Raw genomic sequence first — 110795 nt, 5'->3', positions numbered from 1 at the left:
CCTGCGACAGCAAGGGGACCGTGGCGCCGACGACGTACGAGGGCGAGAACACGACGCACCTCACGGCGGCCGACAAGTGGGGCAACGTCGTCTCCTACACGCTGACCATCGAGTCCACCGGCGGCAGCGGCATCACCGTGCCCGGCCGGGGCTTCCTGCTCAACAACGAGCTGACCGACTTCTCCTTCGCCCCGGCGAACCCGGCGGTCCACGACCCGAACCTGCCCGGCCCCGGCAAGCGGCCGCGCTCCTCGATCTCCCCGACGATCGTCCTGGACCGGCACGAGCGGCCGGTGCTCGCCCTGGGGTCGCCCGGCGGGGCCACGATCATCACGACCGTGCTGCAGAGCCTGACCGGGCACCTGGACCGGGGCCTGCCGCTGGTCGACGCCATCGCGGCACCGCGGGCGAGCCAGCGCAACGCGGCGGCGACGGAACTGGAGCCGGGCCTGTGGAACAGCCCCGTACGGGGCGAACTGGAGGCCCTCGGCCACGTCTTCAAGCAGAACCCGGAGATCGGCGCGGCGACGGGCGTACAGCGACTCCCGGACGGCCGCTGGCTGGCGGCGGCGGAGAAGGTGCGCAGGGGCGGAGGATCGGCGATGGTGGTCCGGCCGTAGCCGGAGCTGCCTTTGTTCGCGCAGTTCCCCGCGCCCCTCACAAGGGGCGCGGGGAACTGCGCGGCCGGCCACCGCGCAGCCGCGGACGGGCGCCCGGCTCGGGAGGGTCCGCCACCCGGTTCGGGAAGGGGCGGGGGAGAGACCCCGCGTGGCGGTCCCGCCCGCCGGCTACAGCATCGTGAGCACCCGCGGCCCGCCGTTCGTCACCGCCACCGTGTGCTCCACGTGCGCCGCCCGGCTGCCGTCCGTCGTGGCCAGGGTCCAGCCGTCCGCCGCGTGGCGGTACTCGTCGCCGCCGCCCGCGATCAGCATCGGTTCGATGGCCAGCACCATCCCGTGCCGCAGCTTCATCCCCCGGCCCGGCCGTCCCTCGTTCGGGACGTCCGGACCCTCGTGCATCGTGCGCCCCACCCCGTGACCGGCGAAGCCGTCGGGGATTCCGTAGCCCGCGCTGCGGCACACCGTGCCGACCGCGTGCGCGATGTCGCCGATGCGGTTGCCGACCACCGCCGCCGCCATCCCGGCCTCCAGCGCCGCGCGGGCCGTCGCGATGAGGTGGGTGTCCTGCTCCCGGGCCCGCCCCACCGTGAAGCTGACCGCGGAGTCGCCCACCCAGCCGTTCAGCTTCGCACCGCAGTCGATGCTGACCAGGTCGCCGTCCCGGAGCCGGTAGTCCGTCGGGATGCCGTGCACGATCGCGTCGTTCACCGACGCACAGATCACCGCGGGGAACGGGATCGGCGCCCAGTTGGGGTGGTAGTGGAGGAAGGGCGACGTGGCGCCCGCCTCCCGCAGCACCCCCCGGGCCACCTCGTCCAGCTCCCGCAGCGTCACCCCGACCGCCGCCTTCTCCCGCACCGCCGTCAGGGCGCGGGCCACCACCCGGCCCGCTTCGCGCATCGCGTCCACGGACGTGTCCGTCTTGATCTCAACCATGCCAATTACTATACCGGTCTCGGAGGTATTAGAATAACGCCATGGTCCGCACCCCGCTCACCCCCGAAGAACACGAACGCGGCGAACGCCTCGGCCGCCTGCTCCGCGACACGCGCACGTCCACCGGCCGCACCATGGCCGATGTGGCCGCCTGCGCCGGTCTGTCCGCCGAGACGCTGCGGAAGATCGAGACGGGCCGTGCCCCCACGCCCGCCTTCTTCACGGTGGCCGCCCTCGCGGGCACCCTCGGCCTCTCCCTCGACGACGTGATCGCCCGGTGCGAATTGCTGCCCGCCTGATACGGGGGCCCTCTCGCACGTAGGGTCGGGTCATGGACATCCGTGCCGCGCAAGCCGCGTTCGCCCGTACCCGCTACGTCAGCCTCACCACCTACCGCAAGGACGGCACCCCCGTCTCCACCCCCGTGTGGGTGGCAGGCGACGACGGTGCGCTCTACGTGTGGACCCACGCCGAGGCATGGAAGGTCAAGCGGATCCGCCGCGACAGCCGCGTCACCCTCGCCTCCTGCGACGTCCGGGGCCGGGTCAAGCCCGGCAGACCCACTCTGGAGGGCACGGCCACGCTGCTCGACGAGGACGGGGTGGCGCGGGTGCGCAAGCTGCTCGCCCGCAAGTACACCTGGCAGTACTGGCTCACCGACCTGCCCGCCACCCTCGCCCGCCGGGGCAGGCGTCCGCACGCCGCGATCAGGATCGACCTCTCGGCCTGAAACGGAGCCGGGGCCAAAGGGCGTGGGAAGCCGCGCGGCGGGGGAGGTGTAGAGCCCGGACCTTCACCCCTGCGGGTGTGAAACAAGATCGACTCCGCGGGTTCGCGGTGATGGTCTTGCCCCGCCCTCCCCGGCGGCTTACGTTCAAGCATCCACGTCCCGACTCTACGGGCGTAGAGGGTCTCTGACGTCCCGTCGGGCAGGCGGGGCGTCGCCCGGTCGCGAACGGAGACGAGCCATGGCCAATGTCGTACGCGCCGCCCTGGTCCAGGCCACCTGGACAGGCGACACCGAATCCATGATCGCCAAGCACGAGGAGCACGCCCGGGAGGCCGCCCGGCAGGGCGCGCGCATCATCGGCTTCCAGGAGGTGTTCAACGCCCCCTACTTCTGCCAGGTGCAGGAGCCCGAGCACTACCGCTGGGCCGAGGCGGTCCCCGAGGGCCCCACCACCGTCCGGATGCGGGAGCTGGCCCGCGAGACCGGCATGGTGATCGTGGTGCCGGTCTTCGAGCGCGAGAGCTCCGGCTTCTACTACAACACCGCCGCCGTCATCGACTCCGACGGCAGCTACCTCGGCAAGTACCGCAAGCACCACATCCCCCAGGTCAAGGGCTTCTGGGAGAAGTACTACTTCAAACCCGGCAACGCGGGCTGGCCGGTCTTCGACACCGCCGTCGGCAAGGTCGGCGTGTACATCTGCTACGACCGCCACTTCCCCGAGGGCTGGCGGCAGTTGGGCCTCGGCGGGGCGCAGATCGTCTACAACCCCTCCGCCACCTCCCGCGGCCTCTCCGCCCACCTGTGGCAGCTGGAACAGCCCGCCGCGGCCGTCGCCAACGAGTACTTCGTCGCCGCGATCAACCGCGTCGGCCAGGAGGAGTACGGCGACAACGACTTCTACGGCACCAGCTACTTCGTCGACCCGCGCGGCCAGTTCGTCGGCGAGAGGGCCAGCGACAAGGCCGAGGAACTGGTGGTCCGGGACCTGGACCTGGATCTCATCGAGGAAGTCCGCCACCAGTGGGCGTTCTACCGCGACCGCCGCCCCGACGCCTACGAAGGACTGGTTCAGCCGTGACCGACCTGCACTCCCGCCACCAGGCCGTCCTGCCCGAGTGGCTCGCGCTCTACTACCGCAACCCCCTCGAACTCACCCACGGCGAGGGCCGGCACGTCTGGGACGCCGAGGGCCGCAAGTACCTGGACTTCTTCGGCGGCATCCTCACCACGATGACCGCCCACGCCCTCCCCGAGGTGACGAAGGCGGTCGCCGAGCAGGCGGGCCGCCTCATCCACTCCTCCACCCTCTACCTCAACCGCCCCATGGTCGACCTGGCGGAGCGGATCGCCCACCTCTCCGGGATCCCGGACGCCCGCGTCTTCTTCACCACCTCCGGCACCGAGGCCAACGACACCGCCCTCCTGCTGGCCACCTCGTACCGCCGGTCCAACCAGGTGCTGGCGATGCGCAACAGCTACCACGGCCGCTCCTTCGCCACCGTGGGCCTCACCGGCAACCGCAACTGGTCGCCCACCAGCCTCTCGCCGCTCCAGACGCTGTACGTGCACGGCGGCGTGCGGCACCGCGGGCCGTACGCGCAGCTCTCCGACGCCCAGTTCATCGAGGCGTGCGTCGCCGACCTGGAGGACGTGCTCGGCCAGACCCGCGGGCAGGTCGCCGCCCTCATCGCCGAACCCGTCCAGGGCGTCGGCGGCTTCACCTCCCCGCCGGACGGCCTGTACGCGGCCTTCCGCGAGGTCCTCGACCGGCACGGCATCCTGTGGATCGCCGACGAGGTGCAGACCGGCTGGGGCCGCACCGGCGACCACTTCTGGGGCTGGCAGGCACACGCGCAGAACGGCCCGCCGGACATCCTCACCTTCGCCAAGGGCATCGGCAACGGCATGTCCATCGGCGGTGTCGTCGCCCGAGCCGAGGTCATGAACTGCGTCGACTCCGGCTCCATCTCCACCTTCGGCGGCTCGCCCGTCACCATGGCCGCGGGCCTCGCCAACCTCACGTACCTCCTCGAACACGACCTCCAGGGCAACGCCCGACGCGTGGGCGGCCTGCTCCTGGAACGCCTGCGCGCGATCGGGGCGGGCGTCCCCGCCGTACGGGAAGTACGCGGCCGGGGCCTGATGGCGGGCATCGAGATCGTCCGCCCCGGCACCGACCGGGCGTGGCCCGAGGCCGCCGGCGCCGTACTGGAGGCGGCCCGCGAGGGCGGCCTGCTGCTCGGCAAGGGCGGCGGCCACAACACCAGCGTGCTGCGCATCGCACCCCCGCTCACCCTCACGGTGGCGGAGGCCGAGGAGGGCGCGTCCGTCCTCGAACGGGCCCTGCACACGGTCTGACCCCGCTCGTCCGGCTCGACAACCAGTCTCGACAACAGGTCCGGGGCGACGGGACACCCGGCACAGGAGGCGCACGCCATGACACGCACTCTGATCACCGGCGGTCTCGTCGTCACGGCCGCCGAGGAGATCCACGCCGACGTACTCGTCGAGGGCGGCCGGATCGCCGCCCTGGCGGCACCGGGCACCCAGCAGTGGACGGCCGAGCACGTCATCGACGCGACCCACAAGTACGTGATCCCGGGCGGCGTGGACGCCCACACCCACATGGAGATGCCCTTCGGCGGCACCTTCGCCGCCGACTCCTTCGAGTCCGGCACCCGGGCCGCGGCCTGGGGCGGCACCACCACGATCATCGACTTCGCGATCCAGTCCCCGGGCCAGAGCCTGCGCGCGGGCCTGGACGCCTGGCACGCGAAGGCCGACGGGAAGTGCGCGATCGACTACGGCTTCCACATGATCATGGCCGACGTGAACGAGTCCTCGCTGAAGGAGATGGACCAGTTGGTGGGGGAGGGGGTGACCTCCTTCAAGCTGTTCACCGCCTACCCCGGGGTCTTCTTCAGTGACGACGGGCAGATCCTGCGGGCCATGCAGCGGGCCTCGGGCAACGGCGGCACGGTCATGATGCACGCCGAGAACGACCTGGCCATCGACGTCCTCGTACAGCAGGCCCTGGAGCGCGGCGAGACGGACCCCCGCTACCACGGCGAGGTCCGCAAGGCCCTGCTGGAGGCGGAGGCCACGCACCGGGTGATCAAGCTGGCGCAGGTGGCGGGCGCGCCGTTGTACGTGGTCCACGTCTCGGCGCGGGAGGCCCTCGCGGAGATCACCCGGGCCCGGAACGAGGGGCTGCCGGTCTTCGGCGAGACGTGCCCCCAGTACCTCTTCCTCTCCACCGACAACCTGGCCGAGCCGGACTTCGAGGGCGCCAAGTACGTGTGCTCCACGCCGCTGCGTCCGAAGGACCACCAGGAGGCCCTGTGGCGGGGCCTGCGCACGAACGACCTCCAGGTCGTCTCCACCGACCACTGCCCGTTCTGCTTCTCCGGCCAGAAGGAACTGGGCCGCGGCGACTTCTCCAAGATCCCCAACGGCCTGCCGGGCGTCGAGAACCGCATGGACCTCCTCCACCAGGCCGTCGTGGACGGCCACATCACCCGCCGCCGCTGGATCGAGATCGCGTGCGCGGCCCCGGCCCGGATGTTCGGCCTGTACGGCAAGAAGGGCACCATCGCACCGGGCGCGGACGCCGACGTCGTCATCTACGACCCCACCGCCCAGCAGACCCTCTCGGCGGCGACGCACCACATGGCGGTGGACTACTCGGCCTACGAGGGACGCAACATCACCGGCAGGGTGGAAACCGTGCTGTCACGGGGCGAAGTGGTGCTCGACCGGGGCGAGTTCACGGGACGGGCGGGGCACGGGGCGTATCTGGCGCGGGGGATCTCGCAGTACCTGCGGTGAGGGGGGAGGCGGTCCGCCCGGGGGCGTCATCGGCCCTCGGGCGGGCCTGCCGTGTCAGGGGCGGTCGGCCGCTTCCTCGGTGTCGTCCGTGCCCGGCAGGTCGTCCAGGAGGCCGGCCGGGGGGACGAAGAAGAGGGTGCCGGTGACCGGGGTGGAGAAGTCGAGGATGCGGTCGTGGGTGGCGCCGTCGTGGCCGAGGAACATGCGGCGCAGCATCTCCTCGGTGACGTCGGGCGTCCGGGCGTAGCCGATGAAGTAGGTGCCGAACTCGGCCCTGCCGGGGCTGCCGAAGGGCATGTTGTCGCGCAGGATCTTGCGCTCGGTGCCGTCCGGGTCGGTGAGGGTGTTCAGGACGACGTGCGAGCCGGGCGTGTCGGTCTCCGTGTTGTCGAGCTTGCGGCGCCCAATGATCCGTTCCTGCTCCTCGACGGGGAGCCGGTTCCAGGCGTCCAGGTCGTGCAGGTACTTCTGCACGATCACGTACGAGCCCCCGGCGAAGTCCGGGTCCTCGGAGCCGATCAGTACGGCGTCCTCCGCCTCCGGGCCGACCGGGTTCTCCGTGCCGTCGACGAAGCCGAGCAGGTCGCGCTGGTCCAGATAGCTGAAACCGGTCACCTCGTCGGCGAGCGAGACGGAGCCCCGCAGCCGGTCCATGATCTGCGCGCCGAGGGCGAAGCAGAGGTCCGCGCGGGCGGCCCGGATGTGGAACAGGAGGTCGCCCGGGGTGGCCGGGGCGTGATGGCGGGCGCCGCGCACCTCGCGGAACGGGTGCAGCCGTGCGGGGCGCGGTCCGGCCACCAGCCGGTCCCAGGCGCGTGAGCCGATGCCCGCCACGACGCCGAGCCGCCCGTCCGGGTGCCCGAACCCGACCGTGCGCCGCAGCCCCGAGAGGTCGGCGAGCAGCTCCCGGGCGACGGGTTCGCCGCCCGGTTCGACGGTGAGGACGAGGAAGAGCGAGGCGGTGGTCAGGGGACTCAGCACGGGCTGGGGCAGGTCGCGCAACGGAGCCGTCCTCTGGTGGTGGGTGGGGGAGGCGGAGTGGTGGGTGGGGTGCGTGGTGTGGATGCACCTTTCCATGGCTTGCTGGGCGGGGCGAGTGGGGAGATCGGTGCCGGGAGTGGCGTGGGGCGGGGTGGGGGCGGGTCGTGTGGCACGGGGTGGTGGGCGGGCTTAGCCTCGCCGCAGGTGAGGGGCGCACCTCACGTCCGGATGCGAGGGAAGGGCGGGAGCGGGTACGGGGGCCGAGGTGGGGGCCGGGGGCGCGCGGCGGCGCTTCGAGCAGGTGGAGTGGAGATGTGGGGCAGACTCTCCCGGTGGCGGTCCCGGGCGCACGTCCGGCAGGCGCGGCTGGACCGGCTGCGGCAGAACGAGGCGACCTTGCTGGACCGGCTGCACGGGACGGCGTACGAGGAGGTCCGTTTCCCGCCGTCGCGCGACTTCGGCGCCCGGCAGGCCGCCGAGGTGCTGCGGTTCGTGCTGCGGCTGGGCCGGGAGCTGTTCCTGGCCGGGGCGTCGACCCGGGACATCCAGACGGCCGCCGTCGCGGTGACCGCCGCGTGGGGCATGCAGGATCTGGAGGTCGACATCTCCGGGCGGTCCTTGCAGGTGCAGTACGCGCCACCCGAACGGGCGCCCGTCGTGATGCTGATCGTCCTTGGCTCGGAGGACACCCGCGACCTCGGCCGGCTGACCGCGCTGGAGCGGCTCACCGTACGGATCGTCGGCGGCCGGCTCGCGCCCGCGGACGCGAAGGCGGCGCTGGACCGGCAGGTGTCGGCCCCGGGACGGTGGCCGTGGTGGTTCGCGCTGTGCGGAGGCGCCGTACTGGCCGCCATGCTGTGCGTCCTCGCGTCCGGCACGACGCGCGCGGCGCTGCTGTCGCCCCTGCTGTTCCTGGTCACCAACCGTGCCGCGTGGGCCCTGGGACGCGCGGGACTGCCCTCGTTCTACGTCACTGCGGTGCAGACGGCCCTCCTCATGGCGGGCACCATGACGCTGATCCACTTCGGGGTGCTCAGCGGGCACGAGGGCGCGAGCCTGGTCGCGGCCAACGTGATCCTGATGCTGCCGATCCTGACCGTGGTCTCGCTCACCGAGGACGCGATCGACGGCTTCCGCTCGATGGCGGCGGCCCGCTCGGTGAGCCTGCTGACGTTCTTCGCCGCCATGGCGTGCGGCCTGCTCACCGTCGCCTTCCTGCTGCGCGGCCTCGACTCGGACGCGCGCGCCACCACGCTCGCCGCGCTGCCCGTCTGGCTCACCCTGGTCACCAGCGGCGTCGGTGCCCTGGGCAACGCCGTCTTCATGGGCGGCGGTCCGCGCCTGGTGCCCTGGGCGATGGCGGCGGCGCTGGTCGGGGCGGGGGTGAAGGTGTTCGGCACGGCCCAGCTGGACTGGTCGGTCCCGCTGGCGACAGGGCTGGCGACGACCGTCATGGGCGCGGTGTCCGCGGTGATCGGGCCACGGGTCGCGGTGCCCGCGCGGGCCGTGCTGATCCCGGGCATCGCGGGCAGTGTGCTGCCCGGCCCCGACCTGTACCGCAGCCTGCTCCAACTCGTCCTGGGAGTGCCCGGGGCCACGCAGTACCTGGTGCTGACCGTGGCGTCGGTGGCCGCCATCGGCGTGGGCGCGGTGCTCGGTTCGCTGCTGGGGGCGGGCAGCGAGCGCAAGTGGGGCCGCCGCTCGGCGGTTCGTACGGGGGTGTGAGGGCCGGACGCAGCCCCTCGGCCAGGTCGAGCCGCGCACCGTCCGCGTCCTCGGTGTTGGCGTGCGGGACGTCGGTCCGTAGGGTGGCGAAGGCCTCCGGGGGCAGGGGCGTCGGCGCGTCGAACTGCCGGACCGGCCCGGGGGCACCACGCTCGCGCGCGCTCAAAGGCGCACGTCCGACGGTTCGGCGGCCCGTTCGTGCCGACGGCGGCTCTCGGCCTAAACTCGGCTCAAAGTTCCCGGAATGCCAGAGGTGGATCATGACCAGTGAGGAGCTTCTGGCCGTCCTCGCCGCCGTTGGCCACGCCCAGCGCCTCCGGGTCATCGTCGAACTCTCCGAGGGGCGGATGTACGTCAGCGAGCTGGCGCGCCGCCTCAAGATCTCCCGTCCGCTCCTCTACATGCACCTGGAACGTCTGGAGAAGGCCGGGATCGTCGTCGGCAGCCTGGAGCTGTCGGAGGACGGCAAGGCGCTCAAGTACTTCGAACTGGCGCCGTTCGACCTTCAGTTGAACGTCGATACGATCCTTGCGGCCGTGCTCGCGGACGAGCGTGCGGCCGAGGCGGGGGACGAGGGTGCCGTCGCCGGGCCGGCGGACCCGTCGGCCGCAGAGAGCTGAAGGGGGAGAGCCGCGCATGACCGGTGCCGTCATAGCCATCGCCATTGTCCTGATCGTCGTGGGGGGCATCACGGTGAGCGCGGTCGCGTACTTCAGGCTCCAGCGCCACCGTGCGGACGCCGTGGCCCTGGCCGAGTACCGCCGGCTGGCCGAGGAGGCCGTCGCCGGACAGAAGGCGCTGCACGACCAGCTGGCCGGGCTGGGCAACCGGGTCGAGGCCGTGGAGGGACTGCTGCGCAGCGTCGACTGACCTCCAGTACCCGCCTGTTCGCCGATGTCCCCGTGGCCCCGGCACGCTCGGTACGGGTGCTCAGTGCGGGGGTACCGTCGAACTCCCGGACGCCGTAAGCCTTCCCCGTCCTGCCGGGGCGCCGTCCCCTTCGCCGGAGGCGTCCTCGGCGGGGGCGTCCTCGGTGGCGGGGGCGGGCCCGTGTTCCGGGAGCGCCGGCCCGAGCGGGCCCGGCCCGGCGAGTACCCGCTTGGCGGCGGCGAGCGGGTCCCGCGGCGGCCGGAGCAGGACGTGGGCGACGGTCAGGTTCAGCCGGGCGGCGGCCACCACGGCGTAGGCCGCGTACATGGCGACGACGAGGAAGACGGCCGAGGCGAGCAGCGCGGCGGGCCAGGAGTCGATCCAGATCCCGGGACCGCTGCCGTCGGACGCGCCGAGCCGCACGCCCTCCCGGAGGGACCCGTCCGTCTGCCGGTTGGTGATCGACCAGAACCACAGGGGCAGTGCGGCCCCGGCCAGCACGGGCAGCCAGAGGGCCAGTACGAGTGCGTCCACCAGCAGCAGGAACGGGAACGCGAGGACGAGATAGGCCAGGTCCCGGTAGAGCACGGGATCGGTGAAGCGGGCGTTGAGGTGCCCTGAGAGGCCCGGTTCGGCGGCCGTCCGGTACGCGTGGGGGATCGGCGCGTCGACCAGTACCGCCCGCCCCCGCTCGACCTGGGCGCAGCAGCGCACCGCCCAGGCGGAGCCGATGGTGAGGGCCACGGTGAGGGTGAACTGGCTGAACGCGAAGGCGATGAGCAGGGCCGCCGCCGTCACGACGAACAGGGCGGGCCCGGCCACCAGATGGCCGGCGAGATAGCCGGTGGCCCGCCAGGTCGCGGCGGAAAGCAGCATCCGGAAGGGATTGGAGCGGTGCGGCAGCCGGCGGCCGGCCCTGAGCCTGTTGGTCATCCCACGCTCCGCAGCAGGTTCTCGATCTCCTTGAGCCGTCCGTCGATCAGCGACAACCGGTCCTGAAGCAGCTCCAGTTGGGCGGTCGACTGCTCGGCCAGCCTGCGGTAGTGGGCCATGGCCACCGCGTCCGCCCGGTGGCGTTGCAGCCGGAAGTACGAGATCACGCCCGCCGTGCTGCCGCCGACGAGGATGAGGATGATGGCGATGGTGATGACGGCGCCGGTCATGTGGCGTTTCCCTTCGCGTCACTGCGCTCCTCGGTCTCTGCCGCGACAGCCGCAACGACGGTCTTCTCGGTCAAGTGCGGGGGGAACTCCGCCGGTTCGTACATGACGCGCAGGCGCGGTGCGTGTCCCGCGGTGGCGAACGAGGCCGACCGGCCCCCGCTCGTCGGCTCACCCTCATCGACGGCCCGGAGTATGTAAGCTGAGACTTACACATGGCCTGAATTCCTGTCAATCATCGGCCGGTTGGGCCGTTCGCCGGTGAGGCCGGGGTGAAGCCGAGGTGGGGTCGGGTGGTCCGGCGGCCAGGTCCTCGTATCGACTTACGGTTGACGGCTTCATGCTCCACCTGTAAGTCTCGTCTTACATACGTCGGACAGAAGTGACCCTCACTAAGGAGCTGGGCACCGTGGAGAAGCAGCCGATCACCGTGAGGGTGGCGAACTGGAGCGCCTTACACCCGGGCCGGGCCATCGCGGGGTGGTTCGTGTTCGTCGCCCTGTGCCTGGCCGTCGGCATCGGATTGGGCACCCGCAACGCGACCGCCCAGGACTTCCAGGTCGGCGAGTCGGGACGCGCCGAGGCCATCGCGACCGACGCCGGAGTGCTGGAGCGGCCGTCCGAGCAGATCATGATCACCTCGAAGGCCGGGCCGCTGGACGAGGCGAAGGCCGCCGACGCGGCCCGGGACATCACCGCCCGGATGCGGAAGCTGCCCCAAGTGCTGGACGTGGCAGCCCCGGTGCGCTCCGAGAACGGCGACATGCTCAGGGTCGAAGTGACCATGAAGGGCGTCAAGCGGGAGGTGAAGGCGTTCGTCGACCCGCTCCTGGAGCAGACCGCACAGGTGCGGGCGGCCCACCCCGACCTGCGCGTCGAGGAGACCGGCGACGCCTCGGTCAGCAAGGGACTCGACAGTCAGCGCAGCTCCGACCTCGCGACCTCCGAGCTGATCTCCTTCCCCGTCACCCTGGTCACCCTGTTCCTGGTCTTCGGCTCGCTGATCATGATCGGTGTGCCGCTGCTGCTCGCGCTCACCTCGATCGCCGGCGCCTTCGGCCTCTACATGGCCGCCTCGCACCTGCTCCCCGACACCGGCGTCGGCATGAACGTCATCCTGCTCATCGGCATGGCCGTCGGCGTCGACTACACCCTCTTCTACCTCAAGCGGGAACGCGAGGAACGGGAGAGGGCGGCCGGCCGGCTCAGCCCCGAAGCCGTGGTCGGCATCGCCGCCGCGACCTCCGGCCGGGCGATCACGGTCTCCGGCCTCGCCGTGATCATCTCCACCGCGACGCTCTTCCTCGCCACCGACGTCATCTTCTCCTCGCTCGCCGTCGGCACCATCGTCGTCGTCCTCGCGGCCATGATCAGCTCGGTGACCGTCCTGCCCGCCCTGCTCGTCCGGATCGGACACCGGCAGGACCGCCGGGCAGCCCGCGCCGCGGACACCGGCGGAAAGCCCCGGCGGCGCAGGCCGGCGCAGGAGACCGGCCGGCTCTGGAGTGCCCTGCTGCGGCCCGCGCGCAGCCACCCGGTGGCCACGCTCGTGGTGTCCGTCCTGGTGATGGCGGGCCTCGCGCTCCCCGCGCTCGGCATGGAACTGCGCGTCCTGAACAAGGACACCCACTCCCGGGAGATCCCGGAGATGAAGACCTACGACCGGCTCAACGACGCCTTCCCCGACCTGCTCGCCGAGCACTGGGTCGTCGTACGGGTCGACGCCGGCCGGCGGGACGAGCTGCGCGCCGCGCTCGCCGACCTGACCAAGACCGTCCGATCCGACCCCGCGTTCTCCCGCAAGGAGCCCGAACTGCGCACGTCCGCAGACGGCCGGGTGAGCGTGCTGAACCTGAGCGTCCCGCACCGGCTCAGCGCCCAGGAGACCAAGGACTCGCTGCGGCACCTGCGCGAGGACTACCTGCCCGCCACCGTCGGGAGGGTCGAGGGCGCCGATTACGGCGTCGACGGAACCTCCGCGCAGGACGCCGACTACCTCGCCCACCAGAACGCGAAACTGCCGCTGGTCGTCGGGTTCCTGCTGCTGCTCACCTTCCTGCTGACCGCCCTGGTCTTCGGCTCCGTGGTCCTCGGACTGCTCGGCGTGCTGCTCAACCTGCTCTCCGTGGCCGCCGCGTTCGGTCTGCTCGTGGTCTTCTTCCAGTGGGGCCTGGCCTCGGCCCTGTTCGGCTTCGACGAGAGCGCCACCAGCGCGATCGGCTCCCGGGTGCCGCTGTTCCTCTTCGTGATCCTCTTCGGCCTCTCGATGGACTACCAGGTCTTCGTGGTCAGCCGGATCAGGGAGGCGGCACTGGGCGGAGTGCCCACGCGCAAGGCGGTGCTGGACGGCATCGAGAGCTCGGCGAAGGTGGTCACCAGCGCCGCGGTCGTCATGGTGACGGTGTTCTCCAGCTTCGTCCTGCTGCACCTCGCCGAGATGAAGCAGATCGGTTTCAGCCTCGCGGTCGCGGTCCTGCTGGACGCCTTCGTCATCCGCGTGATGATCCTGCCCTCGGCGATGATCCTGCTCGGCGACGCCAGCTGGTGGCCCTCCAGGGCGATGCGGCGCGCCCGCAGGAGCGCCCCGGAGCGCCCCGTGCCCGTGCCCGGGAATCCGGTCGCCCGGCTCCGCTAGCCACCGCCCACGGACCGGGCCGGAACGCCCGTGTTGACCTTCAAGCAGCTTGAACGCAGACAATCGGCCGCATGGAAGAAAGACAGGACCACGACGCGCTGATGAGCATCGGCGCCTTCGCCCGACGGGTGGGCCTCGCGCCCAGCGCACTGCGGTTCTACGACGACTGCGAAGTGCTGAGCCCCGCCCACGTGGACGAGCAGACCGGCTACCGGTACTACGCCCCCGGCCAGCAGGACCGTGCGGTCCTGGTCCGGCGGCTGCGCGAGGCGGGGCTGCCGCTCACCTCAGCGGCGGCCGTGCTCGACGGCCCCCGCGCCGAGGCACGGGCTGTGCTGGAGGCGCACGCCAGGAAGGCTCGGGAGACCGCCGACAGTGCCCGCGCCGTGATCGCGGAGATCCTCGGCGCACTGCCCGGGGAGAGCGGTGCGCCCCGGGCCACGGTCCGGCTCGGCGGGGCGGAACTGGCCAGCGCGGTCCGCCAGGTCGCGCCGGCCGCCGCCCGCGGCGCCGCGCGCGAGGAGTTCCCCGTGCTGGGCCGCGTACTGGTCGAGTGCGAGCACCAGGAGGTGCGTCTCGTCGCCACCGACCGCTACCGGCTCGCGATCCGCGCGCTGCGCCCGGCGGACTTCACCGGCGCCGCATGCCATGTACTGCTGGAGGTGGACGAGCTGACGGAGCTCGCCGCCTGGGCGGTCCGGGTGCCGGAGCTGCGCATCGGGATCGGCGCGAGCGAGGTGCGGTTGTACGGCGACGGGGACGAGCGGCGGCAGAGCGTCGCGGCGGGCCCCTTCCCCGACCACCGGCAGATGCTGGACCACCTCCCCGCCGCCCGGCACCGCGTCCTCACGGACCGCACGGCGCTCGCCGCGGCCGTCGGGGAGTTGGCGACCGGGACGCGGGAGCCGGGCTCGCCCGTCGTGCTGCGCGGCGACGGTCAGCAACTCACCCTCGAATCAAGCGGGTCGAGCACGGTCCTGCCGGCGGTCCGCACCGGTCCGCCGGTCACCGTCGCCTTCGACCCGGCCGTGCTCCTGCCCGCGCTCGACGCGGGGGTGGGGCCCGACGTGCTGCTGGAGATCGCCGCACCCGACCTGTCGGTGGTCGTGCGCTCCGCCGACCAGGGGAGCTTCACCACCCTGGTGATGCCGGTCCGCCGGGCCGCCCCGGACGGCAGCTGAACCGATCCGGCCCCACCGCCCCTCCCGTACACCCCGACCCGCACCCCGCTTCCCCGGAAGGACCCGCCCATGGACCCCCACAACCCCGTCGTCGAGCTCTGCACACGAGGCATGCGTGCCGAGGCCGAAGGGCGCGACGACGACGCACGCGCACTCTTCCGGCAGGCCTGGGACCGCGCGGCGGACGACTACGAGGCCTGTATCGCCGCCCACTACCTCGCCCGCCACCAGCCCACCCCCGAGGAGACCCTGCACTGGAACCAGGAGTGCCTGGACCGCGCCGACCTGGTCGGCGACGACCGGGTCACCGGCTTCTACGCGTCCCTGCACCTCAACATGGCCAAGGCGTACGCGGACCTGGACCGCCCCGAGAAGGCGCACGCGCACTACGAGTCGGCCGCCGCCCACATCGGCGCGGTCCCACCGGGACCCTACGGCGACGGCATCCGCATGGCGACGGCCGAAGGGCTCCGGGCCACCGGGCGCACCACGCGGGCGCGCTCCGCCGTGGACGACACCCTGGCGGACCTCTTCCGCAGCCTGTGCGCCCGCGGCGACCTCAAGGCGCTCGGGCTGATCCTGCCCGCCTACCTCACCGACCTCGGCACCGACGAGGACCGGACGCGGCTGGTCACGGCCCTGCACATGGTGCACGCGGGACGCTGGCTGCCGGACGCGGACCAGGACACCCTCGCCGCCGCCCTCGGTGGGCTCACCGCCCTCGGCGAGCAGACCGCCGCTGGCCGGAATTCCGCCCCCGACGGGGCGGACACCTCCGGCGCGACCGGCTGACCCGGCACCGTACCCCTCGGCGACCGCGACAGGTGGACGCGCGTCGACCCGCTTGCCGCCGCACCCTTGCCAAGGCCGGGAACCAGGTCCACGATGGGTCACTTCCCGGCCTGTTGGCGGGCCGCGCGCGAGGCGTCGCCGGACGAGGTTCGGCGCGGTCCGAAGTGGATAGAGCTACCGAAACCGGAACGCATCGCACCGTGCGGGTGCCGCATCTCCCGATCCACCCGCCCGGCGCGTACCCGAACCAGGAGGTACCCCCTTCATGCCGATGGACTTCGGACTCGTCCTCCAGACCGACCCGCCCGCGACCGAGGTCGTCGGACTGATGCGCCGCGCCGAACGCAACGGCTTCAGCTACGGCTGGACCTTCGACTCCGCCGTGCTCTGGCAGGAGCCGTTCGTGATCTACAGCCGCATCCTGGAGCACACCGAGCGGCTGATCGTCGGGCCGATGGTGACCAACCCCGGGACCAGGACCTGGGAGGTCACCGCCTCCACCTTCGCCACCCTCAACGACATGTACGGCAACCGCACCGTCTGCGGCATCGGCCGCGGCGACTCCGCCATGCGGGTCGCGGGACGCAGGCCCAACACCCTGGCCCGGCTGGGGGAGGCCATGGACGTCATCCGCGACCTCGCCGAAGGACGGGAGGCCAAGGTCGGCGGGCAGTCGCTGCGGATCCCCTGGGTGCGGGACGGCAGACTGCCGGTGTGGATGGCGGCGTACGGGCCGAGGGCACTCGCCCTCGCCGGGGCGAAGGCCGACGGGTTCATCCTCCAGCTCGCCGACCCGTTCCTGACGGAGTGGATGATCCGGGCGGTGCGCGACGCCGCCGCCGACGCCGGCCGCGACCCCGCCGACGTCAAGATCTGCGTGGCCGCCCCGGCGTACGTGGGCGACGACCTCGCGCACGCCCGCGACCAGTGCCGGTGGTTCGGCGGCATGGTCGGCAACCACGTCGCGGACCTGGTCGCCAAGTACGGGTCCGACTCCGGGTTCGTACCGGCCGAACTCACCTCGTACATCGAGGCGCGGCAGGGCTACGACTACGCCCACCACGGCCGGACCGGGAACCCCGACACCGACTTCGTGCCCGACGACATCGTCGACCGGTTCTGCCTGCTGGGACCCGCCGAGGCGCACATCGAGAAACTGCGCGCGCTGCGCCGGCTGGGCGTGGACCAGTTCGCCGTCTACAACATGCACGACGCGCGCGAGCGCACCATCGACGCCTACGGCAGCACGGTCATCCCGGCCCTCAGCACTTCCTGACCCTTCCCCCAGGCTCGGCGCATCCCCTGAACTCCCTTACTCCGACGAAGGGTTCAGCCGCATGGCCACGACCGCTCCAGGAAGCCCCCCGCCCCCGGCCGCCCCCGACGGCCGCGTCGAACTGGCCCCCGGGGCGGCCCTGGCCGACCCCCGCTTCGTCAACGAGGACCTGCTCCCGGTACCGGTGGCCCGCCGTCGCTGGACCACGTACAACTTCGCCGCCCTGTGGGTCGGCATGGCGCACAACATCCCGTCCTGGCTGCTCGCCTCCGGCCTGGTCGCCCTCGGCATGGACTGGCTCCAGGCTGTCGTCACCATCGCGCTCGCCAATCTGATCGTGCTGGCGCCGATGCTGCTCACCGGGCACGCCGGGCCCAAGTACGGGATCCCCTTCCCCGTGCTGGCCCGCGCGTCGTTCGGACTGCGCGGGGCGAACCTGCCCGCGCTGATCAGGGCGGCGGTCGCGTGCGCGTGGTTCGGCATCCAGACCTGGATCGGCGGACAGGGCATCTTCGTCCTGCTGGGGAAGATGTTCGGCGGCTGGGCGGAGGCGTCACACATCGGCGGCCAGCCGTGGACCCTGTGGCTGTGCTTCCTGCTCTTCTGGGCGGTCGAACTCGCCATCATCCACCGGGGGATGGAGACGCTGCGCCGGTTCGAGAACTGGGCGGCGCCGTTCGTCATCGTCGGCGCGCTGGTGCTGCTGGTGTGGATCACCGTCAAGGCGGGCGGTGTCGGCCCGCTGCTCGACCAGCCCTCGAAGCTGGGCTGGGGCGCCGACTTCTGGCCGGTCTTCTTCCCGTCCCTGATGGGCATGATCGCCTTCTGGTCCACCCTCAGCCTCAACATCCCCGACTTCACCCGCTTCGCGGCCGGTCAACGCGCCCAGATCTGGGGCCAGTCGCTCGGCCTTCCGACCACCATGACGCTGTTCGCGCTGCTCTCGGTCTTCGTGACGTCCGGCTCGCAGGCGGTGTACGGGGCGCCGGTCTGGGACCCGGTCGCGCTCGCCGCGAAGACCGACAACGTCTTCGGGCTGCTCTTCGCCCTGGTGACCGTGCTCGTCGCCACGATCTCGGTGAACCTGGCGGCCAACGTCGTCTCACCCGCCTACGACCTCGCGAACCTGGCGCCCAGGTTCGTCAACTTCCGCACCGGCGCACTGATCACCGGCGTCGTCGGCGTCCTCATCATGCCGTGGAAGCTGACCGAGACGCCCGAGCTGTACATCTTCACCTGGCTGGGCCTGGTGGGCGGGCTGCTCGGCACGGTCGCCGGGATCCTCATCGCCGACTACTGGATCGTCCGCAGGACCGTCCTCGACCTGGCCGACCTGTACCGGCCCGAAGGGCGCTACTGGTACACCGGCGGCTGGAACTGGCGGGCGGTCGTGGCGTTCCTCGTCGGCGGAGTGCTCGCCGTCGGCGGCTCGCACTCCGCCTCGGGAAAGGGGCCCTTCCCCGAGGACGGACTGCTCCCGTTCCTGAAGCCGCTCGCCGACTACGGATGGGCGGTCGGCCTCGCCGCCTCCCTCGTGCTGTACGTGGCGCTGATGGCGACGCGGGGCTCCCGGGAACCCCGTGCTCCCCGGGAGCCCCTGGCGCAGGGCGGGATCAGCGGTCCGCGGCGCCGGTGAGGCGGGCGGCCCAGTGCTCGGTGGCGGCCATGGCGCCGAACGCGACCAGATGCACCAGGCAGTGCTCGCCGAACGGCGGAACCAGCCACGCCCGTACGTCCTCCTCGGTCAGCCCGTGCGGGGCCAGGGCGACCAGCAGGGCGAGGCGCGCGCCGGGCCGGTCCTCGCGCAGTGGCAGCCTCGGGTCGTCCGCGGCCAGATGGGCGCGGCCGTCCCAGCCGTCGACCGTCTTGCGGACGTACGCCGCGTCGTCGTCGGACAGCAGCCCCGCGCCCATCGCGGCGGCCTCGCGCAGCCCCGCGTACGCGACGGCCACGGCGGAGCCCGGGACGGCCCAGGGCGGTGCCGCGCCCTGGGTCTGCAGCAGGGGCAGGCTCGCCCCCGGGACCGGCACGGAGCGGACGGCGGCGGCGATCTGCCGGCCGGGCTCGCTGGCCAGGAGCCGGGCCCTGCGCTCCGCGTCGTCCTTCGGCGGGCGGGCCAGCAGGGTGTCGGCGACGCGGTTCATGAAGTGGAAGGCCAGCGCGGTCCCGATGAACTCCTGCGCGTGCGCGGCCGGGAAGGGCTGCTCGGTGCTCATGTCCCGCCCCCAGGCCAGCAACCGGGCCCGGTGGGGGTCGTCCGGCGTGCCGCCCGCGCCGATGCGCTCGGCGAGGGCGGACTCGCCGCCCGCGGACAGCAGGAAGAGGTGCGCGTTCACGCAGAAGGCGCAGTCGTTGGTGAGCGAGGTCCCGGCGGCGACCAGCTCCTTCTCGGTGCGGGATGCCTCCCCGGCGAGCAGCGCCTCGCGCATCAACGCCCAGAAGCCGGTGAGGAGATGGGGTGAGGGGGAGAGGGCGGCGAAGGTCGGCGGGTTCGGCACACCGAAGTCGGTGAGCACCTGGGCGTAGACGTCGGCAGCCGTCCCGGTGGCGGAGTCGAGAGGCTCGGGCGAGGTGAAGCGAAAAGGTCCGTTCATGGGGACGATGCTCGCTCCGGGCGGGGTGCGCGGGCGTCGTACGGGCGGAGTCTCCTGCGGCTGGTCCGCCCGGGGCACTCGGGGGCGCGGCTACTGCCGGGGGAGTAGTGCGACTGCGGTACGCGGGGAGGAGGCGCCGGACGGCACGGGCGGCCTAGGCTGACGGGTCGGGCGCGGAGCCGGCGCGGTGCGCGGGCGCGGGAGAGGGGCGGGAAGCGGTGTCGGGTGCGGGGACTGTCGTGACCGGAAGGCGGCGGAACCCCGCCGAGTGGCCAACGGGGCTCGTGGACACCGGACTTGCCGTCCTCATCTGCGCCGGCGTGCTCGCCGCGGCCGTCGCCCGGGAGGGCCCCGGGCCCGGAGCCGTCGACCTGGCACTGATCGTGGGCGGCTCGCTCGTCCTCGCCGTCCACCGCGGGGCCCCGGTACTCGTCCTGGCCCTCACCTCCGCGTGCATGCTCGGGTACGTCGCCCACTCCCAGCCCGGCACCTCCGCCGCGTTCCCCGTCGTCGCCGGGGTGCACGCGGTCACCCGGCAGGGGCACCGGGCCGCCGCCGTCGGGCTCGGCGTGCTCTTCCTGGTCGGGTTCTTCGTGGTGAGCCCCTCCGAGAGCGGCCTGGAGCGGACCCTGCTGCTGCACGGCTGGTTCATCTGCGCCGGGGTCACCGGGCTCATCGACAAGAACTGGCAGGCCTACCTCCGCCAGACGGAGGAGCGCGCCGCCGAGGCCGAACGCACCCGGGAGGAGGCCGCCCTGCGCCGCGCCAGCGAGGAACGGCTGCGCATCGCACGGGAGTTGCACGACTCCCTCACCCACAGCATCTCCATCGTGAAGCTCCAGGCGGGCGTCGCCGTCCACCTGGCGAAGAAGCGCGGCGAGGACGTGCCGGAGGCGCTGGTCGCCATCCAGGAGGCGAGCGGCGAGGCCATGCGGGAACTGCGGGCCACCCTCGAAGTGCTGCGCACCGACGTAGTACCGCCCGGCACCGGCCTGGACCGGCTCGGTGAACTCCTCGAACGCGCCCGTGCCGCCGGGCTGGCGGCAGCCGTGACCGTCACCGGACGCGAACGCCGGCTGCCGGAGGCCGTCGACCGGGCCGCGTACCGCATCGTCCAGGAAGCCCTCACGAACGTGGCCCGGCACGCGGGACGCGCCAAGACCTCCGTACAACTGACGTACGGAACAGACGCGTTGGAGGTGCGCGTGGAGAACGAGGGCGACACCGAGGTGCCGCCGCCGGTCGCCGGGCGGGGGCTGGCAGGGATGCGGGAGCGGACCGCCGCGCTGGGCGGCACGCTGCGGGCCGGCCCGCGCGCCGGGGGCGGCTTCGCCGTACTGGCCCGGCTCCCCCTCGACGGAGAGGGGGCCGCGTGATCCGGGTGCTGATCGTCGACGACCAGGCGCTGATGCGGGCCGGGTTCCGGGCGCTGCTCGACGCCGAGGACGACATCGAGATCGTCGGGGAGGCGGCGGACGGCCGCGCGGGCGTCGAACTGGCCCGCGCGCACGCACCGGACGTCGCGCTCGTGGATGTGCAGATGCCGGTGATGACGGGCATCGAGGCCACCCGCGAGATCGCCGCCGACCCGGCGCTCGCCGCCACCCATGTGGTCATCCTGACGAACTACGGCCTGGACGCGTACGTCTTCGACGCGCTGCGCGCCGGGGCGGCCGGGTTCCTCCTCAAGGACACCGAGCCCGGCGAACTCCTCCAGGCGATCCGGATCGCCGCCCGGGGCGACGCGCTGCTCTCGCCGTCGGTCACCCGGCGGCTGATCACCGAGTTCGTGTCGCGCCCGCCCGACCGGCACACCGCACCGGGCTTCGAGAGCCTGACCCGGCGCGAGAGCGAGGTCGCGGCGCTCGTCGCACGCGGACTCACCAACGAGGAGATCGCCGCCCACATGGTGATCAGCCCGCTCACCGCCAAGACCCACGTCAGCCGCGCCATGGTGAAGCTCGGCGCCCGCGACCGGGCCCAACTGGTCGTCTTCGCCTACGAATCGGGCCTGGTGACGCCGGGCCCCGCCGGCTGAACCGGGCCCCTTCGGCCGCCCGCCGCTACTCCTGCGGGTCGGGCAGCGGCTCGCCCGTCTCCAGGAAGGTCTTGATGCTGGAGAGCAGTACCGGCCAGCCCTCCCTGATCAGCGGCAGCACCTTGCTGTCCGCGTCGAAGCCGTCGTGCACGACCGTCAGCCGGGTCGTCGGACCGGTCGGCGTGATCTCGTAGCGCACCTTGGACCGCGACTCGGCGGCCAGCTCCGCGCGCAGCGCCCCGTCCATGCCGGTGGCCTCGGCGAACGCCGGGGTGAAGGTGTGCCAGGTGTACGAGAGCAGCCGGCCGGGCTCCGCTGCCAGCACCACCTGCTCGGGGTCCGCCTCGGAGAGCCCCAGCCCCTGCCAGGTCACCGTGGAGCCCACCTGCCAGTCGGAGGCGAAGATGATGTTCCAGTAGCGGCTGGTCCACTCGGGGTCGGTCAGGGCCTGCCAGACACGGTCCGGAGTGGCCTTGAGGTACATCGTGCAGTCGAAGGCGGTGCCGCGGTCCAGGTCGTCCATGCGGCCATTGTGGCGGCGCCGCGGGCGGTCGGCACGGCGAGCCGGTGCGGGGCGGGGCGCGCACGGCGGCGGATGGCGGGACCGGTGACGGCGGGGTGGGGACACGGCGGGCAGGGAGACGGCGGGACCGGTGGGAGCGACCCGGCTCGACCGGCCCGCTCATACCGGCCTGCTCGTATCGCCCCCGGTGCCCTACCTCTCCGTCGTCCGCAGGCGCTGCCAGACCGCCTTCGCCGCGTTGTGACCCGACATCCCGTGCACGCCCGGTCCCGGCGGGGTGGCCGACGAGCACAGGAAGAGCGCCGGGTGCGACGTGCCGTACGGGAACAGCGACAGCTTGGGCCGCAGCAGCACCTGGAGACCGGCGAAGGCGCCGCAGGCGATGTCGCCGCCGACGTAGTTCGCGTTGCGCGCGACCAGTTCGCGCGGGCCCGCCGCGGCGCGGGCCAGCACCCGGTCGCGGAAGCCGGGCGCGAAGCGTTCGATCTGCCGCTCGACGGCGTCCGTGAGGTCGCCGTCCCAGCCGTGCGGGACGTGCCCGTACGCCCAGAAGACCTGCTTGCCCTCCGGGGCCCGCGACGGGTCGGCCAGGCTCGGCTGGGCGGTGATCAGGAACGGGGTCTCGGGGGCCGTGCCGCCGGAGGCCTGCCGCAGCGCCCTGCCGATCTCGCCCTTGGTCGGGCCGATCTGCACCGTACCCGCCCTGCGGGCCTCCTCGGCGGTCCACGGCACCGGACCGTCCAGCGCGTAGTCGATTTTGAAGACGCTGGCTCCGTAGCGGTAGTGCGCGTACGCGTTCCCCAGCCCCGCGATCCGGGCGAGCGCCGTCGGCGAGGTGTCGAAGACGTACGCGCGGGCCGGCGGCAGGTCGTCGAGCCGCTTCACCTCGAACCCGGTGTGCACCACACCGCCCAGGTCACGCAGATACCCGGTGAGCGCGTCCGGGATCGCCTGCGAGCCGCCGCGCGGCGCGGGCCAGCCGTTCTCGTGCGCGGCCAGCGCGAACATCAGCCCGATCGCACCCGTAGCGAACCCGGTCAGCGGCGCGATGACGTGCGCCACCAGGCCCGCCAGCAGCGCCTTCGCCTTCTCGTCGCGGAACCGCCGCATCAGCCACGTCGAGGGCGGCAGTCCGGTCAGCCCGAACCGGGCCAGCGTCACGGGGTCGCGCGGCAGGGCGGTCAGCGGAAGCGACATGAAGTCGCGGGAGAAGGTGTCCCACTTCCCCAGGTAGGGGGCGAGCAGCCGCCGGTACGCGCCGGCGTCCCGCGCCCCGAACGACGCCGCGGTCTCCGCCACGGACCGCGACAGCACCGCCGCCGTCCCGTCGTCCCAGGGGTGTGCCATCGGCAGCTCGGGGTGCAGCCATTCGAGCCCGTACCGCTCCAGCGGCAGGTTCCGGAACGCGGGCGAGCCGATGCCCAGCGGATGCACGGCGGAGCACGGGTCGTGCAGGAACCCGGGCAGCGTCAGCTCCTCGGTCCGCGCCCCGCCGCCCACGGTGTCCTTCGCCTCGAAGACCTCCACCGAGAACCCGCGGCGGGCCAGCTCGACGGCCGCGGTCAGTCCGTTGGGGCCCGCCCCCACGACCACTGCATCCAGCATTGGCGACACCTTGGACTCCTCACGCCACGTCCCACCAGGAACCCCAGGGTATTCCCGTGCGCCGGCGGGCCCGGTGGCGGTATGGTCCCGCCCCGTGAACAGCAACGCCCGCCCGGCCTCCGCCGCCCCCGAGCCCGCCGTGACGGCCACCGTCGCGGCCATGGCCGAACGCCTCGCCGCCGTCCCCGGTGTCCGTGCCGTCGCCCTCGGCGGCAGCCGCGCCCGGGGCACCCACCGCCCCGACTCCGACTGGGACCTCGGCCTCTACTACCGCGGCGACCTGGACACCGGCCGACTGGCCGCACTCGCGACCGAGTTCGCCGGTACGCCGGTGGAGGTCGCGGGACCGGGCGGCTGGGGCCCCTGGGTCAACGGCGGGGCCTGGCTGACCGTGGACGGCGTCGCGGTGGACTGGATCCTGCGCGACCTGGACCGGGTGGAGCGGGTGTGGTCCGACTGCCGGGCGGGCCGCTTCGAGGTGGGCGTCCAGGCCGGTCACCCGCTGGGCTTCTGGTCCCCCGCGTATCCGGGCGAGGTCTCGCTGTGCCGCGTACTGGCCGATGCCGGGGGCGAGTTGACGGCCCTGCGCGCCGAGACCGGCCACTACCCGGACGCCCTGCGGGACGCGCTGGTCGGTGCGGCCTGGGAGTCGGACTTCTCGGTGGCCGGGGCCCGCAAGTCCGCGAGCGGCGGCGACACCCTGCACGTGGCGCTGTGCCTGTCCCGGGCGTTCGGCGTCCTGGCCCAGGCGATGCTGGGGCACGCGCGGGTGTGGTGCGTCAACGAGAAGGGAGCCCTGGCCGCCGCGTCCCGGCTCCCCTCCGCACCGGCCGACTTCGCGGACCGCGTGACGGCGACACTGCGAGGCCTCGACCCGGCGGCGGTGGAATCGGCGGGGACACTGGTGACGGAGGTACGGGCGCGGCTGGCGGAGTAGGCGGGACCCGGCCTCCCCTACGGCACCCGGCCCCCTACGGCACCCGCGCCGCCCACGGGTGCCGACCGGAGCCCGGCCGGCCCCCGCACCGGTCCTCGGTCCGGCCGCCGCGGCCGGGCGCGGCACCCTCACCGGCCTCCTGCGGCCCCGAGTCGCCCCCGGGGGCCTCACCCGGAGCCCGAGTGGCACCGGGCGCGGGCCCTCGGCCCAGCCCGCTGCCGCCCGGCGCGGCACCCGTACCGGCCCCTGCGGCAGCCCCACCGCACCCCGACGGCCTCAGCCCCTACGGCACCCGCGCCGTCCACTCCGGTGTGCCGAACTTCGACCGGGCCAGTTCTTCCGCGCGGGCCATCTCCTCGTCCGTGACCTTGCCGTTCTCCAGTCCGTACCGGCTCCGGAACGAGCCGATCATCCGGTCGATGACCGCCTCCCGCGCCAGGCCCGTCTGGCGGCGCAGCGGGTCGACCCGCTTCTTCGCGCTCCTGGTGCCCTTGTCGGAGAGCTTCTCCTTGCCGATGCGCAGGACGTCCGTCATCTTGTCGGCATCGATGTCGTACGCCATCGTCACGTGGTGCAGCACCGCCCCGCCCGACTCGCTGACCACGCGCTTCTGTGCGGCGCCCGCGATCTTGCCGGCGTCGGTGGCGATGTCGTTGAGCGGCTGGTACCAGGCCTTCACCCCCATGTCGCCGAGCGCGCCGAGCACCCAGTCGTCCAGGTAGGCGTAGCTGTCCGCGAAGGAGAGGCCCTGGACGAGGGCGGTGGGGACGGAGAGGGAGTACGTGATCGTGTTGCCGGGCTCGATGAACATCGCGCCGCCGCCGCTGATCCGGCGCACCACCTGGATCCCGTGGCGTTCGGCGCCCGCCGGGTCGACCTCGTTGCGCAGCGACTGGAAGCTGCCGATGACGACGGCCGGGGCGCCCCACTCCCAGACGCGGAGGGTGGGCGGGCGGCGGCCGGCCGCGACCTCGGTGGTGATCACCTCGTCGAGCGCCATGTGCAGGGCGGGGGCCTGCGGGGCCTCGTGGACGAGCTGCCAGTCGTAGTCCGTCCAGTCGGTGGCGTGCGCGAGGGCGCGGCGGACGGCGACGGCGATCCCTTCGGCGGTGAGGCCGAACATCACCGTGCCCTCGGGGAGCGCCGCTTCGATGCGGGCGGCCAGTCCGGCGGCGTCTGTGTCGGCGGGGGCGCCTTCGAGGGCCCGGTTGATGGCGAGGATCGCCTCGTCGGGTTCGAGGAAGAAGTCGCCCGCCACGCGTACGTTGCGCAGTGCGCCGCCCTCGACGTCCAGGTCGACGACGACGAGCTTGCCGCCGGGGACCTTGTATTCACCGTGCACCGTGCTGCCTCCGCGATTCGTCGTTTGCGGTTATTGATTGATCAATGTCCGACTCATCCGAGAATCGGGCGTGCGGAGTGACAACGCAAATTCCGTGACCTTCATTCCGCGTGTCACGCGAGGGGCGTGAGGCATGCGGTGTGGCTCACGAGGTGGTCGATATGCGTCGCCAAATGATCGGAAGCAGGCGCATCATGGCCCGATGACCACTCCTGACGCCGCCTCCGGAACCGCCGCTCCCGCCCTGCTCCTGGTCGACCTGATGCCCCGGGTGCTCGGCCTCCCGCTCGCCCCGTACGACGGTGAACTGGTGCTGCGCCGGTGCCGTGCGCTGGCCGCCGACTTCCGGGCCCGGGGGCTGCCCGTCGTACAGATACGGGTGGACCGGCCGGGCGTCGCCGAGCAGCCGCCGGGGAGCGGCTTCGCCGAGGAACTCGTCGGCCCGGACGACGTGATCGTGGTCAAGCGGACCCTCGGCGCCTTCCAGGGGACGGCCCTGCACGAGGAGTTGGGCAGGCGGGGCGTGCGCACCGTGGTGGTCGCCGGGGTGGCGACCACGATGGGGGTGGAGTCCACCGCGCGGGCCGCGCTCGACCTCGGCTACGAGGTGGAGTTCGCCGCCGACGCCATGTCCGGCCTCGCCGCCGACGAGCACGACTTCACCGTGGAGCGGATCTTCCCCCGCCTGGGCACGGTGCGGAACGCCGCCGCGTACCGCGCGCACCCCTTCGTGCCCGCGGGCTTCGTGGTGCCGCGCACGCTGGACGCCGGTGAGTTCCGGCTCGTACCGCTCGGGCCCGAGCACAACGCGCAGGACCTCGCGGCCTGGACGTCCAGCATCGACCACATCCGCAAGACCCCCGGATTCGAGGGGAACTGGCCTCCCGCCGTCGGCGTGGAGAGCACGGAGAACCTGCGCGACCTGCAACGGCACGCGCGTGACTTCGCGGACCGCTGCGGATTCGCGTACGCCGTCCTCGACCGGGCCGCTGACACGGTGATCGGCAGTGTCTACATCTGCCCGGACCGGGAGGCCCCCGGGACGGCGAGCGTCAAGTCGTGGGTGAGCGCGGACCGCGCCGGGCTGGACGGGCCGCTGGCCGAGGCGGTGACGGGCTGGCTGGAACGGTCGTGGCCGTTCGACACCGTCGCCTACCGCTGAGGACGAGGCCCGCCGAGGGGGCAGAGCCCACCAGGGCAGAGCCCCACCAGGGCAGAGCCCGACCAGGAACAGGCCCGACCAGGAACAGGCCCGATCAGGAACAGGCCCGCCGAGGAACAGGCACCGCCCAGGAAGAGGACCGCTCATGTTCACCACCCGCCCCACGCTCCGCGGCACCTTCGGCATGGTGTCCAGCACCCACTGGCTCGCCTCGCAGTCCGCGATGGCCGTCCTGGAGGACGGCGGCAACGCCTTCGACGCGGCTGTCGCCGCCGGCTTCGTCCTGCACGTCGTCGAACCGCACCTCAACGGACCGGCGGGCGAGGTGCCCATCCTGCTCGCCCCGGCCGGGGGCGAGGTGCGCGTGCTGTGCGGCCAGGGGCCCGCGCCCGCGGGGGCGGACATCGCGCACTACCGGGGACTCGGCCTCGACCTGGTGCCCGGCACCGGCCCGCTCGCTGCCGCCGTACCGGGCGCGTTCGACGCCTGGATGGTGCTGCTGCGCGACCACGGCACCAAGTCCCTCGCCCAAGTGCTGCGTTACGCGATCGAGTACGCCGAGAACGGCCACCCGCCGGTCGCCCGCATCGCGGACACCGTCGAAACGGTGCGGGAGCTCTTCGAGACGGAGTGGACCAGCTCCGCGGAGATCTACCTGAAGGACGGCCGGGCGCCGTCCGGCACGGGCCTGCTGCGCAATCCCGCCCTGGCGGCCACCTGGCGGCGGATCCTCCGCGAGGCAGCGGCGCCGGGCCGTGCCCGCGAGGCCGAGATAGACGCCGCACGGGCGGTGTGGCGCGAGGGGTTCGTCGCCGAGGCGCTCGTCGCCCAGGCCGCCCGGCCGACCATGGACACCAGCGGGCGCCGCAACACCGGCACCCTGGCCGCGGCCGACCTGGCCCACTGGTCGGCGCGGTACGAGGCCCCGACGACGTACGACTGGAACGGCTGGACCCTGTGCAAGGCGGGCGGCTGGAGCCAGGGCCCCGCGTTCCTGCAACAACTGGCGCTGCTGCCCGAGGAGTTGCCGCCGTACGGCAGCGCCGCGTACGTCCACCTCCTGGTGGAGGGCGGCAAACTGGCGATGGCCGACCGGGAGGCCTGGTACGGCGACGCGCAGCCGGTGCCGCTCGACGACCTGCTCTCCTGCGACTACAACGAGGGCCGCCGCGAACTGGTGGGGGAGCGGGCGTCGTACGAACTCAGGCCCGGCAGCCCCGGCGGCCGGCCCCCTCGGCTCAGCGCGCACGCACGCGCGGTGGCGGTCGGCGCAGCCGCACGACCGACGGACACGGCCCCGGCGGCGGGCGTCGGCGAACCGACCGTCGCACGCCACACCCGGCACGGCGATCCCGGCGGTCCCACGGCCACGGGCCCCGGCCACCGGGGCGCACCGACCGCCGCCCGGCACGGCGATCCCGGTGAGCCGACCGTCGCGTCCGACGGGTCCACCCGGGGCGACACCTGCCACCTCGACATCGTCGACCGCTGGGGAAACATGGTCGCGGCCACCCCCAGCGGTGGCTGGCTCCAGTCCAACCCCGTCGTTCCCGAGCTGGGCTTCCCGCTCGGCACCCGGCTCCAGATGGCCTGGCTCGACCCCGGCCTGCCCAACTCGCTCACCCCGGGCCGCCGCCCCCGCACCACCCTCACCCCGTCGCTCGCGCTGCGCGACGGGGTGCCGGTGCTGGCGTTCGGCACACCCGGCGGCGACCAGCAGGACCAGTGGCAGCTGCACTTCTTCCTGGCCGTGGCGTACGGCGGGCTCGGCCTCCAGGAGGCGATCGACGCCCCGAACTGGCACCAGGACTCCTTTCCGGGCTCCTTCTACCCGCGCACCATGCTGCCCGGCTCCCTCACCGTCGAGTCACGGATCGGCGCGGCGACGGTCGAGGCACTGCGGGCCCGGGGGCACGCGGTGACCGTGGGAGGGGAGTGGTCGGAGGGGCGGCTGTGTGCGGTGGCCAGGGACCCGGCGACGGGCGTGCTGTCGGCGGCGGCGAACCCCCGGGGAATGCAGGGATACGCCGTGGGGCGGTGACCGGCTCCGGAATGTCGTAGCGGCGTGCTTTGCTGGAGACATGATCGAGAACACGCTTGTCGCCCAGGTCGAGGCAGCCGTGCGCAAGGCCGCCGCCGACGAGATCATGCCGCGCTTCCGGCAGCTCGCCGAGCACGAGGTGATCGTCAAGAACGGCCCGCACGACCTGGTCACGGTCGCCGACCGGGGAGCCGAGGAGCACCTCACCGCCGCGCTCACCGTGCTGCTGCCCGGCTCCGTGGTGGTCGGCGAGGAAGCGGTCCACGCGGACCCGTCGCGGTACGAGGCGATACGGGGCGATGCCCCGGTGTGGATCGTCGACCCGGTCGACGGCACCCGGGACTTCGTCCGCGGGGACCCGGGCTTCTGCACGCTGGTGGCGCTGGCGCACGGCGGCGAGGTCCAGGCGTCGTGGACGTACGCCCCGGCCACGGACCGGATGGCGGTCGCGGTACGGGGCCGGGGCGCCCACCTCGACGGGGTGCGGCTGCGGGCGGGCGCACCGGACCCCGGGGCACCGCTGCGGGTCGCGATGTCGCACCCCGACTACACGACGGGCGCGCAGAAGAAGGCGCTGCTGGGGCTGCGCGCCGAGGGGGTCGAGGCCCGGCCGTGCGGTTCGGCGGGGCTGGAGTACCTGGCGGTGGCCGAGGGGAAGCTGGAGGCGGTGGCGTTCAGCTGGGAACTGGCCTGGGACCACGCGGCGGGACTGCTGCTGGTGGAGGAGGCGGGCGGCACGGACCTGACCCTGACCGGAGACCGGTACCGCATCGCCGGCCCGAACGCGCTCCCCTTCACGGCGGCCCGAGACCCGCGAACGGCCGAGGCGGTCCGCGCCCTCCTCCTGACGGACGGCTAACCCCTCAAGGGCGCGATGCCAGCAACCCCGCCAGCACATGCCGCGCCTTCTCACCCATCGTGGCATTCACCGTGCGGTACGCCCTCAGCTCGTTGAGCGCGACCGACAGCGCCCAGCCACGCCCCCGCCGCCAAGCCGCCTCGTCGGCCCCCGGCCCGGTCCCCGTCGCCTCGCGGAACGCCGCGTGCGCGGCCGGGGCCAGCAGGTACCAGGCCGCGATCAGATCGACCGCACGGTCACCCAGCCCCATGCAGCCGAAGTCGATGACGGCCGTCAGGCGTCCGTCCGCGACCAGCACGTTGCCCGGCTGGAGGTCGGCGTGGATCCACACCGGCGGACCGACCGGGTCCGCCGCCGCACGCGCGTCCTCCCACACCCGCAGTGCCGCGTCCGCGTCGATCTCCGCGGCCAGCTCCGCGACGGCCTCGCGGGTGGACGCGTCGCGGTCGGCGAGCGTCTCGCTGCGGTACGAGCGCGGACCGCCCGCGGGGTCGATCTTCTGGAGCGCGGAGGTGAAGGCGGCCAGGTCCCCGGCCAGCGCCTCGCCTCCGTCGGCCACGTCCGGGTTCGACCCGTCGAGCCAGCGGTAGACGCCCCAGGGCAGCGGGAATCCGGGCGCGGGTTCACCGTCGGCCAGCGGTGCCGGGATCGGCACCGGCAGGGCGGGGGCGAGCCTCGGCAGCCACTGCCGCTCGGTCAGGATGTCCTGGGCCGCGCCCTCGTGGCGGGGGAGCCGCACCACCAGGTCGGGGCCCAGCCGGAACATCGCGTTGGCGGTGCTCTCCGCCCCGGCCGCCACCACCGGCAGCCCGGCCCACTGCGGGAACTGGTCGCGGACCAGGCCACGTACCAGAGCCACCAGGCCCTCGTCCGGCACCAGCGTCTCCTCCGGCACCGGTGTTTCCTCCGGCACCAGCGTCTCCTGCGGCACCGAAGCCTCGTCGGGCACCAGCGTCTCGTCCGTCGTCATACGTGCCTTCCGGGCAGTTGAGGGGAGGGGGAGGGTGGGACAGCGCGGCCCACCGTAGCCCTCCCGCACCGCTCAGAACAGCAGGTTTTCCTCCCGCGCCCCGCCTCCCGGCAGCCCGCCCTCCAGCTCCAGCAGCGCCCGCTTGCGCTCCAGGCCGCCGCCGTATCCCGTCAGGCTGCCGTCCGCGCCGATCACCCGGTGGCACGGCACCACGATGCTGATCGGGTTCTTTCCGTTGGCGAGCCCGACCGCGCGCGACGCGCCCGCCCTGCCCAACTGCTCGGCGAGCTGGCCGTACGTACGGGTCTCGCCGTACGGAATCGTGCGCAGCGCCTCCCACACGGTCCGCTGGAACGGCGTTCCCGCCAGGTGGACCGGCAGGCTGAACTCGGTCAGCTCGCCCGCGAAGTAGGCGTTCAGCTGCGCGACGACCTCGGGGAACGGCGTCTCGTCCCGGTCGCCGAAGGTCTCCGGCGGCGGCATGTGGCGGTGGTCGACCATGTAGATCGCCGACAGGACGCCACCGGTCGCGACGAGGGTCAACGGGTCGTACGGGCTGTCGATGACGGTGTGCTGCTTGGGTGCGGACACGGCGGTCGCGCCTCCTACCGGGGAAGGTGATTGATCGGGTGGCTGTCGGTCGCCCACAGGTACTGCACGGCGTACGCCCGCCACGGCCGCCACCGGGCGGCCCGCGCGGTGAGTGCCGCCGGCGTGTGCGGCAGCCCCAACTCCTGCGCGGCGCGCCGGATTCCGAGGTCGGACGGCAGGAAGGCGTCCGGGTCGCCGAGCGCCCGCATCGCGATGACCTCGGTCGTCCACGGACCGAAGCCGGGCAGCGCGAGGAGCTGCGCCCGCGCCGCGTCCCAGTCGCTGTCCAGGTCGAGGGCCAGCGAACCGTCCGCGAGCGCACCCACCAGCGTCGTCAGCGTGGTCCGTCTGCTGCGCGGCAGCGCCAGCGACTCCGGGTCCAGCTGTGCCAGCGCCTCGGCGGACGGGAAGAGATGGGTCAGACCGCCGCCCGCCGGGTCCTCCACCGGCTCGCCGTACGCGGCCACCAGCCGGGCCGCGTGGGTGCGCGCCGCCGCCGTCGACACCTGCTGCCCCAGCACCGCCCGTACGGCGAACTCGGCGGCATCCGTCGTGCGCGGCACCCGCCGCCCCGGCGCCTTGTCCACCAGCGGCGCCAGCAGCGGGTCCGCGCGCAGCCGCTCGTCCACGGCCACCGGGTCGGCGTCCAGGTCCAGCAGCCAGCGGCACCGGCTGATCGCCTGCGTCAGGTCCCGCAGATCGGTCAGCGCGAGGACGGCGGCGATGTGGTCGGGCCGCGGGGTGAGCGTGACGATGCCGTGCCCGTACGGGAGCCGCAGGGTGCGCCGGTAGGAGCCGTCCCGCCACTCCTCCACCCCCGGCACCCCGGTCGCCGCCAGATGCCCGAACAGGTTGGACGGCTCCAGCGGCGCCCGGAACGGCAGCCGCAGCGACAGCGCGCCCGGTGTCTGCGGCAGGTTCCCGCGCCCGCGCGCCCGCAGCTGCGTCGGCGACAGGGCGAAGACCTCGCGGACCGTGTCGTTGAAGGCGCGGATCGACGAGAACCCGGCCGCGAACGCGATGTCCGCCATGGACAGCCCGGTCGTCTCGATCAGCACCCGTGCAGTCTGCGCCCGCTGGGCCCGCGCCAGGGCCAGCGGCCCCGCCCCCAGCTCGGCGAGCAGCTGCCGCTCGATCTGCCGGGTCGAATACCCCAGCCGCCTCGCCAGCCCCGGCACCCCCTCCCGGTCCACCACCCCGTCCCGCACCAGACGCATGGCGCGGGCGACGACATCGGCGCGCGCGTTCCACTCCGGCGATCCCGGGCTGGTGTCCGGCCGGCACCGCTTGCAGGCCCGGAACCCGGCCTGCTGGCAGGCCGCGGCGCTCGGGTAGAACGTCATGTTCTGCGGCTTGGGAGGCACCACGGGACAGCTGGGACGGCAGTAGATGCCGGTGGTCAGAACGGCGGTGAACACCCAGCCGTCGAACCGTGCGTCCTTGGACTGCACGGCCCGTACGCAGCGCTCGGTGTCGGTGTGCATGGCGGAAGGCATGACTCAAGGATGGGCGACGGGGCAGCGGGTCGGCTGGCGGAAATCCGACATGGACGTGGGGCGGCCAGGGGCCGGGTCACGGCCCGGCCCCGCCGAGGTTCACCCGGTCCCGTGCAGCGCCCGCGCGAAGTGCTCGTACGCCTGCCTGTCGAAGAGCACGAACCGCACCTCGGTGAGCGGCGGCCCGGCCGCCTCCCGGCAGGCGGTCACCGCGATCCGCGCCCCGTCGTCCATCGGCCAGCCGTACACCCCCGTGGAGATCGCCGGGAACGCGACGGTCCGCGCGCCCAGCTCCACCGCGACCCGCAGCGACTCCCGGTAGCAGGACGCCAGCAGGTCCGACTGGTCGGCCTCCCGGCGGTACACCGGGCCCACCGTGTGCACCACGTGCCGGGCGGGCAGGTTTCCGGCCGTGGTCGCCACCGCGCGCCCGGTCGGCAGGCCCTTGCCGTAGTGCGAGGCCCGCAGCCTGCGGCAGTCGGCGAGGACCGCCGGGCCGCCCCGCCGGTGGATCGCCCCGTCCACACCGCCCCCGCCGAGCAGCGAGGAATTGGCGGCGTTCACCACCACGTCGACGTCCTGCTCGGTGATGTCGCCCCGGACGAGGGTGATCCGGACCGTCGACCCGGGCGCCGTCATGACAGCGACGCCAGCAGGGCGGGCAGCGAACTGCCGATGGGTTCGCGGATCACCTGGTCGGCCCGGTCGTCGAACGGGGTCGGCCGGTCGTTCACGACGATCGTCCGCGCGCCGTTGTCCGCCGCCAGCCCCGGAAAGGCCGCGGCCGGGTGGACCTGGAGGGTGGTGCCCACCACGATGAAGACCTCGCTCGCCCTGGTGACGGCCACCGCCTCGGCCAGCACCCCGTCGTTCAGGTGCTCGCCGAACAGCACCGTCGACGACTTCAGGACGCCGCCGCACTCCAGGCACCGCGGATCGGCCTCACCCGCCTCGACCCGGGCCACGGCCCCGGTCATCGGGGTGCGCGCCCCGCAGTCCGTGCACGTCACCGACCGCGCGTTGCCGTGCAGTTCGATCACCTTGCGCTCGGGCAGCCCGGCCGCCTGGTGCAGCCCGTCCACGTTCTGGGTGATCACCCGCACCGCCACGCCGGAGCGCCGGTCCAGCTCGGCGACCGCCCGGTGGGCGGCGTTGGGGACCGCGTTCAGCAGGATGTGGGTACGGCGCACCTGCCAGGCGCGGCGGCGGACCTCCGGGTCGTTCATGTAGTGGTCGTACGTGGACATCTTCTCGGCCTCGGGGTCGCGCACCCACACGCCGTCCGGCCCTCGGTAGTCGGGGATGCCCGAGTCGGTCGAGATGCCGGCGCCGCTCAGGATCGTCACGAGTGTCATGCCGCGAGGTTAGGACGGGACCGGCACGCGGGCGAACGCAATTTCCGGGTCGGCCGCGGCTCCGTCACCGCCGTGAACAGGGCGGACGGGAGCGGCGGTTGCCGTCCCGGCCGCCGCCGCACACGGCGGGGGTCACCCGGACCGCTCCAGCTGGGAGTCGATCAGGGTGTCGCCGGTCTCGGTGCGGTAGTAGAGCACCGAGCGCCCGGCCCGGCGGCGGCGTACCAGCCGGGCGTCGAGCAGCACCTTCAGATGGCGGCCCACCGAACCCAGCGCGAGACCGGTCAGGGCGACCAGCTGGGTGGTGCTCTTGGGGGAGCCGAGGAGAGCGAGCAGGTGTGCGCGGGCCGGGCCGAGCAGTGCGCCCAGCGCGTCCAGTGACGGCGGCCGGTCCGGCTCGGCCAGCGCGCCCGCGCACGGGTACACCACCGCGTACCGCTGCCGCCCCTCCCACGCCACCCAGCTCGTCGAGAAGGAGACCGGGACGAACAGCAGCTGCGCCCCGGAGATCTCGCGCGGCGGATAGTCGCGGGTGTTGATCTGGAGCCGGTCGCCGCCCAGCCAGCGCATCCCCGGCAGCATGTCGTCCAGCGCCGCCGCCCAGCCGCCCCGGCTCAACTGCGCGGTGCGTGACACGACATCGGCCTCCAGCACCCGGCGGCGGCGCGGCCACTGCGGCAGCACCATCTCCTCCCACACCCACTCCAGCAGGTCCGCGGCACGGTCCGCGAGGTCGGTACGGTGCAGGGCGGCGGGCGGCGGCCCCTCCAGGGCCACGGTCAGGTCGTCGAGCACCGCGTCGGGCGGGGCGGCCCGCATCCTGGCCAGCTCCCGGGCGAAGGTCTGCTCCCCGTCGGCGAGCGGGGTGGGGGTGATGAAGTCGGCGTTCCAGGTCGGCCGGAAGGCGCACTCCAGCAGCAGGGCGGTGATCGGGTCGTCGGCCAGCCGCTGCCGAAGCGCCGGGGAATGGGCGTCCCGCCAGGCGCGCTCGCCGGGATGGGCGAGGGGCCTCTGCAGCCACATCAGCAGCTTCAGGCTCGAAATCACCTCGGTGAGCGGGGAGATGACGAACCGTCCGCCCGCCAGGGTGTCGGCGTTGACCTGCCACCAGCCCATCCGGCTCCCTCCTTCGGATCCGCCCGCCCACTCGCCCGGGGCCGCGTCGGCCTGCCCCGGGTGTGGTTCCCGCCCGGGACCTTTCGCCCCTGTGCGAAACATTAACCCCGTCCGCCACGGGCTGCCGAGACTCGTGCCCATGCAGACCTACCGTGAGCTGTTCCGGCAGCGCGAGTTCACTCCGCTGTTCCTCACCGTCTCCGTGAAGTCGGCGGCGCAGACCGTCACCGGTCTCGCCCTCGGCACCCTCGTCTACACCCGCACCGGGTCGCCGCTGCTGTCCTCGCTGGCGATGTTCGGCCCCTCGCTGGCCCAACTGGTCGGCGCGACGACCCTGTTGTCCGCCGCCGACCGGCTGCCGCCGCGCGCCGCGCTCACCGGCCTGGGGGTGGTCCTCGGCCTGGCCGCAGCCGTCCAGGCGATTCCCGGGCTGCCGGTGTGGGCGGCCTTCGCCGTGCTGCTGGCGCTCGGCGTACTGGCCTCGCTGGGCGGGGGCATCACCTACGGGCTGCTCCACGAGATCCTCCTGCGCCGGGGCTTCCTGATCGGCCGCTCCGTGATGAACATGTCCAACGGCACCATGCAGATCCTCGGCTTCGCCGTCGGCGGTCTGCTCGTCCAGGCGCTCTCGCCCCGGGGCGCGCTGCTCGTCGGCGCGGGCCTCTACCTCATCTCCGCGGCGTTCGCCCGGTTCGGCCTGAGCCGCCGGCCGCCGCGCGCCGCGGGCCGTGCCTCGGTCGCCGAGACCTGGCGGACCAACGCGCTGCTCTGGGCGTCGAAGCCGCGCCGCTACGTCTATCTCGCGCTGTGCGTACCCAACGGGCTGATCGTCGGCTGCGAGTCGCTGTTCGTGCCGTACGCACCGCAGCAGGCGGGCCTGCTGTTCGCCTTCGCGGCGGGCGGGATGCTCATCGGCGACACGCTGGTGGGGCGCTTCGTCCCGGCCGGCTGGCGGGCCAGGGGCGGACCGTTGCTGCGGCTGCTGCTCGCCGCCCCCTACCTGGTGTTCTTCCTGCACCCCGCGCTGCCGTTCGCCCTGGTCACGGTGCTCGTCGCGTCGATCGGGTTCGCGGCGACCCTGCTGCTCCAGGAACGGCTGATGGCCCTGACCCCCGACGAGCTCAGCGGCCACGCGCTGGGTCTGCACACCTCCGGGATGCTCACGATGCAGGGAGTGGGGGCGGCGCTGGCGGGCGGCGTCGCGCAGCTGACCTCACCGGCGACGGCGATGACGGTACTGGCCGCTGCCTCGGTCGCGGTGACGCTGCTGCTGGAGCGCGGTCTGCGCTCCGGCCGTACGACCGACGGGGGAGCGGCACGGCGCACCGGCGCACCTGCCCCCACCGCCGGGGGCGGCGCACCGACCGCCCCTGCGACACCGTCCGTCCACGCCCCGGCTCCGGGCCCCGAGAGCTGACCGGCACGCCGCGCGCCCCCGCCCCGTACCCCGGTGGGCTACTCCGGCCGCCGCCCGTCCACCAGCTCCACCGCGCCCGTCCCGTCCGCCAGGGCCGCGAGCGCCGCCAGAACGCGGTCGCCCAGCGAGCCCAGGGCGTACGTGCGCACCTCGTCCACCGGCACCAGCCGCCAGGACAGCAGTTCCTCCTCCTGCACCCGGATCGCCGCCAGCCGCTCGGCGTCCAGCACCCCGCCGTCGAAGAGGTAGGCGGCGATCGGCGGGCGGCCCTTGCCCCGCGCCCAGTCGGCGACCAGCAGCCGCCCCGGCTCGACGTCCAGCCCGATCTCCTCCAGCGTCTCCCGGCGCGCCGCCTGCCGGGGCGTCTCCCCGGTGTCGGACTCGATGGTCCCGCCGGGCAGCGCCCAGCCCTCGCGGTAGTTCGGCTCCACCATCAGCACCCGCCCCTCGGCGTCCCTGAAGAGGACCGCGGCGGCGGCGAGGGCACGGGGGAGCGAGGCGATGTACGTGGCGTACTCGGTCAGTTCTTGGGTCACCCGGGAAGCCTAGGGGGTGGCCGGTGAGCGCACTCGCGATCACCGGCGAAGGAGGCGGGGTGCGAACGTGGCGAAGGGGCGCGGGAGACATCTCCCGCGCCCCTTCGCCGTCCGCGTGCGGACGGCCCGCAGCGGGAAGTCCGTGGTCCGTGCGGGACCTCAGTCGTCGGTACGGGACTTCGCCGCCCGCCGCAGCCGGGGGTGCCGCCGGTCCGTGCCCTGCTCGGTCATCGCGTCGCCGACCATCGTGCGTACCGCGTCGCGCAGCCCGTGCAGGGCCTGGTGGCGGGCCGGCCCCGCGCCCGGGTCCTCGCGCAGCTCCTTCATCAGCGCCCAGCACAGGCCGAGCATCACCAGGACGAAGGGCAGCGCCACCAGGATCGTCGCCGTCTGGAGCGAGTTGAGGCCGCCCGCGACGAGCAGGCCCGCCGCCACCGCCGCCATCAGCACGCCCCACAGCACCACCAGCCAGGTCGGTGGGTGCAGCGCGCCCCTGGCCGTCAGTGAACCCATCACCAGGGACGCCGAGTCGGCACTCGTCACGAAGTACGTCATCACCAGCAGCATCGCGATGACCGAGGTCACCGTGCCCAGCGGCAGCGCGTCCAGCAGCGCGAACAGCGACGCCTCCGCGCCGTCCTTCACCGAGGCCGCCATGTCCGCCACCCCGGTCTGGTCGAGCCGCAGGGCGGAGCCGCCCATCACGCAGAACCACACCATCGTCGCGCCGCTCGGCACCAGGAGCACGCCGATCAGGAACTCGCGGATCGTGCGGCCCCGGGAGATCCGGGCGATGAACGTGCCGACGAACGGGGCCCAGGACAGCCACCACGCCCAGTAGAAGATCGTCCACTTGCCCAGCCAGTCGCTCTCGCCGAAGGCCCCGGTACGGGTGGCCATGGGCAGCAGGTGGTTGAGGTAGCTGCCGACCGAGGCGGGGATCGCGTCCAGGATGTACACGGTCGGGCCGAGCACGAACACGAACAGCATCAGCAGCGCGGCCAGCACGATGTTCGACGTGCTCAGCCACTTCACGCCCTTGTGCAGGCCGGAGAACGCGGACAGCACGAAGGCCGCCGACAGCGAACCGATGATGATCAGCTCGACGGTCTGGCTGTCCTCGACCCCGGTGACGATGTTCAGGCCCTTGGACACCTGGAGTGCGCCCAGTCCCAGGCTCGTCGCGGTGCCGAAGACGGTCGCGAACACGGCGAGCAGATCGATGACCTTGCCCTGCCAGCCCTCGGCCCGCCGCTCGCCCAGCAGCGGCACGAAGGCCGAACTCAGCCGGTTCCCGCGCCCCTTGCGGAACGTGGCGTACGCGAGGGCCAGCCCCGCGACGCCGTAGATCGCCCAGGGGCCGAGCGTCCAGTGGAAGAAGGAGTACTCCAGGGCCGCGCGGGCGGCCTCCCCGGTCCCGGCCTTGGCGCCGCTGCCCGGGGGCGGGGTGAGGTAGTGCTGGAGCGGTTCGCCCACGCCGTAGAACATCAGGCCGATGCCCATGCCGGCGCTGAACATCATCGCGATCCAGGCCACATTGGTGAACTCCGGCTCCGCGTCGTCCACGCCCAGCCGGATCCGGCCGAACCGGCTCAGCGCGATGAACAGGCACATCACCAGGAAGATGTCGGCCGCGATGACGAAGAGCCACGCGAAGTTGGCGAGGACCCAGGCGAGCGCCGACGACGAGGCGCTCTCGAAGGAGTCCTTGCCCAGGAAGGCCCAGACGACGACGGCGGCGACGGCGAGCACGCCGATAGCAATGACCGTGTTATCCGGTTTGCCGTCCTGGAGGGAGTCGCTCCGTGTGGCGCCCGGCCCGGCCGCCGAGGGGGGTGGGTCGAGGGATTCCGTACTCATGCCGGACACCTTATGGTGCGTCATGTCCTGATTTTGACGGTTGGCGCGCCGACAGGAGAGAGGTACGGCCCCGATCACCATGGGCAGGGGGCGGGTGCGGCGGATATGGTCGGGTCGGCGCGACTGCCTGTTCGAAAGCAAGGGATGCATGGTGGCGGACGGAGCAGTACACACAGCAGTTGAGGGTCCGGGGAGCGGCGCGGCACACGTGCTCGTCGCCGCGGACAAGTTCAAGGGCTCGCTCACGGCGGTGCAGGTCGCCGAGCGGGTCACCGCCGGGCTGCGCAGAGCGGTCCCCGGCGTGACGGTCGAGGCACTCCCGGTCGCCGACGGCGGCGACGGAACGGTGGCGGCGGCCGTCGCCGCGGGCTTCGAGCGCCGCGAGGTACGGGTCACCGGCCCGCGCGGCGAGGGCCTGACGGCGGCGTACGCCTTCCGGGCCGCCGACGGCACCGCGGTGGTGGAGATGGCGGAGGCGTCCGGTCTCCAGCACCTCCCGCCGGGCGTCTTCGCCGCGCTCACGGCCACCACGTACGGCTCCGGGGAACTGCTGCGCGCCGCGCTCGACGCGGGTGCCAGGACCATCGTGTTCGGGGTCGGCGGCAGTGCGACCACGGACGGCGGAGCGGGCATGCTGGCCGCGCTCGGCGCGCGTTTCCTGGACGCGGACGGCGAGCCGGTGGGCCCCGGCGGCGGTGCGCTCGCCTCGGTGGCGACGGCCGACCTGTCCGGACTCGACGCGCGCTTCGGCGCCGGGGTCGACCTGGTGCTGGCGAGCGACGTGGACAACCCGCTGACCGGCCCCAAGGGCGCGGCGGCGGTCTACGGCCCGCAGAAGGGCGCCTCCGAGGAGGACGTGGCCACCCTGGACGCCGCGCTCGCCCACTTCGCCTCGGTGCTCGGCCCGGCGGCGGGCGGTCCCGACGTGGCGGACTCCCCGGGAGCGGGTGCCGCCGGCGGCATCGGCTACGGGGCGCTGACCGCGCTCGGCGCGCGCTTCCGCCCCGGCATCGAGGTCATGCTCGACGTCCTGGGCTTCGCCCCCGCACTGGCGCGGGCCACCCTCGTCATCACCGGCGAGGGCTCGCTCGACGCACAGACCCTGCACGGCAAGGCTCCGGCGGGCGTCGCCGCGGCGGCCCGCGCCGAGGGCATCGAGGTCGTCGCGGTCTGCGGTCGCCTCGCGCTCCCGGCCGAGGAACTCGGCAGGGCGGGAATCCGCCGCGCGTATTCCTTGAGCGCCCTGGAACCCGACCCGGCCCGCAGCATGTCCGAGGCCGGCCCCCTCCTGGAACAAGTAGCCGAACAAATCGCCCACGACTTCCTGAACTAACCCCCGCCCCGCCCCCGCCCCGCCCCACCCCCGCCCCCCTGGGCGGCGGGGCCGCCCGAGCCCCCTTGGGCGGCGGGGCCGCCCCCGGGGGCGGAACGGGCGGGCAAGGGGGCGGCCCCCGGCAGAGCCGAACCCCCACCCCGGCGGAGCCGCACCCCGTGCCCCGCCCACCCCGGCGGACCCACGGCCCCGCCGATTGTCAGTGCCTCCCCGTACAGTCCCCCCATGCCTTCGGACTCCGCGAACACACCCCCCGCGTCCCACCCGAACCCGCACGCCCCCGCGCCCACGAACCCGCCCGCACCTCACGCGCCCCACCCCGCCGACACCCACGGCCTCATCCAGGTCCGCGGCGCCCGCGAGAACAACCTGCGCAACGTGTCCGTGGACCTCCCCAAACGCCGCCTCACCGTCTTCACCGGAGTCTCCGGCTCCGGAAAGTCCTCCCTCGTCTTCGGCACCGTCGCCGCCGAATCGCAGCGGCTGATCAACGAGACGTACACCGCCTTCCTCCAGTCCTTCATGCCGAGCCTCGGCCGCCCCGACGTCGACGGACTGCACAACCTCAGCGCCGCGATCGTCGTCGACCAGGAGCGGATGGGCGCCAACTCCCGCTCCACGGTGGGCACCGCCACCGACGCGTACGCCATGCTGCGCATCGTCTTCAGCCGCATCGGGATACCGCGGATCGGCGGCGCGGGCGCCTTCAGCTTCAACGTCCCCGAGGGCATGTGCCCGCGCTGCGAAGGCATCGGCCAGGTCTCCGAGATCGCCGTGGACGAACTGGTCGACCGGGAGAAGTCGCTCAACGAGGGCGCCATCACCGTGCCCGGCTTCGCCGTCGACTCCTGGCCCTGGCAGATCATGGCCAACTCCGGCTTCTACGACCCGGACACCAGGCTCAAGGACTTCACCGAGCAGGAGTGGGCCGACTTCCTGCACAAACCGCAGGTCAAGGTGAAGGTCGGGAAGAACAACTTCACGTACGAGGGCCTGGTGGTGCGCGTGCAGCGGACCATCCTGGTCAAGGACCGCGACACCATGCAGGCCCCCACCAAGGCCTTCGTGGAGCGCGCCGTCGTCTTCGCCGACTGCCCCGAATGCGGCGGTACGAGGCTGACGCGCGCCGCCCTCTCCTCGAAGATCGCCGGGGTGAACATCGCGGAGTGCTCGGCGATGCAGATCAGCGACCTGGCCAAGTTCGTCCGGGGCATCGACGACCCCGGGGTCGCCCCGCTCCTGGCCGGCCTCCGCGACCTGCTGGACTCGCTCGTGGAGATCGGCCTCGGCTACCTCAGCCTGGACCGCCCGGCCGGCACGCTGTCCGGCGGCGAGGCCCAGCGCGTCAAGATGGTCCGCCACCTCGGCTCCCCGCTGACCGACGTGACGTACATCTTCGACGAGCCCACCACCGGCCTGCACCCGCACGACATCCGCCGGATGAACGACCTCCTGCTGCGCCTGCGCGACAAGGGCAACACCGTCCTCGTCGTCGAGCACAAGCCCGAGGTCATCCGGATCGCCGACCACATCGTCGACCTCGGCCCCGGGGCGGGCGAGGCGGGCGGCGAGCTCTGCTACAGCGGCGACCTGGCCGGACTGCGCACCTCGGGCACCCTCACCGGCGACCACCTCGCGCACCGCACCGCACTGCGCGAGGAGGTGCGCACCCCCACCGGCCACCTCTCCGTCGAGCACGCCGGCCAGCACAACCTGCGGGACGTCAGCGTCGACATCCCGACCGGTGTGCTCACCGTCGTCACCGGCGTCGCGGGCTCCGGCAAGAGCTCCCTCATCCACGGCAACCTGCCCGGCCGCGAAGGCGTCGTGATCGCCGACCAGTCACCGATCCGGGGCTCGCGCCGCTCCAACCCGGCCACCTACACCGGCCTGCTGACCCCCATCCGCAACGCCTTCGCCAAGGCCAACGGGGTCAAGGCGGCCCTCTTCAGCGCCAACTCCGAGGGCGCCTGCCAGAACTGCAACGGCCTCGGGCTGGTCTACACCGATCTCGCGATGATGGCCGGCGTCGCCTCGGTCTGCGAGGTCTGCGCCGGCAAGCGGTTCACCGCCGAGGTCCTCGCGTACATGCTGAACGGCAAGAACATCAGCGAGGTACTCGGCATGTCGGTGACCGAGGCCCACGCCTTCTTCACCACGGGCCAGACCCGCACCCTGCTCACCCGCCTCCAGGACGTCGGCCTCGGCTACCTCCGCCTCGGCCAGCCCCTCAACACGCTCTCCGGCGGCGAGCGGCAGCGGATCAAGCTGGCGATCCACATGGCGGAGAAGGCGGCGACGTACGTCCTGGACGAACCGACGACCGGTCTGCACATGGCCGACGTCGACAAGCTCCTCGCCCTGCTCGACCGGCTCGTCGACGACGGCAACACGGTGATCGTCATCGAGCACCACCAGGCGGTGATGGCCCACGCGGACTGGCTGATCGACCTCGGACCCGGCGGCGGCCACGACGGCGGCCGGGTGGTCTTCACCGGCACCCCGGCCGAGCTGGTCGCCCGGGGCGACACCCTGACCGCCCAGCACCTGCGGGAGTACGTCCACGGCGAGGACTGACCCCGGCCCGCGCGGGCGGGCGGCACCGGGGCACAACCCCGCCCCGTGCCGCCCGCCCGACGTTCCCGGCCCCCGGCGGGCGGGGCGAAAGGCCCCGGCTAGAGTTCTCCGTCATGCCGGAACCATGGGTCAATTCCGCCGAGCGCATCGGTGCGGACCTCCATCTGAACCTCCCCGCCGAGAAGGGCGGCCGGCAGGCCGCGCTCACCCGCGCGCTGCGCGAGGCGATCCGCGAGGGCAGGCTCGCCCCGGGCACCCGGCTGCCGCCCTACCGCTCCCTCGCCGCCGACCTCGGCATCGCCCGCAACACCGTGGCCTCCGCCTACGCCGAGCTGGTCGCCGAGGGCTGGCTGGCGGCCCGGCAGGGCTCCGGCACCCGGGTCGCCGAGCGCGCCGCGCCGCCCCGGCCCGTACCCGCCGCCAGAAAGGCCCCCCAGGCGCCGCCGCGGCCCGCGCACGACCTGCGCCAGGGACAGCCGGACGCGGCGTCCTTCCCGCGCACCGCCTGGCTCGCCGCGGCACGGCGGGCACTGACGGCCGCGCCCCACGAGGCGTTCGGCCCCGGCGACCCCCGGGGCCGGATCGAGCTGCGCCGGGCCCTGGCCGAGTACCTGGCCCGCGCCCGGGGCGTGCGCACCACCCCCGACCGCATCGTCGTCTGCTCGGGCTTCGCCCACGCCCTGCGGCTGCTGTACGGGGGCGTACTGCGCGGCCCGCTGGCCGTGGAGGAGTACGGCCTGCCCTTCCACCGCGACCTGCTGGGCACCGCCGGGGTGCGGACCGTACCCCTCGGCATCGACGAGCGGGGTGCGCGGACGGCCGAGCTGGGAGCCCACAAGGGCCTGCGGGCGGTGCTGCTCACGCCCGCGCACCAGTTCCCGACCGGCGGACCGCTGCACTCCGAGCGGCGGGCGGAGGCCGTCGACTGGGCCCGCGCCCGCCGGGCGCTGGTGCTGGAGGACGACTACGACGGAGAGTTCCGCTACGACCGCGAGCCGGTCGGCGCCGTGCAGGGGCTGGACCCGGAGCGGGTGGTGTACCTCGGCTCGGTCAGCAAGAGCCTGTCGCCCGCGGTGCGGCTGGGATGGATGGTGCTGCCCGAGCACCTGGTCGGGGCCGTCCTGGAGGTCAAGGGGCAGCGGGAGGCGTGGGCGAGCGTCCTGGACCAGCTCACGCTCGCCGACTTCCTGGCCTCCGGTCACTACGACCGCCACGTGCGCCGCATGCGGCAGCGCTACCGGGCGCGCCGCGACCGGCTGGTGCGGGCCCTGGCGGAGTCGGCGCCGCACATCCGCGCCACGGGGGTCGCGGCAGGGCTCCACGCGGTGCTGCGGCTGCCGCCCGGCAGCGAGGGCGACGCCCTGCGCGCCGCCGCGCACCAGGGCCTGGCCCTGGACGGCCTGTCGCCGTTCCGCCACCCCGGGGCGACCGCTCCGGCCCCGGACGGTCTGGTGATCGGTTACGCCACCCCGCCGGACCACGCCTACCCGGCGGCCCTCCAGGCCCTGACCAGGGCACTGGGAGCGGCGACCGGCCCGGACGGCACCGTCGTCCCGGCCGGCTAGCGCTTCACACGAAAGAGGGCCCCCGAGCCGGTTTCGCACCGGCCGGGGGCCCTCTTCGTACGACTCGTACGACGTTCCGAAGAACTACGGCAGCTGAGCCGCCCGCGCCTCGCGGCGGTTGTCGCGGAACGTGTTCACCCGGCGCGCCGTGGCGAACAGCGGGATGACCGCGCCCAGGACCACCTGGAGCGCGCAGCCCGTCTGGAGGAGCAGCTGACCGCCGGGCGCGTCGAACGCCCACGCGGCGAGCAGGCCCATCGCTCCGATGATCCAGCTCAGCATCGCGACCGCGAGGATGCCCCGCGGCTTCGGGTACTCGACCCGGCTCACCATCAGCCAGGCCACACCCAGCACCGCGAGCAGCGTCGGGATGAAGGGCAGCTCCAGGAGCACGATCGAGACGACCGTCAGCGCTCCGAAGGGGCTCGGCATGCCCTGGAACATGCCGTCCTTCATCGCGACCACCGAGAATCTGGCCAGGCGCATGATCACGGCCAGTAGCACCACGATCGCCGCGAGTGCCGCCACCTTCTGCTGCGCGTCGTCGGCGACCATGCCGTACACGAGCACGAAGTAGGCGGGGGCCAGGCCGAAGCTGATCAGGTCGGACAGGTTGTCCAGCTCGGCGCCCATCGGCGAACTGCGCAGCTTGCGGGCCACCAGGCCGTCGCACAGGTCGAAGATCGCGGCGAGGAGCATGAGGATCACGGCGGTGGCGGCGCTGTTGCGCGCCATGCCGGTCTCCTGGCTGCCCTGGAGGTGCGGGATGAGGATTCCGGTGGTGGTGAAGTACACCGCCATGAATCCGCACGTCGCGTTACCGAGTGTGAGGGTGTCCGCTATCGACAGCCTCAGACTGAGCGGCATGTCCTCCGCGTCGTCGGAGGCACCCTCGCCCCCGGCCTCCGGAGCCCAGCCGGCCTGCGTCTCTGGATCAGTCACGGTCAATTCGGGTCACCCCCGCGGTAGTCGTTTGGCCTACCTCGACCGCGACCTCGACACCTTCCGGAAGGTAGATGTCCACGCGCGATCCGAAGCGGATCAGACCGATCCGCTCACCCTGCTCGACCTTGGTCCCCTGCGGGAGGTAGGGCACGATGCGGCGGGCCACAGCGCCTGCGATCTGCACCATCTCGATGTCGCCGAGCTCGGTGTCGAAGTGCCAGACAACGCGCTCGTTGTTCTCGCTCTCCTTGTTGAACGCCGGAACGAAACCGCCGGGCACGTGCTCGACGGACGTCACCGTGCCGGCCAGCGGCGCGCGGTTGACGTGGACGTTCAGCGGGCTCATGAAGATGGCGACGCGGGTGCGCCCGTCCTTCCACGGCATGATGCTCTGCACCACACCGTCGGCCGGCGAGATCACCCGTCCCTGGGCGATCTCGCGCTCGGGGTCGCGGAAGAACCACAGCATCCCCGCCGCGAGAGCGGTGGTGGGAACGGCTGCGGCGGCCCAGCGGCCCGACTTGCGCGCCTTGGCCAGGGTGAGGGCCGCGGTGGCGACGGTCGGCAGGAGCCACGGCGATGCTCCGCGAGCAAGGCGAACCCTGGGGATGAGACCCGAGGAGTCGCCGTCGCGTGGTGCAGAGGTTTGGCTGTGGGGCATGGATGACCTTCGTAGCGGATGATGCCGCGCAGAGACGGGGGAGGTGGCGGCTTTCCGGCGATGGTATCGGTTGCGGGGTGCAACTGGGCAAGCCGGAAAGCGAGTCAGAGGCCGGAAGACGATGACAGGGTGTGATCTTCTTCGCGTTGAAATCTACGCAAAACGAACAATCAGCCCTGGAACCGGTATTCCTCCAGCAGGCGCCTACCAATGATCATTTTCTGGATCTCGGCGGTACCTTCACCGATCAGCAGCATGGGTGCCTCGCGGTAGAGGCGCTCGATTTCGTACTCCTTCGAGAAGCCGTATCCGCCGTGAATGCGGAACGCGTCCTCGACGACCTCCTTGCAGTACTCGGAGGCCAGGTACTTGGCCATCCCTGCTTCGAGGTCGTTTCGTTCCCCGCTGTCCTTTTTGCGTGCTGCATTCACCATCATCGCATGAGCGGCCTCGACCTTGGTGGCCATCTCGGCCAGCTTGAACTGGATGGCCTGGTGCTGGGCGATCGGCTTGCCGAAGGTGTGGCGCTGCTGGGCGTAGGAAACACCCAACTCGAAGGCACGCTGAGCGACTCCGCAGCCACGCGCCGCGACATTCACCCGGCCGACCTCTACACCGTCCATCATTTGGTAAAACCCGCGACCGGTGGTCCCACCGAGCACGCGATTGGCCGGAACACGCAGCCCGTCCATGATCAGCTCGGTCGTGTCGACGCCCTTGTAACCCATTTTGTCGATCTTGCCGGGAATGGTGAGACCCGGACGGACTTCGCCGAATCCCGCTTCCTTCTCGACCAGGAACGTGGTCATCGACTTGTGCGGCGCCGTGCCCTCGGGGTGACCCTCGTCACTCCGGCACAGCACCGCCACCAGCGTGGACGAGCCGCCGTTCGTCAGCCACATCTTCTGGCCGTTGAGCACGTACTCCTCGCCGTCGCGCACGCCCTTGGACGTGATCGCCGACACGTCCGAGCCGAGCGCCGGCTCCGACATCGAGAACGCGCCGCGCACCTCGCCCAGCGCCATCCGGGGCAGGAAGGTGTCCTTCTGCTCCTGCGTGCCGTGCTGCTTGAGCATGTACGCCACGATGAAGTGCGTGTTGATGATTCCGGACACGCTCATCCAGCCGCGTGCGATCTCCTCCACACACAGCGCGTATGTGAGAAGGGACTCACCCAGACCCCCGTACTCCTCGGGGATCATCAGCCCGAACAGGCCGAGCTCCTTGAGCCCCTCCACGATCTGCGTGGGGTACTCGTCACGGTGCTCCAGCTGCGTCGCGACCGGAATGATCTCCTTGTCGACGAAGTCCCGGACGGTCGCCAGGATTTCCTGCTGTACGTCGGTCAGACCGGCGGTCTGGGCGAGACGGGCCATGGCTACTTCTTCTCCTGGTTCTTGTCCTGGGACTTGGCCTGGACCTTGGGCTCGGGGCGGCCCGGCTGCTCTCCGCCGCGCTCCTTGATGTACGTCTCGGTGGGGACCATCACCTTGCGGCGGAAGACACAGACGACCGTGCCGTCCTGCTTGTAGCCCTTCGTCTCGACGTGGACGATTCCCCGGTCGTTCTTCGACTTCGAGGGCGTCTTGCCGAGGACGACGGTCTCGCCGTAGATCGTGTCGCCGTGGAACGTCGGCGCGATGTGCTTGAGCGACTCGACCTCCAGATTGGCTATCGCCTTGCCCGACACGTCCGGCACCGACATGCCCAGCAACAGCGAGTAGATGTAGTTGCCTACGACAACGTTCTTGCCGAAGTCGGTGGTGCGCTCCGCGTAATTGCTGTCCATGTGGAGCGGGTGGTGGTTCATGGTGAGGAGGCAGAAGAGGTGGTCGTCGTACTCGGTGACCGTCTTGCCGGGCCAGTGCTTGTAGACCGCGCCGACCTCGAACTCCTCGTAGGTGCGTCCGAACTGCATGGTGATCAGGCCTCCGGGGCTTCGAACTTCGAGGTACGGGTGAGGCCGGCCGCCCGGCCCTTGCCGGAGACGACCAGCGCCATCTTCCGGCTGGCCTCGTCGATCATCTCGTCGCCGAGCATCGCGGAGCCCTTCTTGCCGCCCGCCTCCGACGTGTAGTAGTCGTACGCGTCGAGGATCAGCTCGGCGTGGTCGAAGTCCTCCTGGGACGGCGAGAAGATCTCGTTCGACGCCTCGACCTGGCCCGGGTGCAGCACCCACTTGCCGTCGAAGCCGAGCGCGGCGGCGCGCTGCGCGACCTCGCGGTAGCCGTCCACGTTGCGGATCTGGAGGTAGGGGCCGTCGATTGCCTGGAGGTCGTTCGCACGGGCCGCCATCAGGATCTTCATCAGGATGTAGTGGTACGCGTCGGCGCCGTAGCCGGGCGGCTGCTCGCCCACGACCAGGGTCTTCATGTTGATCGACGCCATGAAGTCGGCCGGGCCGAAGATGATCGTCTCGGTGCGCGGGGACGCCTCGGCGATGGCGTTGACGTTGTTGAGGCCGCGCGCGTTCTCGATCTGCGCCTCGATGCCGATCTTCCCGACCTCGAAGCCCATCGTCTTCTCGATCTGGGTCAGCAGCAGGTCGAGCGCCACGATCTGCTGGGCGTCCTGCACCTTCGGCAGCATGATGCAGTCGAGGTTCTGGCCCGCGCCCTCGACGACGGTCACCACGTCCCGGTACGTCCACTCGGTCGTCCAGTCGTTGACCCGCACGACCCGCGTCTTGCCGGTCCAGTCGCCCTCGTTGAGGAACTTCACGATGGTGTGCCGCGCCTCGGGCTTGGCGAGCGGCGCGCAGGCGTCCTCCAGGTCGAGGAAGACCTGGTCGGCCGGGAGGCCCTGGGCCTTCTCCAGGAAGCGGGGGTTCGACCCGGGGACCGCGAGGCAGGAGCGGCGGGGGCGAAGCCGGTTGACAGTCATGCGGGGACCTCCAGAGGGTCGAGCTTGTTCGCGGTACGGATCTCGTCGACGATACGGCCGATGATCTCCGTGATCCCGAAGTCCTTCGGGGTGAAGACGGCGGCGACTCCCGCCCGCTTCAGATCGCTTGCGTCGGCGTTCGGGATGATGCCACCGACGATGACCGGCAGGTCGGCCGCGCCGGCCTCCCGGAGGCGTACGAGCACGTCGGGCACCAGCTCCGCGTGCGAGCCGGACAGGATCGACAGGCCCACGCAGTGCACGTCCTCGGCGAGGGCGGCGTCCACGATCTGCTCGGGGGTGAGCCGGATGCCCTGGTAGACCACCTCGAAGCCGGCGTCACGGGCACGCACCGCGATCTGCTCGGCCCCGTTGGAGTGCCCGTCCAGGCCCGGCTTGCCGACCAGCAGGCGCAGCCGGCCGGACCCCAGCTCGTCGGCGGTCCGCCGCACCTTCTCCCGTACGAGGGCCAGCGGGGTGCCCTCCTCGGCGGTGACGGCGACCGGCGCGGACGAGACGCCCGTCGGGGCGCGGAACTCGCCGAAGACCTCGCGCAGCGCCCCGGCCCACTCCCCGGTGGTGACACCGGCGCGCACGCACTCCAGGGTCGCCTCCATCAGGTTCTCCTGGCCGGCCGCGGCGTCCTTCAGCATGTCCAGGGCCTGGGCGGTGGACGGGAAGACCAGCGGGTCACCCAGCCCCTGCCGCTCGTTGGCCTGGTCACGGGTGGTGCGCCACTCCCCGAGGGCGGCGACCACCCGGGCCTCGACGGCCGGGTCGACGGTCATGATCGCGGCGTCCAGGTCCGAGGTGAGCGGGCTCGGCTCGGTCGCCTCGTAGGAGTTGACGCCGACGATCTTCTCCTCGCCGGACTCGATGCGGGCCCGGCGCAGCGCGTGCGAGGCCACCAGCTCCGACTTGAGGTAGCCGGACTCGACGGCGGCGAGCGCCCCGCCCATCTCCTGGATGCGGTCGATCTCGGCCAGGCACTCGTCGACGAGCGCGTCCACCTTTGCCTCGATGACGTGCGACCCGGCGAAGATGTCGTCGTACTCCAGCAGGTCCGACTCGTGCGCCAGCACCTGCTGGATGCGCAGCGACCACTGCTGGTCCCAGGGGCGGGGGAGTCCCAGCGCCTCGTTCCAGGCGGGCAGCTGGACGGCGCGGGCACGCGCGTCCTTGGAGAGGGTGACGCCCAGCATCTCCAGCACGATGCGCTGGACGTTGTTCTCCGGCTGCGCCTCGGTCAGGCCGAGCGAGTTCACCTGGACGCCGTAGCGGAAGCGGCGCTGCTTGGCGTCCTCGATCCCGTACCGCTCGCGGGTGATCCGGTCCCAGATGCGGCCGAAGGCGCGCATCTTGCACATCTCCTCGATGAAGCGGACGCCCGCGTTCACGAAGAAGGAGATACGGGCCACGACGTCGCCGCGCCGTTCGTCGGGGATCTGCCCGGACGCGAAGACCGAGTCGAGCACGGCGATGGCGGTGGACATCGCGTACGCGATCTCCTGGACGGGCGTGGCTCCTGCCTCCTGGAGGTGGTAGGAGCAGATGTTGATCGGGTTCCACTTGGGGATGTTGTTGACCGTGTAGCAGATCATGTCGGTCGTCAGGCGCAGGCTGGGTCCCGGCGGGAAGACGTGCGTCCCGCGCGACAGGTACTCCTTGACGATGTCGTTCTGCGTCGTGCCCTGGAGCCTGGAGATGTCGGCGCCCTGCTCCTCGGCGACCACCTGGTACATGGCCAGCAGCCACATGGCGGTGGCGTTGATGGTCATCGAGGTGTTCATCTGCTCCAGAGGGATGTCCTGGAACAGCCGCCGCATGTCGCCCAGGTGGGAGACCGGGACCCCGACCCGGCCGACCTCGCCGCGGGCGAGGACGTGGTCCGGGTCGTAGCCGGTCTGGGTGGGCAGGTCGAAGGCGACCGACAGCCCGGTCTGGCCCTTGGAGAGGTTGTTGCGGTACAGCGCGTTGGAGGCCTCGGCGGTCGAGTGACCGGCGTAGGTGCGCATGAGCCAGGGCCGGTCCTTCCGGCGCTCGCCGCCGGGCTGACGGTCACTCATCAGATGTCCCGGAAGCGGTTGATGGCGTCGAGGTGGGTGGCGCGCATCTCCTGGTTCCGGACGCCGAGACCTTCGCGGGGGGCGAGGGCGAGGACGCCGACCTTGCCCTGGTGGAGGTTGCGGTGCACGTCGTACGCGGCCTGGCCGGTGTCCTCCAGGGAGTACACCTTGGACAGCGTCGGGTGGATCTTGCCCTTGGCGATCAGGCGGTTGGCCTCCCACGCCTCGCGGTAGTTGGCGAAGTGCGAGCCGATGATCCGCTTCAGCGACATCCACAGGTAGCGGTTGTCGTACTCGTGCATGTACCCGGAGGTGGAGGCGCAGGTGGTGATCGTGCCGCCCTTCCTGGTCACGTACACGCTGGCGCCGAAGGTCTCGCGGCCCGGGTGCTCGAAGACGATGTCGATGTCCTCGCCGCCGGTGAACTCGCGGATGCGCTTGCCGAAGCGCTTCCACTCCTTCGGGTCCTGGGTGCGCTCGTCCTTCCAGAACTGGTAGCCCTCGGCGCTGCGGTCGATGATCGCCTCCGCGCCCATGGACCGGCAGATCTCCGCCTTCTGCTCGCTGGAGACGACGCAGATCGGGTTGGCGCCGCCGGCCAGCGCGAACTGGGTGGCGTACGAGCCGAGGCCGCCGCTGGCGCCCCAGATCAGGACGTTGTCGCCCTGCTTCATCCCGGCGCCGTTGCGGGAGACCAGCTGGCGGTACGCGGTGGAGTTGACCAGACCGGGTGCCGCGGCCTCCTCCCAGCTGAGGTGGTCGGGCTTGGGCATCAGCTGGTTGGACTTGACGAGCGCGATCTCGGCGAGGCCGCCGAAGTTGGTCTCGAAGCCCCAGATCCGCTGCTCGGGGTCGAGCATCGTGTCGTTGTGGCCGTCGGAGGACTCCAGCTCGACGGAGAGGCAGTGGGCGACGACCTCGTCGCCGGGGTTCCAGGCGTTCACACCCGGTCCGGTGCGCAGCACGACGCCCGCGAGGTCCGAGCCGATCACGTGGTACGGCAGGTCGTGACGCTTCGTCAACTCGCTGAGCCGGCCGTACCTTTCGAGGAAGCTGAAGGTGGAGACCGGCTCGAAGATCGAGGTCCAGACCGAGTTGTAGTTCACGGACGAGGCCATGACCGCCACCAGGGCCTCGCCCGGCCCGAGCTCGGGCACCGGCACGTCGTCCAGGTGGAGCGACTTGCGGGGGTCCTTCTCGCGGGTGGTGAGCCCCTCGAACATCTCCGTCTCGTCCTTGTGCACGGTGACCGCGCGGTAGGACTCGGGGAGGGTCAGGGCTGCGTAGTCCGCGGCAGTCGCTTCCTGCGACTGGATCGCGTCCAGGATTTCCTTCACGGGGTGCCTCCGGCGAAGCGTGTTGAGCGCTTGAGGGTTACGTCGGGGTGCTCGGGAGGAGCGGGGGTGGAGGTGTGCCGTCGGTTCGGCGGTGAGGGTGGTGCTGTGGCGGCGCATGTGTGGTGCGCGGGAGGGTGCCTGTGACGCAGGCGTCCGGGCGGCGCGCACCGGGAGGTGTGCGGGGACAGCCGACGTATGAGAGATCTCTGCACGCCGGCCGCCCGGACAACATCAACGTAATGGCACCGCGTGCCAACAGCAAGACACCGGGTGCCATTATTTTATGAACGATGATCGATCATTGCAGGTCAGGACCCGGATTGAGGATCAGTTCCGGGTGGCACGGAGTGCCGGATGATCGATCAGAGGGTCCGCGGGCGGGGGTACGGCCGCCCCTCCCGGCCGCCTCCAGAGGCGGCCGGGTCGCGGGCGCGCGCCGGGGCCGCGCCCGGCCCTCGGGGCATACGAGGAGGGGGCGCCGCGGTACGTGGCGGAGCCGGGGGGCGACGGTGCGGCCCCCGCTCGGGCCGAGCCGCGGTGCTCGTCGTCACCGCGCGGCGTCGCGTCCCGCACGGCGAGAAGTCCCGTGCGGCGGGAAGTCCCGTGCGTCGGGGCCGGGTCGGCCCCCGCGCACGCCACGGGGCAGGGGCCGCCCCCGTCGAGCCGGTCAGCCCTTCGCCAGGGCCCGTTCGATCGTCTGCATGATGTCCTCCAGCGGGGCGTCCGTGCGGGCCACCGTCACCAGGACCTCGCCGGAGACCGACGCCGAGGCCGCCGGGGAGACCGGGGTGCCGGGGCGGTGGCCGGCGGTGGCCTCCGGGGTGTTGCGGCCCGCGCCGATGCCCGAGCCGAAGGTGCGGCGGACGATCGCGAAGGCGTGGTCGAGCTGGGTCTCCACGTCGCCCTGGCCGCCCGCCCGCAGCCAGCGGCGCAGGACGTGGTTGTGGGCCGTGACCACCGCCGACGCCGCGACCTCCGCGAGGAGCGGGTCGTCGTTGCCGGGGTGGTGGTCCTGCTCGTCGAAGTGGCCCAGCAGATAGCGGGTGAAGAGCCGCTCGTAGCGGGCCACCGAGGCGATCTCCGCCTCGCGCAGGGTGGGCACCTCGCGGGTCAGCTTGTAGCGGGCCACGGACACGGCGGGGGCCGCCGCGTACATCCGCATGACCTCCTTGATGCCCCGGCAGACCGTGTCGAGCGGGTGCTCGTGCGCGGGTGCCGCGGTCAGCACGGCCTCGGCCCGTACCAGGGTGTCGTCGTGGTCGGGGAAGATCGCCTCTTCCTTGGAGCGGAAGTGGCGGAAGAAGGTGCGGCGGGCCACCCCGCCCGCCGCGGCGATCTCGTCGACCGTGGTCGCCTCGTACCCCTTCGTGGCGAAGAGCTCCATCGCCGCCGCGGACAGTTCGCGGCGCATCTTGAGCCGCTGCGCCGCCGCGCGGGTGCCCGCGGCACTTTCCGGGGCGTCGGGCGCGGAGCTGGTACGAGAAGTCCTGGGGGCCTGGGGCATGCCCTGAACGTAACCCATCCGCGCAGGGGAGCGCGCCTGAGGGGGCGGGCCGCCCGCGCCTTCCAGCAGCCCGCCCCAGTCAGGAGCACCCGCCTGCCTACCGTCGCGCATACTCCCGGAAGCCCCGGCCGGTCTTGCGGCCCAGGCAGCCCGCCGCCACCAGGTGCTCCAGCAGCGGCGCGGGAGCCAGTCCCGGGTCGCGGAACTCGCGGTGCAGCACCTGCTCGATGGCGAGCGAGACGTCCAGACCGACCACGTCCAGCAGCTCGAAGGGCCCCATCGGATAGCCGCCGCCCAGCTTCATCGCGGCGTCGATGTCGTCCAGCGAGGCGTAGTGCTCCTGGACCATCTTGATCGCGTTGTTCAGGTACGGGAAGAGGAGGGCGTTGACGATGAAGCCCGCGCGGTCGCCGCAGTCCACCGGGTGCTTGCGGATCTTCGTGGTGAGGTCGCGGACCGTGGCGTGGACGTCGTCGGCGGTGAGGACCGTGCGGACGATCTCGACCAGCTTCATCGCGGGCGCCGGGTTGAAGAAGTGCATCCCGATCACGTCCTCGGGGCGCGAGGTGGCGCGGGCGCAGGCGACGACGGGCAGCGAGGAGGTGGTGGTGGCGAGGATCGCGCCCGGCCTGCAGACCTTGTCGAAGGTGGCGAAGAGCTGCTGCTTGACCGCGAGGTCCTCGGCGACCGCCTCCAGCGCCAGGTCGACGTCCGCGAACGCGTCCAGCGAACCCGCCGGGGTGATCCGGGCGAGGGCCTCGTCCCGGGCCCGAGCGGTCATCCGGCCCTTGTCGACAGAACGCGAAAGAGACTTGTTGATACGGGACTTGGCGGTGTCCGCCTTCTCCTGGCCGCGGGCCGCCAGGACCACCTCGTAACCGGCCTTCGCGAAGACCTCCGCGATGCCCGAGGCCATCGTGCCGGAGCCGGCGACGCCGACCCTGCGGATCTCCCGGCCGTCGGCGGGCGGCGCCGCCTCCGGCGGCGTCAGCGCGTCGCGCACCACCTCGGTACCGCCGGGGGTGTCGTAGGAGTAGAAGCCGCGCCCCGCCTTGCGGCCGGTCAGCCCGGCCTCGCTGAGCTGCTTGAGGACGGGGGCGGGGGCGTGCAGCCGGTCGTGCGACTCGGCGTACATCGCCTCCAGCACGGTGCGCGCGGTGTCCACGCCGATCAGGTCGAGCAGCGCGAGCGGGCCCATCGGCAGACCGCAGCCCAGCCGCATCGCGGCGTCGATGTCCTCGCGGGAGGCGTACTTGGCCTCGTACATCGCGGCGGCCTGGTTGAGGTAGCCGAAGAGCAGCCCGTCCGCGACGAAACCGGGGCGGTCGCCGACCGCGACCGGCTCCTTGCCAAGGTCGTGCGCGAGGTCGGTGACGGCCGCGACCGCGGTCGGCGCGGTGAGGACCGAGGAGACGATCTCCACCAGCTTCATCGCGGGGGCCGGGTTGAAGAAGTGCATCCCCAGCACCCGTTCGGGCCGCGCGGAGTCGGCCGCCAGGCGGGTCACGGACAGCGCGTTGGTGCCGGTGGCCAGGACGGTGTCCGGGCGGACGATCGCGTCCAGCTCGCGGAAGACCTGGTGCTTGGCCTCGTACGACTCCGTGACGACCTCGATGACCAGATCGGCCTCGGCGGCGGCGGACAGGTCGACGGCGGTGCGGAAGCGGCCCAGGATCTCGCCGCGCTCGGCCTCGGTGATGCGCTCGCGGCGCACCGCGCGGGCGGTGGAGGACTCCAGCGACTCGACGGCGTGGCGGGCCGCGTCGGCGCTGATGTCGATGCCGATCACGGTGCGGCCCGCGCGGGCCAGGACCTCGGCGATACCGGTGCCCATGGTGCCGAGACCGACGACGGCGACGGTGGCGAGGGAGGAGAGAGGGGTGGTGGAGACAGGGGTGTCCATCACGGGACTCCAGAGAAAGAGTGACGACTGAGAGGGGCGTCTGCGAGCAGGGGCAGGCCGAGCGGAGACGGAACGCGGGCGCGCGCGGGGCGCGCGGGCGTGAGACGTCGTACCTGAGCTGCGCGGGCGGCACACGGGGTGCCACGACCGCGGGAAAGAAGCGGCGGACCCTGTCCCAGGCCCTGCCGTACAAAAACGCCGAACCGACCGAACACCCGTGGCGGCTGCGTCACCAGGCCGCCAAGGGTCGTGCTTCCAGCGGATGTTGAGCCCTGTGGTGGGGGCGACCCGCTCACTTGAGGTTAACTGCCGGGTAACGAGCGCGCCAGCCCCCGTCGGCCGCCCGCGCATGTGATCTACGCCGCCCCGACGCGCTCCGTCCTGGCTACGCTGGCCCGCATGGACGAGGAACTGCGGTCCCTGATCGACCGGCTGGCCGAGGAGGCCGAGGAGTCCGCGGCGTACGAGCACCTGATCGGCGTCGAGGACCCGGACGTGCTCGCCGGTGTCCTCACCGAACCCGGGCAGCCGCTCTGGGCCCGGGAGATCGCCGCCTTCCGGCTGGGCTGCGGCGGGGACCGGCGGGCCTTCGAGGCGCTGGTACTGCTGCTCAACCACCGGGACTCCGAGCGCTGCGTCTCCGCCGCGTACGCCCTCGCCCGGCTGGCCGACCCGCGCACCGCCCGCGCGGCCGCGGCCCTGGCCACCAACACCCTGCGCACCGCCTACGCCCTGCACCCGGTGCGGCTGCTGACCGAACTGCGCGCCCCCGAGTCGGTGCCCGCGCTGATCACCACCCTGCGCGGGCTGCTCGCGCCCGGCGAGCCGCACTGGCGGGTGGCGCTGGCCTGCGTCGAGGGGCTCGGGCAGCTGCGGGACGCGCGGGCGGCCCCGGTGCTCCGGGCCGCCCTGGCTCACCCCAGGCTGGGAGCCGCCGCCGCGGCCTCGCTGAGCCGCCTCGAACAGCGCACCTCGTAGAGGGTGATGCCGTCCAGTTCGAAGGACTCCTCGCCGGGGTCGACCGCGAAGCCCGCCTTCCGGTAGAACCGCAGGGCGCGGGCGTTGCCCCGGAGGACCCAGGCGTGCATCGACGCGAAACCGGCGGCCCGCGCCTGCCGCGCCGCCTCGGACATCAGGACCCGGCCGGCCCCGGTGGAGAGCCGGTCCGGGTGCACGTACAGCGTGTACAGCTCGGCGGCCGAGGGGCCGGCGGTGACCCCCTCCGCCTCCCGGTACGGCCCCCAGCAGGACCAGCCGACCACCTCGCCCGCCCGCTCGGCGACCAGGTTCACCACCCCCGGCCGCGCCTTCTCGAACTGCCGGGTGCGCGTGGCGAGTTCCCTCTCCTGACTCATCGCGTCCAGGTACGACTGCGGTACGAGACCCACGTACGCCGACTGCCAGCCCAGGACCCGCACGGCGGCGACGGCCGGGATGTCCTGCGAGGTCATGGGGCGGACGACGGCGGCGGCACGGTCGGCCGCGGCCGTCGCGGGCGGCTCGGATACGGGGCTCATGGCCCAAGGGAACAGGTGTTCCCTTATGTCCCGCAACCCCAATTTTGGCGGTTGCCCGCGAGGTGGTTGGGTGAGCGCGACCCCCCGAACGGCCCACGGGCCCCACCGGCGGGACCCACCCGAAAACCGAGTGCTGGAGGAAGAGGCATGGCGCAGGTAGAGGCCACGACGGAGCGGATCATCGCGGCGGATGCGGAGACGGTGTTCGACACGCTGGCCGACTACAGCGGCACGCGCGGCAAGCTCCTGCCCGAGCACTTCAGCGAGTACGAAGTGCGCGAGGGCGGCGACGGCGAGGGCACCCTCGTCCACTGGAAGCTCCAGGCCACCAGCAAGCGGGTGCGCGACTGCCTGCTGGAGGTCACCGAGCCGACCGACGGTCAGCTGGTCGAGAAGGACCGCAACTCCTCCATGGTGACCACCTGGACGGTCACCCCGGCCGGCGAGGGTTCCTCGAAGGCGGTCGTCACCTCGGTGTGGACCGGTGCGAGCGGCATCGGCGGCTTCTTCGAGCGGACCTTCGCACCCAAGGGTCTCGGCCGGATCTACGACGCGGTGCTGGCCAAGCTCGCGGCCGAGGTCGAGAAGTAGCCGCCGGGCCCGGTTCAACTCCCCGGGGGCCGAAGGCCGTTACGGGCAGATGCACCACTCACCGGTTCGAGTGGTCTTCCGTGCCGGTCGGTTGTACGCCGTAGGGGCTCCCACCGGCCCGAACGCTCCCCGCGCACGCCCCGCGCGTCAATCGTCGCGCTTGCTCCGCCTTGTCACTGAATGCGACAAATGGGCGGCGCAGGCGTGACGACAGGCGCGACGAGGGGAGCGATCAGGTGGGCGGCATCACTCTGGTGAAGGACGGGCGGGACGCCGAACCCCCGTCCCACGACTCCACCGGCACCGAAGAAACCGCGGCACCGCCGCGACCCGGCGGCCGGCCGCCCGCGGCGCGCCCCGGGTCTGCCGCCCCCGCGGGGGAGTTCTCCCCCCGCCAGGTCCGGCTCGTCTTCTGCGGACTGATGCTCGCGCTGCTGCTCGCGGCGCTGGAGCAGATGATCGTCGCCACCGCCCTGCCGAAGATCGTCGGCGATCTCCAGGGCCTGGACCGGATGTCCTGGGCGATCACCGCGTACCTGCTGACCTCCACCATCGGGCTGCCGATCTACGGCAAGCTCGGCGACCTCTTCGGCCGCAAGGGCGTCTTCCTCTTCGCCATCGTCGTCTTCGTCGTCGGCTCGGCCCTGGCCGGCTGGTCCCGGACGATGGACCAGCTGATCGCCTTCCGGGCGATCCAGGGCGCGGGCGCCGGCGGCCTCATGATCGGTGTGCAGGCGATCATCGCGGACATCGTGCCGCCCCGGCAGCGCGGCCGGTTCATGGGCCTGATCGGCGCCGCCTTCGGGCTCGCCTCGGTGGCGGGACCGCTGCTCGGCGGTTTCTTCACCGACCACGCCTCCTGGCGCTGGTGCTTCTACATCAACGTGCCGTTCGGGCTGGTCACCCTCGCGGTGGTCGCCGTGGTGCTGAAGCTGCCCAAGCCGACGGTCCGCCCCCGCCTCGACATCCTGGGCGGCGTACTGCTCGCGGCGGCCTCGACCTGCCTGGTGCTGCTGACCAGTTGGGGCGGTACGGAGTACGCGTGGGACTCGCGGGTGATCCTGGGACTCGCGGCAGGTGCCGCCGGAACGTCCCTGCTGTTCGTGGTCGTCGAGTACCACGCGGCCGAACCGCTCATCCCGCTGCGGCTGTTCCGCGACTCGATCTTCAACATCACCGGACTCGTCGGGGCCGTCGTCGGCATCGCGCTGTTCGGCGCCGCCAGCTACCTGCCGACCTTCCTCCAGATGGTCGACGGCGCCACCGCCACCGAATCAGGCCTGCTGATGCTGCCCATGATGGGCGGCGTGGTGATCGCCTCGATCGTCTCGGGCCAGCTCATCAGCAGGACCGGCCGCTACCGGATCTACCCGATCCTCGGCTGCGCGCTGTCCGCGGCCGGCATGTGGCTGCTGTCGCGGCTGGAGACGGACACCACCCAGCTCGACTACAGCCTCTGGATGGCGGTGCTCGGCGTCGGCATCGGCCTGATCATGCCGGTGCTGGTGCTCGCCGTGCAGAACTCGGTGCGCCCCGCCGACCTCGGCACCGCCACCAGCGCCAACAACTACTTCCGGCAGATGGGCGGCAGCGTCGGCGCCGCCGTGTTCGGCACGCTCTTCGCCGGCCGCCTCGTCGACGCGCTCGCCGACGCGCTGCCCACCGGCGTCGACCTGCCGGACCCCTCCTCGCTCACCCCGCAGCTGGTGCACTCGATGCCGCCGGCCCTGCGCGACGCCTACATCGAGGCGTACGCGCAGGCCATGCCGCGGATCTTCCTCTTCCTGGTGCCGGTGCTCGTGCTCGGCCTGCTCATCGCCTTCTTCCTCAAGGAGAAACCGCTGGTGTCCCACAACGCCCCCGTCGAAGCGGAACCCGCCGAGGTCTACCTCGGCGAGCCCTACACCGCCGTCGTCCCGCCCGCCCGAGCCGCCGGGGTCCCGGTCTGCGGCACCGTCCAGCACCCCGACGGAACCACCGTGCCGCGCGCCGCCCTCACCCTGATCGACATCGGCGGCCGGCAGGTCGGGCGCGGGGCGAGCGGGGACGACGGACGGTACGCGCTGAGCGTGCCCGGAGCAGGCAGCTACGTGCTCATCGCGGCGGCCGGCGGACACCAGCCGCAGGCCGTCACGGTCACCGTGGCCGGGCGCCCGGTCGACCTCGATGTGGTCCTCGGCGGAGCGGGCCGCCTCGCCGGTACGGTGCGCACCGCCGACGGCACCCCGGTACGGGACGCCGCCGTGACGCTCACCGACGTACGGGGCGAGGTGGTGGCCTCCACCCGCAGCGGACGGGAGGGGAGTTACGTCATCTCCGAACTGGTCGCGGGCGAGTACACCCTCGCCGCCAGCGCGCCCGCCTTCCGGCCCGTAGCCCTGCCGCTGAGCGTGCAGGCCGGCCGCGAGGCCAGGCAGGACATCGAGCTGGCGGGCGGCGCGGTGCTGCGCGGCACGGTGCGGGCGCACGCCGGGCGGCCCGTCGAGGACGCCCGGGTGACGCTGCTGGACGCGGCGGGCAACGTGGTCGACACCATGACCACCGGCTCCGACGGCAGCTTCCGCTTCGTCGACCTGTCGTCCGGCGAGTACACGGTGATCGCGGCCGGCTACCCGCCGGTGGCCACCGTCCTGCGGGTCGCGGGCGGCGGACGCACCGAGCGCGACCTCCAGCTCGGCCACGAGGACTGAGCGCACCCGGCCGCCCCCCCGGGGGGGCGGCGCGGGCGCGCGGGAGCGACGGCAGGGGCCGTCCCGGAACATCCGGGGCGGCCCCCGCCGCTTCGAACTGCCTGTGAAGGAAAGGCGGTTGCCGCAGCTGGGAAATCGACAGTTGTCAACCCCAGCGCGCACGGCGCACGCGCCGCGTGCACGGTCGCCGCCGCAGGTCGGACGGTTGACAAAGATGCATGTCGACACCTTGTCGGACGCCCGCCCGGACGGGGACGGTAGAAGCGATCTTCACTCCTCGCCCCGCCACACCCCCGGGAGCCGCGCATGAGCGTGACGAGTCGCTACAGGAACGCATGGGAAGGATTCTGGAAGGACGCACCCGACGGGACCGGCGCGGTCCTGTGGGACGCGGAACCCGCCCTCACGGCGGGCGTGCACCTCGCCCTCTTCGAACCGCACATGACCGAACCCGAACTCCCCGTCGTCGACATCGGCTGCGGCAACGGCACCCAGACCCGCTACCTCGGCGACCGGTTCCGCCGCGTCGCGGGCATCGACCTGGCCCCCGCCGCCATCGGCCTGGCCCGCAGACACGACCCCGGACGACAGGTGCGGTTCGTGGTGGCCGACGCCACCGAACCGGCCGACGTGACCGGACTCAGGCGCGAGCTGGGCCAGGACGCCCAGGTGTATCTGCGCGGCGTGCTGCACCAGGCCGAGCCCGCCGACCGCGGCGCGCTCGCCCGGACCGTGGCCGCACTCCTGGGGGAGCGGGGCAGGGCCTTCGTGGTGGAGCCCGCGGAGGCGGCCGGGCAGCTGCTGCGCACCCTGGCCGAGCACCCCGAGGGGCCGCCGCGCAAACTCCGCACGGTGCTCGCGCACGGCCTCGCCACCTGCGGGATCGCCGAGGCCCAGGCCCGGGAGCTGTTCGGGTCGGCGGACCTCGACGTGCTGGCCTCCGGCGAACTGCCGCTGACGACCACCGAGTACCACTGCGACGGCACCCGCATCGAGCTTCCGGCGCGCTGGCTGGTGGTGGGCCGCCGGGGCTGAGCACCCACCGGGCCCGGCCGCCCCGCGAGGGCCGCGGCCGGGCCCGCACCGCACTGCCGCCCGCCCCGCCCGCACGCCCGCACCGCACGCCCGCACCCCCGCGCGGCCGGCGAACGTAAGGTGATCGCCACATCCGTCCCGTGGTCGATCAGAGAGGTGTCGGGCCGTGAAGATCCTCATCAGTGCGGACATGGAGGGCGCCACCGGGGTGACCTGGCCCGCCGACGTCCTGCCGGGCACCCCGCAGTGGGAACGCTGCCGGGCGATGTTCACCTCGGACGTCCAGGCCGCGGTGCTCGGCTTCTTCGACGGCGGCGCCGACGAGGTGCTGATCAACGAGGCCCACTGGACCATGCGCAACCTCCTCCTGGAGCGCCTGGACGAACGCGCCCAGATGCTCACCGGCCGGCACAAGTCGCTCAGCATGGTCGAGGGCGTCCAGCACGGCGACGTCGACGGCATCGCCTTCGTCGGCTACCACACGGGCGCGGGCGCCGAGGGCGTCCTCGCCCACACCTACCTCGCCAACTCCCTGACCGGGGTGTGGCTGAACGGGGAGCGGGCCAGTGAGGGGCTGCTGAACGCGCACGTCGTCGCCGAGTACGGGGTGCCCGTCGTGCTCGTCACCGGCGACGACCTCACCTGCGCGGACGCCGAGGGCTACGCGCCGGCCGCCCGCAGGGTCGCCGTCAAGGACCACGTCTCGCGGTACGCGGCGGTCTGCCGCACCCCCGCCCGCACCGCCGCCGACATCCGGGCAGCCGCCAAGGAGGCGACCGCGCTGGCCGTGCGGCACGAGCCGGTGCGCGGCGGGCCGTTCACCGTGGAGATGGAGTTCGACGCCACCCACCTGTCCGACGTGGCCACCGTCGTCCCCGGAGTGCGCCGGACCGGTGAACGGCGTGTCGCCTACACCAGTCCCACGATGTATGAGGGCATTCGTACCTTCAAGGCGGTCACGACGATCGTCTCGTCCGCTGTGGAGGAGCAGTATGGCTGACCGTTACGCCGGGCCCGGACCGACCGGCGACGCTTCGGGGTCCGGGGCGATCGACGAAACCGCCCTGGCAGAGGTCGTGGAGTTCACCTCCGACCTCATCCGCATCGACACCACCAACCGGGGCGGCGGCGACTGCCGCGAGCGCCCCGCCGCCGAGTACGTCGCCGAACGCCTCGCCGCGACCGGCCTCGACGTGACGATGCTGGAGCGCACCGAGGGACGCACCAACGTCGTCGCCCGGCTCGCCGGAACCGACCCGTCCGCCGATGCGCTGCTCGTCCACGGGCACCTCGACGTGGTGCCCGCCGAGCCCGCCGACTGGTCCGTGCACCCCTTCTCCGGGGAGGTCAGGGACGGGGTGGTGTGGGGCCGCGGCGCCGTCGACATGAAGAACATGGACGCGATGGTGCTGTCGGTCGTACGGGCCTGGGCGCGCGCGGGAGTGCGGCCGCGCCGGGACATCGTGATCGCCTACACCGCGGACGAGGAGGCCAGCGCGGAGGACGGCTCGGGCTTCCTGGCCGCCGAGCACGCGGACCTCTTCGAGGGCTGCACCGAGGGCATCAGCGAGTCCGGCGCCTACACCTTCCACGCCGGCCCCGGCATGGAGATCTACCCCGTCGCGGCGGGGGAGCGCGGCACCGGCTGGCTCCGGCTCACCGGGCGCGGCACGGCGGGCCACGGCTCCAAGGTCAACCGGAACAACGCGGTCAGCCACCTGGCCCGCGCCGTCGCCCGGATCGGCGAGCACGAGTGGCCGGTGCGGCTCACCCCGACCGTCCGGGCCTGTCTGCGCGAACTGGCCGCCCTGCACGACCTGGACACCCCCGACCCGGACGACCCCGACTACGACGTCGACGCCGTGCTCAACAAGCTCGGCCCGGCCGCCGCGCTCGTCGAGGCGACCGTGCGCAACAGCGCGAACCCGACCATGCTGGACGCCGGTTACAAGGTCAACGTGATTCCGGGCAGTGCGACCGCGTACATCGACGGAAGGTTTCTGCCCGGCGGCGAGGACGAGTTCCGGGCCACCCTGGACGCCCTCACCGGTCCGTACGTCGACTGGGAGTTCCACCATCGGGAGGTGGCCCTCCAGGCCCCGGCCGACTCCCCGACCTACCGTCAACTGGCGGAGGCAGTACGGAAGTTCGCACCGGAAGGGCATGTCGTGCCGTACTGCATGTCGGGGGGTACGGACGCCAAGCAGTTCTCCCGGCTCGGCATCACCGGCTACGGCTTCTCGCCACTCAAGCTGCCCGCGGGCTTCGACTATCAGGCACTCTTTCACGGGGTCGACGAACGAGTCCCGGTCGAAGCACTGCACTTCGGGGTGCGCGTACTGGACCATTACCTACGCGGTGCCTGAGAGGCTGTCGGTCCGAGTGCGCCCGACGCCCGGACAACCGCACCGGGCGTCGTACTAGCAGAGGAGTCGCAGGATGGTGCCCATCGGGCCGTACGGAAGTTGGCCGTCGCCGATCGACGCCTCGCTCGCGGCCTCGCACGACGGGGCCCCCGAGTTCGTCGGCATGGTCGGCGACGAACTGTGGTGGACCGCCCCGCGCCCGGACGAAGGGGGCCGCCGGGCGCTGCTGCGGCTGCGCCCCGACGGCACCCCCGCCGAGGAGTCCGTGCTGCCCGCGCCGTGGAACGTGCGCAGCAGGGTCGTCGAGTACGGCGGGCGCCCCTGGGCCGGGCGGGCCCGCGAAAGCGGCGGACCGCTGGTCGTCTTCGTGAACTTCGCCGACCAGCGGCTCTACGCGTACGAACCCGACGTGCCCGGCGCGCCGCCCCGCCCGCTGACCCCGCTGTCGGCCGTCGGCGGCGGGCTGCGCTGGGTCGACCCGGTGCTCCGCGACGGCAGCGTCTGGTGCGTGCTGGAGGAGTTCACCGGGGACGCCCCCACCGACGTGCGCCGGGTGATCGCCGCCGTGCCGCTCGACGGGTCGGCCGCCGACGACCGCGGCGCCGTCGTCGAACTGACCGACGGCCGGCACCGCTTCGTCACCGGCCCCCGGCTCTCCCCGGACGGCCGGCAGGCCGCCTGGATCGGCTGGAACCACCCCCGGATGCCCTGGGACGGCACCGAGGTGCTGGTCGCCGAGATCCCCGGCGACGGCGGCCCGTTCACCGGGGCCCGGGTCGTGGCCGGCGGCGACGAGGAGTCCGTCTGCCAGGTCGAGTGGGACCGGGACGGAACCCTGCTGTTCGCCTCCGACCGGGCCGGCTGGTGGGAGCTGTACCGGCTGCGCCGGGACGGGCGGCGGATCAGCGGCGCCCTGTGCCTGGGCCGCGAGGAGGAGTTCGGCGGACCGCTCTGGCAGATCGGGCTGAACTGGTTCCTCCCCCTGGACAGCGGACTGATCGCCGTCGTGCACGGCACGGGCGCCACCGCCCTCGGCATACTCGACCCCGAGACCGGCGAACTCGTCGACGCCGCGGGCCCCTGGACCAAGTGGTCGCCCACCCTGGCCGTGCACGGCGACCGCGTCGTCTCGGTCGCGGCCAGCCCGCGCAGCGGCTACGAGATCGTCGAACTGTCCACCGCCACCGGCCGGGCCCGCGTCCTCGCCGCGCCGCACGACGACCCGGTCGACCCCGCCTACTACCCCGAACCCCAGATCCGCACCTTCACCGGCCCCGACGGGCGCGACATCAACGCCCACATCTACCCGCCGCACCACCCCGAACGCAGCGCCCCCGCCGACGAGCTGCCCCCGTACGTCATCTGGGCGCACGGCGGGCCCACCGGCCACGCCCCCCTCGTCCTCGACCTGGAGATCGCCTACTTCACCTCGCGCGGCATCGGCGTCGCCGAGGTCAACTACGGCGGCTCGACCGGCTACGGGCGCGAGTACCGCAACCGGCTGCGCGGCCGGTGGGGCGTCGTCGACGTCGAGGACTGCGCGGCCGTCGCCCTCGCCCTGGCCGACGAGGGAACCGCCGACCGCCGCAGGCTCGCCCTCCGGGGCGGCAGCGCGGGCGGCTTCACCACGGCCGCCTCGCTCGCCGACACCGACGTCTACGCCTGCGGCACCGTCAAGTACCCGGTGCTCGACCTGCTCTCCTGGGCCACCGGCGAGACCCACGACCTGGAGTCCCACTACCTGGAGTCGCTGATCGGCCCGCTCGCCGACTGCGCCGAGGTCTACGCCACCCGCTCGCCCGTCGAGCACGCGGACCGCGTCACCGCCCCCTTCCTGCTGCTCCAGGGGCTGGACGACCCGATCTGCCCGCCCGCCCAGGCCGAGCGGTTCCTCGCGCGGATGGCCGGGCGCGGGGTACCGCACGCGTACATCGCCTTCGAGGGGGAGGGCCACGGCTTCCGCAGGGCGGACACCATGGTCCGCGCACTGGAGGCGGAACTCTCGCTGTACGCCCAGGCGTTCGGCATCGACCGCACCGACGTCCCCCGACTGGAGCTCGGCAAGTGACCCTCGGCACCACCCTGGGAGAACTCTCCCGCCCCGCCCGCCTGCGGCCCGGCGCCCGCGTCGCGATCGTCGCCCCGAGCGGCCCGGTCCCCGGGGACCGGCTGGAGGAGGGCCTCGGCATCCTGCGGGGATGGGGCCTGGAACCGGTGGTGATGCCCCATGTCCGTGAGACGCACCCCAGGTTCCGCTACCTGGCGGGCGACGACGCGGACCGGGCCCGCGACCTCACCGAGGCGTGGTGCGACCCGTCGGTGGCGGCGGTGCTCTGCGCCCGCGGCGGATACGGCGCCCAGCGGATGACCGACCTCGTCGACTGGGCCGCGATGCGCGCGGCCACGGCGGCCTTGGGGCGGCCCAAGGTCTTCGTCGGGTACAGCGACGTGACCGCGCTGCACGAGGCGTTCGCGGTACGGATGGGCGTCGCCACCCTGCACGGACCGATGACCGCCGCGCTCTCCTTCCTCAAGGACGGCCCCACCCAGGAGTCCCTGCGCGCCACCCTCTTCGAGCCGGAGAGCGTCCTGACGCTGGGCCTGCCCACCGCGCGCGCCCTGGTCCCCGGCCGGGCGCACGGCATCACCCTCGGCGGCTGCGTCTCGCTGCTCGCCGCCGACCTCGGCACCCCCGCGGCCCGCCCCTCGGCACGCGGCGGGCTGCTGGTCGTCGAGGACATCGGCGAGGAGGCGTACCGGCTGGACCGCATCCTCACCCAGCTGCTGCGCTCCGGATGGCTGGACGGGGTGGCCGGGATCGCACTGGGCTCGTGGGTCGACTGCGGCCCGTACGAGACGGAGATCCGGCCCGTCCTGTACGACCGGCTGGCCGGGCTCGGCGTACCGGTCGTGGAGGAACTCGGCTTCGGCCACAGCGCGACGGCCCTGACGGTGCCGCTGGGCGTACCGGCGGAACTGGACGCGGACGCGGGCACCCTGACACTGACCGCCCCGGCACTCGTCTGAGCAACGGCGGCGGCCCGGTCTCCGCCGCCGAGTCCGCCCGGTGTCCGCCGCCGCTCTGCCACCGGGCCCGCCCGGTCACCCGTACGGACCGCCCATCGCCCCGCACGGTCCGGAATCCGCTCATCCTGGTACGGATGCGACAGCCGCGCCCGGTGTGCTGTCCGCGGACTGCCTCAGGAGGCTCAAGTGACACGGAAGCGTGCGGCGCTGGCGGTGGCGGGTGCGGTACTGGCCCTGACGGCGGCCCCGGCCGGAGCGGCGACGGCGGCGACCGTGCCGGCGCCGGTGCCGGCGACCGCCCCCGCACCGGGCACGGACCGCGCCCCGGCGCTCGACCGGCCCGACCCCCTGCCGAACTTCGTCGGCCGCAACCTCTTCCGCGTCTACTCCACCGTCAGCGCCGAGACCGCCCTCGACATCCGCGACCTCAGCGGCGACCACCGCAAGGTGCTCTGGCCGCCCAACTGGAAGGTCTGCACCCAGTCCCCGAAGGCCGGCACCCGGCTGAACGGCGGCACGCTCCACCTGGGCGTGGTGAAGACCGGCGAGAAGTGCCCCTGACCTCGAACGGCACCGCCCGCCCCGTGTCGTAGCCTGGCCGGATGTCCGAAACCGTCACCCGCCCCGCCCGTCATCTCGCCGAGGGCCCCCGGGTGGGCATCCGGCCGTTCGGCCTCGACGACGCGGCGGAGTTCACCGCGCGGGTCCGCGAGAGCCGGGAACTGCACCGGCCCTGGCTCGCCCCGCCGGACGACGCGGAGAAGTACCGCGCCTACGCGAGCGTGCTGATCGACGATCCGTACCGCGCGGGCTTCCTCGTCTGTACCCGCGACGACGACCGCATCGCGGGCTTCATCAACATCAACAACATCGTCGAGGGCGCCTTCCAGAACGGCGCCCTCGGCTACGGCGCCTTCGCGCACGCCACCGGACGGGGCCTGATGTCCGAGGGGCTCTCCCTCGTCCTGGCGCACGCCTTCGGCCGCCTGGGACTGCACCGCCTGGAGGCCAACATCCAGCCCGGCAACGAGGCCTCGCTCGCCCTCGTCCGCAGGGCCGGATTCCGGTACGAGGGCTACTCGCCGGACTTCCTGTTCATCGCCGGGGCCTGGCGCGACCACGAACGCTGGGCGCTCACCGCCCCCGAGCTGCGCCCCCACAGCACCCCGCCGCCGGCCCAAAACCCGTTGCCCGCCGGGGAGCCGGACCAGCAGCATGACCGGCATGACTGATCGCCTCACCCGGCTGAACCCCGACTCCCTGCACAGCACGCCCGGCTACCACCACATCACCGTCGTCGAGGCGGGCCGCACCGCCCACCTCGCCGGACAGTGCCCGCTCGACTCCGCCGGAGACCTGGTCGGCCCCGGCGACGTACTCGCCCAGACCGACCGGGTGGTCGCCAACACCCTGACGGCGCTCGCCGCCGTCGGGGCCAGGCCCGAGGACGTCGTACGGACCGTGATCTACGTCGTCAGCGACGACCGGCAGGTCCTCTCCTCGGTCTGGCAGCGGCTCAACGCCCTGCCGCTCGCCCCGGCCTTCAGCACCGCGAGCACCCTGCTGGGCGTCGCACAGCTCGGCTACCCGGGGCAACTGGTCGAACTCGACGTCACCGCCGCGCTTTCCGACTGACCTCCGCGGCCGACCTCCGCGGCGCGGTACGGGTGCCGCGCGCTCAGGCCGTGCCGGTCCCGCTGCCCGTCGCCGCCGCCCGGCGGCCCCGGGCGGGGCCGGGCCGTGGAGACCGGCCACATTCCGCCTTTGCTCAATTCTGACCACCGGAACCCCTGGTCAGGGCGGTGCCCACCGTGTTCGGATGGTTACGCAAGAGCGGTGCGCGGATCCGTGCGCCCAGGTGTTGCCAGTGATCGAGTGAGGTTCCTGTGGCCACGAGCGTGCGACGCGCCGTAACTACCCTGCCCGCGGCCCCGCTGGGCCCGGAGAACCCGCTCCCCGGGCTCCGCACCCTGGACCAGGCGCACGAACTGGACGCGCGCGCCAAGGAAGGACTGCCCCGCGACATGCGGCGGCAGATCGGCAACGCACCGCTGCGCACCACCCTGCCGGTACGCACCCTCGACGGATACGGGCGGGAGCGCGCCGAGACCGAGATCCCCTCCATAGTCATCGAGAACGACCACCTCCGGGTGACCGTCCTGCCCGGACTCGGCGGCCGGATCCACTCCCTCCACCACAAGCCGACCGGCCGCGAACTCGTCTACCGCAACCCCGTGCTCCAGCCCGCCGACTTCGCCCTCAACGGGGCCTGGTTCTCCGGCGGCATCGAGTGGAACATCGGCGCCACCGGCCACACCACCCTCACCTGCGCACCCCTGCACGCGGCCGTCGTGCCGGCCCCCGACGGCGGCGAGATGGTCCGGCTCTGGGAGTGGGAGCGGCTGCGCGACCTTCCCTTCCAGGTCGACCTGTGGCTGCCCGCCGACTCCGCGTTCCTGTACGTGGGCGTACGGATCCGCAATCCGCACGAGCGGGCCGTGCCCACCTACTGGTGGTCCAACACCGCCGTGGAGCAGACCGGCCGCACCCGGGTGCTCGCCCCCGCCGACGAGGCCTGGCACTTCGGGTACGAGCAGACGCTGAGCCGGGTCCCGGTGCCCCGCTCCGAGGGCGTCGACCGCACCTACCCGGCGCACGGCGAGGTGCCCGCCGACTACTTCTACGAGGTGCCCGAGCAGGCCAGGAAGTGGGTCGCCGCCCTCGACGGAGCGGGCCGGGGCCTCGTCCAGACCTCCACCGACGCGCTGCGCGGCCGCAAGCTCTTCCTCTGGGGCACCGGCGACGGCGGCCGGCGCTGGCAGGAGTGGCTGACCGAGCCGGGCACCCCCGGGTACGCCGAGATCCAGGCCGGGCTCGCCCGCACCCAGCTGGAGCACGTACTCCTGGAGCCCGAGGCGGAGTTCAGCTGGCTGGAGGCGTACGGACCGCTGGCCGTGGACCCGGCGGCGGCGCACGGGGAGGACTGGGCGGCGGCACGGGCCGCGGCCGAGGACGCCCTGGAGGAGTCGCTGCCGCGCGCCGAGGTCGACGCCGCCCGCACCGCCTGGCTGGCGCACGCGGACCTGGAACCGGGCGAGCGGCTGGCCACGGGCTCCGGGTGGGGCGCGCTGGAGGTGCTGCGGGCCGGGCACAAGCTGCCGGGGACCCCGTTCGGCGAAGCGACGCTCGGCGAACAGCAGGAACCCTGGCTGGAGTTGCTCCGCACCGGAGTCTTCCCGTACCCCCGCAGGGTCACCCCGCCCGGCCCGACCCTGGTCGCCCCGCACTGGCGCGACATGCTGGAGACGGCCCCCGCCGATCCGCTCACCGAGTACCACCTCGGCGTCGCGCAGTGGCACGCGGGCGATCTGGCCCAGGCGGTGCGCAGCTGGGAGCGGGGCCTCCAACTGGCGCCTTCCCGCTGGCCCTTGCTGCGCTGCCTGGCACTCGCCGACCGTGCGGCGGGCCACCCGGAGCGGGCCGCCGACCTGTACGCGGAGGCCTTCGCGGACCTCTGCGAGGAGCGCCGCGAGGGCGAGCGGTGGACGGCCGCCACCGCCGCCCTCGGCCGGGAGGCGATCGAGGCACTGCTCGCGGCCGGGCGGCCCGCCGGGGCGCGCACGGTGTGGGAGGGGCTGCGGCCCGAAACCCGGCGCACCGGCCGCTTCCGGCTCGTCGAGGCGCGCCTCCTCGTCGCGGAGGGCGCCAAGGAGGCGGCCAGGGCCGTCTTCGACGCGGGATTCGAAGTGGCCGACCTGCGCGAGGGTTCGACGGAGACCAGCGACGTCTGGGCCATGATCACCGACGAACCGGTGCCCGCGGCGTACGACTTCCGGCGGCGGGCGGAGTCCGCCTGAAGGGCGCGTCCGGCTCAGCGGCGCGTCCGTCCGAGGGGCGCGTCCGGCGGCGGGGCCCATCCGGGGGCGGGTGTCCCGCGGGCGGCAGGTGCCCGGACGGGGCGCCCCGGGGCGGAGCCCGCCCGGTCCGGTCACCGGCCGGGCTGCGGTGCCTCCTGCTTGCGGTCCGCGTACTCGAAGACCGAGCCGTCGGGGTGCAGGGCGATCAGGTTGCGGCCCACCGGCGTCGCCACCGGGCCCGCGATGACCTGCGCCCCGGCGGCGGTCAGCGCGATGTGGGCCTCCTCCACGTCCTTCACCGCGACCGTCGCCGCCACCTTCCGCAGCAGATCGATCTCCTCGCGCGGACCGCTCATCAGCAGGAAGCAGCCGACGGCGGCCACCGACACCCCGCCCCGCTCGAAACGCTGTGCCGCGGTGCCCGTGATGCGTTCGTAGAAGGCGGCCGTGGTGTCCAGCGCGGCCAGGTCGTCGAGGTAGATGCGCAGAGTGGTGCCCAGGATTTCCATGCTGGCGAGGGTAGTTGGGCCGGGGGAGAGGTGTGATCGATTCCGCCGTAAACCGCTCGCCGGCCCGCTCGCCGCGCAGCTCAGGCGCGGCAGAGGATCTCCCCGTGCGGCACCATGAACCAGGCCTCCTCACGGGTGCCCCACGCACGCCACGCCCCGGCGATCTCGGCGAGCCGCTCGGGAGTCGCGTGCCCGCCGTCCACGGCAAGGGCCGCGTACGAGGAGGCCGTCGTACGGTCCGCCCACAGCCCGCTCCACCAGGCGCGCTCCGCCTCGTCCGCGTAGCACCAGCTGGCCGCCGACGAAGCGACCTCGGTGAAACCGGCCCGCAGGGCCCAGGCGCGCAGCCGTCGCCCGGCGTCCGGCTCGCCGCCGCCCGCGCGGGCCACCCGCTCGTACAGCTCCAGCCACGCGTCCAGCAGCGGCGGTTCGGGGTACCAGGTCATGGCCCGGTAGTCCGCGTCACGGGCCGCGACGATCCCGCCGGGGCGGCAGACGCGGCGCATCTCGCGCAGCGCGGCCACCGGGTCGCCGACGTGCTGGAGCACCTGATGGGCGTGCACCACGTCGAAGGAGTCGTCGGGGAACGCCAGGTCGTGCACATCACCGGTGGTGAAATCGACGTTGGTCAGCCCCCGCCCGGCGGCGGTGGCCCGCGCCTGGTCCAATACGCCCGACGCGGCGTCCACACCGGTCACCCGGCCGTCCGGGCCGACCAGGTGCGCCAGATCGGCGGTGATGGTGCCGGGCCCGCAGCCCACGTCCAGCACCCGGGCGCCGGGACGCAGCCGGGGGATCAGGTACCCGGCGGAGTTCTCGGCGGTGCGCCAGGTGTGCGAGCGCAGCACCGACTCGTGGTGGCCGTGGGTGTAGACGGCGGTCTCTTTCGGCATGGGAGTGCCCCGTTCACGCGTGATCGGCTATGAGTGGATTCAGCGAGTGGGATCACGGTACGCCCGCGTGTTGCATTCTGAGATATGCGTCTTGTGATGTGGACACGGTGCTTGCGCGGAAAGGGATGCGTCTCAAGGGGCCTGCGTACGGGGCAGGCTGACGGGTACGCGGAAGCCATGGGTACGAACATGGATACGAACGTGGGAAAGGCCGCCGGTGCGACACCGAACGTGAACCTGTCGCAGGAGATCGCGCAGGTCGTGCGCGACACCGTCGCCGAGGAACTCCGTGCGCGCCTGCGCGAACAGCGCCGCCCGGCACGGCTGTACGCGGGTGCGGGCGCGGCCGGGCTCTACGGCGGCGCCGCGCTGGTGGCCGGGGTGACGCTGGCCCTCGCGCTGGTGCTGCCCACCTGGGCCGCGGCCCTGATCGTCGCGGCGGCCCTGCTGATCGCGGCCGTCCTGCTCCGCAAGGCGGCCCGGCCCCGGCCCGGCGCGGGTGCGGCGGAGCGGGTCCGCACCGCGCCGGACGCGGTGGACGTGGCTCCCGGCGTGGCACCGGGGACGGCGGCGGAGGCGGTGACCTCGGTACCGGGCGTGCCGCCGGTACCGGGAAGCGCGCCCGAGGTGGGCCGTAGGTGACTTGCCGGGGGCGGTGAGGGGGGCCGCGGGCGGCGGGACCGGGTGCTGCCACGGGAGCGTCGCCGCAGCGGTCATCGGAGCGGGGACGGCGTGAGTGCCGTTCGCGGCCGGGCGTCCCGGGCCCGGCGGCCTTGGCCCGGGTCATCGACAACTCGGCTCATCGACGACCCGGATCAGTGACGACCCGGATCAGTGACGACCCGGATCAGTGACGACCCGGGCCGGTGCCGTCCTGGGCGTCGTCCGCCGGTGACCACGGGTCGGGCCGCGCCAGCGCCTCCGCCAACGGGATGCCCTGCCTGGCCGCCGCCGTCCGGCGCACCCGCAGCTCCCGGCGGGTGCGCGGCCGGGAGCGGGGCTCCTTGTCGCAGCCGCACGCGGACCGGCCCTCGTAGCGCAGCCCCGCCGCCAGCACGGCGGCCACCACGGACCAGGCCCTTACGTCCCGTCTGCGCGGCGGCGCGAAGTCGTGCCCCGCGTGGACCAGCGGCCGGGCGCAGTTCTGGCACGGCGCGACGCGGCCCGCCGGTACCGAGCGCTTGAAACTCACCCGGCACGACACGCACGCGTAGTGCGGGGTGTGGCTCACCACCGCGTAGAGGCACATGCGCCGACCGTACCCGGTACCGGGCGGGACCGACCGCCGGTCACCACGGGGGCGGACCGCTCGCCGCGACCCGGGTCGGTCGCCGCTCACCGCGACCCGGGCCGGTCGCCGGACGGGACCGCCGCACCGGCGTACCGTCGCGCCAACAGGCCCACCGCCGCCCGCAGTTCCGGCGGGCCGACCACCTCGAAGTCCGCGTCGAACCCGCCCAGCGCGGCGGCCAGCCCCGCCCAGGACCACGAGCCCATGACCACCCGGCACCGGTCGGGGCCCAGCTCCTCCACCAGGGCGTCCCCGGCGTAGGCGGACACGGTGGCGGCGGGCAGCCCGAGCACCGCCTCGCCCACACAGGGCAGGCCCCGCCCGTCGGACGAGCCCCGGAAGGCGTCCGCCACGAACCCGGCCACATCGCCCCCGGGCAGCTCGCGCGGGGTGAACCGGGGCCCGGCCGGGACGCGCGGGGAGATGCGGTCGGCCCGGAAGGTGCGCCAGGCCTCCCGGTCCAGGTCCCAGGCCACCAGGTACCAGCGACCGCCCCAGGTGACGACGTGGTGCGGCTCGACCCGGCGGACCGGGGCGTCGGCACCGGCCGGGCCGCCGAGGGCGCCGCCGCCGGACACGTACCCGAAGCGCAGCACCTCGCGGGCGTGCACGGCGCCGGCCAGCGTGGTGAGCACGCCGCTGTCGGCCGGTGGGTCGCTGCGCAGCGAGGGACGTTCGACGGCGGTGAACCGCAGGGTGTCGACCCGGTGCCGCAGCCGTGCGGGCAGCACCTGGCGGACGGTGGTCAGCGCACGGGCCGCGGCCTCGCCGATGTCCGTGCCGGAGGCGGTGGCGAGCTGGAGCGCGAAGGCGAGGGCCACCGCCTGTTCGTCGTCGAAGAGGAGCGGCGGCAGCTCGGCGCCCGCGTCCAGCCGGTAGCCGCCGTCGGGCCCCTTGACCGCGGCCACCGGATACCCCAGCTCGCGCAGCCGGTCGATGTCGCGCCGCACCGTCCGGGCGCTGACCTCCAGCCGCTGCGCGAGCAGCGTGCCCGGCCAGTCCCGGCGGGACTGGAGCAGCGAGAGCAACGAGAGGAGCCGTGCGGAGGTCTTCTGCATGACTTCCATGGTGCCGCGAGTAGCGGACACCACCTGTCCGCTACTTCTGCGAGTGTGGCGACGAGCCGGAAAGACCGCTTCCGCCCGGCCCCGCCCGTAACGCCGAGTCCCGCCCCGCGCGCCCCGTTCCGCCCCTCCGACACCACAGCGAAGGCAGCTCCCGATGACAGTGCTCGACACCCGGACGCTCAACCGCGCCACCCTCGCCCGGCAGCTGCTGCTCGACCGTGCCGCCCGGCCGGCCCTCGACGCCGTCCGGCACCTCGGCGGGCTCCAGGCGCAGGAGCCGCAGGAGCCGTTCGTCGGGCTGTTCTCCCGGCTGCGGGACTTCGACCCCGCCGAGCTGTCGGACCTGGTGACCGGGCGGCGCGCGGTACGCACCCACCTCATGCGGCGCACGGTCCACCTGGTCACCGCCGACGACGCCCTGGCCTGGCGCTCCCGGCACGACGCCATGCTGCGGCAGAAGGTGCTGGGGGTCTACCGCGCAGAGCTGGCGGCCGTGGACCTCGACGAGCTGGCCGCCGCGGGCCGCGCGGTGCTGGCCGACGGGGAGCCCCGCTCCATGAGCGAGCTGGCCGGGGCGGTCGCCGGACGCTGGCCCGACGCGGGGACGCGGCCCCTGGGCGAGATGCTGGTCACCGCCCTCGTCCCCATGGTCCAGCTGCCGCCGCGCGGGCTCTGGCGGACCCGGGCAGGGGTGCGCAACCTGCCGCTGGCCGACTGGCTCGGGCGTGCGCCCGACCCGCTGTCCGACGACGCCGCCGACCCGGTGGGCCAGGCGCTGGTGCGGCGCTACCTCGCCGCGTACGGGCCCGCCGCCTCCGCCGATCTGCGCGCCTGGTGCGGGGTGGCCGGACTGCCCGCGGCCGTCGCCGCCGTACGGGACGAACTGGTCTCCTTCCGCGACGAGCGGGGCCGCGTACTGCTCGATCTGCCCGACGCGCCGCGGCCAGACGCCGACACCCCGGCCCCGGTGCGGTTCCTGCCCGCCTTCGACAACGCGATCCTCGGCTACCACGACCGCGGCCGGATCATCGACGACGCGCACAAGGGGCTGTCGGTCGCGGGGGAGCGGGTGGTCCTCGTCGACGGCCGGGTCGCCGCCACCTGGAACGTCGAGCCCGCCACCGGCACGGTGGTCGTCCGGCCGCTCTCCGGCCTCACCCCCAGCGAGCGAAAAGAGGTCGCCGAGGAGGGCAGCGCGATGGCATCGTTCCTCTCCGACCGGGAGTGCGACGCCGTACGCGTCGACGCCCGGTAGCAGTCGTCGCACGCACGGAAGCCGGTGTTCATGAGGAAGCGCACGATGGGTTTCGGCCTGTACGCGGACGAGGACGGCCTCGCCACGGTCACCGGACTCGTCCACCGGGCCGTACGCGCGTCCGGCGCCCGGCTCCTCTCGCTGGACCTCGCGCACCGCCTTCCCCACAGCGGCACGACCGCCGAGGAGGCGTACGACTTCCTGGCGGAGCAGTGGGCGATCGAGCACCCGGGCCAGGACGCAGGCGCGCGCCGGGCGGTGCTGCTGAGCGTCCGGCTGGAGTGTTCCCTGAAGACCTGGCGCACCGTCCGCAAGGCGGTGCTGCACGGGCTGTGTCCGCAGGGCACGGCACCGCACGTCTGCCGCGTGCCCTGGACGTCCTGAGAGCCCGAGTCCGGCCGCGCCTCGACCACCACCGGGTTGCTCTCCCGGGCGAGGGTGCCGTCCGCCCGCGTCCGGGCGCACGGCGGTCACGGGCCGTCAGGCGTTGCGCCGGCGCAGCACGACGGACCTGAGGCGGGCGAGGAGATGGGACAGCCGGGTGCGCAGCGTGGGACGCCACGCGGGGTCCGGCCGGTGGGCGTCCTGGGTCAGCCTCATCTCAGGGCTCCTGAACCTGGGGCAGCACCTTGGTGCGGTAGAAGTCGAAGAACCCGCGCTGGTCGGGGCCGATCTGGTTGACGTACACCCGGTCGAAACCGGCTCCGGCGTAGGTCCGCAGGCGCTCCGCGTGCGCGTCGGCGTCGTCGCCGCACACCACCTTCGAAGCCACCATGTCCTTGGTGACGAGCTGCGAAACCTGTTCGAAGTGCCTTGGCGTGGAAAGGACCTGGCCCATTTCGCCGGGCAACTGCTCGGTGGGCCACAGCCGGTGCGCGGTGTCCACGGCCGCCGCCCGGTCCGTGCCGTAGCAGACCCGGTAGCCGCCGCTCACCGGCTTCGCCCCGCCGCCGCCCTCGCGGAACCGGGTCACCGCGCCCGCGTCCGGCCGCATCGTGATCAGCCCGTCGCCCACCCGCGACGCCAGCCTCAGGGCCTTCGGGCCGAACGCCGAGACGTCGATCGGGACGGGCTCGTCGGGGACGGTGTACAGCCGCGCGTTCTCCAGCCGGTAGTGCCTGCCCTCGTGGCTGACCTCGTTGCCGTCGAAGAGGTTGCGGATCAGCTGGACGGCTTCCTCCAGCATGTCCAGCCGGGTCCGGGCACTCGGCCACGGGCCGCCCATGATGTGCTCGTTCAGCGCCTCCCCGCTGCCCACCCCCAGCCGGAACCGGCCGTCGCCGAGCTGCACCGCGGCGGTGGCCGCCGCCTGCGCCACGATCGCCGGGTGCATCCGTACGGTCGGGCAGGTCACCGCCGTCTGCACCGGCAGCGACACCGCCTGCGACAGGGCACCGATCACCGACCACACGAAGGGGCTCTGGCCCTGCTCACCGTTCCACGGATGGAAGTGGTCGGAGATCCACAGCGCCTGGAAACCGGCCTGCTCGGCCATCCGGGCCTGTTCCACCAGCTCGACGGGTCCGAACTCCTCGCACGAGAGGAAGTAGCCGAATTCGGTCATGGGAGGTGCGCCTTCCGTACGGGGTGTGCTGCTGCTTCCCCGGGTAACCCGCGGCGACGCCCGGAAACACACCGATCACGGCGTTTGGGCGGCACGGTGACGGGCACGCGGGTCGGGTCCCCGAATACGACAGATCCACCGAATCCGTATCGGCCGGCCGCGGCCTTCCGCGCCGTCCGGCCGCAGCCGATCCCGCCAGTCGTCCGCAACAGCCGTCCGCAGCAGCCGTCCGTCACAGCCGTCCGCATCGGAGGCGAACGTGAGCAGTTCCACGCACACTTCCGCGAACCGGTCCGAAAGCCCGTCCGAGAGCAGCTCCGCACGCCGCCCCCGCGTCGTGGTCGTCGGCGGCGGCTTCGCCGGGCACCGGGCCGCCCGCACCGTCTCCCGGCAGACCCGGGGCCGGGCCGAGGTCGTCCTGCTCAACCCCACCGACTACTTCCTCTACCTGCCGCTGCTGCCCCAGGTCGCCGCCGGAATCCTGGAACCGCGCCGGGTCAGCGTCTCGCTGACCCGTACCCTGCCCGGCGTACGCCTCGTGCTCGGCGAGGCCGGACGGGTCGACCTGGAACTCCGCCGGGTGCACTACACCGACCCCGAGGGGCGCGCCGGCGCACTGTCGTACGACCGGCTGGTGCTGGCCGTCGGCAGCGTCAACAAGCTGCTGCCGGTCCCGGGCGTCACCGAGTACGCCCACGGCTTCCGCGGCCTGCCCGAGGCGCTGTACCTGCGCGACCACCTCACCCGGCAGATCGAGCTGTCCGGCAGCACCGACGACCCCGCCGAGCAGGCGGCCCGGCGCACCTTCGTGGTCGTCGGGGGCGGTTACACCGGGGTGGAGGTCGCCGCCCAGGGCGCGATGTTCACCGACGCGCTGGCCCGCGAGCAGGGCGACGGCACCCCGCAGCGGCGCCCCCGCTGGCTGCTCCTGGACATCGCCCCGCGCGTCCTGCCCGAACTCGACGAACGGCTCTCCCGCACCGCCGGCAAGGTGCTGCGCGAGCGCGGCGTCGACGTACGCACCGGCACCTCCGTCAAGGAGGCCACCGCACAGGGCGTGCTCCTCGACGACGGCGAGTTCGTCGCCACCCGCTCGCTCATCTGGTGCGTGGGGGTGCGGCCCGACCCGCTCGTCTCCGACCTCGGCCTGTCCGTCGAACGCGGCCGGCTGCTGGTCGACCCGCACCTGAACGTGCCCGGACACCCGGAGATCTTCGCGTGCGGCGACGCGGCAGCCGTGCCCGACCTGACCAGGCCGGGGGAGTTCACCCCGATGACGGCCCAGCACGCCACCCGGCAGGGCAGGGTCTGCGGCCACAACGTCGCCCTCTCGCTTGGGCCCGGCCAGCCGCGGATGGAGCGGTACGAACACCACGACCTCGGCTTCGTCGTCGACCTGGCCGGCGCCAAGGCCGCCGCCAACCCGCTCGGCGTGCCGCTGGCCGGGCCCCTCGCCGGAGCGGTCACCCGCGCCTACCACCTCGCCGCGATGCCAGGCAACCGGGTCCGGGTCGTCGCCGACTGGGCGCTGGACGCCGTACTGCCGCGCCAGGCCGTCCAGTTGGGGCTGGTGCGCTCCTGGTCGGTGCCGCTGGACACCTCGGCGCCCGAACTGGCGAGGGTGCCGGGCCGACCGGGTACGGCCGGCTGACGAACCCCCAGGACCCGCGGCAGGCCCGTACGCCCCGTACGGCGGGCCCCGCACCGAACAGCAGAGGAGAGACATGCCCACCGAAGGCCTGACCGCGACCGAACTCACCGAACTCGCCCAGCAGCTGCGGGTGGACTCCGTCCGCGCCACGGACGCGGCCGGGTCCGGACACGCCACCTCGTCGATGTCCGCGGCCGAGATCGGCGCCGTGCTCCTGGCGAACCACCTGCGCTACGACTTCGACCGCCCCGACCACCCCGGCAACGACCACCTCATCCTCTCCAAGGGCCACGCCTCGCCCCTGCTCTACTCCCTCTACCGGGCGGCGGGCGCGATCACCGACGAGGAACTGCTCACCTTCCGCAGCCGCGGCAGCCGCCTGGAGGGCCACCCCACGCCGCGCCTGCCCTGGGTGGACGTGGCGACCGGCTCCCTCGGGCAGGGACTGCCGGTCGGCGTCGGCGTGGCACTCGCCGGCCGGCGGCTGGAGCGGGTCCCCTCCCGGGTGTACGTGATCAGCGGGGACAGCGAGATGGCCGAGGGGTCGGTGTGGGAGGCCGTGGAGCACGCCGCGGGCGAGAAGCTCGACAACCTCACCCTGATCGTGGACGTCAACCGGCTCGGCCAGCGCGGCCCCACCCGGCACGGCCGCGACCTGAGTGCCTACGCCCGCCGGCTGAAGGCGTTCGGCTGGCACACCGTCGAGGTGGACGGGCACGACACCGAGGCGCTGGACGCGGCGTTCAAGGAGGCCCGTGCGACCGAGGGCCGCCCCACCGCCGTCCTCGCGAGCACCGTGAAGGGCAAGGGGGTGCACGAGGTCGCCGACCAGGAGGGCAAGCACGGCAAGCCGCTCCCGGACGCCACCGCGGCCATCGCCGAACTGGGCGGCGTACGGGCGATCCACGTCGACGTCGCGAAGCCGACGGCCGCCCGCACCCTGCACGCGGTGCCCAGCGGACACCTGACGCTGCCGCGCTACGAGCCCACCGCCTCCGGCGGCGAACGCGTCGCCACCCGCGACGCGTTCGGCGAGGCGCTCGCCGCGCTCGGCTCGGCGCGCGGCGACGTGGTCGTCCTGGACGGCGAGGTCGGCGACTCGACCCGCGCCGAGTACTTCGCCAAGGAACACCCCGACCGGTACTTCGAGTGCTACATCGCCGAACAGCTCCTGGTCGCCGCGGGCGTCGGCATGCAGGTGCGCGGCCGGGTGCCGTACGTCGCCACCTTCGCCGCCTTCCTCACCCGCGCCCACGACTTCCTGCGGATGGCCGCGATCAGCCGGGCCGACCTCAACGTGGTGGGCTCGCACGCCGGGGTCGCCATCGGCGAGGACGGGCCCTCCCAGATGGGCCTGGAGGACCTGGCGATGATGCGCGCCGTGCACGGCAGCACCGTCCTGTGCCCGTGCGACGCCAACCAGACCGCGAAACTGCTCGCCGCCACCGCCGACCTCAAGGGCATCCGCTACCTGCGCACCAGCAGGGGCAAGAGCGACGTCCTCTACGGTCCCGACGAGGAGTTCCCGGTCGGCGGCTCCAAGGTGCTGCGGCGCGGTGAGCACGACCGGCTGACCCTGGTCGCCGCCGGGACGACCGTGCCCGAGGCGCTGGCGGCGGCGGACCTGCTGGCCGCCGACGGCATCGAGGTCCGGGTCGTCGACCTCTACTCCGTCAAGCCGGTGGACGCGCAGACGCTGTGGACCGCGGCCGAGGAGACAGGCTGCCTGGTCAGCGTGGAGGACCACCACCCCGAGGGCGGGCTCGGCGACGCCGTCGCCGAGGCGTTCGCCGACGGCCGGCCCGCCCCGCGACTGGTCCGGCTCGCCGTCACGGGCATGCCGGGCTCGGCGACCCCCGCGGAGCAGCTGTACGGTGCCGGGATCGACGCGGAGTCGGTCGCCACGGCCGTACGCCTGCTGGTGGAGAAGGCGGTGGTGCGATGAGCGGCCGGGCCGGTACGGACCCGGACGGCACCCGGGACGTCCGGGCGGGGCGGCGCACCGTCACCGTGCACCGGCCCGACAAGGTGCTCTTCCCCGACCCCGGCATCAGCAAGGCCGACCTGGCCGCCTACTACCGCCGGATCGCCATGTTCGTGCTGCCGCAGGTGCGCGACCGGCCGCTGATGCTGGAACGCCACCCCGACGGGGTCGGCGGGCCCCGCTTCCTGCAGAAGGACACCCCGGACGGCTACCCCGACTGGGTGCGGCGCAAGAAGGTCGACAAGGAGGGCGGCACGGTGCGCCACGTGGTCTGCGACGACAGCGCCACCCTGGTGTTCCTGGCCGACCAGGCCGCGCTCGTGCTGCACAGATGGCTGTCCAGGGCCGACCGGCTGCCCTGGCCCGACCTGCTGGTGTTCGATCTCGACCCGCCCCGGGACGACTTCGCGGCGGTCCGCGACGCCGCCCGCCGGCTGGGTGAACTGCTCGACCAGCTGCACCTGCCCTCGGTGCTGATGACGACCGGCTCCAAGGGGCTGCACGTGACGGTGCCGCTGAACGGGCACGCCACGTTCGAGGAGTCCCGGGGCTTCGCCAGGGAGGTCGCCGAGACGCTGGCCGAACGCCACCCGCAGACCCTGACCACGGCGGTGCGCAAGCGCTCCCGGGGCAACCGGCTGTACCTGGACGTGCAGCGCAACGGGTACGCGCAGACGGGGGTGGCGCCGTGGTCGCCCCGGGCGCTGCCGGGGGCGCCGGTCGCGGTGCCGATCTCCTGGGAGCAGCTGGAGGACCCGGGGGTGACGGCGCGGACGTGGTCGCTCGGCGACGTGGAGGGCGTGCTGGAACAGGCGAAGCGCAATCCCTGGGCAGGCGTGCTGACCCGCGGCCGCGCCCTGGGCCCCGCCCGCAAACGCCTGAAGACGGTGAACTAGCGGCCTCGCGGCATGGGGCCGCCCTTTCCCATCCCCACCCCCGTCCCGCCCCCTTGGGCGGCAGGGCCGCCCGCTCGCTCCCCCCGCCCCCTTGGGCGGCGGGGCCGCCCCCCGGGGGCGGAACGGGCGGGCAAGGGGGCGGCCCCCGGCGGAGCCGCACACCCCCCCGCCCAAGCAACCTCCGCGCTACCTCACCGCACTAAGCGGCGGCGCGATCGACTCCAGGCTCCTGCGCTCGCTCTTGACGCCCAGCACCGACTCCACCAGGCCGGCGGCCACCATCAGCCCCGCCCCGATGCAGAACGCCAGCGTCGTGTCCCCCGGCTTCCCGCTGCTGACCAGCCCGTTGAAGAGGATCGGCCCGGTGATGCCGCCCAGCGCCGTGCCCACCGCGTAGAAGAACGAGATGCACATCGCCCGCGTCTCCAGCGGAAATACCTCACTGACCGTCAGATACGCCGAACTCGCCCCCGCCGAAGCGAAGAAGAGGACCACGCACCAGCACGCCGTCATCGTCGTTGCCGTCAGCGCCCCGTTCTGGAACAGCATCGCCGTGCCGAACAGCAGCAGCCCCGACAGGATGTACGTCCCGGCGATCATCGGCACCCGGCCCACCGAGTCGAAGAAGTGGCCGAGGACCAGCGGCCCGAGCAGGTTGCCGACCGCGATCACCGCGAAGTAGTACGCCGCCGAACCCGTCCCCACCCCGAAGAACTTGTCGAGGATGACCGCGTACCCGAAGGTGATCGAGTTGTAGAGGAACGCCTGCCCGACGAAGAGCGACAGCCCGAGGACCGCCCGCTTGCGGTACTGCGAGAACACCGTCCGCATGATCTCCAGGAAGCCGATCGACCCGCGCTGGCGGACCGTGATCTCCTCCTCCGGCTGCGGGAGCGGCTCACCGGTCTCGTCGTGGACCTTCTGCTCCACCGCCGTGACGATCCGGTCGGCCTCCTCCTCCCGGCCGTGCACCATCAGCCAGCGCGGGCTCTCCGGGACGTGCCGCCGGACGAGCAGGATGACCAGGCCGAGGACGACACCGATGGCGAACGCCAGCCGCCAGCCCACGTCCTTGGGGAAGAGGTCGGTGTTCAGCAGCGCCACCGAGGCGAGTGCGCCGATGGCCGCACCGGCCCAGAAGGTGCCGTTGATGATCAGGTCGATGCGCCCGCGCAGCCGGCTCGGAATAAGTTCGTCGATGGCCGAGTTGATCGCCGCGTATTCACCGCCGATGCCCAGACCCGTGACGAATCGGCATACGAAGAAGAACCACGCGGATTGCGAGAACGCGGTCGCCGCGGTCGCCGCCAGATAAACGGCGAGAGTGATCAGGAAGAGCTTCTTGCGGCCGAAGAGATCGGTGAGGCGGCCGAAGACCAGTGCGCCGACACACGCCCCCGCCACGTAAAGCGCGGCGGCGGTCGTCGTCACCTGTGCGGTGGTGATCTCGATTCCGCTGCCCTCTTCGGCGAGCCGGACGACGATATTGCCGACGATGGTCACTTCCAGGCCATCGAGGATCCACACCGTGCCGAGCCCGATGATGATCCTCCAGTGCCAGGGGGACCACGGCAGCCTGTCCAGCCGCGCCGGGATGCGCGTGCGGACCTCCGGGAACGCCCTGCTGTCTGTGGTTGTCATGGCGCGACGAGTACCCCACAGCGAATCGAACAACGCTCCGCCGTGCGGGGTTTGCTCCAGACGTGTCGGGTTACCCGGACCCCCGAGGCTGACATGGCAAATACATCAGAGAACACTCCCAGGAAATCACCGGCCAAAACCAGCGGAGAACAGCGCGAAGAACCGAAAAGGGCGCGCAAGCCGGGCCCGATGCAAGTGTTGCGCGCGGCCCGCGAGCAGATATCGGAACTCACCGGAATGCCCGCGGAATCGGTGTCCTCCTTCGAGCAGACGGAGGACGGCTGGGCGCTCCGGGTGGAAGTGCTCGAACTCGAACGCGTCCCGGACACCATGAGCCTGATCGCCTCCTACGAGGTCCAGCTGGACCCGGACGGCGAGCTCACCGGATACCGCCGGGTCGGCCGCTACGAGCGTGGCCGGGCCGACAAGAAGTAGCCGCCCGGACGCACCGGGAAGAGAGCGGTGCACACGGATGCGCGCGGTGCGCACGCAAGAGAGCAGTGCACACGGAAGAGAGCAGTGCGCACCAAAGTGAGCGGCGCGCACGGATGCGAGCAGTGCGCGGGCAAGCGCGCAGCGAAAGAGGAAGCAGCAGCCCCAGAAGAGAAGGAGGACCGGTCGCGATGACCGTAGTTCCGGCACAGCAAGGTGGCGGCGGCGGAGGCACCAGTGGCCTCTACGACGTCCTGGAACTCGTCCTGGACCGAGGTCTCGTCATCGACGCGTTCGTCCGGGTTTCCCTGGTCGGCATCGAGATCCTGAAGATCGACATCCGTGTCGTGGTCGCCAGCGTCGACACCTATCTGCGCTTCGCCGAGGCGTGCAACCGCCTCGACCTGGAGACCGGCGCCAAGAAGCCCTCGGGGCTGACCGACATCACCGGCGACATGATGGAGAAGGGCGCGTCCGGCAAGACCAAGGGCGCCCTCTCCGGCGCGGCCGAGACCATCTCCGGCGCCTTCCAGCAGGCCCGTGAGGAAAGCAGCCAGTCGAAGCCGCGGGCCCGTCGCACCACGACGCGCCGGAAGGAGGAGCAGGAATGAGCACGTACGTCTACGGCATCACCAGGGCCGCCCACCCCGGGCTGCCCGAGCGGATGGGCGGCGTCGGCGACCCGCCGCGCCCCGTCCGGCTGATCAGGACCGGTGAACTGACCGCCGTCGTCAGCGAGGCCCCGGAGGACCTGCGGCCCAAGCGGCGCGACCTGCTCGCCCATCAGAGCGTGCTGTCCGAGGCCGGATCGAGCGGCGCCGTACTGCCGATGCGCTTCGGCAGCGTCTCGCCCGACGACGAGGCGGTGAACACCGTCCTCGCCGAGCGCGAGAAGCACTACCTGGAGCGGCTCGACGCCCTGGAGGGCAAGGTCGAGTACAACGTCAAGGCCACCCACGACGAAGAGGCCGTCCTGCACCACGTGCTGGCCGAGAACGCCGAACTGCGCACCCTGAACGAGGCCAACACGGCTGTGGGCGGCGGCAGTTACGAGCAGAAGCTGCACTTCGGCGAGCGCGTCGTGGCCGCCGTGCAGCAGCGCGAGAAGCTGGACGCGCAACTGGTGCGCCAGGCCCTCGAAACGGCCGCGGTGGACGTCAGCCCCGGGCCCGAGAGCACCGGCTGGCTGGCCAACGTGTCCTTCCTGGTGGGGCGCGAGGACGCCGCCGCCTTCAGCGACGCGGTGGACGCGCTCCAGCGCGAGGCACCGCACCTGGTGCTCCAGGTCAACGGACCGCTGCCCCCGTACAGCTTCGTGGAGTGAGCCGCCGTGGGTCTCCTGGGAGAGCTGCTGCTGCTTCCGCTGGCCCCTGTCCGCGGCACCGGCTGGGTGCTGCGGCAGGTGGTGGCCGAGGCGGAGAAGCAGTACTACGACCCGTCGGCCATCCAGGGCGAACTCCGGCGTCTCGAAGGCCTCCTTGAGGCGGGCGAGATCGACGAGGCGGAGTTCGACCGCCGGGAGGACGAACTCCTCGACCGGCTGGAGCAGAAGCAGCGCATGGCACCCCCGCGCTGACACACCGCCGCACCGACCTCGATCCGGACCGCGGTCCGGGTCCGACACCCGACCGGAAAGCAGGAGCGACATGAACAACAGGCTGGGCCTGGGGCTCGCCGTAGGAGCGGGCTATCTGCTGGGGCGGACGAAGAAGCTGAAGTTCGCCTTCGCCGTCGGCACGTTCGTCGCGGGCAAGAAGCTGCAGCTGAGCCCGAAGGCGCTGATGGACTTCGCGTCCTCGCAGTTGCAGAACAACCCGCAGTTCAAGGAGCTGGGCGACCAGCTGCGCGAGGACATGCGCGGCGTCGGCAAGGCCGCCACGGGGGCGATCATCAACCGTCAGCTCGGCGGTCTCGCCGACCGGCTGCACGACCGCACCCTCAACGTCCAGGACAGGGTCGCGGGTGTCGTGCCCGACATCACCAGCCTGAAGGACGAGGACAGGGACAGGGAAGAGGAGTACGACGAGGAGCCCGAGGAGGAGACGGCGGAGCGCGAGCGGCCCCGGCGGCAGAGCCGCGCCAAGAAGACGGAGTCGTCCGGCGACCCGTCCGGCTCCCGGCAGTCCCGCTCCTCCGGCTCCTCCGGTTCGTCCGGCTCCTCCTCCGGCTCCTCCCGCTCCGCCGGTTCGGGGTCCGGCTCCCGGCAGGGCTCCTCCCGTACCGCGGGCTCCGGCTCGTCCCGCTCCGGCTCCGGCACCCGTACGGCGGGCAAGACCGCCTCCGGTACGGCGAAGAAGACCGCGTCCGGCACCGGAACGGCGAAGAAGACCGCCTCCGGCACCGCCCGCAGGACCGCCTCCGGGGCCGCGGGGAAGACCGCCGGAGCAGCGAAGAAGACCGCATCGAAGGGAGGCCGGAGCCGTGGCTGACGTCAAGGACACCGCCAAGGGCCTCACCGGCGCCCTGAAGCCGGACAGCGAGGTCACCGACCGGCTGAAGCAGGAGCTCCAGGGATACCTGGCCGCCCAGGCCGAACGCCTGCTGGTGGGCGCCGGCCGCAAGCTGGGCGAGTCCACCGTCAAACTCACCGACATAGCCGAGGGCCGCAGCCCCGGGTTCGCCAAGCTCGCCCTGGACGGCGGGCGCAAGCTCGCCGAGGGCAAGGGCCCGGTGCGCAGCGCCGTCGAACTCGGCGCGAGCCACCTCAAGGACAAGGCCAAGGACGCGGTGTCCGGGCTGTTCGGCGGCGGCAAGGGCAAGCGCAAGAAGGGCGGCGGCGGAGGCAAGCCGATCGTCATCCTGGAGTCCGTGGACGTCGGCGTGCCCGTCCGGGTGGCCTACGACCAGTGGACCCGCTACGACGACTTCTCGACCTTCGCCAAGGGCGTCAAGAGCGCCACCACCGCCGACGACACCACGTCCGACTGGAAGCTCAAGGTCTTCTGGTCCAACCGCAGCTGGAAGGCGCACACCACCCAGCAGGTGCCCGACGCGCGCATCTCCTGGACGTCCGAGGGCGCCAAGGGCACCACCAAGGGCGTCGTCACCTTCCACCCGCTGGGCGACAACATCACCCGCGTCCTGCTGGTCATCGAGTACTACCCCAAGGGCCTGTTCGAGAAGACCGGCAACATCTGGCGCGCCCAGGGCCGGCGGGCCCGGCTCGACCTCAAGAACTACGCCCGGCACATCTCCATGAAGGGCGACATCGACGACGGCTGGCGCGGCGAGATCCAGGACGGCGAGGTCGTGAAGACGCACGAGGACGCCGTCGCGGAGGAGGAAGAGGCCCGCGCGGAGGAAGAGGGGCAGGACACCGGGGACGAGACGGAGGACAGGGACGAGCACGAGCCCGACGCGGAGCACGACGAGCACGAGGAGGACGACGAGCACGCGGCGGAGCACGACGCCGAGGGCGAGTACGACGAGGACGAGGGGGAACCCGAGGGCGAGTACGAGGAGGAGGGCGAACCCGCCGAGGAGGACGAGGGCGAACCCGAGGCCGAGTACGACGAGGAAGAGGGCGAGCCGGAGGCCGAGTACGACGAGGAGGCCGAGGAGGAACCCGAGGCCGAGTACGAGGACGCCGAGCTCGTCGAGGACGACGAGGACGACGCGGACTCCCGCAAGCAGCGCGAGTACGCCGAATCCGGAGACAGGGGCCGCCGATGACGACCGCCGCCAGACTGCCCGACCCGTACGGTTCCGGAGGCGGGGCCAACCTCGCCGACATCCTGGAACGCGTACTGGACAAAGGCGTGGTCATCGCGGGAGACATCAAGATCAACCTGCTGGACATCGAGCTCCTCACGATCAAACTGCGCCTGATCGTCGCCTCGGTCGACAAGGCCAAGGAGATGGGCATCGACTGGTGGGAGGACGACCCGTCGCTCTCCTCCGGCGCCAGGCGCCGCGAGATCGCCGCGGAGAACGAACGGCTGAAACGCCGCATCGCCGACCTGGAGGCCGGGGCCGAGGACTCCGTCCGCGCCCGGGACCAGGAGAGTGAACGGGAGCTTGAAGCCGCTCCCGACGGGAACACGGGAAAGGCATGACAGCCACTACGGACACCACAGGTACGGGCCCCTTTCCCGAGGCGGAACTCGTCTACGTCTACGCCGTGACCCGCCCCTTCGACGGGGTCGTCCCCGACGGGGGCGGGCGCGGCCTGGACGGCGAACCGCCCCGGCTGCTGCGCCACGGCGAACTGGTCGCCGTGGTCAGCCCGGTGCCGGCCGCCGACTTCGACGAGGCGCCGCTCAAGGCCCACCTCGAAGACCTCGACTGGCTGGCCGCCACCGCCCGCACCCACCAGAACGTGATCACCGCCCTGACCACCGTGACCAGCCCGCTGCCGCTGCGGCTGGCGACCGTGTGCCGCGACGACAGCGGGGTGCGACGGCTCCTGGAGTCCGGGCACCACCGCTTCGTGACGGCCCTGGACCGGCTGGAGGGGCGCATCGAATGGGGGGTCAAGGTGTACGCGGCGACCCCCGGGCCGCCCGCCGCCCACGAGGCCCCGGCAGCGCAGGACGGTGCCCCGGCCCCCGACGCGGGCGCCCCCGGCGCCGGGCGCAGCTACCTGCGGCAGCGCCTCGCCCAGCGGCGCAGCCAGGAGAGCGCCTCGCACCGCGCGGACGCGCTCTGCCGCCGCATCCACACCGAGCTGTCGCACACCGCCGAGCACGCGCTGCTGCACCGCCTCCAGGACAACCGGCTCTCCGGCCGCAGCGGTCAGAACATCCTCAACGCCGCCTACCTGGTGCCCCGCGCACAGAGCGAGGCCTTCGTCGAGCAGGTGCGGGCCCTCACCCCCGAGGGCCCCGACGGCGAGGGCGTACAGGTCGAACTGACCGGGCCCTGGGCCCCGTACTCCTTCGCCGACATCGGGGACGAGGCCCCCGCGCAGCAGGGGGAGGAGGACACGGCACGACGACAGGAGGGGGAGCCGGCGTGAGCCACTACAGCGACGACCACGACGTCGACGCACTCGCCCAGCGCGAGATCGCCCTGGTCGACCTGCTCGACCGGCTGCTCGCGGGCGGCGTGGTGCTCGCCGGTGACCTGACCCTGCGGATCGCGGACGTCGATCTCGTACGCATCGACCTCAACGCGCTCATCAGCTCGGTCAGCGAGAACGTGCCGTCCCCCTTCGAGGAGCTGCGATGACCACCGAAGAAACCACGTCCGAGGAGACCCGCCGCCGGGTCGAGATAGACGCCGACACCGTCGAACGCGACCTGGTGAAACTCGTCCTGACCGTCGTCGAGCTGCTGCGCCAGCTGATGGAGCGCCAGGCGCTGCGCCGGGTGGACACCGGAGAGCTCACCGAGGAGCAGGAGGAGCGGATCGGCATGACGCTGATGCTCCTGGAGGACCGGATGGGCATCCTGCGCGACAGGTTCGGGCTGGAGCCCGAGGACCTCAACATCGACCTGGGGCCGCTGGGCCCCCTGCTGCCACGGAACTGACGACGGTGACCGACAACAACTCCACACCCGGGCCGGCCCGCGAGGACGAGCACGGGGGCGGGCCAGGGGACGGCCCGGCCGACCGCAGGACGCGCATCACCATCCTGGTCGCCCTGGGGGCCAACCTCCTCATCGCCGCCGCCAAGGCAGTCGGCGGCCTCCTCGCGTCCTCGCCCGCCCTGCTGTCCGAGGCCGCGCACTCCGTCGCCGACAGCATCAACGAGATCTTCCTGCTGGCCGCGCTCCGCCGCAGCCGCCGCCCCGCCGACCGCCAGCACCCCTTCGGCTACGGCAAGGAGCGCTACTTCTGGTCGCTGCTCGCCGCCGTCGGCATCTTCGTGCTCGGCGCCGGATTCTCCTTCTACCAGGGCGTCGAGGCCCTGACCACGCCGCCGGCCGGCGAGTCCACCCGCGGCTACGTCGCCGGTCTCGCGGTGCTCCTGGTGGCCCTCCTCGCCGAGGGCACCTCGCTCGTCCGCGCCCTGTGGCAGGTCCGCAGGCAGCCCGGCAAGGGCCTCGGCGAGGACCCCGCGCTGCGCACCGTCGTCGCCGAGGACAGCACCGCCGTGATCGGCGTCCTGGTCGCCATGACCGGCATGGTCCTGCACATGGTGACCCACCGGGTCGCCTACGAGGCCGTGGCCTCGCTCGCCATCGGAGTGCTCCTGGTGTACGTCGCCTACCGGCTCGGCTCCGACGCCCGCGCCCAGCTCATCGGCGAGGCCGTCGACCCGGAACTCGACGAGGGAATCCGCGAGTTCCTCGCCGCCCAGCCGGAGATCGACCAGGTGGCCTCGCTGCTCACCATGCGGCTGGGCCTGGAGTCGACGCTGGTGGCGGCCCGCATCGACCTGGTGCCCGGCCTCGACAGCGAGCGGGTGGAACTGGTCTCCGAACGCATCAAGCGGACCATACGGAAGACCTGGCCGGAGGCCGACCAGGTCTTCCTGGATGTCACGGAGGCGCCGACCGACGTGGACGGCGCCGGGGAGATCCTGCCCGACGACCGGACGGCACCTGCCTCCGTCCGTGCTACAGGGGACTGCGCACGCCCGGCAGCGGACGGTACACGGTGAGCGCCTCGTCCGCCTTGTCCACCACGAACGCCTCCGGCGCGGGCGCCACCTCACCGTCGTACGCCAGCAGCGTCCCCGGTTCGACCCCCGCGATCCGCAGCCGTCGCATCCGGCCCGCCGCGTGCAGCGGCGACCTGCTCAGCGGCCCGGACACCGCCGCCAGCAGCAGCCGCAGGCCCGGCAGCCTGCCGCCGTGCACCACCCGGACGTCGAGCAGACCGTCCGCGAGGTCGAACCGGCGGCCCGGCGTCGGCCCCATCCGCTGGTAGAGACCGTTTCCGGCGAACAGCATCCACATGCCGCGCCGCTTGCCGCGCACCTCGGCCGTCAGCGGACGCTCGCCGCGCAGCACCTCGAAGGCGGCGAGCACGCCCGCGGGCCAGCCGCCGATCCGCGGCGACCAGTGCTCCCGGATGCGCACCAGCTCCGGGTAGACGCCCAGGCTGAAGGTGTTCAGGAAGTAGCCGGGGGTGCCGTCGCCGTTCGGGCCCGGGGTGAAGCGGCCGAGGTCGACCTTGACCGCGTCGCCCTCCGCCAGGGCGCGGCAGGTGTCCTGGACGGCCTCGATGCCCAGGTCGTACGCGAAGTGATTGAGGGTGCCGCCGGGGAAGACGGCCAGCGGGACCCCGGCGCGGGCGGCGGCCACCGCGGCCCGGTTGACCGTGCCGTCGCCGCCGCACACACCGAGCGCGCGGGCGCTCTCCACGGCCTTGTCCAGCTCGGCGCACAGGTCCTCGGGGTCCACCTCGCGGACCTCGGCGGCGGGCAGCGCGTCCCGGACGAGGGCGGCCTTGGCGGCCGAACTGCCGGACGCCCGGTTCACCACGACCACCAGGTCCTGCCCGTCGGGCAGCCGGGGCGCGTCGGTGTGCGGCCGGCCGGGGGAGGGCAGCTGGTCGCGGGTCGGCACCAGGCCCCGTACCGCGAAGGCGGCACCCACGCCGAGCGCGGCGCCCACCAGGACGTCGCTGGGGAAGTGCGCGCCCGTGTAGATCCGGGACAGCGCGACCGCGCCCGCCACCGGAGCGACGGCGGCGCCCCAGCCCTGGGACTCCAGGGCGACACCGGTCGCGAACGCGGCGGCGGACGCGGAATGGCCGGACGGGAAGGAGGTGGTGACGGGCTGCCGCTTCAGCTGACGGATCAGCGGTACGGCGTCCAGTACGGGCCGGGTGCGGCGTACGGAGCGCTTGCCGACGGTGTTGACCGTCGCCGACGCGAGCGCCAGGGAGGCCACGCCGCGGACCGCGGCCCGGCGGGCGCGGGTGCTGCCGCCGAACGCGGCCATCCCGGCCGCCGCCCCGAACCACAGCAGCCCGTGATTGGCGCTGTGGCTCAGCCGGGGCAGCAGCCGGTCGGCGCCCGGCCAGTGGCGGGCCGCCACGGCGTGGAACACGGCGTGGTCACGGGCGGTCAGCCAGTCGGCGACACGGCGGCCGACGGCACGGGCGGGAGCTTGGGACATGGGCTCTGACATGGCACCCGGTTACCCGCCGCGGCGGGTCCGAACCGGGGCCGGGCTCCGCCGGGCCGGTGGCCGGGGCCGGCCGGTACCCGGCGGCCGGTCCGGACCGGGTCAGATCAGGGCCGTCGGGCTCTCGCCTGGCTCTTCGTTGTCCGGGGCCGCCCGGCTGATCTGGGCCAGCGCGGACCCCGGGTCCTCGCTCTCGGCCAGGTCGCCGAGGCTCACCACGCCGAGCGGGCGGCCGTCCTCGACCACGGGCAGCCGCCGCACCGCGTGCTCTCGCATCAGCCGCACCGCCGTCGTGATCTCGTCGTGGGGGCCCACGCACACCGGGGCGGGCGTGCACACCGAACGGACGCTGACGGCCAGCGGGTCCACCCCGTCCGCGACCGCCCGCAGGGTGATGTCCCGGTCGGTGATCACCCCGATCAGCCGGTTGTCCTGCGCCACCAGCACATCCCCGATGTCCTGCGCGCGCATCAGCTGGGCGGCCTCGACGAGCGAGGCGTCCGGCCGTACGGCCGCGACCCCCGCCGTCATGACTTCCCGCACGAACTGGGCCATGGCACTCCGCCTCTTTCCTGCGTTCCGGCACTTCCTGGGGTTTTCGTGGTGCCGCCGCAGTACCCCTCAGCGCAGCCGCCATGCCTCGCCCGGGGCCGCACCGGGCGCCCGCCCGCACCCGGGCGGGGTGCCGGGTGCGGGTCCGGTCGGCTCAGGTGCGGGCCCCGTCGGGCACGGCGGCCACCGCTATCGCCTGGACGTTGTCGAACACCGACCCCTCGGGCAGGGCCGCCACCACCTCGCAGAGCCGGTCCGGCGCGTGCCCGTGCCGCAGCATCGCCACCACGGCGTCCCGGTCCGCGGGGAACTGCGTACGGCTCAGGTGCCGGGCCAGCTCGAACCTGACCTTCTCGAACTCGCCGTCCGGCCCCGGCCTCGGCGCCATGTCCGAGGCCAGTTCGGGATCGTCGTCCGCCACCGGCTCCGGATCGCTCCACTCCTCGGTCCTGGTCGGATGACCGGAGCGCAGCAGGCCCTGGAGCTCCTGCTTCATCTCCTCGTCCTGACGCCGGCTGACCCGGTCGCTGCCTCGCTGCATGAATGCATCACTCCATGATCTTTCGGGTGTGCGGGGCGGGTACCCGGCAGCAGCACGCCAAACACCGGCCCGCCTTCCTGGATCCCAACTTGCCTCCGGGGAGAGGGGTTTGGGGCCGCCGAACGGGGAAACCCGGAAAGCGGCCGCACGGCCACTGGGATAGGGATGGGCTCCGGGCGCGGACCCGCGACCGTCAGGGACGGCGGTGGCGGACTCCGCGCCCGGAGTGGGTTTCCCGGCCCGCCGTGCGCGCGGTGGGCCGGGCGCGAGGCGTCGGGATGCGGCCCCGGCGGCGGGCCGGGCGGGTTTACCGCCGGTGAGCGGGGTCACCCGGAGTGCGCACAGGCCCGTACCACCACTTTCCACGGAAGGACGGGGCCATGGCGCTCCTGGCCGTTCTGCTGCCCGTGTTCATGCTCGGCGCGATACTCGCGCTCGGCCGTCTGGAGGACATCCTGTTCGCCCCGCCGGCGGCCGAGGGCGCAGAGCGGGCGGCCCGCCCCGGCCGCCACGCCAGGAAGACCGCACGGAAGCGGGCCACACCGGCGGTTCGCTTCGGCCGCCACGCGAAGGAAGGAGTCTGACGTGGGCAAAGTGCTCTACAAGCCGCTCGGAATGATCTTCGGCATGGCGGGCGGCATGCTCGCCGGAGCCGCGTTCCGCAAGACCTGGAAGGCGGTCACCGGCGAGGACGACGCCCCGGACGGGCTCGACCGGGACCGCCGCTGGCGCGAGATCCTGCCCGCCGTCGCCCTGGAGGGTGCCATCTTCGCCGTCGTCCGTACGACGGTGGAACGCGGCGGCGCCACCGCAGTGCGCCGGCTCACCGGCTACTGGCCGGGCTGAAACCGCAGGCCGGCGGGGTCCGGGCGGCTTGTCGGCCCGCCCGGACCCCGCCCCGCGGACATGGCGCCGGTCACAGATCCACCCGCTGCCAGTTTGCCCCGCGTGCGCAGGGGCAGGCGAACCCCGTGCTTCGGACCGGAGGCACGTCCGTGGGAGCGGTGGCAGACGCTCCGGGCGTGTGCTGTGCAATCCGGCGGGCACTCGGTTCCGGCTCCTCCTCCCAACGGTGACACCCATCCGTCTGCACCGTTACAGAGGTTCAGGAGCTCCACGATGCGCACTCGTACGCCAGGCAGGCACCCGCACGACGACGCCCCCGACACCTCCGCCGAGTTCCAGCGACTTGCCGGACTGTCCGAGGGGTACGAACGCGAGGTGATCCGGCAGGAGATCGTCAACGCGTGGCTGCCGATGTCCGAGCGGCTGGCAGGCCGGTTCCGCAACCGCGGCGAGTCCCTGGAGGACCTGCGCCAGGTGGCCGCGCTCGGCCTGGTCAAGGCCGTCGACCGGTACGACCCGGAGCACGGGGCCGCTTTCGAGAGCTTCGCCGTGCCGACCATCACCGGTGAGATCAAGCGGCACTTCCGCGACCACATGTGGACCCTGCACGTGCCGCGCCGCGTCCAGGACCTGCGCAACCGGGTGCGCACCGCGCACCAGGAGCTGGCCCAGACGATGGTCGGGCGCTCCCCGACGGTCGCCGAGATCGCCGCCCAGGCCGGGATGAGCGAGCCCGAGGCGCTCGCCGGGCTGGAGGCACTCGACTCGTTCACCGCCCTGTCCCTCGACGCGGAACTCCCCGGCAGCGAGGACGGCTACTCCCTCATCGACGCCATCGGCGGGGCCGACCCGGCGCTGGACGTCGTCGTCGACCGCGAGGCCGTCAAGCCGGGCCTGCGGCAGCTGCCGGAGCGGGAGCGGAAGATCCTTTACATGCGGTTCTTCCGCGACATGACGCAGAGCAGCATCGCGGAGGACCTCGGCCTCTCCCAGATGCACGTGTCGCGGCTGATCAGCAGGTGCTGCAACCAGCTGCGGACGCAGGCGCTGAAGGAAGCGGCGTGAGCGGGGCCGGGGTCAGCCCCGGCCCCGCCCTGTCCGGTCCGCCGGAGCGGACCGGGCGGCGGCTGCCAGCGCCGTGTGACGCGCCATCACGTCCACGGCCCGCCCCTCGGCCATGGAGAACGCCCGCCGGTTTCCCGTACGGAACAGCGTCAGCACCCCCTGGACGGGCCCCGGAGGCGACCCCGCGGCCCGGTCCGCCGGAGCCGACAGCGGGACGCACACCAGCGAACTGACCGAGGCCCGCACCAGCATCGGCAGCCCGGCCGCGTCCCGGCCGAACCCCTCGGTGTCCTCGGGGCTCACCTGGAGCGAGCCGGAGGCGCCCCGGGCGGCCTCCACCACCAGCGGGCAGTTGCAGGGATCCTGCGCGGCGAGCCCGTCGCGCAGGATCTCCCGGTCGCCCCCGCTCCGTACGTCGTCCTCGTGTACGTCGTCGGGGGCGCCGAGCACCGCGATCCGGCGCAGCGTGCCGCCGCCCGCCAGATCCACCACCACCCAGTCCGCGAACCGGCCCGCCAGCACCTGGGCGGCGGTGCGCAGCACGCTCTCCCGGCCGCCCGCGGGGGCGCGCAGCAGCGCGGATGCCATCGCGTCGATCAGGTCGATCAGCTCCGCGTGCCGGGTCGCCTCGGACAGGTCGGGCAGCGACCGGCCGGCGCTCTCCGTCCCCGTACGCGCGCGGGCCGCGCCGACGGTCGTTCCCGGCTGGAGGACGACGAGCACCGCCGGGTGCGGTTCGTCCGGCGGGCGCAGCGCCGTCAGGGTCGCCAGCAGGGGTTCCGACGGCCGCTGCTGGAGCCGTACGGTCAGCCCGCGGTCGCCCTCGCCGCGGGCCACGGCCGCCGTCTGCGAGCGGAACGCGGCGCGGTCGCCGGGACCGAGCAGCGATGCCAGCGGGCGTCCGGTGGCGTAGCCGGCCCGGACGCCGGTGAGGCCGGTGGCGGCGAAGTTCATCCGGCGTACGACGGTGTCGCGGTCCACCAGGGCGACGGCCAGCGGCAGCCGCTGGAACAGGGATCTGAGCAGCTGCCGTTCCTGCCGGTCGGCGACGGCCGAGACGCTGAGGGCGCTGTCGGGTGCGGCATCGCCCCTGACGAGCCGTTCGTAGCGCGGCCACAGCTCGTCGGCCGCGTACTGGAGTTCGAACAGGGAGGCGTCCAGCGCGGACGGGCGTTCCTCCGGGGGGAGCGAACGGGCGGTGCGCAACTCCGCGACCCGGCGGACGAAGTCCGCCAGTTCCTCGCCGAACTCGTCCCGCTCCGTCATGGGGCCAGCGTAGCCACGGGAGCGGTTTTGCGGCCCGGACGCAGGGAAATCGCACAGAGAGGAGGCGTTGTGCGATGCAACCCGAACCGGACTGCCGGGCACCGGAACCAGTCTCCGTCGCCCGCACCCTGAGCACCCTGGCCGAACAGTCCACCCGCTGCACCGCCGACTGCTGCGGGGCGGTGACGACGCTCATGCACAGCGGGCCGCAGACCGCCTCGGCGGCGGGCGCGGCGGACGCCGAACGGCGGACCGCGGCCACCCACCCGGACCTGGCCACGCTCGCCTCCGTCCAGCTGGACCGGGGGGAGGGGCCCATCCCCACCGCACTGGAGCGCGGCGAACCGGTCGACGCGGCGGACCTGCTCGCCGACGACCGGTGGCCGGAGTTCCGGGCACTGGCCATCGACTCGGGGGTACGGGCCAGCCTGACCCTGCCGTTCTGCCGGGCCGGCATCGAGGTCACCCTCAGCCTCTACAGCTTCCGCCCCGGGGGACTGGCCGCGGTGGAGCACGGCGCGGCCGTGATCCTCGGCGAACAGGCGACGGCGGGACTGGTGCGGGAGCGGCGGTTCCACGAGGCGCTGACGGAGGTGGGCCAGCTCTCCCACGCGCTGCGGTCGCGGCCGGTGATCGACCGGGCGAGCGGGATCGTGATGCACGTGCTGGGCTGCGACGAGTCCGAGGCGTTCGCGTTCCTGAAGAAGGTCTCGCAGCAGACGAACCGCAAGCTGGTGGACGTGGCCGAGCGGGTGGTCGGCAGCCGGGGGAGGGCCCTGCACGGCTGACCGGGATCCGGGGGCCCTGCAGGGCTGAGCGGAGTCCACAGCCCCGGAACCGTACGCCCCGTGCGGGGTGGTGTGACCGTCCTGTGTGGGCCGGGGCCTGCCCTGTGCGGCCGGTGGGTCAGTTGCGCGTGGGCCGGGGGCCGTCCCCGTGCGGCCGGTGGGTCCGATTCGCGTGGGCCGGGGGCCTTTCCCCGTGCGAGAGTGCTTGATCGTCCCGCTTCGCCCCGGTGCGTCCCCGCGCGGGCTCCCCGCGTCCGTCCTCGTGCGGGCCCACCCAACCCCCTTTATAAAGGGCCTTGGGGGTACGACCCCCGCGCAGGTATCCCACCCCCGAGAGGCCCCCATGCAGCGGACCCTCCCCGAGGACCAGGGCCGGGTCGGGCACGGGCCGCCCGATCCGCCCCCGGGCCTTTCCGTCCTTCCGGAACTCGCCGCCGCCCTGGCCTCCGCCACCACCCGCACCGCCCCCGAGCCCCCGGGCGGCGGAGCGGCGCTGCGGACCGCCGCCACCGGCCACTGGCTGCGGCGCGGGCTCGGCGTGGAGCCGTCCGCGGTGGTCGCGGCGCCCGGCGCGCCCCCGCTCCTGTTCGCCCTGATGGCCGCCGTCGGCGGAGACGTTCTGCTGCCGCGCCCCTGCCCGGCCTGGTGGGCCCCGCAGGTGCGCCTGCTGGCGGGCGGCGCGCACGGCTCGTTCCACGTGCCGACCCCGGCCGAGTGCGGCGGCGTGCCCGACCCGTACGCCCTGCTGGAGACCGTCCGCAGGCTGCGGGCGGAGGGCGGCGATCCGCGCGTCCTGCTGCTGTCCGTCCCGGACGACCCGACCGCCACCGTCGCCCCGCCCGAGGTGGTGCACCAGGTGTGCGAGGCCGCGCTCGCCGAGGGGCTGGTCGTGATCAGCGACGAGACCTGGCGCGACACGGTGCACGGCACGCACCCGGACCCGGACCGCGACCCGGGGCCGGGCTCGCGGGAGCCCGTCTTCGTCAGCCCCGCCGTGATGTTCCCCGACCACGTCCTGGTCCTCGCCGACCTGGCGGGCGCCCTGCTGCCCACCGCGTGGCGCGTCGCCGTCGCCCGGCTGCCGGACACCGCGCACGGGGCCCGCCTCGGCGCCCGCGCCCTCGACGTGCTGGTCGCGCTCGGGGCCACCGTACCGGCCCCGTTCGCGGAGGTCGCCGCGTACGCCCTGCACGACCCGGAGCCGGTCGTGGCCCGTGCGCGGGCCGCCGCCGCGCTGCACGCGCGGGTGCAGCACGCCGTCCACCGGGCGGTGCTGGACGTCGGTGCGCTGGCCCGGCCGCCGACCGCGGGACGCTGCCTGTACGCCGACCTGGACCCGCTGCACGAGGGACTGGCCGCCCGTGGCGTCACCGACGCGATGGAACTGGAGCAGTACCTCACCCGGCGCCTGGGAACCCCTGTTCCCGGGGGTCACCGGTTCGGGGACCCGCTGGGCTCGCTGCGCGTGCGGATCTCGACGGCGCCCCTGCTCGGGGCAACCCCGCAGCAGCGCGCGGAGTCCCTGTCGGCGGAGGAACCGCTTGAACTGCCGCATCTGGAGCAGGCGTTGAACCACCTGGGCGCGGCCCTCGCCGAGCTGGGCTGATCCGACAGCCGCGTACGCACCTGTAGACGCCACCGAACGGAGCCTTTCGATGACGGAACAGACCGAACTCACCGACCCCCCGGAACGCTCCGCGGGCCGTGCGTCGGACCTGGTGGAACGACCCCGGACGCCGGTGCGTTCCTCCCCCACCCGCCCGCTGGGCGAGGTCCGCGCCGCTCCCTGGCCCCGGACCTTCGCCGACCGTCTCACCGCCCCGCTCCCCGGGGTGCGCGCGTTCGCCAGGCTGGCCCGCGAGGGCGCCATCAGGCCGGGCCGCGACGGGCTGCGGGACATCGCCAGGCTGCCCTTCGAACCGGGGCCGCTGCCCGCCGTGGACACGGACACCATCGCCGTCACCTGGGCGGGGCACGCGAGTTGGGTGGTGCGCATCGGAGGGCTCACGGTGCTCACCGACCCGGTCTGGTCCCGGAAGATCCTCGGTACGCCGGCCAGGATCACCCCCGTGGGCGTGCGCTGGGAGGACCTTCCGCCGGTGGACGCCGTCGTCATCAGCCACAACCACTACGACCACCTCGACGCACCCACCCTGAAGCGGCTGCCGCGGCACACCCCGCTGTTCGTGCCGGCCGGGCTCGCCCGCTGGTGCCGCCGCCGGGGCTTCACCCGGGTCACCGAACTGGACTGGTGGGAGGGCGCCGAACTCAACGGCGTACGGCTCGACTTCGTGCCCGCCCACCACTGGAGCAAACGCTCCCTCACCGACACCTGCCGCACCCTCTGGGGCGGCTGGGTACTGAGTGACCCGGGCGGCCGGAGCGTCTACTTCGCCGGGGACACCGGCTACGGTCACTGGTTCCGCGAGATCGGCGACCGGTACCCCGCGCTCGACCTGGCCCTGCTGCCCATCGGCGCCTACCACCCGCGCTGGTGGCTGCGCGACGTCCACATGGACCCCGAGGAGGCGGTACGGGCGTGCGCGGACGTGGGCGCCCGGCAGATGGCACCCATGCACTGGGGCACCTTCGTGCTCTCCGCCGAGCCCGTCCTCGAACCCCTCACCCGGGTCCGCGCCGCCTGGGAACGGGCGGGCCGGCCGCGCGAGGACCTGTGGGACCTGCCGGTCGGCGCGTCCCGCGTGCTGACCTGACCGCCGTACGGGGGCGCCGCCACCGCACCGACGCCCCCCGGCAGGCACCCGTACCGGCCGAAGCCCCCCCGCGGGCCCCCCGTACCGGCCGTCGTCCCCTGGCAGGCCCCCCCCCGGTACCTGCCGTCGCCGCCCTCAGGCCGGCTTCGTCCGACGTACCCGACGCCACACCGAAGGCACCGCGCTGACCAGCAGCGTCGCCACGATCGCCGCCAGCACGCCCTCCCAGGGGCGGGCGAACAGGCTGCCGCCCAGCACCCCGATCAACTGGTACGCCGCCGCCCACGCCAGACAGGCCGGCACGTCCCCGCGGGCGAACCTGCGCATCGGCATCTTCGCCAGCAGGCACGCCAGCATCACCGGGATCCGCCCGGCAGGCACCAGCCGGGACAGCGTCAGCACCTTCGAGCGGTGCTCGTCCAGCTTCCGCTGGGCCTGTTCCAGCCGCTCCCGCGGGGCCCTGCGGCGCAGCGCGTCCAGCCACCTCGACCCGTGCTCGGAGCGCACCCCGCGCACCCCCAGCCAGTACAGCGCCAGATCGCCCACGAACGCGGCCGACGCGGCCACCACGAAGACGATCGCGAGCGACAGCGCGGGCACGCTCTGGTGCAGGGCGACCACCGCCGCCGTACTCACCAGCGCCCCCGTCGGCACCACCGGCACCAGCGCGCCCAGCGCCACCAGCGCGAAGAGCGCCGGATAGCCGACCGCCTGCTGCGTCGCCTCCGGCGGCACCGGCACGTCCACCGCCCGCACCGCGTCCGCCAGCCACTCCCCGGCACCCTGCGCGAGAATCCACCGCCCGCTCACGCAGGTCCCTCCGTCGTCACGCTCTCGCCGTGCTCCAGCCGGTGCACCGCCACCCCGGGCGCCAGCACGGCCGCCTTCCGTACGAACTCGTGGCCCGGCGCGTGGAACTCGTGCGGCCGTACCCCGTCCAGCCCGATCGGCCAGTACGTCCCGTAGTGCACCGGGACGGCGTGCCGTGGCGCCAGCAGCGCCAGCGCCTGCGCGGCCCGCCCGGCGTCCAGGTGCCCGGGGCCCAGGTTCGGCCCCCAGCCGCCGACCGGCAGCAGCGCCGTGTCCACCGCGCCGACCGCCTGCGCCATCCCGTCGAACAGCCCGGTGTCCCCGGCGAAGTAGGTCGCGGACGCGCCCTCCACGACGTACCCCAGCGCCGGGCAGCGGTGCGGGCCGAACGGCAGCCTGCGCCCGTCGTGCTGCGCGTGCACCGCCCGCACGGTCAGCTTCCCCACCCGCAGGCTCTCGCCGCAGCCCAGCTCGGCCGTGCGGAACCTGCGCAGCGCGGGCACCGCCCGCGCCGCGCCGCGCGGCACGACCACCAGCGTCCCGGGCTCCAGACGGGTCAGCGACGGCAGGTGCAGATGGTCCGAGTGCAGGTGCGAGACCAGCACCGCGTCGGCACGCAGCGCCCGTGCCGGGGGCAGCGCGCCCCGGCGCCTGCGCAGATGCGCGAAGCGCCGCACGAACAGCGGGTCGGTCAGCACGCGCACCCCGGAGTCCTCGATCGTGCAGGTCGCATGACCCCACCAGGTGACGGTGGTCCCCGCGGGGCTCACAGCTCTCCGGACTTCACGGTGTTCCGTACTCCTTCTTCCGACGCCCGTCCACCCTACGGCGCCCCCCGCGCCGTGCGTACGCGCCTCCTCGCGCGGGGGCGGGCGGGAGTAGGGTCGTGGGGCGGTGACAGCGGCGAAGGGGACGGGTCATGGACGACGCGCGTACGGACACCGGTGAGGTGCGAGTGGCAGTCATCGCCGGCCTGACCCCGCTCGAAGAGCTGGACCACGACCCCTTCCTGGTGGACACCCGCAGCCAGCACGCGATGTGCGTGCGCTGGGCCCTGGACAAGGGGTACGTCGTCACCCGCCGGCTCGTGCTGAACGGGCTGCCGCCGGGCCACCGCGCGCTGTGGGCCGACGTCGAGGCCGGCCGCGTCGACTTCTTCGTGGTGCCCAACGAGCGCGTCCTGGACCGGGCGCTCAGCTCCGCCCACGACTTCGCCGCCGAGTGCGAGCGGCGCGGCGTACGCCTGGAGCAGGCCGGGCTCGACGAGCCGGTCTACACCGCGGCCATGAAGGCCGACGTGCACCGGCGGCTTTCGATGCCGACGGCCGGGTACGACGGTTGCTGACCCCGGACGCCGGCCTCGCGGGTCCGTGCGGAGCCACCGGCGCCCCGCCCCGCACCATTGCCCCCTTACGCCCCCTATGCGTTCAAACCGGCCGCCCGCTGTGAAAGGCTGACCGGACGAACAGGCCCAGGAGAGCGGGGCCGACCGGGACAGAGGCGGTAGGCGTGGCCGAGGGGCGCGGGCGAAGAGCGGGCTGGCGGCAGGCGGGCGGCACCCTGCTGCGCGTGATCACCGTGTGGGCGGTGTGCACCCTCACCATGCTGGCCCTCGCCGGGATCCTCCCCGACTTCCAGCTGCAGAGCGACGACTCCGAGTCCGTCACCGCCATCGCGTTCACCGCCGCCTGGGCCGCGGGCGCCTTCGGGCTGCTGTCCGCGCTGGTCTGGCCGATCGCCGTCCGGGCCCTCCTGCTGGTCCCCGCGCTCGTCCTCGGACTCCTCGTCTTCTTCCTCAACGGCTCGCTGCTGCTGCTCGCGCTCAGCCTCATCCCCGACGGCAGCGGCGAGGCCGACCCGCAGACCGCGGTGGTCGTCGCCGCCGTGATGTCCGCCGTCGCCTCCGCGACCTCCACCGCCTTCGCCGTCCGCGACGACGAGGCGTACCGGCGCAGACTCGCCAGGCTCGCCCAGCGGCGCCGCGGCGGACGGCGCGACGAGGGCCGGCACGGCATGCCGGGCACCCTCTTCGTCCAGCTCGACGGCCTCGGCCACGACACCCTGCGCCGCGCCCTCGACCAGGGCCTGATGCCCACCGTCGCCGGCCTCGTCGAACCGCCCGGCGACCGGCTCCCCACCCACCGGCTCACCCCCTGGTACACCGACTGGTCCAGCCAGACCGGCGCCAGCCAGCTCGGCATCCTGCACGGCACCAACCACGACGTGCCCGCCTTCCGCTGGTACGAGAAGGAGTCCGGCCGGACCATGGTGTGCTCCAGCCCGGTCTCCACCGCCGAACTCCAGCGGCGCGCCATCGAACGCACCGGCGACGGCGGCCTGCTCAGCTACGACGGCGCCAGCCGCGGCAACCTCTTCTCCGGCGGCGCCGACCAGCTCGCCCTCGTCCTGTCCATCGCCGCCCGCCGCGGCCCCAACAACCGCTCCCGCGCCGGATACTTCGCCTACTTCTCCGACCCCGCCAACGCGGTCCGCACCGCGATGTCCTTCGTCGCCGAGGTCGTCCGCGAGATCCACTCCTCGATCCGCTCCCGGCTCCGCAGGGAGACCCCCCGGGTCGGCCGCGGTGGCTTCTACCCGTTCATCCGCGCCTTCGCCACCGTCGTCGAGCGGGACGTGGTGGTCGCCGCCGTCATAGGCGACATGCTCGCCGGGCGCACCGCGATCTACGCCGACCTGGTCGCCTACGACGAGGTGGCCCACCACTCGGGGCCGCGCAGCCAGGACGCCGACAAGATCCTCCGCCGTCTCGACCGCTCCCTCGCGCTCCTGGTCAAGGTCGCCGAACACGCCCCGCGCGCCTACCGCGTCGTCCTGCTCTCCGACCACGGCCAGAGCCCCGGCGAGACCTTCGAGGGCCGCTTCGGCCTGACCCTGCGCGACTACGTGCGCGCCAGCTGCGGCCTGCACGTGCCCCGGCGCGCCCAGCGCACCAGGAGCGGCGCCGAGGCCCGCGACGCCGTCCGTATCGCGCTGCACCGCCCGGCCACCGGTGCCGAGGACGGAACGGCACCCCAGCAGCCCGGCACCCCGGACACGCCCGTCGCCCCCGCCGCCCCGGCCGACCCCGACCCGATCGTCCTCGCCTCCGGGAACCTCGGCCTGATCAGCTTCCCCGACCTCCCCGGCCGTGCCACCCGCGAGGACATCGACCGCCGCCACCCCGCCCTGCTGCGGATGCTGGCCGGCCACCCCGGCATCGGCTTCGTGCTCGTACGCAGCGAGGAGCACGGGGCACTGCTGCTCGGCCCCGGCGGAGCGGAGATCCCGCTGGCCGAACTCCGCGACGGCGAAGGCCCCCTGCGGCACTTCGGCAAGGGCGCCGCCAACGCGGTCCGCCGCACCGACGGCTTCCCGCACACCGCCGACCTCATGGTCAACTCCGCGTACGACCCGAGGACCGGCCAGGTGCACGCCTTCGAGGAGCAGATCGGCTCGCACGGCGGCATGGGCGGCGAACAGACCCGCCCCTTCCTGCTCTGGCCCCTCGCCCTCTCCCGGCCCGCCCGCGAAGGGCAGGAGATCGTCGGCGCGGAAGCCGTCCACCAGGTGCTCCGCCGCTGGCTGCGCGAATGCCAGGGACCGCAGGTGCCTCTGGGGGCCGCGCAGGAATCCCCGTGGAAAGACCCGGCCGAAGGAGGTTTTCCCGTCACGGACCGCGCCGTACAGGACGAAAAAGCTTGATTTGGTGCAGCCTTGCCCGTATCCGACCATGGCTGTCGCCCGGCGACCCTGGGCATTTCGTACGGCGAGAGGCACCACCCCATGCACGACCCCGGAACCGTTCCACCGCCGGCTCCGGCCGATCCCACCGACAGCCCGCAGAGCGACGGAAAGCACTCCCGCCGCTTCGGCCTCGGGGTCGCCACCACCCTCGTGATGGGGAACATCATCGGCGGCGGAATCTTCCTGCTGCCCGCCTCCGTCGCCCCCTTCGGCACCATCAGCCTGCTCGCCTTCGGCGTGCTCACCCTCGGCGCGATCTGCCTCGCCCTCGTCTTCGGCAAGCTGGCCAACCAGCACCCCAGGACCGGCGGCCCCTACGTCTACGCCCGTGAGGCGTTCGGCGACTTCGCCGGCTTCCTGGCCGCCTGGAGCTACTGGATCACCGCCTGGGTGTCCAACGCGGCGCTCGCCGTGGCGGCCGTCGGCTACCTCGACGTACTCCTCCCGCTCGGCGACTCCCGGATCGCGATGATGCTGGCCGCCCTGGTCATCCAGTGGCTGCCGGCCGCCGCGAACCTCGCGGGCACCCGGTACGTCGGCGCGGTCCAGGTCGTCGCCACCGTCCTGAAGTTCGCCCCCCTGCTGCTGGTCGCCGTCGGCGGCATGTTCAGTTTCCGCACGGAGAACCTCGGCCCCTTCCAGGCGAGCGGCAGCGGCGCCGTCGGCGCGATCTCGGCGTCCGCCGCGATCCTGCTCTTCAGCTACCTCGGCGTCGAATCGGCCGCCGTCAGCGCGGGCGAGGTCCGCAACCCGCGCCGCAACGTCGGCCGCGCCACCATCCTCGGCACGCTGGGCGCCGCGTTCGTCTACCTCCTCGGCACGCTGTCGGTGTTCGGCAACGTCCCGCACGACAGGCTGGTGGACTCCGTGGCGCCGTTCTCCGACGCGGTGAACCACATGTTCGGCGGCACCTGGGGCGGCACCGTCGTCGCCTGCGCCGCCCTGATCTCGATCCTGGGCGCGCTCAACGGCTGGACGCTGCTGAGCGCCCAGACCCCGTACGCCGCCGCCAAGGACGGCCTCTTCCCGTCCGTCTTCGCCACGAAGCGGCGCGGCGTCCCGACCGTCGGCGTGATCGTCACGGTCGTCCTCGCCTCGCTGCTGACCGTCTACAACTACACGGCGGGCTCGCACGGGGTCTTCGAGATCCTCGTCCTGGTCACCACCTTCACCGCCACCGTCCCCTACCTCCTCGCCACGGCGGCCCAGCTGTACTTCCTGCTGTCCGGGCAGACGGCACGGGTCGACCGGGGCCGCCTGGTCCGCGACGGCGTCCTGACGCTGCTGGCGGCGGGCTTCTCGATGTGGCTGGTGGCGGGCTCCGGCTACGCGGCGGTCTACCAGGGCGTGCTGTTCCTCTTCGCGGGCGTGATCGTCTACGCGTGCATGTCGGCACGGAAGAAGCGGGCGGCGGCCGAGCAGTAGGCCGAGAGGGCACAACGGCGTGCGGCTGACCGCTCACCGGGCCGGGCCCGGTGTTCCGGTTGCGGTGAGGGCCGCACGCGCGGTGGAGGTACGTCGGGTGCTCAGCCGAGGCGGGTCCGCCTCCGCAGGGCCCACACCCCGCCGCCCGCCAGCGCCGCCACCCCCGCCAGGACGCCGAGGCCCACCGGGCGGTCCATGCCCAGCAGCCGCTCCTCAGGCGCGGCGCGCACCCCCTGCGGGCCCGCCAGCGCCGCGGCCCCCGCGCCGCCCCCCGTGCGCAGCAGGTCCATGTCGCTGGAGCACACCACGGGGACGTGCGACTTCGGCAGGTACGCGCACGCCGTGCTCGCCGCCCGCAGCGCCCCCGTCCCGCGCGCCGCGACCCGGGCCGTCGACGTCAGCACCGCAGATCCGTGCGCCCGCACGTCCACCGTCCACACCGCCTTGCCGCCCACGACGCTCGCCCGCTGCCCGGCCGCGCCCGCCGACGCGCCCGCCGGGAGTTCCTGTTCGACGCGCAGACCGGTGAGATGCCGGGGGCCCTGGTTCCGCACGGTCACCGTGTACGCGACCTTCGTGCCCGCGGCGACGGTCTCGACGCCGTTGGTGAGGGCGATGGACATGGCCGGCGGATGGTCGCCGTCGGCCGCCGGCGCCGCGTTCCCGACCGAGGGCCCCCCGAGCAGCAGCAGTGGTACGGCGGCGAGGGCGCACGTGGTCGTGACGCGGCGGGCGGGAGCGGTCATGAAGGTCCCTTCGGTAGGGCCCGGAGCGGCCGGGCCGAACGGTCGGGGCCCATCCGAGCACCGCCCACCGCCCACGCCCCGGCCACCGGGCCGCAGGACCGGGAGGATTCACCCGTACGCACAGGCCGTCCAGCTCAGGCCCGGGACGACGGCCCGCGACGAGGGCGGGCCCGCGGCGGCCACCGACCGGCGGTCACGTCCGGCGGCCGGTACTCACGGCACGATGACCGTCCTGCCGCGCGCCCCGCCCGCCCTGTTCCTGGCCACCGCCGCCGCCCCCTGCTCCAGCGGCACCTCCGCCTCGACCACGATCCGCAAGCGCCCGCCGTCCACGGACCGCGCCAGGTCCGTCAGCATGTCGCCGCGCGGCGACATCTCGAAACCGACCACCTCGACACCTCGCGGGGCCCTGGCCGGGTCCTCCTGGTGCAGGCTGCTGAGCGCCGTACCGCCCGGTCGCACCAGCGCCGCACGGGCCGCGAACCCGTCGCGGGTACCGGAGGCCAGGTCGACCAGCGCGTCCACCCCGTCCGGGTGCAGCTCGCGCACCGCCGGGGCGAGGTCCCGTGCGACGGTGTCCAGGGTGACGGCCGCGCCCAGGCCGGCCATCCGCGCGTGCTCGGGCCCGCGCACCGCGGCCAGCACCCGGACGCCCCGCGCGGCGGCCAACTGGGTGAGGCAGCTGCCCACCCCGCCCGCCGCGCCGACGAGGAGCAGACTCGCGCCCTGAGGCAGCGCCAGCGCCTCCAGGATCTGGGTGGCCGTCATCCCCGCGGTCGGCAGGGCCGCGGCCCTGACCAGCGGCACGCTCGTGGGGGCGAGGGCCAGCGGCGCGTCCTCGGACGCGCTCACGTACTGCGCGTACGAGCCCTGGCCGATGGCCGCGCCGCACGCCTGCCCGAACACCGCGTCCCCCACCGCGAACCGGGTCACCCCGTGCCCCACCTCGGTCACGGTGCCCGCGAAGTCCCGGCCCAGGACCAGCGGAAACACATGCGGAGCCATGCCTTCGAGCATCCCGTCGGCGATCAGCCAGTCGACCGGATTGAGCCCGGCCGCGGCGACCTTCACCAGGATCCGGCCGGGTTCCACGACGGGGTCGGGCACCTCGACGAGTTCGGGGGCGGCCCGGAAGGCTCTGACGGCTAGTGCGCGCATGTCCTCAGAATCTCCGCAGGCCCCTCCCGCCGCACGTCGGCCGTGCTTCAGTGGGCCGGGAGCCCGCGCAGGTGGTCGACCGTGGCGCGGTCCGCGGGCAGGAACGTCTCGATGGCCAGCTCCGCCACCGTGACGTCCATCGGCGTGTTGAAGGTGGAGATGGACGACACGAAGGACAGCACCTGGCCGTCGTGCTCGATCCGCAGCGGGAGCGCGAAGTACGCGACCGGATCCTCCGCTCCCGGCTCCTGCGCCGATCCCGCCTCGTCCGCCGGTCCGGCCGGCCGCGGGTAGGCGGCCACCTCGTCGTACAGCGCACGCAGCGCGGGCGACCTGTCGAGCGCGATCTGGCGCTCCATCTGGTGCAGGAGGTGACCGCGCCACGCGGGCAGGTTGCGGATGCGCGGGGCGAGCCCCTCCGGGTGCAGCGCCAGCCGCATCGCGTTCGGCGCGGCCAGCAGGTGTTCGGCGACCCCGCCGAGCAGCATCTGGATGCCCCGGTTGGCGGCGACGACGTGGTACGTGCCGTCGACGACCAGCGCCGGGTAGGGCTCGTACCCCTGGAGCAGCTGGTCGATACCGGCCCGCAGCGCACCCATGGCCGGGTCGTCGAGCGGGGTCTCGGCGTACCGCGGGGCGTAACCGGCCGCGAGCAGCAGGTCGTTGCGCTCGCGCACCGGCACCTGGAGGTGCTCGGCGAGCCGCAGCACCATGTCGGCGCTCGGCCGTGAGCGGCCCGTCTCGATGAAACTGATGTGGCGGGCGGAGGAGTCGGCGCGCAGGGCCAGCTCCAGCTGGCTGAGCCGACGGGTTTCCCGCCAGTGGCGCAGCTTCGCGCCAACTCCCTTTTCGACGGCGAGGGTTGTCATGACATGAAGGTATACGCAGTCGGAGTACGGGCCGGTGGGCGGGGCCTTTGACAGGATGAGCCGATGACCGACGAAGTGAGTGACGTGGTGCCCGCCGGACGGATGAGCGCCCAGCGGCAGCCGGTACTGGAGCTGCCCTGCGGGCTGGAGCTGCGGCCCTGGCGGGAGGCAGACGCGCCCCGGTTCGTCCAGGCGGCCGGGGACCCGGCGATCCAGCACTGGAACCGGCCAGGCCGGCTCGACGTGCCCGAGGCGGAGCGCCGGATCCGCCCGCTGGGCGGACCGCTGGCAGAGCGAGGAGACGGCGATCTGGGCGATAGCCGCACCCGGTGGGGGAGAGGCGGTGGGCCTGGCCGGGATCGGCGACATCAGCCTGCGGCACGGCATGGGGGAGGTGCTCTACTGGCTGCTCCCGGCGGGCCGCGGCAACGGGGTGGCCGTCGAGGCGACACTGCGGATGAGCCGGTGGGCGCTCGGGGAACTCGGTCTGCACCGGCTGCGGCTGACCCACTCCGTCGGCAATCCGGCCTCCTGCCGCGTCGCGGAGAAGGCCGGATTCGCGTACGAGGGAACCATGCGCGGCGCCCTGATCCACGCCGACGGCTGGCACGACGAGCATCTGCACGCGCGGGTGGACGGCGACCCCTGGCCGGCGGAGTGAGGCGCGCGGCGACATCACCGGCGGCGCACCCGCAGCCACATCCGCCGGAAGATGGGAAGCTGATCGGCGACGGACGAGGTGCTCCGCACGCGGCGGAGCGGCACGGAAGGGAGTTCAGCCATGGCCACTGAGCCGTTGTCGCAGAAGGAGATCGAGGACCGGCTCCGCGAACTCCCCGGCTGGTCGCTGGAGGAGAGCCGGATCGCCCGGTCGTACCAGCTCGGCTCGCACGTCGCCGCGGCGGCGATGGTCGTCCACGTGGCGGCGATCCAGGACGAGCTGGACCACCACTCCGACCTGGTGCTCGGCTACCGCACACTGGCGCTGTCGGTGAACACGCACAGCGTGGGCGGTGCCGTCACCGAGCTGGACTTCGAACTGGCCCGCCGCGTCGAGGACATCGCCCCGGGACACGGCGCGGCCTGAGCGGCCCGCCCCGGGCCGGGGAGCACGGCCGGGCGTACGACCGGCTGCGCGGCGGCGGGCGCCGCGCGGGCAGGAGTGCGGCGGCGGGGCGTCGGGGGAGAAGTGCGGACCGGGGTACGGCGGCAGGTGTGTCCGGGCAGGAGCGCTGATCAGGTGTACGGGGGACCGCCCCGCGCGCCGAAGCCGGGACAGCTGTCCGCGGTCAGCCACCGGGTGTAGGTGGCGCTGCGGGCGATGGCCTCGCCGTACGCGGTGGCCGTGTACCCGGCGACGGCCCTCGCGGCCTCGGCCGCGGGGGCACCCGGGTGCCAGCCCAGCAGGTGCCGCCAGGCCAGCGGGGCCCCTGCCAACGGAACCGTCACGAGGCCCGGGGTCGGCGGGAACGTCGCCCGGCACAGTCCGACCGCCCGCCCCACCTGCACCAGGTGCACGCAGGACGCCGTGTCCGTCTCGTACACCTGGATCGGGGTGAACCCGGCCCGCGCGCACGCCGCCGTGAAGCAGTCCGCGAAGCACCCCTCGCCCGGAACGTCCGTCCAGCACTCGCCGGACAGCCGGGACAGCTCCAGCTCCCGCTCCCCGGCGAACGGGTGGTCCTCCGCCAGCATCACGAACACCGGATCGGTCCCCAGCACCTCCCAGGTCAGCCGGTCCGTCGCGGGCGGACGGCTCTCCCCGCAGGTGCCGATCAGCCCGAAGTCGAGCCGGCCCTCGATGAGCATGGTGCTGATCTCGGCCACGGACCAGGTGGTGTGCGTCGTGACCGGTACGGCGGGGCGGGCCGTCGCCAGCTGGTCGACCAGACCGCCCAGCAGCGGGCCGTGGGTGGCGCCCAGCCGGAACCTGTCGAGGCTCGCCCAGGAGTTGGCGAACCGGACCGCGTCCTCCTGGAGTTCCCGTACCGCGGGCAGGAGTATGCGCGCCCGGTCGAGCACCAGCTCCCC

At 73.1% G+C, this 110795-nt stretch carries 106 protein-coding genes (2 of these 106 cut by a window edge); 64 read left to right on the top strand and 42 right to left on the bottom strand.

Going from position 1 to position 110795, the window contains the following annotated elements:
• Nucleotides 1-620: the 3' portion of a gamma-glutamyltransferase gene (ggt, locus tag ACFYVL_RS06875; protein ID WP_389241747.1), read on the top strand. Its footprint begins 1231 nt before the window's first position; the window shows 620 of its 1851 coding nt (coding positions 1232-1851); its start codon lies beyond the left edge, outside the window; it ends in the stop codon at nt 618-620.
• 168 nt (nt 621-788) lie between these two features.
• Here ggt and map read toward each other — a convergent pair whose 3' ends face one another.
• Nucleotides 789-1556: a type I methionyl aminopeptidase gene (gene map, locus ACFYVL_RS06870; protein ID WP_389241746.1), complete on the bottom strand. Its 768-nt coding sequence runs from the start codon at nt 1554-1556 to the stop codon at nt 789-791.
• Between the two features lie 41 nt (nt 1557-1597).
• Here map and ACFYVL_RS06865 point away from each other — a divergent pair, with 41 nt between their 5' ends.
• The 5 genes from ACFYVL_RS06865 (at nt 1598) to hydA (ending at nt 6117) form a co-directional block, all read left to right on the top strand.
• Nucleotides 1598-1855: a helix-turn-helix domain-containing protein gene (locus tag ACFYVL_RS06865; RefSeq protein ID WP_389241745.1), complete on the top strand. Its 258-nt coding sequence runs from the start codon at nt 1598-1600 to the stop codon at nt 1853-1855.
• A 32-nt stretch (nt 1856-1887) separates the two neighbouring features.
• The gene (locus ACFYVL_RS06860) at nt 1888-2286 is read left to right on the top strand and encodes a PPOX class F420-dependent oxidoreductase (RefSeq protein ID WP_389241744.1); all 399 of its coding nucleotides are present in this window, start codon (nt 1888-1890) and stop codon (nt 2284-2286) included.
• A 238-nt stretch (nt 2287-2524) separates the two neighbouring features.
• Entirely contained in the window at nt 2525-3367 is an 843-nt protein-coding gene (locus ACFYVL_RS06855; protein ID WP_389241743.1) for a nitrilase-related carbon-nitrogen hydrolase, read from the top strand.
• On the top strand, nt 3364-4647 hold the full coding sequence (locus tag ACFYVL_RS06850) for an aspartate aminotransferase family protein (protein WP_389241742.1): 1284 nt from the start codon (nt 3364-3366) through the stop codon (nt 4645-4647). The genes ACFYVL_RS06855 and ACFYVL_RS06850 overlap by 4 nt, the downstream gene beginning before the upstream one ends.
• A 78-nt stretch (nt 4648-4725) precedes the next feature.
• Nucleotides 4726-6117, top strand: coding sequence for a dihydropyrimidinase (hydA, locus tag ACFYVL_RS06845; RefSeq protein WP_389241741.1), 1392 nt, complete (start codon nt 4726-4728; stop codon nt 6115-6117).
• A 54-nt stretch (nt 6118-6171) separates the two neighbouring features.
• Here the strand turns inward: hydA and ACFYVL_RS06840 are convergent, their stop codons facing one another.
• On the bottom strand, nt 6172-7194 hold the full coding sequence (locus ACFYVL_RS06840; protein ID WP_389241740.1) for a Dyp-type peroxidase: 1023 nt from the start codon (nt 7192-7194) through the stop codon (nt 6172-6174).
• 216 nt (nt 7195-7410) lie between these two features.
• On the opposite strand from ACFYVL_RS06840, the gene ACFYVL_RS06835 reads away from it, so the two are divergent.
• The 3 genes from ACFYVL_RS06835 (at nt 7411) to ACFYVL_RS06825 (ending at nt 9693) form a co-directional block, all read left to right on the top strand.
• Nucleotides 7411-8823 carry a threonine/serine exporter family protein gene (locus tag ACFYVL_RS06835; RefSeq protein WP_389241739.1) on the top strand — a complete coding sequence of 471 codons (1413 nt, stop codon included), beginning with the start codon at nt 7411-7413 and terminating at the stop codon, nt 8821-8823.
• A gap of 260 nt (nt 8824-9083) precedes the next feature.
• The gene (locus tag ACFYVL_RS06830) at nt 9084-9443 is read left to right on the top strand and encodes an ArsR/SmtB family transcription factor (protein WP_389241738.1); all 360 of its coding nucleotides are present in this window, start codon (nt 9084-9086) and stop codon (nt 9441-9443) included.
• A 16-nt stretch (nt 9444-9459) separates the two neighbouring features.
• On the top strand, nt 9460-9693 hold the full coding sequence (locus ACFYVL_RS06825; RefSeq protein WP_389241737.1) for a hypothetical protein: 234 nt from the start codon (nt 9460-9462) through the stop codon (nt 9691-9693).
• A gap of 60 nt (nt 9694-9753) precedes the next feature.
• On the opposite strand, the gene ACFYVL_RS06820 is transcribed toward ACFYVL_RS06825, so the two are convergent.
• Together ACFYVL_RS06820 and ACFYVL_RS06815 are read right to left on the bottom strand one after the other, a co-directional pair.
• Nucleotides 9754-10626 carry a sensor domain-containing protein gene (locus ACFYVL_RS06820; protein WP_389241736.1) on the bottom strand — a complete coding sequence of 291 codons (873 nt, stop codon included), beginning with the start codon at nt 10624-10626 and terminating at the stop codon, nt 9754-9756.
• Complete coding sequence (locus ACFYVL_RS06815) at nt 10623-10856, bottom strand: hypothetical protein (RefSeq protein ID WP_389241735.1); 234 nt, start codon at nt 10854-10856, stop codon at nt 10623-10625. The genes ACFYVL_RS06820 and ACFYVL_RS06815 overlap by 4 nt, the downstream gene beginning before the upstream one ends.
• A 379-nt stretch (nt 10857-11235) precedes the next feature.
• Here ACFYVL_RS06815 and ACFYVL_RS06810 point away from each other — a divergent pair, with 379 nt between their 5' ends.
• The 5 genes from ACFYVL_RS06810 to ACFYVL_RS06790 all read left to right on the top strand — a co-directional run bounded on the left by ACFYVL_RS06810 (nt 11236) and on the right by ACFYVL_RS06790 (nt 18373).
• Complete coding sequence (locus ACFYVL_RS06810) at nt 11236-13488, top strand: MMPL family transporter (protein WP_389241734.1); 2253 nt, start codon at nt 11236-11238, stop codon at nt 13486-13488.
• Between the two features lie 71 nt (nt 13489-13559).
• Entirely contained in the window at nt 13560-14669 is a 1110-nt protein-coding gene (locus tag ACFYVL_RS06805; protein ID WP_389241733.1) for a MerR family transcriptional regulator, read from the top strand.
• Between the two features lie 69 nt (nt 14670-14738).
• Nucleotides 14739-15461 carry a hypothetical protein gene (locus tag ACFYVL_RS06800; protein WP_389241732.1) on the top strand — a complete coding sequence of 241 codons (723 nt, stop codon included), beginning with the start codon at nt 14739-14741 and terminating at the stop codon, nt 15459-15461.
• Between the two features lie 271 nt (nt 15462-15732).
• On the top strand, nt 15733-16737 hold the full coding sequence (locus ACFYVL_RS06795) for a TIGR03842 family LLM class F420-dependent oxidoreductase (protein ID WP_389241817.1): 1005 nt from the start codon (nt 15733-15735) through the stop codon (nt 16735-16737).
• A 61-nt stretch (nt 16738-16798) separates the two neighbouring features.
• Nucleotides 16799-18373 carry an NCS1 family nucleobase:cation symporter-1 gene (locus ACFYVL_RS06790; RefSeq protein WP_389241731.1) on the top strand — a complete coding sequence of 525 codons (1575 nt, stop codon included), beginning with the start codon at nt 16799-16801 and terminating at the stop codon, nt 18371-18373.
• On the opposite strand, the gene ACFYVL_RS06785 is transcribed toward ACFYVL_RS06790, so the two are convergent.
• Complete coding sequence (locus tag ACFYVL_RS06785) at nt 18351-19331, bottom strand: carboxymuconolactone decarboxylase family protein (protein WP_389241730.1); 981 nt, start codon at nt 19329-19331, stop codon at nt 18351-18353. The two genes, ACFYVL_RS06790 and ACFYVL_RS06785, sit on opposite strands and share 23 nt — an antisense overlap.
• A gap of 284 nt (nt 19332-19615) precedes the next feature.
• Here ACFYVL_RS06785 and ACFYVL_RS06780 point away from each other — a divergent pair, with 284 nt between their 5' ends.
• Together ACFYVL_RS06780 and ACFYVL_RS06775 are read left to right on the top strand one after the other, a co-directional pair.
• Nucleotides 19616-20707, top strand: a complete 1092-nt coding sequence (locus ACFYVL_RS06780) for a sensor histidine kinase (protein ID WP_389241729.1) — start codon at nt 19616-19618, stop codon at nt 20705-20707.
• Nucleotides 20704-21369, top strand: a complete 666-nt coding sequence (locus ACFYVL_RS06775) for a response regulator (RefSeq protein WP_389241728.1) — start codon at nt 20704-20706, stop codon at nt 21367-21369. The genes ACFYVL_RS06780 and ACFYVL_RS06775 overlap by 4 nt, the downstream gene beginning before the upstream one ends.
• Nucleotides 21370-21394: 25 nt before the next feature.
• Here the strand turns inward: ACFYVL_RS06775 and ACFYVL_RS06770 are convergent, their stop codons facing one another.
• Nucleotides 21395-21892: an SRPBCC family protein gene (locus ACFYVL_RS06770; protein ID WP_389241727.1), complete on the bottom strand. Its 498-nt coding sequence runs from the start codon at nt 21890-21892 to the stop codon at nt 21395-21397.
• Nucleotides 21893-22084: 192 nt separating this feature from the next.
• Complete coding sequence (locus tag ACFYVL_RS06765) at nt 22085-23497, bottom strand: phytoene desaturase family protein (protein ID WP_389241726.1); 1413 nt, start codon at nt 23495-23497, stop codon at nt 22085-22087.
• 160 nt (nt 23498-23657) lie between these two features.
• Here ACFYVL_RS06765 and ACFYVL_RS06760 point away from each other — a divergent pair, with 160 nt between their 5' ends.
• Nucleotides 23658-24434: a nucleotidyltransferase domain-containing protein gene (locus tag ACFYVL_RS06760; RefSeq protein ID WP_389241816.1), complete on the top strand. Its 777-nt coding sequence runs from the start codon at nt 23658-23660 to the stop codon at nt 24432-24434.
• Nucleotides 24435-24717: 283 nt separating this feature from the next.
• On the opposite strand, the gene ACFYVL_RS06755 is transcribed toward ACFYVL_RS06760, so the two are convergent.
• Nucleotides 24718-25776 (bottom strand): biotin/lipoate A/B protein ligase family protein, encoded by a 1059-nt coding sequence (locus ACFYVL_RS06755; protein ID WP_389241725.1) that lies wholly within the window; start codon nt 25774-25776, stop codon nt 24718-24720.
• 202 nt (nt 25777-25978) lie between these two features.
• Here ACFYVL_RS06755 and ACFYVL_RS06750 point away from each other — a divergent pair, with 202 nt between their 5' ends.
• The 3 genes from ACFYVL_RS06750 (at nt 25979) to ACFYVL_RS06740 (ending at nt 29838) form a co-directional block, all read left to right on the top strand.
• Complete coding sequence (locus tag ACFYVL_RS06750) at nt 25979-26938, top strand: isochorismatase family protein (protein WP_389241724.1); 960 nt, start codon at nt 25979-25981, stop codon at nt 26936-26938.
• A 145-nt stretch (nt 26939-27083) separates the two neighbouring features.
• Entirely contained in the window at nt 27084-28979 is a 1896-nt protein-coding gene (locus ACFYVL_RS06745) for a gamma-glutamyltransferase family protein (protein WP_389241723.1), read from the top strand.
• Nucleotides 28980-29019: 40 nt separating this feature from the next.
• A complete protein-coding gene (locus ACFYVL_RS06740) occupies nt 29020-29838 on the top strand; it encodes an inositol monophosphatase family protein (protein ID WP_389241722.1) in 819 nt (272 codons plus the stop codon).
• A 4-nt stretch (nt 29839-29842) separates the two neighbouring features.
• Here the strand turns inward: ACFYVL_RS06740 and ACFYVL_RS06735 are convergent, their stop codons facing one another.
• The 6 genes from ACFYVL_RS06735 to ACFYVL_RS06710 form a co-directional block, all read right to left on the bottom strand.
• Nucleotides 29843-30808, bottom strand: coding sequence for an aminoglycoside phosphotransferase family protein (locus ACFYVL_RS06735; RefSeq protein ID WP_389241721.1), 966 nt, complete (start codon nt 30806-30808; stop codon nt 29843-29845).
• A 72-nt stretch (nt 30809-30880) separates the two neighbouring features.
• Nucleotides 30881-31399: a methylated-DNA--[protein]-cysteine S-methyltransferase gene (locus ACFYVL_RS06730; protein ID WP_389241720.1), complete on the bottom strand. Its 519-nt coding sequence runs from the start codon at nt 31397-31399 to the stop codon at nt 30881-30883.
• A 14-nt stretch (nt 31400-31413) separates the two neighbouring features.
• A complete protein-coding gene (locus tag ACFYVL_RS06725; protein ID WP_389241815.1) occupies nt 31414-32883 on the bottom strand; it encodes an AlkA N-terminal domain-containing protein in 1470 nt (489 codons plus the stop codon).
• 111 nt (nt 32884-32994) lie between these two features.
• A complete protein-coding gene (locus ACFYVL_RS06720; protein WP_389241719.1) occupies nt 32995-33534 on the bottom strand; it encodes an O-acetyl-ADP-ribose deacetylase in 540 nt (179 codons plus the stop codon).
• Nucleotides 33531-34250 carry an NAD-dependent deacetylase gene (locus ACFYVL_RS06715; protein ID WP_389241718.1) on the bottom strand — a complete coding sequence of 240 codons (720 nt, stop codon included), beginning with the start codon at nt 34248-34250 and terminating at the stop codon, nt 33531-33533. The genes ACFYVL_RS06720 and ACFYVL_RS06715 overlap by 4 nt, the downstream gene beginning before the upstream one ends.
• A 132-nt stretch (nt 34251-34382) precedes the next feature.
• The gene (locus tag ACFYVL_RS06710) at nt 34383-35366 is read right to left on the bottom strand and encodes an ArsR family transcriptional regulator (protein ID WP_389241717.1); all 984 of its coding nucleotides are present in this window, start codon (nt 35364-35366) and stop codon (nt 34383-34385) included.
• A 139-nt stretch (nt 35367-35505) separates the two neighbouring features.
• Between ACFYVL_RS06710 and ACFYVL_RS06705 the strand changes: the two genes are divergently transcribed.
• Nucleotides 35506-36783 carry an MFS transporter gene (locus tag ACFYVL_RS06705; protein ID WP_389241716.1) on the top strand — a complete coding sequence of 426 codons (1278 nt, stop codon included), beginning with the start codon at nt 35506-35508 and terminating at the stop codon, nt 36781-36783.
• A gap of 38 nt (nt 36784-36821) precedes the next feature.
• Here ACFYVL_RS06705 and ACFYVL_RS06700 read toward each other — a convergent pair whose 3' ends face one another.
• Together ACFYVL_RS06700 and ACFYVL_RS06695 are read right to left on the bottom strand one after the other, a co-directional pair.
• Entirely contained in the window at nt 36822-37319 is a 498-nt protein-coding gene (locus ACFYVL_RS06700) for an NUDIX domain-containing protein (protein ID WP_389241715.1), read from the bottom strand.
• Nucleotides 37320-37478: 159 nt separating this feature from the next.
• Complete coding sequence (locus ACFYVL_RS06695; protein WP_389241714.1) at nt 37479-39179, bottom strand: BCCT family transporter; 1701 nt, start codon at nt 39177-39179, stop codon at nt 37479-37481.
• Between the two features lie 148 nt (nt 39180-39327).
• Between ACFYVL_RS06695 and ACFYVL_RS06690 the strand changes: the two genes are divergently transcribed.
• The 3 genes from ACFYVL_RS06690 (at nt 39328) to ACFYVL_RS06680 (ending at nt 44654) form a co-directional block, all read left to right on the top strand.
• The gene (locus ACFYVL_RS06690; RefSeq protein WP_389241713.1) at nt 39328-40512 is read left to right on the top strand and encodes a glycerate kinase; all 1185 of its coding nucleotides are present in this window, start codon (nt 39328-39330) and stop codon (nt 40510-40512) included.
• A gap of 225 nt (nt 40513-40737) precedes the next feature.
• Nucleotides 40738-43089, top strand: coding sequence for an ATP-binding cassette domain-containing protein (locus ACFYVL_RS06685; protein ID WP_389241712.1), 2352 nt, complete (start codon nt 40738-40740; stop codon nt 43087-43089).
• Nucleotides 43090-43202: 113 nt separating this feature from the next.
• The gene (locus ACFYVL_RS06680) at nt 43203-44654 is read left to right on the top strand and encodes a PLP-dependent aminotransferase family protein (RefSeq protein WP_389241711.1); all 1452 of its coding nucleotides are present in this window, start codon (nt 43203-43205) and stop codon (nt 44652-44654) included.
• 84 nt (nt 44655-44738) lie between these two features.
• Here ACFYVL_RS06680 and pssA read toward each other — a convergent pair whose 3' ends face one another.
• From pssA to ACFYVL_RS06635, 9 genes are all read right to left on the bottom strand, one after another.
• On the bottom strand, nt 44739-45596 hold the full coding sequence (gene pssA / locus ACFYVL_RS06675) for a CDP-diacylglycerol--serine O-phosphatidyltransferase (protein ID WP_389241710.1): 858 nt from the start codon (nt 45594-45596) through the stop codon (nt 44739-44741).
• Nucleotides 45589-46260, bottom strand: coding sequence for a phosphatidylserine decarboxylase (locus ACFYVL_RS06670; RefSeq protein WP_389241709.1), 672 nt, complete (start codon nt 46258-46260; stop codon nt 45589-45591). The genes pssA and ACFYVL_RS06670 overlap by 8 nt, the downstream gene beginning before the upstream one ends.
• A gap of 170 nt (nt 46261-46430) precedes the next feature.
• On the bottom strand, nt 46431-47636 hold the full coding sequence (locus ACFYVL_RS06665; RefSeq protein WP_389241708.1) for an acyl-CoA dehydrogenase family protein: 1206 nt from the start codon (nt 47634-47636) through the stop codon (nt 46431-46433).
• Between the two features lie 2 nt (nt 47637-47638).
• Nucleotides 47639-48178 (bottom strand): MaoC family dehydratase, encoded by a 540-nt coding sequence (locus ACFYVL_RS06660; protein WP_389241707.1) that lies wholly within the window; start codon nt 48176-48178, stop codon nt 47639-47641.
• 5 nt (nt 48179-48183) lie between these two features.
• Nucleotides 48184-49143 carry an HpcH/HpaI aldolase/citrate lyase family protein gene (locus ACFYVL_RS06655; protein ID WP_389241706.1) on the bottom strand — a complete coding sequence of 320 codons (960 nt, stop codon included), beginning with the start codon at nt 49141-49143 and terminating at the stop codon, nt 48184-48186.
• Nucleotides 49140-51209, bottom strand: coding sequence for a protein meaA (locus tag ACFYVL_RS06650; RefSeq protein ID WP_389241705.1), 2070 nt, complete (start codon nt 51207-51209; stop codon nt 49140-49142). Before ACFYVL_RS06650 ends, ACFYVL_RS06655 begins: the two co-directional genes overlap by 4 nt.
• On the bottom strand, nt 51209-52546 hold the full coding sequence (gene ccrA / locus ACFYVL_RS06645; RefSeq protein WP_389241704.1) for a crotonyl-CoA carboxylase/reductase: 1338 nt from the start codon (nt 52544-52546) through the stop codon (nt 51209-51211). The genes ACFYVL_RS06650 and ccrA overlap by 1 nt, the downstream gene beginning before the upstream one ends.
• A 667-nt stretch (nt 52547-53213) precedes the next feature.
• Entirely contained in the window at nt 53214-54068 is an 855-nt protein-coding gene (locus ACFYVL_RS06640) for a TetR family transcriptional regulator (protein WP_389241703.1), read from the bottom strand.
• A gap of 79 nt (nt 54069-54147) precedes the next feature.
• A complete protein-coding gene (locus ACFYVL_RS06635) occupies nt 54148-55953 on the bottom strand; it encodes a 3-hydroxyacyl-CoA dehydrogenase family protein (protein WP_389241702.1) in 1806 nt (601 codons plus the stop codon).
• 399 nt (nt 55954-56352) lie between these two features.
• Between ACFYVL_RS06635 and ACFYVL_RS06630 the strand changes: the two genes are divergently transcribed.
• Nucleotides 56353-56931: an adenylosuccinate lyase gene (locus ACFYVL_RS06630; protein ID WP_389241701.1), complete on the top strand. Its 579-nt coding sequence runs from the start codon at nt 56353-56355 to the stop codon at nt 56929-56931.
• Here the strand turns inward: ACFYVL_RS06630 and ACFYVL_RS06625 are convergent.
• Entirely contained in the window at nt 56868-57470 is a 603-nt protein-coding gene (locus ACFYVL_RS06625) for a GNAT family N-acetyltransferase (protein ID WP_389241700.1), read from the bottom strand. The two genes, ACFYVL_RS06630 and ACFYVL_RS06625, sit on opposite strands and share 64 nt — an antisense overlap.
• Before the next feature lie 147 nt (nt 57471-57617).
• On the opposite strand from ACFYVL_RS06625, the gene ACFYVL_RS06620 reads away from it, so the two are divergent.
• The 11 genes from ACFYVL_RS06620 to ACFYVL_RS06570 all read left to right on the top strand — a co-directional run bounded on the left by ACFYVL_RS06620 (nt 57618) and on the right by ACFYVL_RS06570 (nt 71036).
• On the top strand, nt 57618-58061 hold the full coding sequence (locus ACFYVL_RS06620) for an SRPBCC family protein (RefSeq protein ID WP_389241699.1): 444 nt from the start codon (nt 57618-57620) through the stop codon (nt 58059-58061).
• A gap of 236 nt (nt 58062-58297) precedes the next feature.
• Nucleotides 58298-60751 carry an MFS transporter gene (locus tag ACFYVL_RS06615; protein ID WP_389241698.1) on the top strand — a complete coding sequence of 818 codons (2454 nt, stop codon included), beginning with the start codon at nt 58298-58300 and terminating at the stop codon, nt 60749-60751.
• A gap of 306 nt (nt 60752-61057) precedes the next feature.
• On the top strand, nt 61058-61786 hold the full coding sequence (locus ACFYVL_RS06610; RefSeq protein WP_389241697.1) for a class I SAM-dependent methyltransferase: 729 nt from the start codon (nt 61058-61060) through the stop codon (nt 61784-61786).
• A gap of 166 nt (nt 61787-61952) precedes the next feature.
• The gene (locus ACFYVL_RS06605) at nt 61953-62786 is read left to right on the top strand and encodes a M55 family metallopeptidase (RefSeq protein ID WP_389241696.1); all 834 of its coding nucleotides are present in this window, start codon (nt 61953-61955) and stop codon (nt 62784-62786) included.
• Nucleotides 62779-64152, top strand: coding sequence for a M20/M25/M40 family metallo-hydrolase (locus tag ACFYVL_RS06600; protein ID WP_389241695.1), 1374 nt, complete (start codon nt 62779-62781; stop codon nt 64150-64152). Before ACFYVL_RS06605 ends, ACFYVL_RS06600 begins: the two co-directional genes overlap by 8 nt.
• Nucleotides 64153-64225: 73 nt before the next feature.
• Complete coding sequence (locus tag ACFYVL_RS06595; protein WP_389241694.1) at nt 64226-66220, top strand: prolyl oligopeptidase family serine peptidase; 1995 nt, start codon at nt 64226-64228, stop codon at nt 66218-66220.
• Complete coding sequence (locus tag ACFYVL_RS06590; protein ID WP_389241693.1) at nt 66217-67179, top strand: LD-carboxypeptidase; 963 nt, start codon at nt 66217-66219, stop codon at nt 67177-67179. The genes ACFYVL_RS06595 and ACFYVL_RS06590 overlap by 4 nt, the downstream gene beginning before the upstream one ends.
• A gap of 186 nt (nt 67180-67365) precedes the next feature.
• Nucleotides 67366-67740, top strand: coding sequence for a hypothetical protein (locus tag ACFYVL_RS06585; protein WP_389241692.1), 375 nt, complete (start codon nt 67366-67368; stop codon nt 67738-67740).
• Nucleotides 67741-67781: 41 nt separating this feature from the next.
• Nucleotides 67782-68411, top strand: a complete 630-nt coding sequence (locus ACFYVL_RS06580; protein WP_389241691.1) for a GNAT family N-acetyltransferase — start codon at nt 67782-67784, stop codon at nt 68409-68411.
• Complete coding sequence (locus tag ACFYVL_RS06575; protein WP_389241690.1) at nt 68404-68814, top strand: RidA family protein; 411 nt, start codon at nt 68404-68406, stop codon at nt 68812-68814. Before ACFYVL_RS06580 ends, ACFYVL_RS06575 begins: the two co-directional genes overlap by 8 nt.
• 251 nt (nt 68815-69065) lie before the next feature.
• Nucleotides 69066-71036 (top strand): DUF5107 domain-containing protein, encoded by a 1971-nt coding sequence (locus tag ACFYVL_RS06570; RefSeq protein ID WP_389241689.1) that lies wholly within the window; start codon nt 69066-69068, stop codon nt 71034-71036.
• 131 nt (nt 71037-71167) lie between these two features.
• Here ACFYVL_RS06570 and ACFYVL_RS06565 read toward each other — a convergent pair whose 3' ends face one another.
• Nucleotides 71168-71545, bottom strand: coding sequence for a VOC family protein (locus ACFYVL_RS06565; RefSeq protein ID WP_389241688.1), 378 nt, complete (start codon nt 71543-71545; stop codon nt 71168-71170).
• 80 nt (nt 71546-71625) lie between these two features.
• A complete protein-coding gene (locus ACFYVL_RS06560) occupies nt 71626-72438 on the bottom strand; it encodes a methyltransferase domain-containing protein (RefSeq protein WP_389241687.1) in 813 nt (270 codons plus the stop codon).
• A gap of 189 nt (nt 72439-72627) precedes the next feature.
• On the opposite strand from ACFYVL_RS06560, the gene ACFYVL_RS06555 reads away from it, so the two are divergent.
• On the top strand, nt 72628-73080 hold the full coding sequence (locus ACFYVL_RS06555; protein ID WP_389241686.1) for a phage holin family protein: 453 nt from the start codon (nt 72628-72630) through the stop codon (nt 73078-73080).
• A 205-nt stretch (nt 73081-73285) separates the two neighbouring features.
• On the opposite strand, the gene ACFYVL_RS06550 is transcribed toward ACFYVL_RS06555, so the two are convergent.
• Entirely contained in the window at nt 73286-73687 is a 402-nt protein-coding gene (locus tag ACFYVL_RS06550) for a hypothetical protein (protein WP_389241685.1), read from the bottom strand.
• An 86-nt stretch (nt 73688-73773) separates the two neighbouring features.
• Nucleotides 73774-74787 (bottom strand): helix-turn-helix transcriptional regulator, encoded by a 1014-nt coding sequence (locus ACFYVL_RS06545; protein WP_389241684.1) that lies wholly within the window; start codon nt 74785-74787, stop codon nt 73774-73776.
• Between the two features lie 163 nt (nt 74788-74950).
• Between ACFYVL_RS06545 and ACFYVL_RS06540 the strand changes: the two genes are divergently transcribed.
• Both ACFYVL_RS06540 and ACFYVL_RS06535 read left to right on the top strand, forming a co-directional pair.
• A complete protein-coding gene (locus ACFYVL_RS06540; RefSeq protein WP_389241683.1) occupies nt 74951-76051 on the top strand; it encodes a winged helix DNA-binding domain-containing protein in 1101 nt (366 codons plus the stop codon).
• 30 nt (nt 76052-76081) lie between these two features.
• Nucleotides 76082-76435, top strand: coding sequence for a hypothetical protein (locus ACFYVL_RS06535; protein ID WP_389241682.1), 354 nt, complete (start codon nt 76082-76084; stop codon nt 76433-76435).
• 217 nt (nt 76436-76652) lie between these two features.
• On the opposite strand, the gene ACFYVL_RS06530 is transcribed toward ACFYVL_RS06535, so the two are convergent.
• Nucleotides 76653-77615 (bottom strand): TIGR03557 family F420-dependent LLM class oxidoreductase, encoded by a 963-nt coding sequence (locus ACFYVL_RS06530; protein WP_389241681.1) that lies wholly within the window; start codon nt 77613-77615, stop codon nt 76653-76655.
• 337 nt (nt 77616-77952) lie between these two features.
• Here ACFYVL_RS06530 and ACFYVL_RS06525 point away from each other — a divergent pair, with 337 nt between their 5' ends.
• The 3 genes from ACFYVL_RS06525 (at nt 77953) to ligD (ending at nt 82146) form a co-directional block, all read left to right on the top strand.
• Complete coding sequence (locus ACFYVL_RS06525; RefSeq protein ID WP_389241814.1) at nt 77953-79266, top strand: NAD(P)/FAD-dependent oxidoreductase; 1314 nt, start codon at nt 77953-77955, stop codon at nt 79264-79266.
• A 73-nt stretch (nt 79267-79339) separates the two neighbouring features.
• Complete coding sequence (locus ACFYVL_RS06520; protein WP_389241680.1) at nt 79340-81211, top strand: transketolase; 1872 nt, start codon at nt 79340-79342, stop codon at nt 81209-81211.
• Nucleotides 81208-82146, top strand: coding sequence for a non-homologous end-joining DNA ligase (gene ligD / locus ACFYVL_RS06515; RefSeq protein WP_389241679.1), 939 nt, complete (start codon nt 81208-81210; stop codon nt 82144-82146). The genes ACFYVL_RS06520 and ligD overlap by 4 nt, the downstream gene beginning before the upstream one ends.
• A 186-nt stretch (nt 82147-82332) precedes the next feature.
• On the opposite strand, the gene ACFYVL_RS06510 is transcribed toward ligD, so the two are convergent.
• Nucleotides 82333-83787: an MFS transporter gene (locus ACFYVL_RS06510; protein WP_389241678.1), complete on the bottom strand. Its 1455-nt coding sequence runs from the start codon at nt 83785-83787 to the stop codon at nt 82333-82335.
• Nucleotides 83788-83880: 93 nt separating this feature from the next.
• On the opposite strand from ACFYVL_RS06510, the gene ACFYVL_RS06505 reads away from it, so the two are divergent.
• From ACFYVL_RS06505 to ACFYVL_RS06455, 11 genes are all read left to right on the top strand, one after another.
• Nucleotides 83881-84222, top strand: coding sequence for a gas vesicle protein (locus ACFYVL_RS06505; protein WP_389241677.1), 342 nt, complete (start codon nt 83881-83883; stop codon nt 84220-84222).
• A 188-nt stretch (nt 84223-84410) separates the two neighbouring features.
• Nucleotides 84411-84830 carry a gas vesicle structural protein GvpA gene (locus ACFYVL_RS06500; RefSeq protein ID WP_389241676.1) on the top strand — a complete coding sequence of 140 codons (420 nt, stop codon included), beginning with the start codon at nt 84411-84413 and terminating at the stop codon, nt 84828-84830.
• Complete coding sequence (locus ACFYVL_RS06495; RefSeq protein WP_389241675.1) at nt 84827-85543, top strand: GvpL/GvpF family gas vesicle protein; 717 nt, start codon at nt 84827-84829, stop codon at nt 85541-85543. The genes ACFYVL_RS06500 and ACFYVL_RS06495 overlap by 4 nt, the downstream gene beginning before the upstream one ends.
• A 6-nt stretch (nt 85544-85549) precedes the next feature.
• Nucleotides 85550-85795 carry a gas vesicle protein GvpG gene (locus ACFYVL_RS06490; protein WP_389241674.1) on the top strand — a complete coding sequence of 82 codons (246 nt, stop codon included), beginning with the start codon at nt 85550-85552 and terminating at the stop codon, nt 85793-85795.
• A 70-nt stretch (nt 85796-85865) separates the two neighbouring features.
• Complete coding sequence (locus ACFYVL_RS06485) at nt 85866-86648, top strand: DNA primase (protein WP_389241673.1); 783 nt, start codon at nt 85866-85868, stop codon at nt 86646-86648.
• Nucleotides 86641-87891 carry an SRPBCC family protein gene (locus tag ACFYVL_RS06480; protein WP_389241672.1) on the top strand — a complete coding sequence of 417 codons (1251 nt, stop codon included), beginning with the start codon at nt 86641-86643 and terminating at the stop codon, nt 87889-87891. Before ACFYVL_RS06485 ends, ACFYVL_RS06480 begins: the two co-directional genes overlap by 8 nt.
• Nucleotides 87888-88274 (top strand): gas vesicle protein, encoded by a 387-nt coding sequence (locus ACFYVL_RS06475; protein WP_389241671.1) that lies wholly within the window; start codon nt 87888-87890, stop codon nt 88272-88274. Before ACFYVL_RS06480 ends, ACFYVL_RS06475 begins: the two co-directional genes overlap by 4 nt.
• Nucleotides 88271-89176, top strand: a complete 906-nt coding sequence (locus ACFYVL_RS06470) for a GvpL/GvpF family gas vesicle protein (protein WP_389241670.1) — start codon at nt 88271-88273, stop codon at nt 89174-89176. The genes ACFYVL_RS06475 and ACFYVL_RS06470 overlap by 4 nt, the downstream gene beginning before the upstream one ends.
• Nucleotides 89173-89388: a gas vesicle protein gene (locus ACFYVL_RS06465; RefSeq protein ID WP_389241669.1), complete on the top strand. Its 216-nt coding sequence runs from the start codon at nt 89173-89175 to the stop codon at nt 89386-89388. The genes ACFYVL_RS06470 and ACFYVL_RS06465 overlap by 4 nt, the downstream gene beginning before the upstream one ends.
• Nucleotides 89385-89690 carry a gas vesicle protein K gene (locus ACFYVL_RS06460; RefSeq protein WP_389241668.1) on the top strand — a complete coding sequence of 102 codons (306 nt, stop codon included), beginning with the start codon at nt 89385-89387 and terminating at the stop codon, nt 89688-89690. Before ACFYVL_RS06465 ends, ACFYVL_RS06460 begins: the two co-directional genes overlap by 4 nt.
• A 95-nt stretch (nt 89691-89785) precedes the next feature.
• Nucleotides 89786-90766, top strand: coding sequence for a cation diffusion facilitator family transporter (locus ACFYVL_RS06455; protein WP_389241813.1), 981 nt, complete (start codon nt 89786-89788; stop codon nt 90764-90766).
• Here ACFYVL_RS06455 and ACFYVL_RS06450 read toward each other — a convergent pair.
• The 3 genes from ACFYVL_RS06450 to ACFYVL_RS06440 form a co-directional block, all read right to left on the bottom strand.
• The gene (locus ACFYVL_RS06450) at nt 90723-92231 is read right to left on the bottom strand and encodes a bifunctional phosphatase PAP2/diacylglycerol kinase family protein (RefSeq protein ID WP_389241667.1); all 1509 of its coding nucleotides are present in this window, start codon (nt 92229-92231) and stop codon (nt 90723-90725) included. The two genes, ACFYVL_RS06455 and ACFYVL_RS06450, sit on opposite strands and share 44 nt — an antisense overlap.
• A gap of 111 nt (nt 92232-92342) precedes the next feature.
• Entirely contained in the window at nt 92343-92795 is a 453-nt protein-coding gene (locus tag ACFYVL_RS06445; RefSeq protein WP_389241666.1) for a CBS domain-containing protein, read from the bottom strand.
• A gap of 151 nt (nt 92796-92946) precedes the next feature.
• Nucleotides 92947-93333 (bottom strand): DUF2795 domain-containing protein, encoded by a 387-nt coding sequence (locus tag ACFYVL_RS06440; RefSeq protein WP_389241665.1) that lies wholly within the window; start codon nt 93331-93333, stop codon nt 92947-92949.
• Nucleotides 93334-93713: 380 nt separating this feature from the next.
• On the opposite strand from ACFYVL_RS06440, the gene ACFYVL_RS06435 reads away from it, so the two are divergent.
• The 3 genes from ACFYVL_RS06435 to ACFYVL_RS06425 all read left to right on the top strand — a co-directional run bounded on the left by ACFYVL_RS06435 (nt 93714) and on the right by ACFYVL_RS06425 (nt 95244).
• A complete protein-coding gene (locus tag ACFYVL_RS06435; RefSeq protein WP_389241664.1) occupies nt 93714-93917 on the top strand; it encodes a hypothetical protein in 204 nt (67 codons plus the stop codon).
• A 1-nt stretch (nt 93918) separates the two neighbouring features.
• Entirely contained in the window at nt 93919-94179 is a 261-nt protein-coding gene (locus ACFYVL_RS06430) for a DUF4235 domain-containing protein (protein ID WP_389241663.1), read from the top strand.
• Between the two features lie 273 nt (nt 94180-94452).
• Nucleotides 94453-95244: an RNA polymerase sigma factor SigF gene (locus ACFYVL_RS06425; protein ID WP_389241662.1), complete on the top strand. Its 792-nt coding sequence runs from the start codon at nt 94453-94455 to the stop codon at nt 95242-95244.
• A gap of 12 nt (nt 95245-95256) precedes the next feature.
• On the opposite strand, the gene ACFYVL_RS06420 is transcribed toward ACFYVL_RS06425, so the two are convergent.
• Complete coding sequence (locus tag ACFYVL_RS06420) at nt 95257-96510, bottom strand: PAS domain-containing protein (RefSeq protein ID WP_389241661.1); 1254 nt, start codon at nt 96508-96510, stop codon at nt 95257-95259.
• 74 nt (nt 96511-96584) lie between these two features.
• On the opposite strand from ACFYVL_RS06420, the gene ACFYVL_RS06415 reads away from it, so the two are divergent.
• The 3 genes from ACFYVL_RS06415 to ACFYVL_RS06405 all read left to right on the top strand — a co-directional run bounded on the left by ACFYVL_RS06415 (nt 96585) and on the right by ACFYVL_RS06405 (nt 100012).
• On the top strand, nt 96585-97298 hold the full coding sequence (locus ACFYVL_RS06415) for an ANTAR domain-containing response regulator (RefSeq protein ID WP_389241660.1): 714 nt from the start codon (nt 96585-96587) through the stop codon (nt 97296-97298).
• Nucleotides 97299-97641: 343 nt separating this feature from the next.
• A complete protein-coding gene (locus ACFYVL_RS06410; RefSeq protein ID WP_389241659.1) occupies nt 97642-98904 on the top strand; it encodes an aminotransferase class I/II-fold pyridoxal phosphate-dependent enzyme in 1263 nt (420 codons plus the stop codon).
• Between the two features lie 49 nt (nt 98905-98953).
• Nucleotides 98954-100012: an MBL fold metallo-hydrolase gene (locus tag ACFYVL_RS06405; protein ID WP_389241658.1), complete on the top strand. Its 1059-nt coding sequence runs from the start codon at nt 98954-98956 to the stop codon at nt 100010-100012.
• Between the two features lie 135 nt (nt 100013-100147).
• Here ACFYVL_RS06405 and ACFYVL_RS06400 read toward each other — a convergent pair whose 3' ends face one another.
• Nucleotides 100148-100768 (bottom strand): DedA family protein, encoded by a 621-nt coding sequence (locus ACFYVL_RS06400; protein ID WP_389241812.1) that lies wholly within the window; start codon nt 100766-100768, stop codon nt 100148-100150.
• A gap of 50 nt (nt 100769-100818) precedes the next feature.
• Nucleotides 100819-101592: an MBL fold metallo-hydrolase gene (locus tag ACFYVL_RS06395; protein ID WP_389241657.1), complete on the bottom strand. Its 774-nt coding sequence runs from the start codon at nt 101590-101592 to the stop codon at nt 100819-100821.
• A 149-nt stretch (nt 101593-101741) separates the two neighbouring features.
• Between ACFYVL_RS06395 and ACFYVL_RS06390 the strand changes: the two genes are divergently transcribed.
• From ACFYVL_RS06390 to ACFYVL_RS06380, 3 genes are all read left to right on the top strand, one after another.
• Nucleotides 101742-102167 (top strand): hypothetical protein, encoded by a 426-nt coding sequence (locus ACFYVL_RS06390; RefSeq protein ID WP_389241656.1) that lies wholly within the window; start codon nt 101742-101744, stop codon nt 102165-102167.
• Between the two features lie 257 nt (nt 102168-102424).
• Entirely contained in the window at nt 102425-104524 is a 2100-nt protein-coding gene (locus ACFYVL_RS06385) for an alkaline phosphatase family protein (RefSeq protein WP_389241811.1), read from the top strand.
• Nucleotides 104525-104605: 81 nt separating this feature from the next.
• A complete protein-coding gene (locus tag ACFYVL_RS06380) occupies nt 104606-105991 on the top strand; it encodes an amino acid permease (protein ID WP_389241655.1) in 1386 nt (461 codons plus the stop codon).
• A gap of 101 nt (nt 105992-106092) precedes the next feature.
• On the opposite strand, the gene ACFYVL_RS06375 is transcribed toward ACFYVL_RS06380, so the two are convergent.
• The 3 genes from ACFYVL_RS06375 to ACFYVL_RS06365 form a co-directional block, all read right to left on the bottom strand.
• Complete coding sequence (locus ACFYVL_RS06375) at nt 106093-106737, bottom strand: hypothetical protein (protein WP_389241654.1); 645 nt, start codon at nt 106735-106737, stop codon at nt 106093-106095.
• 213 nt (nt 106738-106950) lie between these two features.
• The gene (locus ACFYVL_RS06370) at nt 106951-107895 is read right to left on the bottom strand and encodes an NADP-dependent oxidoreductase (RefSeq protein WP_389241653.1); all 945 of its coding nucleotides are present in this window, start codon (nt 107893-107895) and stop codon (nt 106951-106953) included.
• A gap of 47 nt (nt 107896-107942) precedes the next feature.
• The gene (locus ACFYVL_RS06365) at nt 107943-108764 is read right to left on the bottom strand and encodes a helix-turn-helix domain-containing protein (RefSeq protein ID WP_389241652.1); all 822 of its coding nucleotides are present in this window, start codon (nt 108762-108764) and stop codon (nt 107943-107945) included.
• A gap of 307 nt (nt 108765-109071) precedes the next feature.
• Between ACFYVL_RS06365 and ACFYVL_RS06360 the strand changes: the two genes are divergently transcribed.
• Together ACFYVL_RS06360 and ACFYVL_RS06355 are read left to right on the top strand one after the other, a co-directional pair.
• Complete coding sequence (locus ACFYVL_RS06360; protein WP_389241810.1) at nt 109072-109425, top strand: GNAT family N-acetyltransferase; 354 nt, start codon at nt 109072-109074, stop codon at nt 109423-109425.
• A 120-nt stretch (nt 109426-109545) separates the two neighbouring features.
• The gene (locus ACFYVL_RS06355; RefSeq protein WP_389241651.1) at nt 109546-109851 is read left to right on the top strand and encodes a 4a-hydroxytetrahydrobiopterin dehydratase; all 306 of its coding nucleotides are present in this window, start codon (nt 109546-109548) and stop codon (nt 109849-109851) included.
• Nucleotides 109852-110000: 149 nt separating this feature from the next.
• Here ACFYVL_RS06355 and ACFYVL_RS06350 read toward each other — a convergent pair whose 3' ends face one another.
• On the bottom strand, nt 110001-110795 hold the 3' portion of the coding sequence (locus ACFYVL_RS06350; RefSeq protein ID WP_389241650.1) for a LysR family transcriptional regulator. 186 nt of this gene lie beyond the right edge of the window; the window shows 795 of its 981 coding nt (coding positions 187-981); the start codon falls outside the window, past its right edge; its stop codon occupies nt 110001-110003.

The organism is Streptomyces sp. NPDC004111, assembly GCF_042874215.1.
In the GTDB taxonomy this organism is placed as follows: domain Bacteria; phylum Actinomycetota; class Actinomycetes; order Streptomycetales; family Streptomycetaceae; genus Streptomyces.
The sequence above is the reverse complement of the archived record's forward strand: the minus strand, read 5'-3'. Positions and strand labels throughout refer to the sequence as shown.

What these genes read in the sequence shown, in the direction of transcription:
- ACFYVL_RS06505 (WP_389241677.1), top strand. Translation starts at nt 83,881, where the DNA reads ATGGCAAATACATCAGAGAACACTCCCAGGAAATCACCGGCCAAAACC.
- ACFYVL_RS06565 (WP_389241688.1), bottom strand. Translation starts at nt 71,545, where the DNA reads ATGGAAATCCTGGGCACCACTCTGCGCATCTACCTCGACGACCTGGCC.
- ACFYVL_RS06860 (WP_389241744.1), top strand. Translation starts at nt 1,888, where the DNA reads ATGGACATCCGTGCCGCGCAAGCCGCGTTCGCCCGTACCCGCTACGTC.
- ACFYVL_RS06825 (WP_389241737.1), top strand. Translation starts at nt 9,460, where the DNA reads ATGACCGGTGCCGTCATAGCCATCGCCATTGTCCTGATCGTCGTGGGG.
- ACFYVL_RS06660 (WP_389241707.1), bottom strand. Translation starts at nt 48,178, where the DNA reads ATGCAGTTCGGACGCACCTACGAGGAGTTCGAGGTCGGCGCGGTCTAC.
- ACFYVL_RS06370 (WP_389241653.1), bottom strand. Translation starts at nt 107,895, where the DNA reads ATGCGCGCACTAGCCGTCAGAGCCTTCCGGGCCGCCCCCGAACTCGTC.
- ACFYVL_RS06835 (WP_389241739.1), top strand. Translation starts at nt 7,411, where the DNA reads ATGTGGGGCAGACTCTCCCGGTGGCGGTCCCGGGCGCACGTCCGGCAG.
- ACFYVL_RS06770 (WP_389241727.1), bottom strand. Translation starts at nt 21,892, where the DNA reads ATGGACGACCTGGACCGCGGCACCGCCTTCGACTGCACGATGTACCTC.
- ACFYVL_RS06500 (WP_389241676.1), top strand. Translation starts at nt 84,411, where the DNA reads ATGACCGTAGTTCCGGCACAGCAAGGTGGCGGCGGCGGAGGCACCAGT.
- ACFYVL_RS06655 (WP_389241706.1), bottom strand. Translation starts at nt 49,143, where the DNA reads ATGACTGTCAACCGGCTTCGCCCCCGCCGCTCCTGCCTCGCGGTCCCC.
- ACFYVL_RS06680 (WP_389241711.1), top strand. Translation starts at nt 43,203, where the DNA reads ATGCCGGAACCATGGGTCAATTCCGCCGAGCGCATCGGTGCGGACCTC.
- ACFYVL_RS06440 (WP_389241665.1), bottom strand. Translation starts at nt 93,333, where the DNA reads ATGCAGCGAGGCAGCGACCGGGTCAGCCGGCGTCAGGACGAGGAGATG.
- ACFYVL_RS06375 (WP_389241654.1), bottom strand. Translation starts at nt 106,737, where the DNA reads ATGACCGCTCCCGCCCGCCGCGTCACGACCACGTGCGCCCTCGCCGCC.
- ACFYVL_RS06530 (WP_389241681.1), bottom strand. Translation starts at nt 77,615, where the DNA reads ATGACCGAATTCGGCTACTTCCTCTCGTGCGAGGAGTTCGGACCCGTC.
- ACFYVL_RS06745 (WP_389241723.1), top strand. Translation starts at nt 27,084, where the DNA reads ATGTTCACCACCCGCCCCACGCTCCGCGGCACCTTCGGCATGGTGTCC.
- ACFYVL_RS06690 (WP_389241713.1), top strand. Translation starts at nt 39,328, where the DNA reads ATGGTGGCGGACGGAGCAGTACACACAGCAGTTGAGGGTCCGGGGAGC.
- ACFYVL_RS06625 (WP_389241700.1), bottom strand. Translation starts at nt 57,470, where the DNA reads ATGAGCCCCGTATCCGAGCCGCCCGCGACGGCCGCGGCCGACCGTGCC.
- ACFYVL_RS06715 (WP_389241718.1), bottom strand. Translation starts at nt 34,250, where the DNA reads ATGACACTCGTGACGATCCTGAGCGGCGCCGGCATCTCGACCGACTCG.
- ACFYVL_RS06610 (WP_389241697.1), top strand. Translation starts at nt 61,058, where the DNA reads ATGAGCGTGACGAGTCGCTACAGGAACGCATGGGAAGGATTCTGGAAG.
- ACFYVL_RS06425 (WP_389241662.1), top strand. Translation starts at nt 94,453, where the DNA reads ATGCGCACTCGTACGCCAGGCAGGCACCCGCACGACGACGCCCCCGAC.
- ACFYVL_RS06420 (WP_389241661.1), bottom strand. Translation starts at nt 96,510, where the DNA reads ATGACGGAGCGGGACGAGTTCGGCGAGGAACTGGCGGACTTCGTCCGC.
- ACFYVL_RS06795 (WP_389241817.1), top strand. Translation starts at nt 15,733, where the DNA reads ATGGACTTCGGACTCGTCCTCCAGACCGACCCGCCCGCGACCGAGGTC.
- ACFYVL_RS06815 (WP_389241735.1), bottom strand. Translation starts at nt 10,856, where the DNA reads ATGACCGGCGCCGTCATCACCATCGCCATCATCCTCATCCTCGTCGGC.
- ACFYVL_RS06445 (WP_389241666.1), bottom strand. Translation starts at nt 92,795, where the DNA reads ATGGCCCAGTTCGTGCGGGAAGTCATGACGGCGGGGGTCGCGGCCGTA.
- ACFYVL_RS06695 (WP_389241714.1), bottom strand. Translation starts at nt 39,179, where the DNA reads ATGAGTACGGAATCCCTCGACCCACCCCCCTCGGCGGCCGGGCCGGGC.
- ACFYVL_RS06855 (WP_389241743.1), top strand. Translation starts at nt 2,525, where the DNA reads ATGGCCAATGTCGTACGCGCCGCCCTGGTCCAGGCCACCTGGACAGGC.
- ACFYVL_RS06405 (WP_389241658.1), top strand. Translation starts at nt 98,954, where the DNA reads ATGACGGAACAGACCGAACTCACCGACCCCCCGGAACGCTCCGCGGGC.
- ACFYVL_RS06520 (WP_389241680.1), top strand. Translation starts at nt 79,340, where the DNA reads ATGCCCACCGAAGGCCTGACCGCGACCGAACTCACCGAACTCGCCCAG.
- ACFYVL_RS06805 (WP_389241733.1), top strand. Translation starts at nt 13,560, where the DNA reads ATGGAAGAAAGACAGGACCACGACGCGCTGATGAGCATCGGCGCCTTC.
- ACFYVL_RS06580 (WP_389241691.1), top strand. Translation starts at nt 67,782, where the DNA reads ATGTCCGAAACCGTCACCCGCCCCGCCCGTCATCTCGCCGAGGGCCCC.
- ACFYVL_RS06750 (WP_389241724.1), top strand. Translation starts at nt 25,979, where the DNA reads ATGACCACTCCTGACGCCGCCTCCGGAACCGCCGCTCCCGCCCTGCTC.
- ACFYVL_RS06865 (WP_389241745.1), top strand. Translation starts at nt 1,598, where the DNA reads ATGGTCCGCACCCCGCTCACCCCCGAAGAACACGAACGCGGCGAACGC.
- map (WP_389241746.1), bottom strand. Translation starts at nt 1,556, where the DNA reads ATGGTTGAGATCAAGACGGACACGTCCGTGGACGCGATGCGCGAAGCG.
- ACFYVL_RS06670 (WP_389241709.1), bottom strand. Translation starts at nt 46,260, where the DNA reads ATGCCCCACAGCCAAACCTCTGCACCACGCGACGGCGACTCCTCGGGT.
- ACFYVL_RS06410 (WP_389241659.1), top strand. Translation starts at nt 97,642, where the DNA reads ATGCAGCGGACCCTCCCCGAGGACCAGGGCCGGGTCGGGCACGGGCCG.
- ACFYVL_RS06765 (WP_389241726.1), bottom strand. Translation starts at nt 23,497, where the DNA reads ATGCTGGATGCAGTGGTCGTGGGGGCGGGCCCCAACGGACTGACCGCG.
- ACFYVL_RS06555 (WP_389241686.1), top strand. Translation starts at nt 72,628, where the DNA reads ATGGATACGAACGTGGGAAAGGCCGCCGGTGCGACACCGAACGTGAAC.
- ACFYVL_RS06710 (WP_389241717.1), bottom strand. Translation starts at nt 35,366, where the DNA reads ATGGGCTGGTGGCAGGTCAACGCCGACACCCTGGCGGGCGGACGGTTC.
- hydA (WP_389241741.1), top strand. Translation starts at nt 4,726, where the DNA reads ATGACACGCACTCTGATCACCGGCGGTCTCGTCGTCACGGCCGCCGAG.
- ACFYVL_RS06415 (WP_389241660.1), top strand. Translation starts at nt 96,585, where the DNA reads ATGCAACCCGAACCGGACTGCCGGGCACCGGAACCAGTCTCCGTCGCC.
- ACFYVL_RS06600 (WP_389241695.1), top strand. Translation starts at nt 62,779, where the DNA reads ATGGCTGACCGTTACGCCGGGCCCGGACCGACCGGCGACGCTTCGGGG.
- ACFYVL_RS06470 (WP_389241670.1), top strand. Translation starts at nt 88,271, where the DNA reads ATGACAGCCACTACGGACACCACAGGTACGGGCCCCTTTCCCGAGGCG.
- ACFYVL_RS06725 (WP_389241815.1), bottom strand. Translation starts at nt 32,883, where the DNA reads ATGCACACCGACACCGAGCGCTGCGTACGGGCCGTGCAGTCCAAGGAC.
- ACFYVL_RS06540 (WP_389241683.1), top strand. Translation starts at nt 74,951, where the DNA reads ATGACAGTGCTCGACACCCGGACGCTCAACCGCGCCACCCTCGCCCGG.
- ACFYVL_RS06575 (WP_389241690.1), top strand. Translation starts at nt 68,404, where the DNA reads ATGACTGATCGCCTCACCCGGCTGAACCCCGACTCCCTGCACAGCACG.
- ACFYVL_RS06365 (WP_389241652.1), bottom strand. Translation starts at nt 108,764, where the DNA reads ATGACAACCCTCGCCGTCGAAAAGGGAGTTGGCGCGAAGCTGCGCCAC.
- ACFYVL_RS06460 (WP_389241668.1), top strand. Translation starts at nt 89,385, where the DNA reads ATGACCACCGAAGAAACCACGTCCGAGGAGACCCGCCGCCGGGTCGAG.
- ACFYVL_RS06545 (WP_389241684.1), bottom strand. Translation starts at nt 74,787, where the DNA reads ATGCAGAAGACCTCCGCACGGCTCCTCTCGTTGCTCTCGCTGCTCCAG.
- ACFYVL_RS06820 (WP_389241736.1), bottom strand. Translation starts at nt 10,626, where the DNA reads ATGACCAACAGGCTCAGGGCCGGCCGCCGGCTGCCGCACCGCTCCAAT.
- ACFYVL_RS06560 (WP_389241687.1), bottom strand. Translation starts at nt 72,438, where the DNA reads ATGCCGAAAGAGACCGCCGTCTACACCCACGGCCACCACGAGTCGGTG.
- ligD (WP_389241679.1), top strand. Translation starts at nt 81,208, where the DNA reads ATGAGCGGCCGGGCCGGTACGGACCCGGACGGCACCCGGGACGTCCGG.
- ACFYVL_RS06595 (WP_389241694.1), top strand. Translation starts at nt 64,226, where the DNA reads ATGGTGCCCATCGGGCCGTACGGAAGTTGGCCGTCGCCGATCGACGCC.
- ACFYVL_RS06830 (WP_389241738.1), top strand. Translation starts at nt 9,084, where the DNA reads ATGACCAGTGAGGAGCTTCTGGCCGTCCTCGCCGCCGTTGGCCACGCC.
- ACFYVL_RS06685 (WP_389241712.1), top strand. Translation starts at nt 40,738, where the DNA reads ATGCCTTCGGACTCCGCGAACACACCCCCCGCGTCCCACCCGAACCCG.
- ACFYVL_RS06840 (WP_389241740.1), bottom strand. Translation starts at nt 7,194, where the DNA reads ATGGAAAGGTGCATCCACACCACGCACCCCACCCACCACTCCGCCTCC.
- ACFYVL_RS06800 (WP_389241732.1), top strand. Translation starts at nt 14,739, where the DNA reads ATGGACCCCCACAACCCCGTCGTCGAGCTCTGCACACGAGGCATGCGT.
- ACFYVL_RS06790 (WP_389241731.1), top strand. Translation starts at nt 16,799, where the DNA reads ATGGCCACGACCGCTCCAGGAAGCCCCCCGCCCCCGGCCGCCCCCGAC.
- ACFYVL_RS06435 (WP_389241664.1), top strand. Translation starts at nt 93,714, where the DNA reads ATGGCGCTCCTGGCCGTTCTGCTGCCCGTGTTCATGCTCGGCGCGATA.
- ACFYVL_RS06785 (WP_389241730.1), bottom strand. Translation starts at nt 19,331, where the DNA reads ATGAACGGACCTTTTCGCTTCACCTCGCCCGAGCCTCTCGACTCCGCC.
- ACFYVL_RS06650 (WP_389241705.1), bottom strand. Translation starts at nt 51,209, where the DNA reads ATGAGTGACCGTCAGCCCGGCGGCGAGCGCCGGAAGGACCGGCCCTGG.
- ACFYVL_RS06450 (WP_389241667.1), bottom strand. Translation starts at nt 92,231, where the DNA reads ATGTCCCAAGCTCCCGCCCGTGCCGTCGGCCGCCGTGTCGCCGACTGG.
- ACFYVL_RS06385 (WP_389241811.1), top strand. Translation starts at nt 102,425, where the DNA reads ATGCTGGCCCTCGCCGGGATCCTCCCCGACTTCCAGCTGCAGAGCGAC.
- ACFYVL_RS06705 (WP_389241716.1), top strand. Translation starts at nt 35,506, where the DNA reads ATGCAGACCTACCGTGAGCTGTTCCGGCAGCGCGAGTTCACTCCGCTG.
- ACFYVL_RS06475 (WP_389241671.1), top strand. Translation starts at nt 87,888, where the DNA reads ATGACGACCGCCGCCAGACTGCCCGACCCGTACGGTTCCGGAGGCGGG.
- ACFYVL_RS06510 (WP_389241678.1), bottom strand. Translation starts at nt 83,787, where the DNA reads ATGACAACCACAGACAGCAGGGCGTTCCCGGAGGTCCGCACGCGCATC.
- ACFYVL_RS06665 (WP_389241708.1), bottom strand. Translation starts at nt 47,636, where the DNA reads ATGGCCCGTCTCGCCCAGACCGCCGGTCTGACCGACGTACAGCAGGAA.
- ACFYVL_RS06355 (WP_389241651.1), top strand. Translation starts at nt 109,546, where the DNA reads ATGGCCACTGAGCCGTTGTCGCAGAAGGAGATCGAGGACCGGCTCCGC.
- ACFYVL_RS06735 (WP_389241721.1), bottom strand. Translation starts at nt 30,808, where the DNA reads ATGACGACGGACGAGACGCTGGTGCCCGACGAGGCTTCGGTGCCGCAG.
- ACFYVL_RS06535 (WP_389241682.1), top strand. Translation starts at nt 76,082, where the DNA reads ATGAGGAAGCGCACGATGGGTTTCGGCCTGTACGCGGACGAGGACGGC.
- ACFYVL_RS06390 (WP_389241656.1), top strand. Translation starts at nt 101,742, where the DNA reads ATGGACGACGCGCGTACGGACACCGGTGAGGTGCGAGTGGCAGTCATC.
- ACFYVL_RS06640 (WP_389241703.1), bottom strand. Translation starts at nt 54,068, where the DNA reads ATGGGTTACGTTCAGGGCATGCCCCAGGCCCCCAGGACTTCTCGTACC.
- ACFYVL_RS06620 (WP_389241699.1), top strand. Translation starts at nt 57,618, where the DNA reads ATGGCGCAGGTAGAGGCCACGACGGAGCGGATCATCGCGGCGGATGCG.
- ACFYVL_RS06720 (WP_389241719.1), bottom strand. Translation starts at nt 33,534, where the DNA reads ATGACGGCGCCCGGGTCGACGGTCCGGATCACCCTCGTCCGGGGCGAC.
- ACFYVL_RS06635 (WP_389241702.1), bottom strand. Translation starts at nt 55,953, where the DNA reads ATGGACACCCCTGTCTCCACCACCCCTCTCTCCTCCCTCGCCACCGTC.
- ACFYVL_RS06740 (WP_389241722.1), top strand. Translation starts at nt 29,020, where the DNA reads ATGATCGAGAACACGCTTGTCGCCCAGGTCGAGGCAGCCGTGCGCAAG.
- ACFYVL_RS06495 (WP_389241675.1), top strand. Translation starts at nt 84,827, where the DNA reads ATGAGCACGTACGTCTACGGCATCACCAGGGCCGCCCACCCCGGGCTG.
- ACFYVL_RS06760 (WP_389241816.1), top strand. Translation starts at nt 23,658, where the DNA reads ATGGCCGAACGCCTCGCCGCCGTCCCCGGTGTCCGTGCCGTCGCCCTC.
- ACFYVL_RS06550 (WP_389241685.1), bottom strand. Translation starts at nt 73,687, where the DNA reads ATGTGCCTCTACGCGGTGGTGAGCCACACCCCGCACTACGCGTGCGTG.
- ACFYVL_RS06380 (WP_389241655.1), top strand. Translation starts at nt 104,606, where the DNA reads ATGCACGACCCCGGAACCGTTCCACCGCCGGCTCCGGCCGATCCCACC.
- ACFYVL_RS06630 (WP_389241701.1), top strand. Translation starts at nt 56,353, where the DNA reads ATGGACGAGGAACTGCGGTCCCTGATCGACCGGCTGGCCGAGGAGGCC.
- ACFYVL_RS06485 (WP_389241673.1), top strand. Translation starts at nt 85,866, where the DNA reads ATGAACAACAGGCTGGGCCTGGGGCTCGCCGTAGGAGCGGGCTATCTG.